Annotated in this window: 101 protein-coding genes and 4 tRNA genes (2 of these 105 cut by a window edge); 40 read left to right on the top strand and 65 right to left on the bottom strand. The window is 54.4% G+C overall.

What is annotated here, in order from left to right; genetic code table 11:
• Positions 1-105: the 3' end of a hydroxymethylglutaryl-CoA lyase gene (locus V6U78_RS09565; protein WP_405339818.1), read on the top strand. It extends 810 nt beyond the left edge of the window; the window shows 105 of its 915 coding nt (coding positions 811-915); its start codon lies beyond the left edge, outside the window; it ends in the stop codon at positions 103-105.
• Positions 106-107: 2 nt separating this feature from the next.
• The gene (locus V6U78_RS09560; RefSeq protein ID WP_405339816.1) at positions 108-2084 is read left to right on the top strand and encodes an acetoacetate--CoA ligase; all 1977 of its coding nucleotides are present in this window, start codon (positions 108-110) and stop codon (positions 2082-2084) included.
• Between the two features lie 94 nt (positions 2085-2178).
• On the opposite strand, the gene brnQ is transcribed toward V6U78_RS09560, so the two are convergent.
• The 11 genes from brnQ to V6U78_RS09505 form a co-directional block, all read right to left on the bottom strand.
• Positions 2179-3480 carry a branched-chain amino acid transport system II carrier protein gene (brnQ, locus tag V6U78_RS09555; RefSeq protein ID WP_405339814.1) on the bottom strand — a complete coding sequence of 434 codons (1302 nt, stop codon included), beginning with the start codon at positions 3478-3480 and terminating at the stop codon, positions 2179-2181.
• Positions 3481-3802: 322 nt separating this feature from the next.
• Positions 3803-4777 carry a branched-chain amino acid ABC transporter permease gene (locus V6U78_RS09550; RefSeq protein ID WP_405339812.1) on the bottom strand — a complete coding sequence of 325 codons (975 nt, stop codon included), beginning with the start codon at positions 4775-4777 and terminating at the stop codon, positions 3803-3805.
• A gap of 2 nt (positions 4778-4779) precedes the next feature.
• Positions 4780-5667: a branched-chain amino acid ABC transporter permease gene (locus tag V6U78_RS09545; RefSeq protein WP_405339810.1), complete on the bottom strand. Its 888-nt coding sequence runs from the start codon at positions 5665-5667 to the stop codon at positions 4780-4782.
• A 39-nt stretch (positions 5668-5706) separates the two neighbouring features.
• Complete coding sequence (locus tag V6U78_RS09540) at positions 5707-6918, bottom strand: ABC transporter substrate-binding protein (protein ID WP_405339808.1); 1212 nt, start codon at positions 6916-6918, stop codon at positions 5707-5709.
• Between the two features lie 123 nt (positions 6919-7041).
• Positions 7042-7773, bottom strand: a complete 732-nt coding sequence (locus V6U78_RS09535; RefSeq protein WP_405339806.1) for an ABC transporter ATP-binding protein — start codon at positions 7771-7773, stop codon at positions 7042-7044.
• Positions 7773-8546, bottom strand: a complete 774-nt coding sequence (locus tag V6U78_RS09530; protein WP_405339804.1) for an ABC transporter ATP-binding protein — start codon at positions 8544-8546, stop codon at positions 7773-7775. Before V6U78_RS09530 ends, V6U78_RS09535 begins: the two co-directional genes overlap by 1 nt.
• A gap of 221 nt (positions 8547-8767) precedes the next feature.
• Positions 8768-10657, bottom strand: a complete 1890-nt coding sequence (locus V6U78_RS09525; RefSeq protein WP_405339802.1) for a propionyl-CoA synthetase — start codon at positions 10655-10657, stop codon at positions 8768-8770.
• Between the two features lie 87 nt (positions 10658-10744).
• Positions 10745-11635: a 3-hydroxyisobutyrate dehydrogenase gene (gene mmsB, locus V6U78_RS09520; RefSeq protein ID WP_405339800.1), complete on the bottom strand. Its 891-nt coding sequence runs from the start codon at positions 11633-11635 to the stop codon at positions 10745-10747.
• Between the two features lie 67 nt (positions 11636-11702).
• Complete coding sequence (locus tag V6U78_RS09515; protein WP_405339798.1) at positions 11703-12824, bottom strand: enoyl-CoA hydratase/isomerase family protein; 1122 nt, start codon at positions 12822-12824, stop codon at positions 11703-11705.
• 9 nt (positions 12825-12833) lie between these two features.
• Positions 12834-13613: an enoyl-CoA hydratase gene (locus tag V6U78_RS09510; RefSeq protein WP_405339796.1), complete on the bottom strand. Its 780-nt coding sequence runs from the start codon at positions 13611-13613 to the stop codon at positions 12834-12836.
• A complete protein-coding gene (locus V6U78_RS09505; RefSeq protein ID WP_405339794.1) occupies positions 13613-14779 on the bottom strand; it encodes an acyl-CoA dehydrogenase family protein in 1167 nt (388 codons plus the stop codon). The genes V6U78_RS09510 and V6U78_RS09505 overlap by 1 nt, the downstream gene beginning before the upstream one ends.
• Positions 14780-14965: 186 nt before the next feature.
• Between V6U78_RS09505 and V6U78_RS09500 the strand changes: the two genes are divergently transcribed.
• The 5 genes from V6U78_RS09500 (at position 14966) to V6U78_RS09480 (ending at position 20341) form a co-directional block, all read left to right on the top strand.
• Positions 14966-15844 (top strand): AraC family transcriptional regulator, encoded by an 879-nt coding sequence (locus V6U78_RS09500; RefSeq protein WP_405339792.1) that lies wholly within the window; start codon positions 14966-14968, stop codon positions 15842-15844.
• 69 nt (positions 15845-15913) lie between these two features.
• Positions 15914-16315 (top strand): MerR family transcriptional regulator, encoded by a 402-nt coding sequence (locus V6U78_RS09495; RefSeq protein ID WP_405339790.1) that lies wholly within the window; start codon positions 15914-15916, stop codon positions 16313-16315.
• 141 nt (positions 16316-16456) lie between these two features.
• Positions 16457-18136, top strand: a complete 1680-nt coding sequence (locus V6U78_RS09490; RefSeq protein ID WP_405339788.1) for an AMP-binding protein — start codon at positions 16457-16459, stop codon at positions 18134-18136.
• A gap of 244 nt (positions 18137-18380) precedes the next feature.
• Positions 18381-19010, top strand: a complete 630-nt coding sequence (upp, locus tag V6U78_RS09485; RefSeq protein ID WP_405339786.1) for a uracil phosphoribosyltransferase — start codon at positions 18381-18383, stop codon at positions 19008-19010.
• A gap of 71 nt (positions 19011-19081) precedes the next feature.
• Positions 19082-20341: a uracil-xanthine permease family protein gene (locus tag V6U78_RS09480; RefSeq protein WP_405339784.1), complete on the top strand. Its 1260-nt coding sequence runs from the start codon at positions 19082-19084 to the stop codon at positions 20339-20341.
• A 176-nt stretch (positions 20342-20517) separates the two neighbouring features.
• Here V6U78_RS09480 and V6U78_RS09475 read toward each other — a convergent pair whose 3' ends face one another.
• From V6U78_RS09475 to V6U78_RS09465, 3 genes are all read right to left on the bottom strand, one after another.
• Positions 20518-23586, bottom strand: a complete 3069-nt coding sequence (locus V6U78_RS09475; RefSeq protein WP_405339782.1) for an efflux RND transporter permease subunit — start codon at positions 23584-23586, stop codon at positions 20518-20520.
• A gap of 27 nt (positions 23587-23613) precedes the next feature.
• The gene (locus V6U78_RS09470) at positions 23614-24702 is read right to left on the bottom strand and encodes an efflux RND transporter periplasmic adaptor subunit (protein ID WP_405339780.1); all 1089 of its coding nucleotides are present in this window, start codon (positions 24700-24702) and stop codon (positions 23614-23616) included.
• 97 nt (positions 24703-24799) lie between these two features.
• Positions 24800-25354, bottom strand: a complete 555-nt coding sequence (locus V6U78_RS09465; protein ID WP_405339778.1) for a TetR/AcrR family transcriptional regulator — start codon at positions 25352-25354, stop codon at positions 24800-24802.
• A gap of 354 nt (positions 25355-25708) precedes the next feature.
• On the opposite strand from V6U78_RS09465, the gene V6U78_RS09460 reads away from it, so the two are divergent.
• From V6U78_RS09460 to V6U78_RS09450, 3 genes are all read left to right on the top strand, one after another.
• Complete coding sequence (locus V6U78_RS09460) at positions 25709-26125, top strand: hypothetical protein (RefSeq protein ID WP_405339776.1); 417 nt, start codon at positions 25709-25711, stop codon at positions 26123-26125.
• A 673-nt stretch (positions 26126-26798) separates the two neighbouring features.
• Positions 26799-28265 (top strand): NAD-dependent succinate-semialdehyde dehydrogenase, encoded by a 1467-nt coding sequence (locus V6U78_RS09455; RefSeq protein ID WP_405339774.1) that lies wholly within the window; start codon positions 26799-26801, stop codon positions 28263-28265.
• Between the two features lie 19 nt (positions 28266-28284).
• Entirely contained in the window at positions 28285-29097 is an 813-nt protein-coding gene (locus tag V6U78_RS09450) for a class I SAM-dependent methyltransferase (protein ID WP_405339772.1), read from the top strand.
• Positions 29098-29120: 23 nt separating this feature from the next.
• Here V6U78_RS09450 and gspN read toward each other — a convergent pair whose 3' ends face one another.
• The 16 genes from gspN to rluF form a co-directional block, all read right to left on the bottom strand.
• A complete protein-coding gene (gene gspN / locus V6U78_RS09445) occupies positions 29121-29885 on the bottom strand; it encodes a type II secretion system protein N (protein WP_405339770.1) in 765 nt (254 codons plus the stop codon).
• Between the two features lie 13 nt (positions 29886-29898).
• Positions 29899-30339, bottom strand: coding sequence for a hypothetical protein (locus tag V6U78_RS09440; RefSeq protein WP_405339768.1), 441 nt, complete (start codon positions 30337-30339; stop codon positions 29899-29901).
• A 16-nt stretch (positions 30340-30355) separates the two neighbouring features.
• The gene (locus tag V6U78_RS09435) at positions 30356-31498 is read right to left on the bottom strand and encodes a hypothetical protein (RefSeq protein WP_405339766.1); all 1143 of its coding nucleotides are present in this window, start codon (positions 31496-31498) and stop codon (positions 30356-30358) included.
• A gap of 10 nt (positions 31499-31508) precedes the next feature.
• On the bottom strand, positions 31509-32540 hold the full coding sequence (gene gspK / locus V6U78_RS09430) for a type II secretion system minor pseudopilin GspK (RefSeq protein ID WP_405339764.1): 1032 nt from the start codon (positions 32538-32540) through the stop codon (positions 31509-31511).
• Positions 32541-32575: 35 nt separating this feature from the next.
• A complete protein-coding gene (gene gspJ / locus V6U78_RS09425; protein WP_405339762.1) occupies positions 32576-33238 on the bottom strand; it encodes a type II secretion system minor pseudopilin GspJ in 663 nt (220 codons plus the stop codon).
• The gene (gene gspI, locus V6U78_RS09420) at positions 33238-33627 is read right to left on the bottom strand and encodes a type II secretion system minor pseudopilin GspI (RefSeq protein WP_405339760.1); all 390 of its coding nucleotides are present in this window, start codon (positions 33625-33627) and stop codon (positions 33238-33240) included. The genes gspJ and gspI overlap by 1 nt, the downstream gene beginning before the upstream one ends.
• Entirely contained in the window at positions 33624-34106 is a 483-nt protein-coding gene (gspH, locus tag V6U78_RS09415) for a type II secretion system minor pseudopilin GspH (RefSeq protein ID WP_405339758.1), read from the bottom strand. Before gspH ends, gspI begins: the two co-directional genes overlap by 4 nt.
• Positions 34107-34116: 10 nt before the next feature.
• A complete protein-coding gene (gspG, locus tag V6U78_RS09410; RefSeq protein ID WP_405339756.1) occupies positions 34117-34569 on the bottom strand; it encodes a type II secretion system major pseudopilin GspG in 453 nt (150 codons plus the stop codon).
• A 79-nt stretch (positions 34570-34648) separates the two neighbouring features.
• Positions 34649-35866: a type II secretion system inner membrane protein GspF gene (gene gspF, locus V6U78_RS09405; protein WP_405339754.1), complete on the bottom strand. Its 1218-nt coding sequence runs from the start codon at positions 35864-35866 to the stop codon at positions 34649-34651.
• A gap of 28 nt (positions 35867-35894) precedes the next feature.
• Positions 35895-37358, bottom strand: a complete 1464-nt coding sequence (gene gspE / locus V6U78_RS09400; RefSeq protein WP_405339752.1) for a type II secretion system ATPase GspE — start codon at positions 37356-37358, stop codon at positions 35895-35897.
• Positions 37355-39295 carry a type II secretion system secretin GspD gene (gene gspD / locus V6U78_RS09395; protein WP_405339750.1) on the bottom strand — a complete coding sequence of 647 codons (1941 nt, stop codon included), beginning with the start codon at positions 39293-39295 and terminating at the stop codon, positions 37355-37357. The genes gspE and gspD overlap by 4 nt, the downstream gene beginning before the upstream one ends.
• Before the next feature lie 29 nt (positions 39296-39324).
• A complete protein-coding gene (gspC, locus tag V6U78_RS09390; RefSeq protein ID WP_405339748.1) occupies positions 39325-40245 on the bottom strand; it encodes a type II secretion system protein GspC in 921 nt (306 codons plus the stop codon).
• Positions 40242-41927, bottom strand: a complete 1686-nt coding sequence (locus tag V6U78_RS09385; RefSeq protein WP_405339746.1) for a bifunctional UDP-sugar hydrolase/5'-nucleotidase — start codon at positions 41925-41927, stop codon at positions 40242-40244. The genes gspC and V6U78_RS09385 overlap by 4 nt, the downstream gene beginning before the upstream one ends.
• 72 nt (positions 41928-41999) lie before the next feature.
• Positions 42000-44060: a putative bifunctional diguanylate cyclase/phosphodiesterase gene (locus V6U78_RS09380; RefSeq protein ID WP_405339744.1), complete on the bottom strand. Its 2061-nt coding sequence runs from the start codon at positions 44058-44060 to the stop codon at positions 42000-42002.
• 119 nt (positions 44061-44179) lie between these two features.
• Entirely contained in the window at positions 44180-45547 is a 1368-nt protein-coding gene (locus V6U78_RS09375) for a diguanylate cyclase domain-containing protein (RefSeq protein ID WP_405339743.1), read from the bottom strand.
• A gap of 137 nt (positions 45548-45684) precedes the next feature.
• Positions 45685-46611: a 23S rRNA pseudouridine(2604) synthase RluF gene (gene rluF, locus V6U78_RS09370; RefSeq protein ID WP_405339741.1), complete on the bottom strand. Its 927-nt coding sequence runs from the start codon at positions 46609-46611 to the stop codon at positions 45685-45687.
• A gap of 384 nt (positions 46612-46995) precedes the next feature.
• Here rluF and V6U78_RS09365 point away from each other — a divergent pair, with 384 nt between their 5' ends.
• Positions 46996-48006, top strand: coding sequence for a glutathione S-transferase family protein (locus V6U78_RS09365; RefSeq protein WP_405339739.1), 1011 nt, complete (start codon positions 46996-46998; stop codon positions 48004-48006).
• A gap of 31 nt (positions 48007-48037) precedes the next feature.
• Here V6U78_RS09365 and V6U78_RS09360 read toward each other — a convergent pair whose 3' ends face one another.
• A complete protein-coding gene (locus tag V6U78_RS09360; RefSeq protein ID WP_405339737.1) occupies positions 48038-50470 on the bottom strand; it encodes a DUF1266 domain-containing protein in 2433 nt (810 codons plus the stop codon).
• A gap of 93 nt (positions 50471-50563) precedes the next feature.
• On the opposite strand from V6U78_RS09360, the gene V6U78_RS09355 reads away from it, so the two are divergent.
• The gene (locus tag V6U78_RS09355) at positions 50564-50980 is read left to right on the top strand and encodes a DUF488 domain-containing protein (protein WP_405339735.1); all 417 of its coding nucleotides are present in this window, start codon (positions 50564-50566) and stop codon (positions 50978-50980) included.
• Positions 50981-51002: 22 nt separating this feature from the next.
• Here V6U78_RS09355 and V6U78_RS09350 read toward each other — a convergent pair whose 3' ends face one another.
• Complete coding sequence (locus tag V6U78_RS09350) at positions 51003-51842, bottom strand: carbon-nitrogen hydrolase family protein (protein ID WP_405339733.1); 840 nt, start codon at positions 51840-51842, stop codon at positions 51003-51005.
• 140 nt (positions 51843-51982) lie between these two features.
• On the opposite strand from V6U78_RS09350, the gene V6U78_RS09345 reads away from it, so the two are divergent.
• The 3 genes from V6U78_RS09345 to V6U78_RS09335 all read left to right on the top strand — a co-directional run bounded on the left by V6U78_RS09345 (position 51983) and on the right by V6U78_RS09335 (position 54941).
• Positions 51983-52201 (top strand): hypothetical protein, encoded by a 219-nt coding sequence (locus V6U78_RS09345; RefSeq protein WP_405339732.1) that lies wholly within the window; start codon positions 51983-51985, stop codon positions 52199-52201.
• Between the two features lie 70 nt (positions 52202-52271).
• Positions 52272-54272 (top strand): exoribonuclease II, encoded by a 2001-nt coding sequence (locus V6U78_RS09340; protein ID WP_405339730.1) that lies wholly within the window; start codon positions 52272-52274, stop codon positions 54270-54272.
• The gene (locus V6U78_RS09335) at positions 54273-54941 is read left to right on the top strand and encodes a class I SAM-dependent methyltransferase (RefSeq protein WP_405339728.1); all 669 of its coding nucleotides are present in this window, start codon (positions 54273-54275) and stop codon (positions 54939-54941) included. It abuts the gene before it with no gap.
• Here V6U78_RS09335 and V6U78_RS09330 read toward each other — a convergent pair.
• Positions 54938-56266, bottom strand: coding sequence for a serine hydrolase domain-containing protein (locus tag V6U78_RS09330; protein WP_405339726.1), 1329 nt, complete (start codon positions 56264-56266; stop codon positions 54938-54940). The genes V6U78_RS09335 and V6U78_RS09330 overlap by 4 nt on opposite strands.
• Positions 56267-56484: 218 nt before the next feature.
• Between V6U78_RS09330 and V6U78_RS09325 the strand changes: the two genes are divergently transcribed.
• From V6U78_RS09325 to V6U78_RS09300, 6 genes are all read left to right on the top strand, one after another.
• Positions 56485-56561, top strand: a tRNA-Val gene (locus V6U78_RS09325).
• A gap of 692 nt (positions 56562-57253) precedes the next feature.
• The gene (locus V6U78_RS09320) at positions 57254-57760 is read left to right on the top strand and encodes a hypothetical protein (protein WP_405339724.1); all 507 of its coding nucleotides are present in this window, start codon (positions 57254-57256) and stop codon (positions 57758-57760) included.
• A 129-nt stretch (positions 57761-57889) separates the two neighbouring features.
• Positions 57890-58459 (top strand): DUF6985 domain-containing protein, encoded by a 570-nt coding sequence (locus V6U78_RS09315; protein WP_405339722.1) that lies wholly within the window; start codon positions 57890-57892, stop codon positions 58457-58459.
• Between the two features lie 158 nt (positions 58460-58617).
• On the top strand, positions 58618-58929 hold the full coding sequence (locus V6U78_RS09310) for a hypothetical protein (RefSeq protein ID WP_405339720.1): 312 nt from the start codon (positions 58618-58620) through the stop codon (positions 58927-58929).
• A gap of 94 nt (positions 58930-59023) precedes the next feature.
• Entirely contained in the window at positions 59024-59431 is a 408-nt protein-coding gene (locus V6U78_RS09305) for a hypothetical protein (protein WP_405339718.1), read from the top strand.
• A 74-nt stretch (positions 59432-59505) separates the two neighbouring features.
• Positions 59506-59991 carry a hypothetical protein gene (locus tag V6U78_RS09300; protein WP_405339716.1) on the top strand — a complete coding sequence of 162 codons (486 nt, stop codon included), beginning with the start codon at positions 59506-59508 and terminating at the stop codon, positions 59989-59991.
• Positions 59992-60063: 72 nt separating this feature from the next.
• Here the strand turns inward: V6U78_RS09300 and V6U78_RS09295 are convergent, their stop codons facing one another.
• Positions 60064-60402, bottom strand: a complete 339-nt coding sequence (locus V6U78_RS09295) for an immunity protein YezG family protein (RefSeq protein ID WP_405339714.1) — start codon at positions 60400-60402, stop codon at positions 60064-60066.
• A 142-nt stretch (positions 60403-60544) separates the two neighbouring features.
• A complete protein-coding gene (locus V6U78_RS09290; RefSeq protein ID WP_405339712.1) occupies positions 60545-60877 on the bottom strand; it encodes a hypothetical protein in 333 nt (110 codons plus the stop codon).
• A 197-nt stretch (positions 60878-61074) separates the two neighbouring features.
• Between V6U78_RS09290 and V6U78_RS09285 the strand changes: the two genes are divergently transcribed.
• Complete coding sequence (locus tag V6U78_RS09285) at positions 61075-61428, top strand: hypothetical protein (protein WP_405339710.1); 354 nt, start codon at positions 61075-61077, stop codon at positions 61426-61428.
• 16 nt (positions 61429-61444) lie between these two features.
• On the opposite strand, the gene umuC is transcribed toward V6U78_RS09285, so the two are convergent.
• Positions 61445-62695 (bottom strand): translesion error-prone DNA polymerase V subunit UmuC, encoded by a 1251-nt coding sequence (gene umuC, locus V6U78_RS09280; protein WP_405339708.1) that lies wholly within the window; start codon positions 62693-62695, stop codon positions 61445-61447.
• Positions 62695-63138, bottom strand: coding sequence for a translesion error-prone DNA polymerase V autoproteolytic subunit (umuD, locus tag V6U78_RS09275; RefSeq protein WP_405339706.1), 444 nt, complete (start codon positions 63136-63138; stop codon positions 62695-62697). The genes umuC and umuD overlap by 1 nt, the downstream gene beginning before the upstream one ends.
• Before the next feature lie 248 nt (positions 63139-63386).
• Between umuD and V6U78_RS09270 the strand changes: the two genes are divergently transcribed.
• Genes V6U78_RS09270 through V6U78_RS09260 form a run of 3 tightly spaced genes read left to right on the top strand, consistent with a single transcriptional unit; the run spans position 63387 to position 66829 of the window.
• On the top strand, positions 63387-64361 hold the full coding sequence (locus V6U78_RS09270; RefSeq protein WP_405339704.1) for a TAXI family TRAP transporter solute-binding subunit: 975 nt from the start codon (positions 63387-63389) through the stop codon (positions 64359-64361).
• Entirely contained in the window at positions 64342-64833 is a 492-nt protein-coding gene (locus V6U78_RS09265) for a DUF1850 domain-containing protein (RefSeq protein ID WP_405339702.1), read from the top strand. The genes V6U78_RS09270 and V6U78_RS09265 overlap by 20 nt, the downstream gene beginning before the upstream one ends.
• A complete protein-coding gene (locus tag V6U78_RS09260; protein ID WP_405339700.1) occupies positions 64820-66829 on the top strand; it encodes a TRAP transporter permease in 2010 nt (669 codons plus the stop codon). Before V6U78_RS09265 ends, V6U78_RS09260 begins: the two co-directional genes overlap by 14 nt.
• Positions 66830-66898: 69 nt before the next feature.
• Here the strand turns inward: V6U78_RS09260 and V6U78_RS09255 are convergent, their stop codons facing one another.
• Genes V6U78_RS09255 through V6U78_RS09245 form a run of 3 tightly spaced genes read right to left on the bottom strand, consistent with a single transcriptional unit; the run spans position 66899 to position 70366 of the window.
• Positions 66899-68185 carry a 2-oxo acid dehydrogenase subunit E2 gene (locus V6U78_RS09255; RefSeq protein WP_405339698.1) on the bottom strand — a complete coding sequence of 429 codons (1287 nt, stop codon included), beginning with the start codon at positions 68183-68185 and terminating at the stop codon, positions 66899-66901.
• 10 nt (positions 68186-68195) lie between these two features.
• Positions 68196-69173, bottom strand: a complete 978-nt coding sequence (locus V6U78_RS09250) for an alpha-ketoacid dehydrogenase subunit beta (protein WP_405339696.1) — start codon at positions 69171-69173, stop codon at positions 68196-68198.
• On the bottom strand, positions 69170-70366 hold the full coding sequence (locus V6U78_RS09245) for a thiamine pyrophosphate-dependent dehydrogenase E1 component subunit alpha (RefSeq protein WP_405339694.1): 1197 nt from the start codon (positions 70364-70366) through the stop codon (positions 69170-69172). The genes V6U78_RS09250 and V6U78_RS09245 overlap by 4 nt, the downstream gene beginning before the upstream one ends.
• A 297-nt stretch (positions 70367-70663) precedes the next feature.
• Here V6U78_RS09245 and V6U78_RS09240 point away from each other — a divergent pair, with 297 nt between their 5' ends.
• On the top strand, positions 70664-72157 hold the full coding sequence (locus V6U78_RS09240; protein WP_405339692.1) for a cryptochrome/deoxyribodipyrimidine photo-lyase family protein: 1494 nt from the start codon (positions 70664-70666) through the stop codon (positions 72155-72157).
• Positions 72158-72187: 30 nt separating this feature from the next.
• Here V6U78_RS09240 and V6U78_RS09235 read toward each other — a convergent pair whose 3' ends face one another.
• The 10 genes from V6U78_RS09235 to V6U78_RS09190 all read right to left on the bottom strand — a co-directional run bounded on the left by V6U78_RS09235 (position 72188) and on the right by V6U78_RS09190 (position 80856).
• Entirely contained in the window at positions 72188-73114 is a 927-nt protein-coding gene (locus V6U78_RS09235; protein WP_405339690.1) for a mechanosensitive ion channel domain-containing protein, read from the bottom strand.
• A 45-nt stretch (positions 73115-73159) separates the two neighbouring features.
• Positions 73160-74059: a tetratricopeptide repeat protein gene (locus V6U78_RS09230; protein WP_405339688.1), complete on the bottom strand. Its 900-nt coding sequence runs from the start codon at positions 74057-74059 to the stop codon at positions 73160-73162.
• Positions 74052-75092: an MlaD family protein gene (locus V6U78_RS09225; RefSeq protein WP_405339686.1), complete on the bottom strand. Its 1041-nt coding sequence runs from the start codon at positions 75090-75092 to the stop codon at positions 74052-74054. Before V6U78_RS09225 ends, V6U78_RS09230 begins: the two co-directional genes overlap by 8 nt.
• 8 nt (positions 75093-75100) lie before the next feature.
• Entirely contained in the window at positions 75101-75889 is a 789-nt protein-coding gene (locus V6U78_RS09220; protein ID WP_405339684.1) for an ATP-binding cassette domain-containing protein, read from the bottom strand.
• Complete coding sequence (locus tag V6U78_RS09215; RefSeq protein ID WP_405339682.1) at positions 75889-76665, bottom strand: MlaE family ABC transporter permease; 777 nt, start codon at positions 76663-76665, stop codon at positions 75889-75891. Before V6U78_RS09215 ends, V6U78_RS09220 begins: the two co-directional genes overlap by 1 nt.
• Positions 76666-76759: 94 nt before the next feature.
• Positions 76760-78238, bottom strand: coding sequence for a polyphosphate:AMP phosphotransferase (pap, locus tag V6U78_RS09210; RefSeq protein ID WP_405339680.1), 1479 nt, complete (start codon positions 78236-78238; stop codon positions 76760-76762).
• Positions 78239-78394: 156 nt separating this feature from the next.
• Entirely contained in the window at positions 78395-78940 is a 546-nt protein-coding gene (locus V6U78_RS09205) for a hypothetical protein (RefSeq protein WP_405339678.1), read from the bottom strand.
• A 125-nt stretch (positions 78941-79065) separates the two neighbouring features.
• Positions 79066-80109, bottom strand: a complete 1044-nt coding sequence (plsX, locus tag V6U78_RS09200) for a phosphate acyltransferase PlsX (RefSeq protein ID WP_405339676.1) — start codon at positions 80107-80109, stop codon at positions 79066-79068.
• 7 nt (positions 80110-80116) lie between these two features.
• Positions 80117-80296, bottom strand: coding sequence for a 50S ribosomal protein L32 (gene rpmF, locus V6U78_RS09195; protein ID WP_405339674.1), 180 nt, complete (start codon positions 80294-80296; stop codon positions 80117-80119).
• Between the two features lie 23 nt (positions 80297-80319).
• On the bottom strand, positions 80320-80856 hold the full coding sequence (locus tag V6U78_RS09190) for a YceD family protein (RefSeq protein WP_405339672.1): 537 nt from the start codon (positions 80854-80856) through the stop codon (positions 80320-80322).
• A 146-nt stretch (positions 80857-81002) separates the two neighbouring features.
• On the opposite strand from V6U78_RS09190, the gene V6U78_RS09185 reads away from it, so the two are divergent.
• Entirely contained in the window at positions 81003-81602 is a 600-nt protein-coding gene (locus V6U78_RS09185; RefSeq protein WP_405339670.1) for a Maf family protein, read from the top strand.
• A gap of 112 nt (positions 81603-81714) precedes the next feature.
• Here V6U78_RS09185 and V6U78_RS09180 read toward each other — a convergent pair whose 3' ends face one another.
• Both V6U78_RS09180 and V6U78_RS09175 read right to left on the bottom strand, forming a co-directional pair.
• A complete protein-coding gene (locus V6U78_RS09180; protein ID WP_405339668.1) occupies positions 81715-82740 on the bottom strand; it encodes a S49 family peptidase in 1026 nt (341 codons plus the stop codon).
• Positions 82741-82817: 77 nt separating this feature from the next.
• On the bottom strand, positions 82818-83786 hold the full coding sequence (locus V6U78_RS09175) for an RluA family pseudouridine synthase (RefSeq protein ID WP_405339666.1): 969 nt from the start codon (positions 83784-83786) through the stop codon (positions 82818-82820).
• Positions 83787-84380: 594 nt separating this feature from the next.
• Between V6U78_RS09175 and rne the strand changes: the two genes are divergently transcribed.
• Positions 84381-87446 (top strand): ribonuclease E, encoded by a 3066-nt coding sequence (rne, locus tag V6U78_RS09170; protein ID WP_405339664.1) that lies wholly within the window; start codon positions 84381-84383, stop codon positions 87444-87446.
• Positions 87447-87720: 274 nt separating this feature from the next.
• Here rne and V6U78_RS09165 read toward each other — a convergent pair whose 3' ends face one another.
• A complete protein-coding gene (locus tag V6U78_RS09165; protein WP_405339662.1) occupies positions 87721-88836 on the bottom strand; it encodes a ChuX/HutX family heme-like substrate-binding protein in 1116 nt (371 codons plus the stop codon).
• Positions 88837-88996: 160 nt separating this feature from the next.
• On the bottom strand, positions 88997-89173 hold the full coding sequence (locus V6U78_RS09160) for a hemin uptake protein HemP (RefSeq protein ID WP_405339660.1): 177 nt from the start codon (positions 89171-89173) through the stop codon (positions 88997-88999).
• Positions 89174-89768: 595 nt separating this feature from the next.
• Between V6U78_RS09160 and V6U78_RS09155 the strand changes: the two genes are divergently transcribed.
• On the top strand, positions 89769-92030 hold the full coding sequence (locus V6U78_RS09155; protein WP_405339658.1) for a TonB-dependent receptor domain-containing protein: 2262 nt from the start codon (positions 89769-89771) through the stop codon (positions 92028-92030).
• A gap of 130 nt (positions 92031-92160) precedes the next feature.
• On the opposite strand, the gene V6U78_RS09150 is transcribed toward V6U78_RS09155, so the two are convergent.
• From V6U78_RS09150 to V6U78_RS09120, 7 genes are all read right to left on the bottom strand, one after another.
• The gene (locus V6U78_RS09150) at positions 92161-93096 is read right to left on the bottom strand and encodes a sodium-dependent bicarbonate transport family permease (RefSeq protein ID WP_405339656.1); all 936 of its coding nucleotides are present in this window, start codon (positions 93094-93096) and stop codon (positions 92161-92163) included.
• Positions 93097-93313: 217 nt separating this feature from the next.
• Entirely contained in the window at positions 93314-93862 is a 549-nt protein-coding gene (locus tag V6U78_RS09145) for a hypothetical protein (protein WP_405339654.1), read from the bottom strand.
• Positions 93852-94175: a hypothetical protein gene (locus V6U78_RS09140; protein WP_405339652.1), complete on the bottom strand. Its 324-nt coding sequence runs from the start codon at positions 94173-94175 to the stop codon at positions 93852-93854. Before V6U78_RS09140 ends, V6U78_RS09145 begins: the two co-directional genes overlap by 11 nt.
• An 18-nt stretch (positions 94176-94193) precedes the next feature.
• Positions 94194-94685, bottom strand: a complete 492-nt coding sequence (locus tag V6U78_RS09135; protein WP_405339650.1) for a DUF5071 domain-containing protein — start codon at positions 94683-94685, stop codon at positions 94194-94196.
• 3 nt (positions 94686-94688) lie between these two features.
• Positions 94689-95144: a hypothetical protein gene (locus V6U78_RS09130; protein WP_405339648.1), complete on the bottom strand. Its 456-nt coding sequence runs from the start codon at positions 95142-95144 to the stop codon at positions 94689-94691.
• Between the two features lie 220 nt (positions 95145-95364).
• A tRNA-Ser gene (locus V6U78_RS09125) sits at positions 95365-95452 on the bottom strand.
• Positions 95453-95545: 93 nt separating this feature from the next.
• A complete protein-coding gene (locus V6U78_RS09120) occupies positions 95546-96022 on the bottom strand; it encodes a MaoC/PaaZ C-terminal domain-containing protein (RefSeq protein ID WP_405339646.1) in 477 nt (158 codons plus the stop codon).
• Between the two features lie 346 nt (positions 96023-96368).
• Here V6U78_RS09120 and V6U78_RS09115 point away from each other — a divergent pair, with 346 nt between their 5' ends.
• The 8 genes from V6U78_RS09115 to V6U78_RS09080 all read left to right on the top strand — a co-directional run bounded on the left by V6U78_RS09115 (position 96369) and on the right by V6U78_RS09080 (position 108104).
• Positions 96369-98000, top strand: a complete 1632-nt coding sequence (locus V6U78_RS09115; protein ID WP_405339644.1) for an acyl-CoA synthetase — start codon at positions 96369-96371, stop codon at positions 97998-98000.
• A gap of 196 nt (positions 98001-98196) precedes the next feature.
• Positions 98197-99831, top strand: a complete 1635-nt coding sequence (locus V6U78_RS09110) for an AMP-binding protein (RefSeq protein ID WP_405339642.1) — start codon at positions 98197-98199, stop codon at positions 99829-99831.
• A gap of 150 nt (positions 99832-99981) precedes the next feature.
• Positions 99982-103848, top strand: coding sequence for an ATP-dependent RNA helicase HrpA (gene hrpA / locus V6U78_RS09105; RefSeq protein WP_405339640.1), 3867 nt, complete (start codon positions 99982-99984; stop codon positions 103846-103848).
• Positions 103849-103936: 88 nt separating this feature from the next.
• The gene (locus V6U78_RS09100) at positions 103937-104908 is read left to right on the top strand and encodes a hypothetical protein (protein ID WP_405339638.1); all 972 of its coding nucleotides are present in this window, start codon (positions 103937-103939) and stop codon (positions 104906-104908) included.
• 10 nt (positions 104909-104918) lie between these two features.
• Complete coding sequence (locus V6U78_RS09095; RefSeq protein ID WP_405339636.1) at positions 104919-106046, top strand: beta-ketoacyl-ACP synthase III; 1128 nt, start codon at positions 104919-104921, stop codon at positions 106044-106046.
• Positions 106046-106807, top strand: coding sequence for an MlaA family lipoprotein (locus V6U78_RS09090; RefSeq protein ID WP_405339634.1), 762 nt, complete (start codon positions 106046-106048; stop codon positions 106805-106807). The genes V6U78_RS09095 and V6U78_RS09090 overlap by 1 nt, the downstream gene beginning before the upstream one ends.
• Positions 106808-106843: 36 nt before the next feature.
• Positions 106844-107629: a PP2C family protein-serine/threonine phosphatase gene (locus V6U78_RS09085; RefSeq protein ID WP_405339632.1), complete on the top strand. Its 786-nt coding sequence runs from the start codon at positions 106844-106846 to the stop codon at positions 107627-107629.
• Positions 107616-108104, top strand: coding sequence for an STAS domain-containing protein (locus tag V6U78_RS09080; RefSeq protein ID WP_405339630.1), 489 nt, complete (start codon positions 107616-107618; stop codon positions 108102-108104). The genes V6U78_RS09085 and V6U78_RS09080 overlap by 14 nt, the downstream gene beginning before the upstream one ends.
• Positions 108105-108125: 21 nt before the next feature.
• Here the strand turns inward: V6U78_RS09080 and V6U78_RS09075 are convergent, their stop codons facing one another.
• Both V6U78_RS09075 and dusA read right to left on the bottom strand, forming a co-directional pair.
• Complete coding sequence (locus V6U78_RS09075) at positions 108126-109043, bottom strand: transaldolase family protein (protein WP_405339628.1); 918 nt, start codon at positions 109041-109043, stop codon at positions 108126-108128.
• A gap of 82 nt (positions 109044-109125) precedes the next feature.
• Complete coding sequence (dusA, locus tag V6U78_RS09070; protein WP_405339626.1) at positions 109126-110127, bottom strand: tRNA dihydrouridine(20/20a) synthase DusA; 1002 nt, start codon at positions 110125-110127, stop codon at positions 109126-109128.
• 437 nt (positions 110128-110564) lie between these two features.
• Here dusA and gltX point away from each other — a divergent pair, with 437 nt between their 5' ends.
• The 3 genes from gltX (at position 110565) to V6U78_RS09055 (ending at position 112335) form a co-directional block, all read left to right on the top strand.
• Positions 110565-112085 (top strand): glutamate--tRNA ligase, encoded by a 1521-nt coding sequence (gene gltX, locus V6U78_RS09065; RefSeq protein ID WP_405339624.1) that lies wholly within the window; start codon positions 110565-110567, stop codon positions 112083-112085.
• 81 nt (positions 112086-112166) lie between these two features.
• Positions 112167-112242, top strand: a tRNA-Ala gene (locus V6U78_RS09060).
• A gap of 17 nt (positions 112243-112259) precedes the next feature.
• Positions 112260-112335: transfer RNA gene (locus V6U78_RS09055), tRNA-Glu, on the top strand.
• A gap of 187 nt (positions 112336-112522) precedes the next feature.
• On the opposite strand, the gene V6U78_RS09050 is transcribed toward V6U78_RS09055, so the two are convergent.
• Together V6U78_RS09050 and V6U78_RS09045 are read right to left on the bottom strand one after the other, a co-directional pair.
• Positions 112523-114376 carry an HD domain-containing phosphohydrolase gene (locus V6U78_RS09050; protein WP_405339622.1) on the bottom strand — a complete coding sequence of 618 codons (1854 nt, stop codon included), beginning with the start codon at positions 114374-114376 and terminating at the stop codon, positions 112523-112525.
• A gap of 106 nt (positions 114377-114482) precedes the next feature.
• On the bottom strand, positions 114483-115343 hold the 3' portion of the coding sequence (locus V6U78_RS09045) for an NAD(P)-dependent oxidoreductase (protein WP_405339620.1). Its footprint extends 33 nt past the window's final position; 861 of the gene's 894 nt are visible here — the last part of the coding sequence; the start codon falls outside the window, past its right edge — the gene reads right to left on this strand; its stop codon occupies positions 114483-114485.

Raw genomic sequence — 115343 nt, 5'->3', positions numbered from 1 at the left:
GCGCAACTGGCGGCCACTGGCCGCTGGATCAGTACACAACTTCAGCGCCCACTGGCATCACAGGTCGGTCTGGCGCTGACCACCGACACCACGCAAGGAGCCTGAGAATGACGACACCTCTTCCGCTCTGGCAACCCGCTACCCCGTTGCAGACACCGATGGGACAATGGATGCAGCAGCTCAATCAGCAAGGGGATCTGGCACTCAAAGACTATGCAGATCTGCACCAGTGGAGCCTGACTCAGCCTGAAGCCTTCTGGTCGCAGATCTGGTCACTGGGGCAGGTGATCGCCAGCCAGCAAGGCGATCAGGTACTGGTACCCGCACCAGCCGGTGCGCCCTTCTCGCAAGCCCGCTGGTTTCCTGAGGCCAGATTGAATTTTGCCGAGAACCTACTGCGTTTTCGTGATCAGCGCCCAGCCATCATCGCCTGTCGTGAGGATGGCCAGCGTATCGAGCTAAGTTATGCCGAGCTGTATCAACAGGTCGCGCAGCTGGCTGCCAGTCTGCGTGATCTGGGGATTCAGCCCGGCGATCGGGTCGCTGGCTACCTGCCCAATAGTCATTTCGCACTGATTGCGATGCTGGCCACCACCAGTCTGGGCGGCATCTGGTCTTCCTGCTCGCCTGACTTTGGCGTGCAAGGCGTGCTGGATCGCTTTGGACAGATCCAGCCACGCCTGCTTTTTGCCACTGATGGCTATCTCTACCAAGGCAAGCGCATTGAAACCACACAGCAGGTTGCTCAGATTGCGGCAGGGCTGCCCGAACTGGAGCAGCTGGTGCTGCTGCCCTATCTGGATGAGGCACCTCAGCTTCCAGCCCAGTCAAGCACGCCCAGTTATCAGCTGCGCGCTTGGTCAGCCCTGTTGGCCCATCCAGCCACCGAGATCGATTTTGCCCAGCTGCCCTTTGATCATCCGCTGTATATCCTCTTTTCCTCGGGTACCACCGGCGTGCCGAAGTGTATCGTCCACAGCGCCGGTGGCACGCTGCTTCAGCATCTTAAAGAACTGATCCTGCATACGGGCCTGACCCGCGAGGATGTCTTCTTCTACTACACCACCTGCGGTTGGATGATGTGGAACTGGCAGGTCTCCGCACTGGCGCTGGGCACAAGGCTGGTGCTCTTTGATGGCTCTCCCTTTGCACCTGAGCCGCGCTCACTCTGGGATCTGGCTGAGCGCGAGCAGATCAGTGTCTTTGGCACCAGCGCCAAATATCTGTCTGCCTGCGAAAAAGCCGGCCTGCGCCCCAAGCAGACACATCAACTACCTGCCTTGCGTACACTGCTGTCAACTGGCTCGCCCCTCTCGCCTGAGTCCTTTGCCTATGTCTATCGTGAGATCAAGGACGACCTGCTGCTGGCATCGATCTCCGGTGGCACCGATATCGTCTCCTGCTTTGCGCTAGGCTGCCCGCTGCGTCCTGTTTATGCTGGGCAGTTGCAGTGCCGTGGCCTTGGCATGGCGGTTGAGGTCTGGAATGAGGCAGGGCAAGCCGTGGTGGGCGAAAAAGGTGAGCTGGTCTGCACTCAGCCCTTCCCTTCAATGCCGCTGGGTTTTTGGCAGGATGAAGATGGCAAGAAGTATCAGGCCGCCTATTTTGAGCGCTTTCCTGGTGTGTGGGCACAGGGAGACTATGCCGAACTGACGGCAGAGGATGGCTTGATCATCTATGGCCGCTCCGATGCCGTGCTGAATCCAGGCGGCGTGCGTATTGGCACGGCTGAGATCTATCGTCAGGTCGAAACCTTTACCGAGGTCGCTGAAGCACTGTGTATCGGCCAGCAATGGCAGGATGATGTGCGGGTGGTGCTCTTTGTTCGTTTGCAACAAGGCCAGCAATTGACACCTGAGCTAGAACAGCGCCTGCGCCAGCAGATCCGCCAACAGGCCACGCCACGGCATGTGCCCTCTAAAATTGTGCAGGTTGCCGATATCCCACGGACACGCTCAGGCAAGATTGTTGAGCTGGCCGTCAGAGAAGTGGTGCACGGGCGTCCAGTCAAAAACCAAGAAGCGCTAGCCAACCCTGAGGCTCTCGCACTCTTTGCAGGATTAGCGGCCTTGCAAGAAGCCTAATTAGGCCCGCTCTCTGCCAGCACCTTCACCCCTGTGTACACTGCATCAAAAAAACCCCAGATTTCTCTGGGGTTTTTGATTGAGGCTCCCTAGATCAGGCTGATGCCGAAGCCTGACGCTCCTGCACACGCCCCAACACAAAGAAGGCGAGCAACACCAACAAGCAAGGCAGCGCCCAAGCCAAGCCCACGCTAAACCCAGGCATCCACGCCAGCCAGGCCAGACTGAAGCCCAGCACCTTGAAGCCCTCAACGGCACCAAAGAAGACCGACACCACTAAAATGCTCAGCAATGCCTCACGCGGCAAGCCTAACCACTGGCGGCTGAGGCTGTAGAGCATCAAGGAGATGGCCATCGGATAGACCGCCACCAGCACAGGAATGCTGTAGCTGATCAGCACACTCAAATCCAGATTCGCCACCGCCAAGCAGCACAGAGCATTGATCACCACGAACTGGCGATAGGAAACCGGCACCAGCTGCGAGAAGTAGTCAGAACAGGCGCTCAGCAGACCCACCGCAGTGGTCAAACAGGCCAGGGTAATCACCCCACCCAGCACGATCATACCCAGATCACCATATTGGCTGGCGACAAAGTGCGTCAGAATCTCTCCACCAGAAGCGGCACCAGGCACACCAAAACCAGCGCCAAGGAAGAACAAAGACACATACACCACCGCCAGACCGGCCGCCGCAATCAGCGCCGCCCAGACCAAACAACGATACTGCTGACTTGGCTCGGTAATGCCTTTTTTGACCAGCAGATCAATAATCAGCATGCCGAACATAATCGACGCCAAGGCATCCATAGTGTTGTAACCATCAACAATCCCCTGTGCCAAGGGTGCGACCAGATACTGCTCCGCCGTCGGCAGGGTTTCTCGGCCACTGGCCAGCATCACCGTAACGGCCAGCACCAGCAGCAGGACAATCAGCAGGGGCGTCAGGATCTTACCGATTGAATCCATCAAACGGCCAGGATAGAGGGCCAATAAAGCCGCGAGGCCAAAGAAAAGCAGTGAGTAGCTCAGCTGGCTCAGCACAGGTGTTTCACTGTAAGCGCGCAGGCTCAACTCATAGGCCACCAAGCCAGTACGCGGCGCAGCAATCAGTGGGCCGATAATGATAAAAATCACCACCGAGATAGCAATACCGATGCCTGGATGCAAAAGCTGGGTCATCTTTGCGACACCACCACCGGCGCGTGCTACGGCAAACAAGCCCAACAGCGGCAGGCCGACAGCCGTCAGCAAGAAACCAAGCATCGCAGGCCACATGGCCTCACCGGCCAGCATCCCAGCCATGGTTGGGAAGATAATATTCCCAGCACCTAAAAAGAAAGCAAAGGTCATAAAGCCTAAGCTGATGAGATCGAAGGGTTTGAGTGTTGAATTCAAAATAACCTCTAGCGTCTGCTTTATTGTTGAGCTTATCCAGCAGGATAAACCACTAGGGTAAAGATTAAGCGGAAAGCATTTTTACCACTCAAAGGCTGAATGGCAACCAAAAATCCATATTTCTGCATAAAAAAGCCGTTTTTCAGCAAAAAATGAGCCAGAGGCACGCCCCTGGCTTATCCTGACGATCCGCTGCGAGTCTTCCAAGCGCTTCGGTCTTGGCTACTCAGGTTTTCTAAGGAGCCTCTGATCAACGTGATGAGCGTAGGTCAGGCCAGCTTCAACGCAGCATGACCCAGCGCAGTCGTGAACCAGCGGCTTCCTAACGAAAGTTCTTTTCAATAAACTTGGTGATCTCGCCAACAATACCGGCCCGAAACACCAGCACACAGATGACAAAGATGGCCCCCAGGATCACATTGACCCAATCCCCCAATGCACTTTGTGCCAGCTGGTGCTCTATGCCGACCACAAAAGCGGCACCCACCAAGGGGCCGAACAGGGTGCCGACACCACCGACCAGCGTCATCAACACCACCTCGCCTGACATATGCCAATGTGCATCGGTTAACGAAGCCAGCTGAAAAACCACCGTTTTGGTCGCACCAGCCAAACCAGCTAAGGCCGCAGAGAGCACAAAAGCCACCAGCTTGTAAGCATCGGTGTTATAGCCAAGCGAGGTCGCGCGGGCTTCATTCTCACGAATCGCCTTCAACACCTGCCCAAAGGGCGAGTGAATCGTGCGCTGAATCACCATAAAGCCGAATAGGAAGACCGCCAGCACAAAATAGTACATCGCCAAATTATTGGAGAGATCGATCAGACCAAACAGCTGCCCGCGAGGTACACCATGCAGCCCATCCTCGCCTCCAGTAAAATCGGCTTGCAGATAGAAGAAGAACACCATTTGCGCCAGCGCCAGCGTAATCATCGCAAAGTAGATGCCTTGACGCCGTATCGACAGCACACCAAAGAGCACGCCCAGCACCGTCGCTGCCAGTGTGCCCACCAGAATGCCAACCTCGGGCGTCACCGAATGCTGACTGAGCAGATACCCCGTGTAGTAGCCTCCAGTCGCCAAAAAAGCGGCATGTCCAAAAGACAGCAAACCGGCATAGCCCAACAGCAGATTAAAAGCGCAGGCAAAAAGAGCAAAGCAGAGGATTTTCATCAGAAAAACCGGATAGGTGACCCAAGGGGCCACGAGCGCGAGCAGCAGTAAAAAACCGTAGAGCATCCAGCGTCTTTTTTGCTGCTGCGCGGCCACAGCCTTGAGTGTCTCGGCAGGTTGATGCATGGTTAAGCCTCCTTCCCAAAAAGCCCAGCTGGGCGAAGCAGCAGCACTAGAATCATCACCAAAAAGATGACCGTATTCGAGGCTTCTGGGTAATACACCTTAGTGAGACCTTCAATCACCCCCATAGCAAGGCCGGTCAAAATCGCGCCCACAATCGAGCCCATGCCACCGATCACCACGACAGCAAACACCACGATCAGCAGATTCGCGCCCATCGCCGGAGCGACGGAATAGATCGGGGCCGCCAACACGCCGGCAAAGGCCGCCAGCGCCACACCAAAGCCATAGGTCAGCGTAATCAGTAACGGCACATTAATCCCAAAGGCCTGCATCAGCGCTGGATTTTCAGTACCGGCTCGCAGATAGCCCCCTAGCTTGGTTTTTTCGATCATAAACCAGACAAAAAAGCACACCACCAACGCAATACCAACCACCCAAGCGCGATAGTAGGGCAAGAACATAAAGCCCAGATTCACCCCGCCACGCAAGGCTTCAGGCACCGGATAGCGATTACCCGATACTCCAAACCAGTTAGTAAAAATCCCCTGAATCATCAGTGCCAGACCAAAGGTCAGCAGCAGACCATAGATATGATCAATATGGGCAATACGACGCAGCAGAAAACGCTCGATCAACATGCCCGAGATCCCCACCAACAGCGGGGCAAGGAACAGGGCCATCCAGTAGTTCACGCCGAGCAGATTCAGCAGCAGCCAAGCGGCAAAAGCGCCCAGCATATACTGGGCTCCGTGGGCAAAGTTAATAATCTTGAGGAGGCCAAAGATGATCGCCAGCCCCAAGCTCAGCAGGGCATAAAAAGCACCATTGATCAGGCCAAGAAGCAGCTGCCCATAGAAGGCAGCAGCTGGAACGCCAAATATCATTGTCATCTTGATATCATCCTTTTTCGCAGCAGCAGAAGAGCCCGCTTAGCGGTTCACCAGTGAACAGACACTCTCAGCGAGGGGACGATAGGCTTCATCGCCAGGAATGGTGCGGACGATCTCATACAGATCCCAAGGGCCGGTGGATTCAGCCGGAGTTTTGACGCGAGCCAAGTACATGTCATGCACCATACGGCCATCTTCACGCACATAGCCGCCTTGCGCGAACATGTCATTGATTGGATTCGCTGCCATCCAAGCACGCACATCTGCAGCACGATCACTGCCGGTGGCTTCTACGCCGCGCAGATAATGCATGGTGCTTGAATAAATCCCTGCCTGAACCATCGAGGGCCGTGCATTGGTGCGAGCATAAAAGCGATCTGCCCAAGCGCGTGCTTCAGGATTCATATCCCAATACCAGCCGGTGACCAGCTGCGTTCCTTGCGCGGTTTCCACACCCAAAGCGTGCACATCATTTAAGAAGAGCAACAAGGCAGCAACCGTCTGGCCTGAATGGGTCAAACCAAACTCACCGGCGGTGATAATCGAATTCACTGTATCTGAACCCGCATTGGCCAGACCGACCACCTGCGCACCGGAGGCTTGCGCTTGGAGAATATAAGAGGAGAAATCATTGGTCGCTAAGGGATGACGGACGGTATTGACGACACGCCCACCCTGGCTTTCTACCACGGCGCGCACATCGTTTTCTAAGGCGTGTCCAAAGGCATAGTCAGCGGTCAGGATAAACCAGTTTTGCCCCCCTTCAGCCAAAATCGCGGCGGCAGTGCCATGCGCCAAGGGGTAGGTATCATAGGCCCAGTGAATATGATTGGGCGTGCAGTGTTCATTGGTAATACTGGAGGCTGCCGAGCCATTGACCAGCCCCAGTGTATTGGTGCCGTTCATCACGCGCGTGGCGGCAATGGTCACGGAAGAAGCCACCAGACCTTGCACCATATCCACATTATCGCGCTCGATCCATTGACGCACTGTGCTTGAAGCCACATCAGGGCTATTGCGATCATCGGCACTGAGAATCCGAATCGGCTGGCCGTTCACTCGGCCACCAAAATCTTCCACCGCCATACGCAGGGCTTCAAGGCCATTGGGGCCAGCCAGATCACGGTAGATCCCCGACATATCAGCCAGGTAGCCAATACGGACTTCATTATTAGAAACTTGAGCCTGGGCCGCGTTGACACCGAGCAGGCCAATGAGGGAAGCAGCAAGGGCAGTTTTGATTGTTTTCATTATAAAGCTCCAGAGAAGATCGGTCTTTTATTGTTGTTGTGGGTTCTGAATGAAGCTGTTGCCTTGTGAAGGTGTTTATCTAGGTCGGCGATCCTCCTTGGCTAGGTCAAAAAATCAAGTACGCTAAACACCGAGATAGGTATTGAGCAGCTCTTTTTTGCTTTCTAATTCATGCTGGTGGATTTCTTCAACGATCTGCCCGTGTTCCATCAGGTAATGACGATCGGCAATCGGGGCCGCAAAGCGGAAGTTCTGCTCCACCAGCAAGATCGTAAGTCCCTTGGCTTTCAGCTGCATCAGCACCTCGGCCAGCTTCTGCACAATCACCGGCGCAAGACCTTCGGTGATCTCATCCAGCAGCAACAGATTGGCTCCGGTGCGCAAAATGCGAGCCATCGCCAACATCTGCTGCTCACCGCCAGAAAGACGCGTCCCTTGGCTTTTGCGCCGCTCATAGAGGTTAGGGAACATGGCGTAGATTTCTTCCAGACTCATTCCACCACTGCGTACAGTCGGGGGCAGCAGCAGGTTTTCTTCTACATTTAAACTGGAGAAAATGCCCCGCTCTTCAGGGCAATAGCCCACACCCAGCCGAGCAATCTGATGAGCAGGCGTCCCGAGGGTTTCACGACCATTGATCATGATCGAGCCTGTTCTTCGTCCCACCATATTCATAATCGATTTGAGGGTGGTGCTACGCCCAGCGCCATTACGCCCCAGCAGGGTGACCAGCTCGCCACGCCTGACCTGTAAATCTAGGCCATGCAGGATATGGGATTCGCCATAAAAGGCATGCAGATCGGTGATGCGCAACTGCTCATAGGCATGAGAGGTATTGTCTGTCGAAGCGGACATCAGTGGGCTCCTTCTACAGTGGCTTGTTCACTGCCCATATAGGCTTCACGCACCTTGGGATGCGCCGAGACACTGGCATAATCCCCCTCGGCCAACACCGCACCACGCGCCAGCACGGTGATCTTGTCACACAAGCGACTCACGACACTCAGGTTATGCTCCACCATCAGCACCGTGCGTCCTTTAGCAGCCTGACGTATCAGCTCGACAACACGATCGACATCCTCATGTCCCATGCCCTGCGTTGGCTCATCGAGCAGCATCACGGTGGGCTCCATCGCCAGCGTGGTCGCCAACTCCAAAGCGCGTTTACGACCATAGGGCAGCTCAACGGTGATGTGCTGGGCATAGTGCGCCAGCCCCACTGATTCCAGCAAAGCCATCGCTCGCTCATTCAGCTGATTCAGCACCTTGTTGGATTTCCAAAAGTGAAAGGAATTGCCCATAGTCCTTTGCAGGGCCACACGCACATTCTCCAGCACGGTCATCTGCGGAAAGACCGCCGAAATCTGAAACGAACGCACCAGACCCAAGCGCGCGATCTCATTCGATTTCATTTTGGTGATGGATTTGCCGCGATAGAGTATATCGCCGCGAGTGGGGGGCAGATATTTAGTGAGCAGATTGAACACCGTGGTTTTACCTGCACCATTGGGGCCGATCAATGCATGAATCTGCCCTTCAGTCACCTGTAAATCCACCGCATTCACTGCCGTGAAGCCACGAAACTCCTTCGTGAGTTGTCGCGTCTCCAGGATCAACGCTTGGCTCATAGTGCATCCTCTTGCTGTGGGCTTTTGCCCTTTTGTTGTTATTTCAGCAGGTGGTTGATGCTGGGCATGAATGCCACCCAAGCATAACCTTGACGTAAACGTAAGCTATAAAGAGACAGGTCACAACTTTTTTTCTGATCTGTTTGACTTCTTGTGTGACTTAAAAAGCGGATTGCGTTCCATAACCCACGCCATCCGCTTTGCCGCCAGCAGAGACAGACCTAGCGTAAAAAACCAGCCTCTTGCAGTGAATGTTGAATTTCAGGCAGGATCGACAGATCATCAATCGTTGAGGGCGGTGCATACTGCTCACCGGCTGCGATTTTACGCAGTATCCCACGCAAGATCTTGCCCGAGCGGGTTTTAGGCAGGCGCTCCACCACTAATGCGCGCTGGAAGCAGGCCAAGGCCCCGATCTTTTCACGTACCAGAGCCACCAGCTCCTGCTCCAACTGCTCTGCGGGCAGATCGACACCATCCTTGAGCAGGATCAAGCCCACCGGCAGCTGACCCTTCAGCGCATCGGCGACACCGATGACGGCGCATTCAGCGACGGCTGGATGGGTGGCCACAACCTCTTCCATCTCACCCGTTGAAAGGCGATGCCCTGAGACATTGATCACATCATCTGTGCGTCCCATGATGTAAACAAAACCCTCTTCATCGATATAGCCGCCATCTCCTGTGTGGTAATAGCCAGGAAAGCGCTCTAGATAGGCGCTGAGATAGCGCGGGTGATCTCCCCAAAGGGTTTGCGTGACTCCCGGCGGCAAGGGCAACTGGATCGCAATCGCCCCCATTTCGTTGGGTTCAGCCTGAGATCCATCTTCACGCAACACCTGAACGTGATAACCCGGCACAGCGCGATGGGTCGATCCCAGCCGGACTTCTTGTTCGCCGAGCCCAGTCAGCGGCGCTGTGACCGGCCAGCCTGTTTCTGTTTGCCACCAATGATCAAAGACGGGCTTGCCCGAAAGCTCTTTTAACCAGTGATAGGTAGGCGAGTCGAGCTTTTCTCCAGCCACAAAAATATGCTTGAGCGAGGAGACATCATAACGACCAAAGAGCACGCCTTCTGGGTCTTCTTTGCGGATCGCACGAAATGCCGTTGGCGCACAAAAAATGCCATTGACGCGATACTGCTGAATCACTCGCCAAAAGGCACCGGCATCTGGCGTGCGTACTGGCTTGCCTTCATAAAATAAACTGGTACAGCCTCCCATCAAGGGGCCATAGACAATAAATGAATGACCGACAACCCAGCCTATATCCGAGATCCCCCACCAGATATCGCCTTCTTGCATGTTATAAACCTGACGCAGCGCATACTGCAGCGCGACAGCATGACCACCATGATCACGCAGCACACCCTTAGGCCGTCCAGTGGTGCCCGAGGTATACATGATATACAGCGGATGCAAGGCTGGCAGCGGCACCCAATCAGCCGGCGTCACGCCCTCTTGTGCTGCCATCCAATCCAGATCCCGCTCAGGATGCAGCTGGGCGAGCGCGGCTTCTCTTTGTAGTACCAGCACACGGTCTGGCTGATGCTCGGCTTCTTCCAGCGCGGCATTCACCAGCGGCATATATTCGATCACCTTATCAAACTCGATCCCGCAGGAGGCCGTCAGCAGCAGCTTAGGCTGGGCATCATTAATGCGCACCGCCAGCTCGTGCGGTGCAAACCCGCCAAACACCACTGAATGCACGGCACCAATACGCGCGCAGGCCAGCATGGCAATGGCGGCCTCGGGCACCATCGGCATATAGATAATGACCCGATCACCTTGCTCCACACCCTGGGCTTTCAGGGTGCCGGCAAACAAGGCAACGGCCTCTAAAAGCTCTTGATAGGTATAGCTGCGCTGGGTAGGGGTCACCGGCGAATCATAAATCAAGGCCAAACGCTCACCCTGACCGGCTTCAACATGGCGATCAAGAGCCAGATAGCAGCTATTCAGCTCGCCATCAGCAAACCACTGATGCGTACCATCAGGCTGCTCAGTCAGTATCTGGCTAGGGGGACGAGACCAGTCCAGCAACTGGGCTTGTTCGGCCCAAAAAGCTTGTGGATCTTGAAGTGCGCGCTGACGCGCGATTTGCGCTTGCATCATCTTCACCTCTGACTTGTTGTTATTGTGAGGTTGGAGAGACCACTCAGGCCGCGGATAGTCCAGCGAGCTAAGGTATGAAACGACCTAGGAGGCCGCGATAAAAAACTGCTGAACGCTAGAAAAATCCAACCCACCCTTTCCCTGCTGGGCATGCAAGGCAAAGAGGTTGCGCGCCATTGAGCCCATCGGGATGGCCGATTGGCTTTTCAGGGCGGTCTCCCAAGCCAGACCGAGGTCCTTCGCCATCAAATCCACCTGAAAGCCACCCTGATAATCGCGTGAAGCAGGGGCCTGCTCCATCACACCTGGCCAAGGATTATAGACATTGAGCACCCAGTTACTGCCTGAACTCTGCTGCATAATCTGGGATAAAACCGCTGGATCCAGCCCATTTTTGACCCCTAGGGCCAGTGCCTCAGTCGTGCCGGTCATCAGTACCGCCAGTAGCAGGTTGTTGCAGATCTTGGCAATCTGTCCCGCTCCAACACCACCTGCATGAAAGAGGTTCTTGCCCATCGCCGCCAACAGGGGTTGTGCCGCAGCAAAATCAGCCTCACTGCCGCCCACAATAAAACTGAGCGTCCCTGCCTGCGCGCCCCCGACACCACCAGAAACCGGCGCATCAATAAAGCGAATACCCGCCGCCTCTGCCGCCTGCCCCACACGCTGGGCAGATTCTGCTGCGATGGTCGAGGAATCAATGACCAAACAGCCTGCGGGTAACTGGGCCAAGAGGCCTTGTTCACCAAGATAAAGCTGCTCCACCAACTGCCCATTGGGGAGCATCGAGATCACCACTTCAGCGCCCTGCACCGCCTCAGTGGCGCTGGCCGCAGCCTGCCCACCAGAGGCTTGAAGCGCCTCCAGCGCTGCGGCACTCAGATCAAATCCGCGCACCTGATGCCCTGCCTTGACCAAATTCTGGGCCATCGGCCCGCCCATATTGCCTAAACCGATAAAAGCGATTTGACTCATCACGCAACTCCTGTTGTTTTTGTTGATGCTGGCGTTGATCCAAGGCCACGGTGCGCCCAAGATCCGATCACAAATCCTTCAGCGGGGATTCTGGCCACAGCGGGACAAAAAAACCGTCAATCCAGCTGGCCTCCACCTCTCTGACACTGGGATAGCGCCAACGAGGTGTTTTATCCTTATCAATCAAAAGGGCGCGAATACCCTCCGTCAGCTCTCCCTTCAAGGCCGCTTGCACAGACAGGTTCAACTCCTGCTGAAAAACAGCCTTGAGCGAAGCATGACGACAGCGCTCAAGTTGCTGCTGAATCAGCAGCATCGAGCTGGTCGAGCCAGCCGCCAGATTCGCTAAAGCGCGCGCCAACCAAGGCGATGCTGGCTCTGCTGCCAGCAGCTGCTCAATCAGTGCAACTGGGTCATCGGCATCGGTTAAGGCTTGAATCTGCGCATAGTTCTGCTGCACGGGCGATTCAGGCAAGGCTGACTCAGAGCGCGCCTGCTGCGCGCGTAACACCTGATGAATCACCTGCTGCGCTGGCAAGGACCAGTCACTGCGCATCAGCTGCTGCTGGACCTCGTCTTTAAAGGCATGGCAGATAAAGCGATCTGCCAGCCCCACCCAAAGTGCGTCCGCAGCATTGATCTGCGCGCCTGTCAGCCCAAGAAACAGGCCAACACGCCCCGGCATCCGGTTCAAGAACCAACTGCCCCCCACATCAGGATAAAGACCGATGCTGATTTCCGGCATGGCCAAGCGAGAGTGCTCCGTCACCACACGGCAGCTGGCACCCGCAAACAAGCCCATGCCGCCCCCCATAATGATGCCCTGCCCCCACACGATGACCGGCTTGGGATAGGTATGGATCAGATAGTCGAGACGATACTCCTGCGTGAAAAAGTGCTCGGCATAGGGGTTCAGCTGCGCCGGATCGCCACTCGCGGCATAATCCGTCATCGAACGATAGAGGGCGACGATATCTCCACCGGCACAGAAGGCTTTCTCTCCCGCACCTTCCAGCCAAACGGCCGCCACACGCGCATCCTTGGCCCAAGCCTGCATCTGCGGTAAGAGCTGCTCAATCATCTCTAACGACAAGGCGTTTAAAGCGCGCGGCGCATTCAAGCAAGCGACGGCGATCACGCGCCCATCCGCCAACGGCAGCTCACTGAGGAGCAAGGGTTGATCACTCATGCTGATCTCCTAGCGGTTTTTCCATTCAGGGGTGCGCTTATTCAAGAAAGCCTGCACACCTTCACGCTGATCTTCTGTCGCGAACAAATCGACAAAGAGTTCACGCTCTAAACGCCAGCCTTGTTCATGCTGGCTGCCAGTTCGCGCATGCATCACTAACTTTTTGCATGAAGCGATGGAAGAAGGCGATTGCTGGCACGCCATCTCCGCCAATTCCAGCGCACGGTTCAGCGCCTGCCCCTTCGGCACCACTTCTTCAACCAGACCTATCTCCAACGCCTTGGCTGCCGTGACACGCTCGCCGCAAAGAATCATCCGCTTGGCCCAGCCTTCGCCGACCAGCCAAGGCAGGTTCTGGGTGCCACCGGCACAGGGCAGCAGCCCAACGCGTGCTTCAGGGAGCGCCATCTGCGCCTGCTCTTCTGCCACGCGCAAATCACAAGACAGGGCACACTCCAGCCCACCGCCCATCGCATAACCATTAATCGCGGCAATCGATACCCCCCGAAAATCCGTCAGCGCTTCAAATGCCAGGCCGAACAGGCGTGACATTTCCCAAGCCACGGCACGATCTCCAGCCGCAAACTGATTCAAATCAGCACCAGCCGAGAAGAACTTCTCCCCGTCGCCAGTGATCACCAGCGCATAGATTTCCCGATCTGCATTCAGCTGTTCGATCAGCGTTTTCAACCCTGCCAAGGACTCAGCATTCCAGGTATTGGCTGGTGGATTACAAATCGTGATCAGGCCGATATGTCCACGTTGTTCATACTTCAATAAATCAGTCATCAGTTCAGCACCTCTAAAACACCTTCTTTTAATAGACGCCGCGCAATAATCAGCCGCATCACTTCGTTTGTTCCTTCCAAAATGCGATGCACGCGTGCATCACGCAGATAGCGCTCTAGCGGATAATCACGGATATAGCCGTATCCACCATGTAACTGCAGCGCCTCATCGATCACTTGAAAACAGACATCAGTGGCAAAGCGCTTGGCCATCGCACAATAGGCAGTGGCTTCTGGATCAGCCTGATCCAGCTTAAACGCCGCCAGCCGCACCATCTGGCGTGCCGCAATCAGTTCTGTCAGCATATCCGCCAGCTTAAATTGCACTGTCTGAAACTCAGCCAGTGGTTGACCAAACTGCTGGCGCTCCTGCACATACTGGCTCGCCAAGTTCAGCGCGGCTTGCGCCGCCCCGATAGAGCAGGTGGCGATATTAATCCGCCCACCATCGAGCCCCTTCATCGCAAATTTAAAACCCTCGCCTTCTTCGCCCAAGCGATAGTGGGCCGGAATCCGCACCTGCTCAAAGGTGACTAAGCGCGTTGGCTGGCTATTCCAGCCAAGCTTATTTTCACACGGCGCATAATCGATACCCTCGGCATCGGCTGGTACCAGAAAAGCAGAAATACCCTTGGCACCGGATTCCATGCTGCCCGTACGCGCCATCACCACCAGCAGCTGCGTACTGCCAGCGCCGGAAATAAACATCTTAGAACCATTGAGCAGATAGGCATCCCCCTCACGTGTAGCCCGAGTGCGCAGGCTGGCCGCATCCGATCCAGCACCGGGTTCGGTCAAGCAATAGGAACCCAGCCATTCGCCACTGGCCAGACGTGGTCCAAACTCATCCGCCACCTCGGGCTGGGCAAAACTGGAGACCATCCAGCTGACCATATTGTGAATGGTGATATAGGCCGCAGTAGAGGGACAAGCTGCGGCCAGCTCTTCCACGATCACACTGGTATCCAGCCGCGATAGACCCAACCCCCCTTGGGCTTCTGGCGTATACAGGCCACAAAACCCGAGCTCGCCGGCCTGTTGAATCACCTCAACGGGGAAAAGATGCTCGGCATCCCATTGTGCCGCGTGGGGCGCCATCGCCTTATGTGCAAAAGCACGCGCAGCATCACGAAAGGCCAGCTGGTCTTCGGTCAGATTAAAATCCATCACTGATCCTCTTTTTGTCTTGCGTTCTTATTATGCATCGCGGTTGTGGTCTGATCGCTACTGAGCAAAAGCAGAACCTAGCATCCGCTTGGTTTTCTGTAAACTAGCAATACTTGACGCTAACGTAAATTGACTAAATTGTGAGCAAGATGGATGATATTGCGAAATTCAGTAGGAGAAAGCCGCGTGTCTCACACTTCTGACTGGCCGCTTCCTGAAGGCAGCCTTCGTTATCTCGTCCCGCCGCGCTTGGTGGCCGATCTGGCGCAGCACCCTTTAACCCAAGAGCTCTACCCCCTGGCCTTTGGTTTTTATCAACGCGCACGTGGTCATCAGATGCAACGCCAGCAGCATCAAACCGAGCTGCTGATCTATTGCATTGAAGGTGAAGGCCAGGTCACCAGCGGCGGCCAGACCAGCCGCGTTGAAGCTGGAGAGCTCCTTTACCTGCCCGCTGGTGAGCCGCATCACTATGCCACCTTGGAGCAGCATCCCTGGACCATCTACTGGGTTCACTTCAGCGGCAGCCTGGCACCCGCACTGCGCCAGCATCTAGGCTTTGCCGGCACACAAAGAACACGCTGGATAGGACGACAAGCACGCCTACTGGTTGATTTCAACGGCTTGCTGGCAGCGCAGCAGCGCGGCTTTCATAAAGAAACCCTGATTCATGCCAGCCAGCGCCTGCGCCAACTCTTGTGCGCCCTGCCACTGATCCAGCCACAGGATCAACAACAGGCCAAGCTTGATCTTCCGGCGCTCGAGCAATTGATGCGCGCCCATTTGGATCAACGTCTGGATCTCGATACGCTGGCTGCAAAAGCTGGCTTATCGCGCTATCATTTCGTCCACCGCTATAAGGCCCTGACCGGGGTCACGCCGATTCAGCATTATTTGCAGATGAAAATCGAAAAAGCCTGCCAGCTGCTCGACACCAGCTCAGCCAGTTGGCGTCAGATTGCCGAACAGCTCGGCTATGAGGATAGCTATTATTGTTCCCGGCTCTTTAAAAAAATCATGGGGATCAGCCCTCATTTTTATCGGCGTCGAGCGCAGAAAAACTAAATTTCACACTTGATCTTTACGTTAACGTAAACTTTGATTAAAGTCATTTCTGAACACTAGGAAGAATCGATGAGCTTTCAGCTAAACGCGCGCTCTTACACCATTAGCGATCTGGCCAAAGAATTTGATGTCACCACGCGCACACTGCGCTTTTACGAGCAGCAGGGCATCTTGAATCCAGTTCGCCAGGGACAGGCGCGTATTTACAGCCCGAAGGATCGCGTCCGTTTGATGCTGACCCTGCGTGGTAAGCGCCTCGGGTTTAGTCTGGCCGAAAGCAAGGAGCTTTTTGACCTCTACGACTCCACAGCCGGAGGAGATGAAAAACAGCTGCGCACCATGCTGGATATTTTGGCAAAGAAACAAGCCGATATGCAGCAGCAACTGCGCGATATTCAGCGGTTACAAGAGGAGCTGGAACTGGCCGAAGCACGCTGCCGTGATGCTCTGGCCCGCCTGCACACCTCTTAAAACCGCTTGATGTGGCCCTGCATCGGCCACCCAGGGCAGCACAGCCATACAAAAACAACAGCGGCTAGCCCCCAGTTTTGCAGTCTGCCGTGCAGATTCGCGTTCAGAACCAACACACAACAAAGATAAAAAGGTGGGTTTATGAGCAAACAAGCAAGCTATGTCAGCGGGATCAGCAATCAACCCCTGCTCGGCATGACCATTGGCGATCTTTTTGATCACACCGTGGCACAGGCTCCTGATCACGAGGCACTGGTCTCACGCCATCAGCAGCAGCGCTTTACTTATCGCCAGCTTCAGGCTGAGGTGGATCGCTGCGCACGCGGACTGATGCAGCTTGGCGTGCGCAAGGGCGATCGAGTCGGCATCTGGGCTCCCAATTGTAGCCAGTGGTGTATCACCCAGTTCGCCACAGCCAAGATAGGTGCGATTTTGGTCAACATCAATCCCAGTTACCGCACCCATGAATTGGAGTATGCCCTCCAGCAATCTGGCACCAGCACGCTGATTTTTCAAAATCAGTTCAAACAATCCGACTACACACAGATGTTGTGTGAACTGATGCCTGAAATCCACACCTGTCATGCAGCAGAGTTTCAATCCGCCCGCCTACCTGCACTCAAACATCTGGTCTCGCTTGACCCCAGCCCACAGCTTTCTGGGCTTATCAGCTGGGCCGACTTGCTGGCAAGGGCAGACGGCATCACACCCGCCGCCCTCCAAGAAAGACAAGCCAGCTTGCAATTCGATGATCCGATCAACATACAGTACACCTCCGGCACCACCGGCGCCCCCAAAGGGGCCACCCTCTCGCATCACAATATTCTCAATAATGGCTATTTTGTTGGCGAAGGCATGCGCTTGACCCATCAAGATCGCATGGTGATTCCTGTCCCGCTGTATCACTGCTTTGGCATGGTGATGGGCAATCTTGGCTGTGTGACGCACGGCGCAACGATGATCTACCCCAATGATGGCTTTGATGCCGAACTGACCCTGCGCACCGTAGAAGAAGAACGCGCAACCTGCCTCTATGGCGTCCCCACCATGTTTATCGCCGAGCTGGCGCACCCTGATTTTGCGCGCTTTGATCTCTCCAGTCTGCGCACTGGCATTATGGCAGGCTCTAACTGCCCGATTGAGGTGATGAAAAAGGTCATCGAGCAGATGCATATGCGCGATGTCACCATCTGCTACGGCATGACAGAAACCAGCCCTGTGAGCTTTCAAACCCAAATGGATGCCCCGCTTGAAAAACGAGTCGCCACCGTAGGGACGATCCACCCCCATTTGGAAGTCAAGCTGGTGGATCCCGGCAGCGGTCAAGTTGTCCCGCGCGGCGAGAAGGGCGAACTTTGCACCCGCGGCTATAGCGTGATGCTGGGCTATTGGAATAATCCGCAGGCCACCGAGCAGGCGCTGGTCAACGGCTGGATGCATACAGGCGATCTGGCCACAATGGATGAAGAGGGCTATGTCGCCATCACCGGCAGGATCAAGGATATGATTATTCGCGGCGGTGAGAATATCTACCCACGTGAGCTAGAAGAGTTCTTCTACACCCATCCAGCTATTGCCGATGTGCAGGTCATCGGTGTTCCTGATGCCAAGTATGGTGAAGAAGTCATGGCCTGGATCAAGCTGCGAGATGGGCAGACCTTAGATGAAGCTGACTTGCGTGCTTTTTGTCAGGGCAAGATCGCCCATTACAAGATTCCACGCTATTTTAAATTCACCCATGCCTTCCCGATGACGGTCACCGGCAAGATCCAGAAGTTTAAAATGCGCGATCAAAGCATCGAAGAACTCGGACTGGCCTAGAATCACAAGCCAGAACCTCATCTGCTGGCAGCGTGCGACCGCTTTGAACCGCCGTCGCCGCTGCCTGTTGATCTTTCTTCTACAGCCTCTTGAGCCTCTTGCTCGACTCAAAAACAACGCAAAAAAAGCCCACTCAGCAGGCGCGCGCGGTTTTGTGTGACTAAAATCACATCAGTGTTTGTTCTTGCGCCTTTTTCGCAGGATAATACTTAAGTCTTTAACCGCCACTGCAATTGAGGTTTTTATGGGTTTACACGTCATCCAGCACCCTTTAGTTCAACACAAACTCGGGTTGATGCGCGCCGAGCACATCAGCACCAAGAGTTTTCGCGAGCTTGCCAATGAACTTGGCAATCTGCTCACCTATGAAGCCACTCAGGATCTGGCTTTAGAAGTTGAAACCATCACAAGCTGGAGTGGTGATTCAATTGATGTGGCGCGTCTGAAAGGAAAAAAGATCACCGCTGTGCCTATCTTACGGGCCGGCATCGGTATGCTGGATGGCATGCTGCGCCTGATTCCAAGCGCCAAGGTCAGCGTGGTCGGTCTTTATCGTGATGAAGAAACACTGGAACCTGTTTCCTATTTTGAGAAGTTTGCAGGGCGTTTAGACGAGCGTATTGCACTGGTCTTGGATCCCATGCTTGCGACAGGCGGTTCGATGGTCGCGACCCTGGATCTGCTGAAAAAACACGGCTGTAGCCAGATTAAAATCCTGGTGCTGGTGGCCGCGCCTGAGGGCGTCAAGAAGGTGCTGGATGCCCACCCTGATGCAGAGATCTACACCGCCTCACTGGATGATTGCCTCAACGAGCAAGGTTATATCCTGCCCGGTCTTGGCGATGCAGGCGATAAGATCTTCGGTACCCGCTAAGTTCTGTACCAGCATCTCGCTCTCGGCGCGGGGTGCTGGTGATCCTTCACCTGCTTCTGAGTCTCTCCTCTATGCCCTCTTATTCAACTGATACGCCCTTTTGGAATCTGCGTAACCTGCTCGCGGGCGCGCAGATGCTGTTTGTTGCCTTTGGTGCCCTGGTTCTTGTACCGCTACTGACGGGGCTGGACCCGAGCGTGGCTTTATTTAGCGCGGGTTTGGGCACGCTGGTCTTTCATAGCGTCACCAAAAACAAGGTGCCGGTCTTTTTGGCCAGCTCCTTTGCTTTTATTGCACCGATTCAATTCAGCGTACAGCAGTGGGGCGTACCGGCGACCCTCTCTGGCCTGATGGCAGCAGGTTTTGCCTATGTCGTGCTGAGCCAGCTGGTGCGCATCTACGGCGCTGACTTCTTGCAACGCCTGCTGCCAGCTATCGTGGTGGGTCCAGTGATTATGGTCATTGGCTTGGCACTGGCTCCGGTGGCCGTCAATATGGCTCAAGGCCTCTCTGGTGATGGCAGCCTGACACTCTTCCCCTATGCGCAATCGATGGCGGTGTCGATGCTGGCACTGAGCGTCACCCTGTGTCTGGCTTTGTTTGGTCGCGGCCTGCTGCGCCTGACCTCCATTCTCGGCGGGATTCTGGCCGGTTATCTGTTGGCCTTGGCTTTTGGCATGGTCGATTTCAGCCCCTTGCAAGAAGCCAGCTGGTTTGCACTGCCTCAGTTTGTCGCGCCTGAGTTTCATTGGCAGGCGATCCTGTTTATGCTGCCCGTGGCTTTAGCCCCTGCCATTGAACACCTCGGAGATATGGTGGCCATCGGTCAGATTACCGGCAAAAACTACATTAAAAAGCCGGGGCTGCATCGCACACTGCTTGGGGATGGACTGGCCACCTCAACTGCGGCAGCCTTTGGTGGTCCACCCAACACCACCTATTCAGAAGTCACCGGCGCAGTGATGCTAACCCGTAGCTTTAACCCCAAGATTATGCTCTGGGCTGCACTGGTGGCGATCACGCTGGCGTTTGTCGGCAAGCTGGGCGCACTGCTGCAAACGCTGCCCACCCCAGTTATGGGTGGCATCATGATTCTGCTCTTTGGCTCGATTGCACTGGTGGGGATGAACACCCTGAGCCGCGCCAAGCTGGACCTGACCGCACCACGCAACCTATGCATCGCCTCACTGATTCTGGTGGTCGGTATAGGCGGCCTGCATTTAGGACAAGGCCAGTGGAGCCTGCAAGGTGTTGGCCTTGCGGCGGTGATCGGCATCCTGTTGAATCTGCTGCTGCCAAGCGCACCCGCGCCAGCTACAGAAGAGCGCTAACAGAAGAGCACTAAAAGCGCTGCGCATTTCAGATCGATCTAGATGAAAAAAGGGAGCCTGAACTAGGCTCCCTTTTTCTCTCCTACTCTTGGCTTTTATCGCGCTGATCAGATCAGCACTGATGCACGAGGCTTCACTGATTCTTGCTCACTGGCTCTTGCGCACTGAGGCGCAGATCACTCATTCGCACCCTCAACCTGACCAGCTTCAGGAATAAAGCTCAGATAGAGCAGCGGAACGGCCACCAGCGTCAACAGGGTCGCAAAGGCCAGACCAGCCATAATGGTCACCGCCATGCTGGCAAAGAAGGCATCAAAAAGCAGCGGCAGCATACCCAGCAAGGTGGTGCCTGCGGCCAAAAAGACAGGACGCAAACGGCTCACGCTGGCTTGTAACAGGTCTTCACGCCCACCGGCTCCGCCTTGTCGCTGCTGATCGATTTCATCCACCAGCACGATGGCATTTTTGAGCAGCATCCCTGAAAGGCTCAAGAAACCCAGCAAGGACAAGAAGCCAAAGGGCTGACCAGAGAGCAGCAGACCCAGCACCACACCCACTGTTGCCATCGGGACCACCAGCCACACCACCAGTGCCTGTTTAACCCGCCCAAAGAGCAGCAGTGTAATCACAAACATCGCCAAGAAGCTGACCGGCAGCTGTACACCCAAGGCTTTTTTGGCATCCGAGGAGGACTCCTGCTCACCGCCCCACTCCACTTGATAGCCAGTCGGTAAATCCATCTGCTCAACCAATGCACGCACACGCAAATAAGCCTGATGGGTGCTAACATCCAGCGCGGGTTCAGCCTGCACGGTCAAGGTACGCAGGCGGTTACGGCGATGGATGCGCGACTCTTCTGCCACCAGATCAAAGCGCTCAACGATCTGATCCATCGGCACATAGGCCTTTTCAACAGGGCTCCAGATCTGCCGCTCGGCCAAGCGACTCAAATCAAGACGTTCTTCTTGAGTCAGCCGCGCAATAATCGGCAAGCGCTCCACCCCCTCGCGATACTGACCGACGGACAAGCCTTCTGTAGCAAAGCGCAGCGCCTGAGCTAAATCCGAGCGACTAATCCCAGCAAAACGGGCACGATCCTCAAGCATCACCGGATGCAGCACCAGCTCTTGCTCCATCCAGTTATGGCGCACATCACGCAAGGCAGGCTCATTCAGTAGTTGCGAGGTCAAGCTCTCACCCAGTTCACGCAGCTTTTGCATATCCGGCCCAGAAAAGCGCACTTCAATACTGGCATCTGCGCCCGGACCAAAGACCAGACGCTCAAAGCGCACCTGCCCTTGCAAATCACTCTGCGTTTCAAAGCGGCTTTGCAAACGGCTGATCAGCGGATTAATCGCCTCCAACTGCGCGACACGCACGATCAGCTCGGCATAGGCTGGATCTGGCTGCTCGGGGTTATAGGTCAGCATAAAGCGACTGGCGCCTTGACCGATAAAGCTACTGACACTCACCACCTGCTCATCCTGCAAAATCTGCTCTTCCATCCACGCGACATCTCTGGAAGTGGCGCGAATATCTGACCCTTGGGGTAGCTGATAATGCACATAAAAAAGCGGTGTATTGGCATCCGGAAAGAAGGCCTGACGCACCCAGGTGAAGCCATAAAAGCTGCTTAAAGTCAGCGCAAACAAGAGCACCAAGGTGGTACGACGGCGCGCGATCAGCTTCACCAGCAGACCACGGTAGAGCTGATAGCTGCGTCCTGCATAGGGATCAGCCACCGTCTCAGATGTGGCCCCAGCCTGACGACCCAGCAGATAAAAACCCAGCAAAGGCGTCACGGTCACGGCCAACAACCAGCTTAATGCCAACGAGATGGCAATCACCTGGAACAGGGAGAACAAAAACTCACCGGTAATATCCGAAGACAAGCCAATGCCTGCAAACGCCAGCACACCGATCGCCGTCGCGCCCAGCAAAGGCATCTTGGTACGACTGACGGCTTCTTCAGCGGCCTCTAGAGGGCGCATTTTCTTTTGGATATTCATTAACATGCCTTCGGCGACAACGATGGCATTATCAACCAGCATCCCCATAGCAATAATGAGCGCTCCCAGCGAAACCCTTTCCATTTCGATACTGAGTAAACGCATAAACAACAGGGTGCCCAGTACCGTCAGCAGCAGCGTGCTGCCCACCACCAAGCCAACGCGCCACCCCATAAACAGGCACAACACCAGAATCACTATGCTGACCGAGGCCGCCAGATTCAACAAAAAGTCCTTAATCGATTGATCCACTATCTGGTGCTGCTGATAAACCGGATTCAGCTCAACACCAAGTGGCAGGCGATCACCCAGGCTGGCCAGATGGGCTTCGATGGCCTGTCCGACATCCACAATATTGGCATTGGCTAGGCCTGCAATCGCCAGAGAAAACGCGGGTTCACCATTAAAGCGAATCAGCTGCTGGGGATGCTCACTCGGCAGACGCTGAACCTGCGCCAGATCACGCAAACGCAACTGCTGCGTGCCACCAGGAGGCCCCACGCGTAATTCTTCCAAAGTAGTAATCGAATCCAAGCCAGGCGGCACCACCAAACGCAGATGCTGATCGCCGACACGCTGCGCACCCGCCTGTTCGACCGAGTTCTCACGCGGTAAGGCCGCCAGCAGCATTTCAACAGGCAGACCCAAACGGGTTAAGCGTTGATGCGAGACATCAAGATAGAAGACTTCTTCAGGCTCACCTGCGGTATCTACACGCGCCACGCCCGGAACAGTCAGCAGTTCACGGCGCAAAAAGCGCGCTAATTCACGACGCTCATAGTCACTAAAGCCTTCGGCTGTCACCGCATAGAAGATGCCAAACACATCGCCAAAATCATCCACCACCCGCGAGGGATAAACACTGCGCGGCAAGGCCGACTGCGCATCAGAGACACGACGTCGCAACTCATCCCACACCTGCGGCAAGGCATCAGTGGTATAGCGATCTTCGATCACCACCGTGATTTCTGAACGCCCCGGCATCGAGCGCGAGGTGATATGCCGCAGCTGGGGCAGCTGCTGAATAGCCGACTCGATATGCTCGGTCACTTCTTCCTCGACCTCCTGGGCTGTTGCTCCAGGATAGAGGGTGACGACCAAGGCTTTTTTAATCGCAAAATTCGGATCCTCCAAACGCCCCAAGGTCATCAGCGCCCAGATGCCGCCCAAAAAACACACCAATACCAACAGCCAGGTGGCGAGAGGTTTTTCAATAGATAGTCGTGCCCAGTTCATTCTTGACTCCCTGCCTCTGCACCAGGCCTAGTTAAACTGCTCAAAAGGACGCACGCGCATACCTTCTTGTAAACGACTGACACCCGAAGTGACCACCTGCTCACCGGGCTCGACACCCGAAATCAAGCGCACTCGCTCTCCAGTCAGCTGCCCGACACGCACCAGACGACGACTGACTTGGCGCGAATCTGGCTGGAAGATCCACACATACACCTGACCATCTGGCTGAGTTTGTAACGAAGAGGCCGGCAGAGTCAGTTCCTGCTGTTCCAAGACGGCTTGGCTATGCACCACCACACTGACAGTCCGGCCTGGCAGCAGATCGGGGCTGGCTTGGCGCGGGAAACCCAGAGTCACGCGGTAGGTCTGTGCAATCGGATCTGGCTCAGTAACATGCTCGCGATACTCTAGATCAATACGCTGCTCTGGCTGATCTGCAGCTTGTAAAGAAGCAGGGACAATCAGCTCGGCGGCAAAATGTTCAGCCTGATCGATACGACCGATCAAGTCCTCAGGAATACTGATATGCACACGCAGCTCGGTGACATCCTGCACGCGCACCACCGGATGCCCCGAAGAAACCAGGTTGTAGTTCTCAGCCAAGCGCCGTGCGACCAAAGCATCAAAGGGGGCTTCAATACGCGTCAGCTCAACATTGCGCCGCGCCACCTCAAGACCCACCTCAGCCAAACGCAGCTGATCCTGCGCTTCTTCATAAACGGCACGCGGAATCGCACTATTACCCAGCAAGGCCCGCTTGCGCTCTTCATCACGACGCGCTTGATCTAGCTGAATTTCGGCACGACGCAATGCCAGTTGATAATCTGTGGGATCTAAAGCCGCCACCAGTTGGCCACGTGGAATCACCTGACCGGGCGTAATCGGAAGTTGATGGATTTGCCCCGCCACTTGAAAAGCCAGATCCACACTGCTGATAGCATCAACACGGCCGACAAAACGACGACTTTCTTGCAGCTGATACTCACCGAGTGTTTCCAAGCGCACACTGGAGACGCGCTCTGTACTGGCCTGTGCATGACTCATCAACGCAGCACCACACAACAGCAGCCAGAAAAGAACACGGGAAGAGGACGAGGTGACGGGCCTATGCAGCATGGGTGCTTCTCCTTGGAATCCATCAGCAAAACCAACAAACAATCAAAAGGCCCTGCCTCAGCACACCAGGCTGAAGCAGAGCCGTCACGACCACACCTTACTGAGCTTGGCCTTTTTCGAGCAGATAAGCAAAGATCTCTTCTTTACGTTCTTGCGTAAAGGGCTGAATCCCCAAAAGCTCTAACAACTGCATACCTTCAGCGGCCAGCCACATGATTTCCGCCTCTGGATTGTCTGCATTCTCAGCAGCCATCAGCTGATAGCGCTCTGTCAGCACTTCACGCAAGGGCTTCAATAGATCCGGCTTTTGCGCCACACCAGTCAGAATCGCCATCGGAATCTGTGGACTAATATCATTGATACCTTGTGCGACCTTTAAATTCGCAATCAAAGCAGCCTTAGGATGCCCTTGCGCCTCTTCCAGAGACTGCGCATGCAAACCTGAGGTGGTACGAATCAAACGGCTCAGCATCCCTTCAATCAGCGCCGTTTTGCTTGGGAAGTTATACAGCACTCCGCCTTTCGTGAGACCCGCTTCCTTCGCGACCGAATCTAAACTGACCTTACCTGGCCCCAGGTTCTTGGCAACACGCTCGGCGGCATCCAGGGTAATCTCACTCGAGTTATTGCTGCGCTGTTTACGCTGACTCATCAGAAAAACCTCATATATCAATGGATAAGATCTAAAAACAACCAGCAACCCTGCCGAAAATCCTCAGCAGGCACACTTATGGCGGGCCTGCTCAGGACTCTTGTCTAGACCAACAGTTATCTTATACAAGAGCTACACGCACAGTATACTCAAAAGTCTACTTTTTGGCGACGCTTATTATCTATATCTTTTGGTTTAGCTTCTAGACCTATTCGTTTCTAAACCTGTTTGTTTCTAGACCTTAAAGAAAGATAGAGAGATTTTTTCTGTGCACGCAGTCTTGTCATAAAACTACAAGATGCATTATACTTTCGTCTATTGATTTTGGGCTACCCGCCCTCGGAGACGTTCACCATGCTGAATACCCATCAGCTCGAAGAATTACTGCTCAGCCCGCATCCTTTAGAGCGCTATTGGGCAACGCATCTCAATGCCAGTTCCAACAGCTGGGAAACGATTTACGCCCAGCATCCACATCTGGCCTTTTTGCTCGCGCAGAATCCTCATATTCCTGTTGCTCTGGCCGATCAGCTGGCTGAACACCGCAACCCCAAAGTACGTTTGATGGTGGCACGTCATCCACAACTGAGCCAACAGAGTCTCGAAGCCTTGGCCCAGGATGATGAAGCGGCCATCCGTTTACAGATCGCCAAGCGCGACGATCTGCCTGCTTATTTAATCGAAGGATTAGAGCAGGATCCTGATGCAGCGATTCACACTGCATTGCGACGCTACCAGCAGCCTCACTTGCAGCAGGTCGTCGATTTTTAGTTTTTTGGCCAACGCCTGTTTCTCTATGCACTCGCGTAACGGGCCAGGGCCAAGGTGTCACTCAGCAGTCCTTTTTCTTATCGTCAATCACTCGATGGGGTTTCCATCAGAGCAGCTTATCAGCTGCTCTTTTTTTTGCCTGTCGATCAGGCTTGCACTGACTCACCCACAGGCAAAACAGCCTGCACAATAAGCTGTAAAAAAGGCGCTCTTCGCCCACAAAAAAGAGATCATCCGCCCGAGCAGTTATGCACAAAGTCTGTGGATAAAACTGTGAGTAAACCCTGATCAAGCCGCGCTCAGCCCCATTAAAACTAGCTTGATGACAAATTGGCTAAAAAGACACCAACTCTCTTCAGCGCGCCGAGGCCTGAATAGCGCAAGAGGCAGACTCAAAAACAACTCATTGTTTTTAATAGATTTTTATAAATACCTCTTGTCAAGGTGTTGACTTTTTTTGCTCGCCCGTTCCGCTTAGAGAAGAGCAAGGCTGCAGGTTATCAACAAGCTCAGTGGCAAGATGTCGCAAAATTCAAGCTGATTTTCAGGCTGTGGACACTTGACAGTATTTTTTTCACTCGTTCTCTGTTGGCCGAGGCTGAAGTCGACTGGTATGCTGCTGCGCAAAAGATGGATTTCTCCTCCCTCCCTTCCTGCACAAGAGGATGCCAACATGACTTCTCCTTCGTCTTCATTCGCACTTAAAGATCCCAGCTTATTACGCACCCAAGCCAAAATTGGCGCTCAATGGATTGACTCAGCCACCCGCTATGCGGTCATCAATCCTGCAACCGGCATCGAGCTGGCTCAGGTACCTAATCTCGATCATACAGCTACTGAGGAAGCGATTCACGCCGCACACACGGCCCAGGATGCGTGGAAGCAGCGCACCGCGAAGGAGCGCGCAGATCTTCTTAAACGCTGGTTTGCACTGCTGATCGAGCATCAAGAAGACCTCGCTCGCATCATGACACTGGAGCAAGGCAAGCCCCTGAAAGAAGCCCGAGGTGAAGTCAGCTATGCGGCTTCGTTTATCGAGTGGTTTGCAGAACAGGCCAAGCGCGTTCAGGGTGAAATCCTTCCAGGCCCTCAGGCTGATAAGCGCTTAATGGTATTGCAACAGCCAGTGGGCGTGGTCGCCGCGATTACACCTTGGAACTTCCCTGCCGCGATGATCACGCGCAAGGCTGCTCCCGCTCTTGCCGCTGGCTGCACACTGGTGATCAAGCCCGCACCGCAGACGCCACTCACCGCCCTCGCTCTGATGGAACTGGCGGATCGTGCCGGCTTCCCTCCGGGGGTGCTGAATGTCATCACGGCGGATAGCGAGGCCGCCAAGCAGGTTGGTGCCACCCTCTGTGCCAGCCCCCTGGTGCGTAAGCTCTCTTTTACTGGCTCCACCTCTGTGGGGATTCAGCTGATGGAGCAGTGTGCACCCACGCTGAAAAAACTGTCGTTGGAACTGGGTGGCAACGCTCCGTTTATTGTGTTTGATGATGCCGATCTGGACGCTGCTGTCGAGGGTGCCCTGATCGCCAAGTATCGCAATGCAGGGCAAACCTGTGTCTGTGCCAATCGCTTCTATATTCAATCCGGCGTCTATGAAGCCTTTGCAAAGAAGTTTGCCACCGCCGTGGCTCAGCTGAAAGTCGGCGATGGACTCGATCCAGAGACAGATCTTGGCCCGTTGATCAACCAGCAGGCTGTTGACAAGGTGAATGACCATCTTGAGGATGCCTTGGCACAAGGCGCACAAATCTATAACACCCCAGCCAGCTGCCGCGCGCCTTTTATGGCACCGGTGATTCTGACCGAGGCTCAGTCCACCATGCGTGTTGCGCGTGAAGAAACCTTTGGCCCCCTCGCCCCCTTGTTTCGTTTTGATGATGAAACAGAAGTCATTGCACTGGCCAACGCGACCGAATTTGGACTGGCGGCCTACTTTTACGCCCGCGATCTCAGTCGTGTTTGGCGCGTGGCCGAGGCCTTAGAATATGGTATGGTCGGCATCAATACGGGATTGATCTCCAATGAAATCGCTCCCTTTGGCGGGATCAAATCTTCAGGTTTAGGCCGTGAAGGTTCAACGCATGGCATCGATGAATACTTAGAAATGAAGTATCTCTGCCTCAGCATCTGATCAGCACAAGGATAAAAAGATGAACAGCCACTATGCCGATGCCCATCTGCCGCAGCGCTTGCATGAGGCGCTGGAAGCCGAAGGTCTGAACCCTCATCAACTAACACTGGATGATCTGGCGCCACTGGATCAGTTACATGTGGGAGGACGGCGGGCGACCCGCCAGCTGATTGAGGCAGTTGGGCTCAGCGGACCGGCCCAGGTGCTCGATCTGGGCTGTGGTACAGGTGGCAGCAGTCGCCTGCTCGCCCATGAGTATGGCTGCCAAACACTCGGGGTGGATATCACACCTGAGTTTATTCAGGTGGCAACCCGTTTAACACTGGCGACAGGCTTGGCCCAAGCCTGTTCTTTTTTATGCGCGGATGCAGCCCAACTGCCGCTGGCCGAAGCCAGTTTTGACTATGTGCTCTGTCAGCACAGCCTGCTCAATATGCCCGATCTGACCTCTGTACTGGCAGAAATTCACCGTCTGCTCAAGCCAGGCGGCCAACTGCTGTTGCATGAGGTTGTGCAGGGTGAGAACACCGAACCCCTGTTGCTGCCTGTCCCTTGGGCGCGTCAAGCTGAGCAGAGCCATCTGCTGACACCCGAAGCCCTCTATCAGCGGCTGCTGCAAGCTGGGCTGGTGCAGGATTATCATCAAGATATCAGTGCTGCGGCGACGGCTTGGCGCAGCAAGCACGCGCAACGCGAGGCTCGCGGTCAGGCCGGTATCCTGACTCCGCAGCTGATTTTTGGGGCTGATTTTGTGCAGATGGGGCGCAATCTGGCGGAGAATCTGCGCTCTGGGCGGGTCAGGCTGATTGCCGCCGCCTGGCATCGCCCCTGAAGCTCAGCAGAACCAGCGGATCGTTACCAACGTCCGCTGGCACGTCCCTGAAAGCCCTGCTCCAAACCTGGCGTTTGACTGGGAACACTGCGCCAGCGTAATAAGCCCATCCAGCTCAGCAACGGACTGGTGGCATCCAGATCCGCCTGCCCCTGAAAACGCCATTGCTGCGCCAGCACGCTGCCTTCCAAGGTGAGGCGATGCTGATCCTCAACCGCACGCAGCTGCCAGTGCAGCTCTTGCACATCCGCGCAATCGGCTTCAAAAAACACCGCGCCCAGATCCAACTGCACAGGCGCCAGCAGCTGCAACTCACCCTGCCAATGTCCCTCTAGCCCAACACAACTGGCCTGCCGCCAATTGGCCTGCAACGCCAAGTGACCATTCAGCCGACCAGCCAGATCCAGCCCTGCTCCCTGAGGCAGCGCACGCAGATCACCCGCGCTCACACCAAGATCCACACGGCCCCAAGGTGTGGCACTCAGCTGGGCTTGCCAAGCCGCCTCCTCACCAAGCGTGACCTCAAAGCGCGGCTTCAGCAGCACCAAGGACAGCAGCGACCAGCGCCAGCCAAGCTGATCAAGACGCCACTCATGCCAATGCAGCTGCTCAATACTACCTTGGCCGAGATGCCCTGTGACGCCAACAAAGCGTAATTCAGGCCAGCGGCTTTCAAGTTGATGGGTGATCCACACCGCTGGGGTTTGGTAGACCAGCGCCAAGAGAAAAAAAACGCTCAGCAGTATCCCGCTCAGGCTCACCCAGAGGGCTTTTTTGATTCGCTTCATCCATCCGCTCCTGTTATGGAAAGGCCACCAGCTGCACGCGCACTTGCAGAGGCTGACCCTCTAAGGCGACACTGGTCCACAACCATCCCTGCTGCTGCGCCCAGCTCAGCAGCGCTTCGACCTGCCGTGGCCCTTGCACCTGACCAGATACCTGCCAACCACCATCCTGCTCAAGCACCTGGGTCTCACGCCAACCTTGTTCACGCAGCAGCAAGCGCCAGCGATCCGCTGTCATCGGCTGCACGGGGCGGAGATGGCGCTGTGCCTGCTCAACCAATAAGTCCAGCGCCTGCGGCGAGGCATCTAGGGTATGACTGGTTGGAGGCCAGCGCAGATTCAGCTGCCCCACCAGCAGATACAACACCAGCAGCAGGGCGAGCGGCCCACCCCAGCGCAACAAGGCCTGCTCACGCGGTGCGCGCTGCTGCCAGAATTCCTGCCACACTCTTAACATTGCCTACCTCTTGCGATCATTCAAAGTGCCACTGACCTTGCGCCTGCTGTCCATCAAACTGCCAGATGCCACCCCAGGCCTCGACATCAGCACGCTGCGCTTCTTCGACCCCCTCTAGGCGAAGCTGTAATCCCGTCGCATCCGCTTGCCAAGCCACCAAGCGCCAACTGGGTTGCTGTGCGAGTTGCTGCGCGATGGGCTCCCAGAGGCTCAAGGCTTGATGCTGGCGTTCTCGCAGCTGCTGTACGGCTTCTAGGCGCTGCTGTAAATCAAGACGGGCCTGCTCCGGCGTTCTCATCGAGACATCCAGCAAGGGAGCCAAGGGGGTACGCCAATCCTGCGCAGGCACAATCGCCGCCGTAGCCCAAGGCCAAAGGCAGGCGGCCACCAACCAAGGGGCGAGCGGCCTGATTTTTTGCCAAGGCCAAGAACGGCCTGGCTGACGCCATAGTGCACCCAAGCCTGGTCGCCATAAGCGAAACAAACGCCGAGGCAAGGCCGCATCCAGAGCGGACCAGCTCTGCTGATCCAGCAGCTGTGTCTCAATGGGTGGCTCGGCCTCCAGCGCACGCAAAAAGCCAGCTTGCTGGGCTAATAAGGACTCACACTCAGCAGGAAAAGAAATCGCGGCTTCGGGCTGGCCCGTCACCAAAAAACGCCGCTGACCCCATTCAATACGCCAAGGCGACCTCGCGCCCAGTGATTGATGCCAATGGCTTAAAGCCAGCGACATGGGCAAGGCCCCCTGAATGCGCAGCTCCAACGCATCCAGACGCTCTTGCCAAGCTTGCCGCTGCTCTCGTGACCAGCTCAGCAATAAGATTTCTCGCCCCTGACGCTGCCAAACATGATGTTCAAGGGCTTCCAGCGGCTCAGCGAGTTCATCTTCGATCAACAAGGGCGCTTCCTGCGGCTTGACGCCGGGCGGCAGGGCCAGCCGATCGACGCGCACGGCCTTTAGATCAAGCAGCACAAAGGTTGGCCAAGCCGACACCCTAGGCCCTCGGTCATGAAGATCGGCCAGATCCAGCGGCTGCAAGCGGCCAGCCTGCGCAACCCAGAGCTGGTCTTCTGCCGCCTCCTGCCCCAGATAGAGCAGATAATGGGGCTGATGCTGCTGTGTTCTTAGTGCCGGCCGCAGCCAGCGATGACTGAACATACTGCTTTCCTCATTCAACAACCTGATCGACCAAACTCCGTCGCCCATCCACTGGCCCCCAACGGCGCGCATAAATCCGCGTTTCCGCCTGAGGACTCAGATAGAGATCCACTTCAAAAATCAGATCAATATCATGCAGTTGCATCTCTATTTGTAAACGATAAAAATCACTGACCAGCATCAAGCGCCCGCTGACACGACTCTTCCACTGAGGGTCCTGAGCGGCTGCCGTGTTCAGCGCTGTCCAAAAATCATCCAAGCTGGTGTAGCCCACATCTGGGCGCTCACTCCACCAGCTCTGGAGTTCAACCCAGCTGACCTGCCCTTCCATAACCGACCAGAGCAGAAATAAATCCGCCTCGGCCAGATTATTGACATTCAGGCGCAGCGCGCTTGAAGGCAGCTGACAGAGACTGGCAGGTAACTGCGCCAGACGCTCGCGCGAGGCCGGCCAGATCAGATTCAGCTCGGATAGATCGGCCAGCGGCTGGTTGGCCGCTACCCGCGCAGGCTCCGCCATCAGATACTGCCCTGTCTCCGCGCCCCACTCCAGCACTTGGCTATCGGCATCCACCCAATCGCGCACACGATCTAAAAACACCTCCGGCGACCAATCCAGCTGCCAGGCCTCCTGTTGTCGCAGCTGCTCCAAGTACAAGCGCCAAGGCAGCAGCTCGGGCAGATCAGCACTGGCCGCATCACTGGTGATACCCGCCAGATGATTCAGATTCATACAGGTGCGCAGATCCTTCACCTGCAAACTCAACAGGCCTTCATCAACCGGATAGGCCAGAGGCTCGCCCCGCAAGGTGGCCCACCAGCGCGGCTGCTCTCGTAGACGGCCATCCGTTAGTACCTGACGCCCTAAGGCCTCTGCCCCCAGAAGATAACCCCAGCCCTGTTGCTGCAGCGCTTGAATTTCCATCAGCGCCAGATCCTGACGTGTCTGTTGTTGCAGCTGGACCAGGAGACTGGTGACCACCACCAAAACCAGCAAAACAGCGAGCAAAGCCACACCGCGCTGCTGGTCGGCACGCGGCATCAAACGAGAACAAGCTCTTTGGCTGGATTTGTGGATCACGGTGTTTCATCCAAAACTGGGGGACCGCGCAACACGATCCATTCAGGGAGCAAGATAGGGCGCTGATAAACCGCCTCTTGCCAAGTCAGCTGCAGACGCAGCGCACGCGGCAGCTCTTCTGGCAAATTGCGCTGCCAAGCTCCCTGATGAAAAAAGGTCCATTCCACCTCACTCACACCGTCCAGCTGATCAACCAGCTGCCAAGGCGCGGCATCAGCCAGATCGAGCCAGCCGTGACTTTCCAAACGCAGCTGCTGTTCTTCTGCCAGCCAGCGCAGACGCCAGACGCGCAGGCGAGTGGCATAGTCCTGCAAGGGCAAGACCCACTGGCCTGCACTGACCCATTGCAAGCTATCCTGCTCGACCACCAGGGCCTGCTGATGCGGACGCCCAAACTCATGCGGAAAGCGCACCACGGCCTGATTCAGCTGACGATCGACGCGCTGCACAAAGCTGACCAGTTGATCCACACCCTGAGTGCGCCTTTGCGCCAGCTGATCACGCGCATCGATCACCTGTGTCAGCAAGAAGGTCAGCGCGACACCCAAGGTGGCCAACAGAGCCAACGCAACCAGCACTTCCAGCAGTGTAAATCCCTGCTGTACGCCTTCAGTGGGGCGGTCTGGCTGACTAGCGTGGCACTTCTGCATCACCGACATTAGGGCTGCCCCACAAAACCAGAAACACGGGCCAGAGTCCGCGTGCGGGCGGCCTCCATGCCCACTTCAATATCCAGACGACGCAATCGAGGCGCGGGCGTGCCCTGCACCTCAATACGCCAATAGCAAATAAAATGGCCTTGCGGCTGCTCGCCCTCTTGCGTGCCCAGATCTGGCCACTCAGTGGCCAACTGTTGTTCGACCAAGAGACTGGCGGCGCACAAGTGGGCCACTGCACGCTGTTCGGCCTCCAGACGCAAATCTATTGCTTGCGAGACCACCTGTGTGCTGCTGGCAGCCAGAACAGCCAAAATCAACAAGGCCACCAGCACTTCGATCAGTGTCAGCCCCTGCTGCTGTGGCAGATCGACCTTCAATGCTGGGCTCATGGAGTGTCCTCGGATAACCATTCAACGCCCTGTGCGCTGAGTCTGAGCGCACGCTCAGCTTCTTGATACTGCCAATGCAAGGTCAGCGGGGTGACACTGCCATCGGGCATAAAGATCAGCTGCGGCCAGTCACCCTGTTGTGCCTTCTGATCCGATTGCCAATCAACACTGGCGCGCAGGATCATCCCATCAGGCAGTTGGCGCGTCGGCAAGGCACGACTGACATAGGCTTGCCACTCGCCCAAGGAAGTCCGCTGCGAAAAATGACTCTGCTGGGCTTGTAAATGCCAGCCAACCAAACGATGACGCTGGATCGCCAGATCGCGGGCATAGGTAAAATCCTGCGCCAGCAGACGGGCTTGCTGATCGAGTCGGCTTTGCGGGTCTTGACGCAGGCTGATCACCGCCACACCGGTCATCAGGCCAAGAATCAACAGCACCACCAGCACCTCAAGCAGCGTGAAGCCCTGTGCGCGCATGGCGGACACTTTAGAGCTGCCAGTTGCCTATTTCAGCATTGATGCCCTCACCGCCAGGGCGACCATCCGCGCCGAAGGAGAAGATATCAAAGCGGCCATGCTCTCCCGGTGAGCGATACTGGTAGGGATTGCCCCAGGGATCAAGTGGCACACGACCACGGCCTAAATAACCATCAGCACGATAGTTCTGCGGCAAGGGAGCGACTGTCGGCCGCCGGACCAGCGCTTCTAAACCTTGCTCGGTGGTCGGCGGATTAAAGTTATCCAGTCGATAGAGGGTCACGGCCTGTTCGAGACTGGCAATATCCGCCCGCGCCTTTTGTACCATTGCCCGATCCTGATTATCGAGCACATTCGGGGCCACAATCGCAATCAACAAACCAATAATGACCAGCACCACCATCACTTCAAGCAGGGTAAAGCCTGTTTGACGCAGGCGATGCGCAGGCGCAGCAGAAGACATATTCTTACTCCTTTTTTCTCTTATATCCGCTCCTGAAGGCAGGGCCGGATTCAGTCAGTCAAGGCCTCGAAAGGCAGAATCAAAAACTCAAAGCCGAATTTAACTGCATAATCGGCAGTAAAATCGCCATCACAATCGTCAGCACCACCGCCCCCATCACCAGAATCATCATCGGCTCAAAAAGCGCCAGACTCATTTCAACCTTTTGCTGGAATTCACTATCTTGTAAATCCGCTACACGCAACAGCATTTGATCCAGCTCACCACTGGCTTCACCGCTGGCCACCATATACACCATCATCGGTGGAAAGCAGCCCGCCTGCTCTAAAGCACGGTGCAAACTGCGGCCTTCTCGCACTGTCAGCGTCAGCTGATCCACCTGCTGCTGCATAAACAGGTTGCCCAGCGTTTCCCGCGCGACCTGCAAGGCCGATAACAGCGGGACACCACTGGCAGTCAAGATCGCGACCGTGCGCGCCAAACGTGCCGTATTCAAGGCACGCACCAAACGGCCGAGTGCCGGCAAGCCCAGTTGCAGCTGGTGCCAGCGTCGCGCCCGCTGCGGATCACGCAGCAACACGCGAACCAACCACAAGAGGCAGATCAAGGCCAGCCCACTGACCCAGCCCCAGTTCTGTAAAAAATCACTGACCTGAATTAATCCACGGGTAATGGCGGGCAGGGTTTGGTTGGCATGCTCAAACTGGCTGACAATCTTGGGCACCACAAAGGTCATCAAGGCCATCACAATCAACAGGGACACCAAGGTCAGCACCAGAGGATACACCAGTGCCATCTTGGCTTTTTGGCGCTGTTTCTGGCTGATTTCTAAATAGTCCGCTAAACGCAGCAGCACCTGATCCAGACAGCCGGCCTTTTCACCCGCCGCCACCAACGAGGTATAAAGGCGATCAAAGGTTTTTGGCCAGTGCTGTAGGCTCTGCGCCAAGCTATGGCCTTCCCGCACCTGAGCCCGCACGCCAAGCAGCAGACTGCGCTGACGATCACCCTCAGCTTGCCGTGCCAGCGTCTCCAAAGCCTGCTCAAGCGCCAAACCCGAAGATAAGAGCGTTGCCAGCTGACGCGTCATTAACGCCAGCTGGTCTGCACTGAGATGCCCTGAGCGTGAACGCGAGCGTGTGGCGCTACTGGCACGCGGCACGCCTGACTGAACCTGACGCGGAAACAGTCCTTGATCACGCAGGACTTGACGCGCGTGACGCTCGGATTCAGCCTCGACCACACCCTTGTGCAGCTTGCCTTGTTGATCCAGAGCCTGATAACGAAATCCTGCCATGCTGTCTTTTTTCTCCTTCGTGCACGCGCTACTGGCGTGTCACCCGCAGTAGTTCTTCCAGGCTGGTTTCTCCTGCCGCAACGCGGGCCATCCCCGCACTGAGTAAACTCGGCCAACGCTGGAAAACCCACTCGGCCATCTGCGCTTCGGCAGCACCATCATGAATCATCGCCATCAACTGGCTGTCGATTGGAATCCATTCATAGATCCCGATACGGCCTTGATAGCCCGTTTGTTGGCAAGCGGGACAGCCCTGAGGCACGCGAATATGGGTCACACCCAGCGCGGCATCACCTAGCAGCTGAGCTTCTGAAGCCAGCAGAGGACGCGGCTGCGCGCAAGCTGGGCATAAGCGTCTGACCAAACGCTGGGCCATCACGCCCTTCAAACTGGAGGCCAGCAAAAAGGGTTCAATCCCCATATCACGCAGACGAGTAATCGCCCCCAGTGCTGAATTGGTATGCAGGGTTGAGAGCACCAAATGGCCCGTTAAACTAGCTTGCACCGCTATCGAGGCCGTTTCAAGATCACGGATTTCACCAATCATCACCACATCTGGATCTTGGCGCAAAATAGCCCGCAAGCCCTTGGCAAAGGTCATGCCTGCCTTGACATTGACTGCGGTTTGGCCGATCCCCGCAATAGCATATTCCACCGGATCTTCAACGGTGAGGATATTGCGACTGGCATCATTGAGCTGGTTCAAACTGGCATAGAGGCTGGTGGTTTTTCCTGACCCTGTTGGGCCGGTAATCAGCACGATCCCGTTCGGCTGTTGCAGCAGATCACGATAGGCGCTGACGATAGGCTTGGGCATCCCCAGATCATCCAGCCCCATCAGCGCCGCATTTTTATCCAGAAGACGCATGACCACCCGCTCGCCATAGATCGAGGGCAGCGTGGAAACACGAATATCCACCTCGCGTCCGGCGGCGCGCAGGGTAATCCGTCCATCCTGAGGGTGGCGCTTTTCAGCAATATCCAGATGCGACATGACTTTAATGCGCGAGACCAGCATCGGCGCCAGCTGGCGTGGAGGACGCAGCACTTCGATCAACACGCCATCAACACGCAAGCGCACCACCAGCTGCTGCTCAAAGGTTTCGATATGGATATCCGAAGCATGACGACGCAGTGCTTCGCTGAAAAGACCATTGATCAGGCGGATAATCGGGGCCTCGTTTTCGCTGTCCATCAGGTCTTCGATCTTGGGCAGCTCATCCATCAGGCTAGCCAGATTCACCTGTTCACTGAGCCCTTCGATCAAATCTGCTGCCGCACCTGAGCCGCCCTCATAAAGACGCGCCAGCCGCTGCTCAAAAGCCGCCTTATCTAAACGCTCCAGACTGGCCGGATCACCCCAAACCCGCACGACTTCCTGCCAGGCGGCCAGGGGGGCGTCCTCACGCAGGATCAGGTGCCTCTGTCCGGCACGCAGCTCTAACGCCACACCTTGACGCTTGGCAAAACGATAGCTCAGCGCTGGATTCATGGCTGCAACTGCTCGCGACGCGAGGGCAGCACCTGCTGTAAGGTTAACCCTTGCTGGCTGTCCTGATAGGGCCAATCAGGCATCGAGTGGCGCGCCCCTGAACGCAGCAACTGGGCCGCCTGCATATAGCGGTACTTCTCACCACTGACTTGCAGCAGCGCCTCACGATCCTGCACGATGCGCGGCTGGATAAAGACCATCAAATTGCGATTTTCGCGCTGAATACTGGTGGAGCGAAACAGCGCACCTATCCAGGGCAGATCCCCCAACCACGGCACTTGGCGACGGATTTCCTGCTCATCCTCACGAATCAAGCCGCCCAGAACGATAATATCCTGATCATCGGCCATCACGGTGGTACGGATTTCGCGCTTGTTGGTAATGATGTCGCTGGCGCGCGAGGAGTCTTCGATATTGGAAACCTCCTGCTCTATCTCAAGACGCACTGAATTGCCATCGTTAATCTGCGGGCGTATCTGCAAGCGCACCCCCACCTCACGACGCTGAATCGTTTGGAAGGGATTGGTATTGTTATCGCCGATGGTTGAGCCGGTCACAAAAGGCACTTCCTGCCCGACGAGAATCGTGGCTTCAGCATTGTCCAGCGTGAGCAGGCTTGGCGTGGATAGGATATTGAAATCAGATTCAGATTGGAGCGCATTCAGCAGCGCGCCAAAGCTGAGACCACGCGAACTCAAGCGCCCCACGCCACCCGTAATACCCTGCAAACCACTTAAGGATTCCGCCAGCTCACTGGTATTGCCCGATAACAAGCTGCCAGTAACGGCATTCATCGCGCCGCCCGCATTGCCGGGGAAGTTGCTGGATATTAAGGGCATCGAGTTGCCGGATTGATCCCAGAAGAGCCACTGCACTCCCAGATCACGCGCGCGGCTTTCTGACATTTCGACAATAATCGCCTCAACCAGCACCTGAGCACGGCGGATATCCAACTGCTCAATCACCAAACGCATTTCGCGCAGCTGATCTGGCGAGCCAGCAATCACCAGAGCATTCGTCGATTCATGGGCTTGAATGGTCATACGGCGTGTTTGGCCGCTCTGCTCTTCATCCTGTACCAAGGCTTGCAAGAGCCCGACCATCTCGTTGGCCTTGGCATGACGCAGATAAAACACCTGCGTATTGGCGGAGCGCTCAACAGGCTGATCGAGATCCAGCACCAGACGCTCAACCTCTTGCCGCGTGGCAAGATCGCCCCGCACCAATAAGAGATTCAGGCGGGTATCGGCCAGGATTTCTGGCGGCTGACCACTTTGGCCTTCACGCCGCAGCAGCTGAATGAGCAGGTTCTGCATTTCTGTCGCGGCAGCATGTTCAAGCGGAATGACGCTCAGCTGATCACTGCTGGCCTGATCAATACGGCGCACCAAATGGGTTAAGCGCTCAAGATTGGTGCCCCAGTCAGTCAAAATCAGCAAGTTGGTGGGTGCATAGTGGCTAATCACCCCGATCCGCCGATCCATTAAGGGGGTCAGAATATTGACCACCTGCGCTGCATCTGAATGCTGCAGGCTGATGACCCGTGTCGCGAGCAGATCCTGACCATCAGAATTGGGGCCGCTCTCGCCTTCAACAGGAATGGATTCAAGCCGTGCGGTTTGCTCAGGTACGATCCGATAACGATTGTCGGCCAGCGGCACCAAGGCAAAGCCTTGTACACGCAACTGGGAGAGAAAAACCTGATACACCTCTTCGGCGGTTAAACGCTGCTGGCTGCGCAAGGTCACTCGGCCGCGCACACGCGGATCAACCAGATAAATATGGCCGGTAATCCGCTCGACACTGGCGATAAAATCAGCCAGTTCAACTTCCTGCATATTGACAGCAAAACGCTCGCTGGCCGCAACCTGAGTCAGCCCAGCACCCAGCAGCAAACAGCCGACCAGCAGCGTCTTTGCCAGCCAGTCTCTCAACAAGAACCGCGATCCACATGGCTTCACTTGTTCTACTCCATTTCCAAACGGAGGGGGCGTTGTTGGCCCTCTCGCTCTATGATCAGATCAACACTGCGCGCATCACGCAATTGTTGAGGTAAGCGCATCATCGCTGCCGTGTTATTGACTGGCTGTCCATCCACGCTGACCAGCAGATCTCCCGGCTGCAAGCCAAGCTGCTCAAACAAGGCGCGCTGGCTCCCTGGGTTGAGGCGAAACCCATACAGCTGACCTTCCTGCTGCACCGGCACCAGCGTGATATAACGCATTAATTGCAACGGATCATTCAGCAACCGCTGACGAAAATCAGGACCAAATTCATCAATCAATGGGGCCGCACTCACGGCTTCAGTCGCCGCCGGAGGCAGCGCAGGCCGTGCCGCTGGCGGCGCACTGGGTTGAGAGGTGGACGGACGCGTCGTCGTTGCACGCGCTGGGGCAGATTCAGCAGCGGGTCCAATCACTTGCGGCCCGGTCGATCGCCAGTTCAGCGCGACACTTTCGCGCTGTCCATCACGCACAAAGATCAGTGCCTCTGGCTGAATCGCCTCTAAAACCAAGCCAGCCTCCAGCTCATCGCCGGGACTCAACACATAATCTCGCTGACGATAGCGCAACAAGACCACCGAGCGCTGCGGCTCATCGGAGAGAAAAAGACCTTGCAGCTGGATCGACAGACGGCTGGGCTGAATCGGCAAGACTGGCTGAGCGACTGAGGGCGAGGCACTCAGCCAGTATTGATCCAGTTGAGCAGGCCAAATCAGCGCGGGGGCAGGCGGCAAGATCGCCTCGGGTGTGGGCACTGGCTGCCACCAGAGCCACAGACGCCAACTCAGCCCAGCCACCAGCCAGAGCACCAGCAACCAGCCGAGCCAGCCAAAACAGCGACTGACGAGAAGGGCCCAGCGAGCGTTTTTGAATCGAGCAATCACAGCGCACCTGCTGCGGTGGCCTCAGGATGCCAACCGGGATGGCCTTCAACAAAAGCCAGACTCGGCTGCTCCATCTGAGGCAGCGTCCAACTGGCTGGGCGCTGACGCAACCAGCCTTCCATCAACTGCCACAAGGGCGGGCCTTCACCCTGATAACTCGGCGACCAGCCCGCCGTGTCGAGTTGAGCGCGGGTGGTGGAACTTGGCCACTCCAGATCAGCGACCCGCTGTCCCAGCGCGGCCTGATAGCGCAAGACATAGTGGCTACCACTCAAACGCGGCAGATCCCGACTTGAATGCAACCACCAGCTCTCGCCAATCAACTCATCTGCACCCGCTTCTAAACGCGCGCGCAGCTGGGCTTGGGTGGCCGGCAGTTTAAAGACCGGCGCATTCAATCCCGCTGTCAGACTCAACAGATGCTCACGCGTAATAGGATGATCCGGCGGCAAGGCCAAACCAGTACGCACACCGGGCGCCAAGGTCAGACGTGCCCCTGTAGACGCCAATGCAGCCGCGATCAACGCATCCCAGCTCCCTGCGAGCGTAGCCTGACGATATAACCAGTTCGGGCTGGTGGCCAAAGGCTCATCCAGCCAACGGCCATAGGGTGCCCGTAGCTGGGCGATCCGCCGCTGCACTGCTGGCGCTTCTGGTTGCTCTGCAAGAAGTGGTTGAAACCCACCTTGATAGCGCCACTGCCCCGCTTCAACATAAAAATCCACGGCAAAATAGCCTTGCCCCAGCTGACCGGCACAGCACACAGGCAAGGCAGCAGCACCTGAGGCTGGCAACAGAGGCTCCGGCCAGAGATCCTGACCGCCAGCGCTGAATAGCATCGCCGCCCCGCTGAGCTGCTGCGCCAACCATAAACTGGGATTAGTGCCGGCATCCGTGACCAGCAGCAATAGATCTGCCTGCTGACGATAGAGGTTAATCTGCTGCTGAATCTGCAACGCCCACTGTTCAGCGCTCCAGCCGGATTGCTGCGCCTGACCTGTCCGCCAGGGATCGGCGATCCCCAACACACCCAGTTGCAGACCCTGGGCATTGAGCAGAGTAAACGGCTGCTCAGCATCCAGAATCGGACGACCAAAATCACGCTTCATCTGCGGCCAACGTGCCGGCCAGCGCTGGGCTTCATCACTGGCTAAACGCAGATCTGCACCTAACCAGTGGCTGGATTCTGGCCCGTGGCGCCCTTCACTGAGCTGCGCCAATCCGCTGCCTGTCCAGCACTGACCGGCTTCCAGCGTCACTGTCGGGCCTTGATGCTGCTGACGCTGATCCTCTAAGGCCTGCGCCAAGCGTGCATAGCCGCCCATCTGCTGGGGTTGCTGGCGGGCCGCACCTGCGGTGAGCCAAGCAGCCGATCTGTCTTCAGCAGTCAGCCCTAAAGCCGTTAGACGATCTTCTTCGGTGATATAGGGCGCTTGGCCAAGCAGTGCCATCGGCCCAAGGTGCGTTGCACGCGGGTGCACCCAGCTGGGCAACCACTGGGCCAAGGTATCGGCATAAAACAGCAGTTGTACTTGTCCAGCGGCCGGCACAGGACGAGCGCCAGAAACTGCACAACCACTGAGCCAGCTTGCCGCAGCCAGCGCACCAGATAATCCAAGGAATTGACGACGCGAGACACCAGAGGAAAAAGGTGGAGAAGAAGAATCAGATTTCAGGCGCATCCAAGGCCACCAGCCAGGTTAAATGAGAAAGATTGCTACATAATGCGGCAAAAACGCGCGCAAGAGCAAGTCTTATACTGGTGTGCCAGCGATTAATAAGGCTTCAAAAGCTTGTTGATGCAAAGGCTTATGGAAATAAAACCCCTGCGCCAAGGGGCAACCCAGCGCGATGAGCTGCTCGGCTTGGGCTGCATTTTCCACCCCCTCGGCCACCAAGCCCAAGCCTAGGTTCTGCGCCAGCTGTACGATGGTTTTAACAATACTGAGACTGGCAGGATCTTCACTCATATCCAAGATAAAGGAGCGATCGATCTTTAAGGTCGTTAGCGGCAGCTTACGCAAATAAGACAGACTCGAATAGCCTGTCCCAAAATCATCCAGCGCGATATGAAAGCCCTTACTACGCAGCTCAGCCAGACAAGCCAGGGCGCGCTTCTCGTTTTTCATCAGGCTGGTTTCTGTGATTTCTAATTCCAGATCATCCACACTGAGCTGGTAGTCTTCGAGTAAGGCTTCTAACCAGTGGGCAAAACCAGCCTGATCCAGTTGCTGCACGGCCAGATTCACGGCCACCCGTGGACAAGCCAAGCCCTGCTCACGCCAGGCCCGCAAGTGGGTGCAGGCTTCACGCAGCACCCAAGCCCCGATCTCCACAATCAAACCTGATGTTTCTGCCAAGGGAATAAAGACACCCGGCGATAAAACACCCAGCTCAGGGTGCTCCCAGCGCAGCAGTGCCTCAGCACCAGAAACCTGCCCGCTGTGCAGATGTATTTTCGGCTGATAATGCAGACTCAGGCCTCCGCCTAAAATAGCGTGACGCAGTGCCTGCTCAAGCTTGAGGCGATCACGCGCCTCGCGGCTCATCTGCTGATCAAAAAAACGGAAGGTGTCGCGCCCGACTTCCTTGGCATCAAGCAAGGCAGCCTGCGCATTGATCAGCAAACCCTCAGCATGCAAGGCATCCTGAGGATAAAGAGCAATACCGATGGAGGGGCTCATCACGATGCGATGCTGATCCAGCACCACTTCTTGCTGAAGCGCTTCTTTAATCTGCTGCGCCAGCTGGCTGAGTTCATGGGTAGAGGCGCCATTTTCCAATAGCAGAGCAAACTCATCTGAACCGATACGCACCAGCGTGGCTGTAGGATCTGCAATCAGCTTTAAGCGCTGGCTTTGCTCACGAATAAAGCGATCACACCAGTTATAACCCAGGCTTTCATTCAAAAGCTGAATATGCCCAAGATCGATCGCCAGCAAGGCCAAGCCCTGTTGATAGGCGCGCGCATGACGAATAGCATGATTCATACGCTGATCCAACAAACGGCGATTGCCTAAGCCGGTCAATGGATCATGGCTGGCCAGATGCTCTATTTTGGCTTCCTTGGCGCGCAGTTCAGTCAAATCATGAAAAATGGAGATGTAGTTTTCGATCTCGCCCTGTGCATTGCGCACGCAGTTGATCGACAGCCATTCCAAGAACACACTGCCGTCCTTGCGCCGATTCCAGACTTCGCCCTGCCAACGATCTTGCTCAGCAATGCTGTGCCACATAGCTTGATAAAAGTCGCGATCATGGAGTTCAGAGCGCAGGATCTTGGGCGTTTTGCCAATCACCTCGAGTGCGCTATAACCGGTAATATCGCAAAAGGCCTGATTGACCTGCTGAATCCGCGCGTCGGCATCCGTGACGATAATGCCTTCAATGGTATTTTCAAACACACGCATCGCCAGACGTTGCTGGGTTTCCAACTGTTTATGGCGGCTCACGTCACGCATGATGCCCGTCAGCCAGAGGATCTGCCCTTGCTCGTCCCGATGCGCAATAATCGTGGCCCGTACCGGCAGCTTTTGCCCGCTGAGATTGCGCAGCTCCAGCTCACCTTGCCAACGACCTGCCCCCGCCAGCAGCGCAGGAAAAACCTCTTCTTTTAGCTGCCGATACTGAGCAGCACTATGGAAGGACTGCACAAAAAAAGGCTGCTCATCTAATGCCACCTGATCTGGAATCGCCAACATCTGTCGCCCAGCCAGATTCAGATAGAGCAAACGCTCACTGGGTGAGATGGTCACAATCATTTCTTGTGAAGCTTCAAGAATCGCCTGCTGGCGGCTTAAATCCAGTTGTGTCAAGGTGGTTACCTGTTGATATCAAAACAGAGACGGCCTGGTGACTAAGAAGCCTCTGGAGAACTATTGCGCTTGTTGATGCTGGGTTGAGCAGAGGTTCCTTCACTGGATCAGCAGCGACGCTAGGGCTTACTTTTTATCTGATGGGCGGAAGAAGCTAAGCAGGCGCGCCCGCGTCCAGCATGCTTGGCGGCATACATGGCATCATCACTCATCACAATCAAAGCATCGGCATCCTGTGCATGCTGCGGATAAAGACTGATCCCGATACTGGCACCGATATGACGCTGCTCACCATGGCGAAAAAAGAGCGGCTGACTAATCCGCTGGATCACCTGCTCGGCCAAATCCAGCGCTTGAATTTCAACCCGATCTAACTTGCGGCTGGTCATCAGGATGACAAATTCATCTCCACCGAGGCGCGCCAGCAAATCACCAGCACAGAGTAGCTCTCGCATCCGACCGGCGATTTCTTTTAACACACGATCACCGGCCTTGTGGCCCAGCTCATCATTAATCGGCTTAAACTTGTCCAGATCAATAAACAGTAAAGCCAACGCCGTCTGATCATCTGCCGCAGCAGCCAGTGCCTGCTCTAAAGTCTCCAAGAATAAACTGCGATTAGGGAGACCTGTCAATGCATCATGTGTTGCCAAGTATTTCAAATTCGCTTGCTGATCATAGTGTTGTGTAACATCAGTCAAGTAGCCATACCAGATCCAGCCCCCCTCGGCATCAGGCTCAGGAGTGGCGTGCACCTGCAGCCAGCGGGTGGCCTGATCTGGATGGCGATAGCGAAAGGCGGTTTTCAAATCAGCCAGTTGCTGGGAGGCTTGCAGTGCTTTTTGCTGCAACGGCAGCATATCATCCGGGTGTATGCGCTCAAAAAAACAACTCAGCTGCTGCCGGACTTCCTGTAAAGATATCCCTAAAATAAAGCTTAACTTGGGGCCGACCAAAGATAGCCTTAATGGCCGGTCTTTTTCTTGATGCAGCTCAAAGGGAATACCAGGTAATTGATGGGTCAGCTTATACCAGCGCTCTTTATAAGCCTCTTCTAAGCGTCGATCAGTCACCACACGCGAAATGCCGAGCAGATGGGTCACCTGACCTTGTTCATCCTTGATCGGGGCCAGACGCGTATTGATGCGCTCTGGCGTTCCGGGATGCGCCAAAGCAGAGGGCTCTGCTATCGAGCGGCGCTGGCTGGTTTGAAGATCATACTCCTGGGCCTCACCTGTCTCGGCACAGAGCTTAAAACGCTCCTCCAGCTCGGCCAGCATTTTAGGCGGCAGGCAAGCTTGCAAAGGCTGACCGTGCAAGCTGCCCACAGGCACATCCAGTGCCAGATCAAAGGCCGGATTGGTGGCCACCACGCGCAAGGCCTGCCCGGGTTCAACCTCAAGCATAAAGCAGGCATCTTCCGCCTGTTGTAGCCCTTCAAGCCATAAAAGAGCCTGATCTAAGCGAGAAAGTGCAGTTGTGGCCATGGTCTTCACCTGCTTTGCATTGAAAAAGTGAGCTTGCATCTGACTGATCTGATCACACCTAGGGTGCAGCCTTTCAGTGCCGTTCTTCACAGTATAGAAGCAAAAGCCCAGTGCCGATCATTGTGCTCAAAAGCCGACTAAGCACGCTTGATCGAAGTCTGTCTTTTCTTCCCTTTTTTACTTTTTTTGACGCTAGGCTGGCTACGGCCACGCTCTTGAGAGGGGTGGCTGCTACCGCGCGCAGCGGGCTTTGAGCCACCTTTTGACGCCAATACCCGCGCTTTCTTTTGAACAGCCTTTGCAGCTGATTTTTGAGGCGCATCGATCCGCTGACTGGCTTCTTCTGTTTTGCTGGAGTCATGCAGCATCTGTTCGATCTGCGCCATCTCTTGCTGATTGAGCAGCCGCCACTGGCCGGGTTTTAAGCCGCCCAGACTGACATTCATAATCCGCACCCGCTTCAGACGCGTGACCTGATAACCAAGAAACTCGGTCATGCGACGAATTTGACGATTCAAGCCCTGAGTCAAAATAATATTGAAACGCTGCGGCCCCAAAGCCCGAATCTGGCAAGGCTGGGTCACTTGACCCAGAATCGGCACACCTGCCGCCATACGCTGTAAAAAGGCCGTATCAAAAGGGCGATCGACTTCAACGACATACTCTTTTTCATGCGCATTCCCTGCACGCAAAATCTTATTGACGATATCTCCGTCATTGGTCAGAAAAATCAAGCCTTCCGAGGGCTTATCAAGGCGGCCTATCGGAAAAATGCGCCCTTTCTTATAGCCCACCGCATCCACGATATTCTCAGGGACTTCTGGGTCTGTCGTACAGGTGATGCCCACTGGCTTGTTATAGGCCAGATAAACAGCTGGCGGCTTGGCGCGCAGTGCCTTGCCACGCACCCGCACCTCATCTTCCGCACTCACACGCACGCCCATATCGGCAACGCGCCCGTTCACCTTCACCACACCCTCTTCGATCAAGCGATCAGCCTCACGACGTGAGCAGAGGCCGGTTTCACTGATCCATTTATTTAATCTCACCTGGGAGGCACTCATGACATCTCTTTTATCAATAGAAAAACCGAGGGAACCTCTGATCAACGTCACGAGCACAGGTCAGGGCAGCATTCGTTCCAGACGAATGGCTGCACTTCCTACATCCATGTAGGTCGCAGGGCGAAATTGATCGAAAAAGCGGAGTTTACACGGAGTAAATGAGCATTTTGAGACCCAATTTCAACGCAGCATGACCAAGCGCAGTAGTTAATCAGAGGCTTCCGAGAGATCAACTGGCTGATCTCCCACAGTATTAGGCACTCATCATACCTCAAGCAGCCCAACGGAGGTATCCGGCCTCATCAAGACCATGCGCTTGCACCCGCTGGATGCGCGCTTTACAGTGGTTTGATCTGACGCCTGACAATTTGAGAGGAGCAGCCAATGGGTTTATTAGTCGATGGGCAGTGGCAAGACCAGTGGTATGACACAGCAAGCCATCAAGGGCGCTTTATTCGCTCTACCAGCCAGTTTCGCCACTGGATTACCCCAGATGGTCAAGCCGGTCCCAGTGGTGATGCTGGATTTCAGGCCGAAGCGGGGCGTTATCACCTCTATATTTCTCTGGCCTGTCCTTGGGCGCATCGCACGCTGATTTTTCGCCAGCTTAAAGGACTCGAGAAGATGATCGATGTCTCTGTCGTGCATTGGTTGATGCGCGAGCAGGGCTGGACTTTTCAAGCTGGGCCGGGCGTCGTCGCCGATCCGCTTTTTGGCGCTGACTATCTGCACCAGCTCTACACCCAGGCAGAGCCCCAGTATAGCGGCCGCGTCACGGTGCCACTGCTATGGGATAAAAAGCAGCAGCGCCCAGTCAGCAATGAATCAGCCGAGATCATTCGGATGTTCAACTCCGTCTTTGATCATCTTGGTGCCCACGAGGGAGATTATTATCCGCTGGCTTTACGCGAGCAGATCGATGCGATGAACACGCGTGTTTACGAGCGCATTAACAATGGGGTTTATCGTGCTGGCTTTGCGACCACACAAGAAGCCTATGAAGAGGCCGTGCAGCCTTTGTTTGCAGAACTGGATGCGCTAGAGAACCTACTCAGCCAGCAGCGCTACCTCTGCGGCCCGCAGATCACCGAAGCAGACTGGCGTTTGTGGACGACACTGATTCGCTTTGATGCGGTCTATGTTGGCCATTTTAAGTGCAACCTGCGCCGCATTGCTGACTATCCCGCCCTCTTTGGCTATTTAAGGGAGCTCTACCAATGGCCGGGCATCGCGCAGACAGTGAACTTTGCGCATATCAAAGGCCACTACTACCAGAGCCATACACAGATCAATCCGACTCAAGTGGTCCCGAAAGGGCCAGACTTAGATCTACTGGCCCCTCATGGCCGCGAAACCTTGCCATCACAGCCGCCGACTGGGTCAGCGGCTTGGTGACGGCAGTTTGTTGATCAACAACCCAGCGCCTCTAATGCAGGCGCTTTTTGGGCGGCAGATGACTATGACTGGTATCCTGCCAGCGCCGCGCTGGTGCGCCCGGCCAGTGCAGGGTTGACCAGAGCCCAGCTTGCGGTGGAACAGCAATCAGCAGGCCCAGCAGGCGTTGACTGAAGACTTCAAGCAGCTCGCCTCTTTGCGGCCCTTCATTCATAAAGAAGTTGTAGCCAGCCAACAAGGCACCAGCAAAATCGCTCCAGCCGTGATAGCTGCGCGTTAACAGCTGCTGCGTTTTTTCAAGCCACTCGGCCAATTCCTGCTGGTTCAGCCAACCCAGTTGATAACCCGCTACAGCCAGATCGATCAGCTGCACCAGATCCCAGGCACAGAGATCAACATCATTCACACCCAGGGTATTGTGTTTGACGCGCAGCAGACGCTGATAATAGGTTTCCTGCTCTTCATCGCGCGCCTCATCCTGCTCTTGCAGCTCAAGCTCTTGATCCAAGCGCTCAGGATGCAGCGTAAAAATCGAGAAGGCGACCAGATACTCCTGACGATCTCCGGCGGCATACAGGTGTTGCAAGTAGTCTTTTAAATCTTCAGGACTATGAAAGAGATGCGTTTCTTGCAAGAGCTGACGCAGCTCTTGTGCTGGCTCACTCGGCAGCCGCTCGGGCCACGACCAGTGAATCCCCGTCAACGGCCCCACCAGATTCAACAGCGCCAGCTCGGTTTCGCTGACCGGACGACCTGGCTCCACCAAGCGCGCGGGTGGCCGCTTCCAATCCACAAAGTGAAACAGGCTGCCTGGATCTTGCCGATGCCAAGCCAGCTCTGCCGCCAAGGGGCGCTCATCACCTTGCAAGCACAGCACTTCATCCCAAGCCTGCCACGCAGCCAGTAAAGACTCAGCTTTGGGGTAGTGCCAGCTCAGATAGTCCTGGATAGCCAGAGTGAGGTGCTCGACTTCACTGCTGGCAAACAAACCTGATTCCTGCGCCTTGAGCAGATAAAAGGCATATTTCTCTGCCATCACGATCGCGGCAGGATGCTGCACCAACCCCGCCAGCAAAGGCTGCTGCTGATGCCAGGCTTGCCAGACCTCCGCTACCGCGCCGAGATTCGCGGGCAAAGAGGGCGCCACGCCCGTACGACAGTTCAATGCCAGCTGATCATAATGATGCACGCGACCCGGTTGCCAAAAACGCGTCAAAGCATTGCGCAGCCCTTCTTCAAGATCCACCTCAAGATGGGCGAGCAAAAACTCCTTGGCTTCCTGCTCGCGCTCTTCTGGCAGCTCACTGCCTAAGCCCGTCAGCACACAGGCATCATCTCGGACACTGGCCAGCAGGCTCACCAGCAACGGGCCAGCCTCAAGCCCAGCGGAGAAGAGCTGCAACGCATCACGAAAATCTGGGTGATCCACCTCCAAGGCCTGCCAATTCAGTTGGCGCTGAGGAGAAAAGGCCACTTCTAGGAGCAGCTGCCAGCTTTCTTCTATCTCAGGACTCAGATTGAGCTGACTTTGAGTGCGCCAGAAGCGATAACCCAGCAGATAGCTCTGATGAATGGCCTCCCAAGAGGCATAGCGGCGTCTGAGCAGCCACAGGGCAACCAAGGCAAAGCTGCGCCACTCACTGGCAGAAAGATAACCCGCCATATAGCCAGCCAGCGCCAGATCGGCCATCCGTACCCAATCCCAGGCCCCGATATCCAACTCAGGCAGGGCCAGCGCATTCAGCATCTGCTCAGCATAGCCTTCCATTCCATCCGGCAATTCTTCTTGCCAGGTCTGGCGCTCTTCGGCACTGGCCTCCTGTAGCCACTGATGATCCAGCTGCCAGGCATAACGCTGGCCCTGCCCTGCCAACCAATAGAGCAGCTGGCGGCAAGTCTCGGCAGAATCGACCTGCCAGTATTCTTGCAAGGTGGCTTCTACATCCGGCCAGAAGGCCTGACGCAAACGCTGCGGATCATCCAGCGCCTGCTGAAAAATAGGAAAGCTGGAAGCGCGCGCCGCCAGCGCATAGCCGAGCGGTGTCTTACGCACCTGCAAAGGAGCCTCAGACACGGCCTCGATTTCTGCCATCCAATCAGGAAAATCAGCCTCAACTCGCTCTTGCGCCCATGCCTTCAGCGGCGCACTGGCCACATCGCTCAGCGCCAGCGCCGCTAAAAAATCCTCGGCACTGGGATAGTGATGCTGTAAACGCCCAATCCAATGCGCCCGCCAAGCCGCGGCCTCTTCTGTACTGATCCAGCCTAGGCCTGACAAGGCCTCCAGCACCTGAATTCCACGCACCAGCGCACCCGCTTCGCCGCGCTGCCAGCAGCGCATAAAAAAAACATAGGCATCGGCCAGATGCATCAGTTGACATTCAGCAAGAATTTCTGCATGTTTTCGATCATCAAGGGATACACCCTGAAATGGCTTGAGCCATTCAGCAACAGAAACCGGCACTTTAACCCCCTTGGGATGTTCAGCAGGTGAATCAGCATTAAAAAAGAAGGTGCATTGTAACTGACAAGCACCCTCAAGGGATAATGGACGACCATGAAAGCGCACTTCCAACTGCAATGGCTGTACAACAACGACTCAGAAACCAGTTCAGCACCACGAGTGTTGATTGATCGTCTGTGGCCACATGGGCGCACACGCTCAGAACTGAGTATCGATCACTGGTGGCCAGAAGCCGCACCCAGCAACAGTCTTAAGCGTGAGTGGACACAGGAAAAAATGGATTGGCAGCGTTTTGCGCGCCGCTATCGCGATGAACTGCATACAGACAGCAGCAAAACACAAAGACTGCTCGATCTGGCGCAACAGCAAGCCGCCATCATCATGATCAGCCAGGAGCGCGATCCTGAGCAATCCTGGCCACATATTTTACAAGAGTTCCTGACCAAAGCCCTGGATACAGCGGCGACCAGCCCGCCTTCCAATAGGGGGGCCGCAGACGGCCTCGACTGAACTCGCTGCTATCGCGTGCGCCCTACACACCCAAGCGCCGGTGTAACAAAGCCGGCAACTGCGTTCTGACCTCAGCCAAACGCTGTGGTTCTAGGCTGCCCAGCAGCAGGCCAGGTTGATCATCTAGCTGCGCGACCACCTCTCCCCAAGGGTCGACCAGCAGGCTATGCCCATAGGTCTGCCGCCCGCCTTGATGCGTGCCTGTCTGCGCAGCAGCCAAGAAGTAACACTGGTTTTCAATCGCCCGCGCGCGCAACAACACCTCCCAATGGGCCTGACCTGTGGTCACCGTAAACGCCGCGGGGAGCACCCACAGATCCACCGCATCTAAATGACGGAAAAACTCCGGAAAGCGCAGGTCATAACAAATCCCAACGCCAACCCGCCCAAAGGGCGTATCAAAGATCAGCGGCCTTTCTCCTGCCAGTTGCGTTGCCGCTTCATCATAGCGCTCTTGCCCCCGCTGAAAACTAAACAGATGCACCTTGTCATAGCGCCCCACGCGCTCACCTGCAGGGCCATACACCAGGCAGCTATTGGTGAGCTTATCGGCGAAGGGGGTTTTTAATGGCAGACTGCCGGCAACCAGCCAGACGCCCTGCTGGGCGGCAAGTTGCGCCAAGAAATCCTGAATCGGCCCTTGCCCATCTTCTTCAGCCAGCGCAAAACGGGCCTGCTCATCGGGATGCATCAATACAAAGTATTCAGGCAAGACGACCAGTTGAGCACCTGCCGCTGCCGCTGCCGCCACAGCCTCTTGTACGCGCTGCCGATTGGTTGGCCAGTCACCCGCTGAATTCAACTGAACCGCCGCCAACTGAATCGACGTTTCCAGATCAGGTAAAGCACGAGGATGCAGCATCGGATTTCTCCTTTCATTGATCATTTCAGGCTGGGATCTCTCCCGCGCCATCATCGCCTGCTCGGCGGATAGGAACTGAAACTTATCACAGTTTCGGTTAAACTCTAGTCCCTATTCATCCCCTGTTAGTGGAGTAGCGCATGGCCCCCAGTATCTTCTTCATGCATTTTCTTGGGCTTGCAATTGTGATTGTGGGCCTCACGCTGAAAGAAAAGCACCCCAAATCAGGTATCACACTGGCTGTATTGGGCTTTTTAATTGCCACCGGGCCGGTTTGGTATGGTCATTGGGTTGGCCCTAGCCCCAGCGAAATGCGTGAGATGCAACTGCGCCAGTTCATGTTTCCCGGCGCACACTAGACCCATCTTTAGCCCTCGTTGCGCGGCCCTTTTTTATGCAGCACCTTCTTAAATCTATAGGCTGATTTTTATGCAGAATGCTTTACTGAAAAATAACGATCTTTTAGCGCAGCTCAAAGGCCAACTCCGTGCAGCGACACCGCGTATCGAAGGTCGCGTCAAGGGCACAGAAAAAGGTTTTGGTTTTTTAGAGGCCGAAGATGGCAAAAGCTATTTCATCAGCCCACCCAATATGAAGAAGGTCTTACACGGTGATCGCATTCAAGCCGCCTTGCATGAAGAGCAAGATCGCAAGGGTGAGATGAAGCAGACCGCAGAGCCGGAAACCCTGATCGAACCCAGCCTGACTCGTTTTATCGGCCGCATCCAACGCGTGCAGGGTAAATTGGCCGTGGTGCCTGATCATCCCCAGCTCAATCAGCCGTTAAAAGGTAAAACAGTCAGCGGATTAGATGAGGCCAGCCTGACAGATGGTGACTGGGTCGTCGCGCATCTAGAGCGCCATCCACTGAAACCCAAGGACAACAGCTTTTTTGTTGAAGTGACTGAACTGATTGCCAAGGATCAGGATCACTATGCACCCTGGTGGGTGATTCTGGCCCGCCATGCGCTACCCAAAGACCAGCCAGAGATCAATCAAGCCTGGCAGCTAGAAGATCCGGCCGAGCTAGTGCGTGAAGATTTAACCCACCTGCCTTTTGTGACCATCGATAGCGCACAAACTAAGGATATGGATGATGCCCTTTGCATCCGCCCACGCGCTGACGGCGGCTGGACCCTCTGGGTCGCGATTGCCGATCCCTCGGCCTATGTGGCTGAAGGCAGCCCCGCCGATATTGAAGCCAAGGCGCGCGCCTTTACGCTTTATCTGCCTGCACGCACCATCACCATGCTGCCCAAGCCTCTATCCGACGACCTCTGCTCGTTGATGCCGAAGGTGCGCCGTCCAGCACTGGTCGCCCGTTTAGAAGTGGCCGCCGATGGTCAACTGGCTGACACGCCGCACTTTTGTGCGGCTTGGATCACCTCACAAGCCAAGCTCGACTATCAGCTGGTTTCCGACTGGCTGGATGAGCCCAAGGCGGCGAGTTGGCAACCTGATTCAGAAGAGCAGGCCGCTCAGCTCCAACATCTGGCCCAACTGGCGCAACAGCGTCTGGCATGGCGACATACGCATGCACTGGTCTTTAAAGAAACACCCGACTATCGCTTTGTTCTTGATGAGGCTGGACAGGTTATTGATATTCAGACCGAAGAGCGGCGCGTGGCGCATCGTCTGGTTGAGGAAGCCATGCTCCTCGCTAACCTGGCACTGGCCGATCTACTCAGCCGCGAGCTGGGGCAAGGTGTGTTCAACACCCATGTTGGCTTTGAGGCAGATCAAGCTGAGCAGGTTTTAAAGCTGCTTGAAGAAAACGGCCTAAAAACCGAAGCCGGTCAAACCTTTGATGCCGAGTATCTCGCTAGCCTGGCCGGTTTTTGTGATCTGCGCCGTCAACTAGATGCGCTGCCTTCTGGCTGGTTGGATGCACGCCTGCGCAAGTATCAAGGCTTTTCCTTGCTCTCTCTGACCCCAGCACCGCATTTTGGCCTCGGCGTCAGCGCTTATGCCACCTGGACGTCACCGATTCGTAAATATGGCGATCTGCTCAACCATCGTCTCCTCAAGGCTTGGCTGATCCAGACCCAGCCCCACCCGCTGGACGATCAACTGGCTGAAGCGCTCAGCAGCGCACGCAAGATCAACCGTATGGCCGAACGCGATGTGAAAGACTGGCTCTATGCTCGCTTCTTGGCAGATCAGGTCGGCCAGAGTTTTGCCGCGCAGATTTTCAGCATCAATCGTGGTGGCATGAAGGTGCGCCTAGTGGATAATGGTGCTGCGGTCTTTATTCCAGCTTCCACGATCCATGCCAACCGCGATGAACTAATCTGCGATGGCGAACAAGGCTGGGTGATGATTCAAGACCAGATCCACTACCGCCTGACAGACCAAGTGCAGATTGAATTAACAGAAGTCCGTGTTGATCAGCGCGCGCTGGTCGGTCGACTCATCAGCAGCAACGAATAGATGCACACCTGCCCTCTGTGTGCCAGTGTCGCTGCAGATCTCTGGCACACCGCAAACCATCGCCCCCTTGTGGGGCGTGAATACTGGCGCTGCGGCTCTTGCGAACTGGTGTTTGTTCCTGCCGCTTTTCACTGGGACGCCACGGCAGAGCAGGCCATTTATCAGCAGCATGATAATCGCCCCGATGACCCAGGCTATCGACGTTTTCTGGCCCGCGCAGCAGAACCTGTGTTGCGTCTGATGCCACCGGCAGCCCAGGGGCTGGATTTTGGCTGCGGCCCTGGGCCAACACTCAGCCTGATGCTAGAAGAAGCGGGCCTCACCTGCCTCAACTATGATCTCTACTTTTATCCAGAAGCCGCCAGGCTTCAGCAGCAGTATGACTTTATCACCAGCACAGAAGTCTTTGAGCACCTCAGCCAGCCCTATGCCGTGCTCAAGCAGCTGCTTGGCTGCCTCAAACCCAACGGCCTCTTGGTCGTGATGACGCAACGCCCAAGAGATCAAGCCGCTTTTCAGCGTTGGCATTATTTGATGGACCCCACCCATATCAGCTTTTTCAGCGAAGCCAGCTTTGCCTGGATAGCCGCCCATTTCGGTCTAGAGCTGCTTGAGGTCCATCGTGATGTGATTGTTTTGCGGCGTCCTGCTCAGCAGCCCCCTGATTAGCCTTCTGGCAAGGCGCAGCCGCCTTCAAGCAAAAAGGTCGCCAGTGCCTGATAAGCCGGTAGCGAAGTGGCATCATTCGCCGCATTGGCCGCAACCGGATGACTGCCAAAACGCGCAATCACCATCTCTGCGGTGGGATCGATATACAAGGCCTGCCCATGCACACCGCGCGCCATAAACGCACCGTGTGCATTATGGGTGATCCACCACATCTGATGGTAACTCCACCCCTCTAGCTGCGAATAACCAGCCTGAGCAAACTGAGCTTGATCTCCTCCAGTGCGCAGATCCGCGATTACCGCAGCAGGAATCACCTGTTGCTCACCAACCCGGCCATTCTGGCGAAGCAGCTCACCAAAACGCGCCAGATCGCGCAAACTCAGATTCAAACCGCCACCGGCAAAAGGCGTCCCCCAGCTATCCACCGTCATATAAGCATCCTGCTCTGCTCCAAGCGGCTGCCAGATGCGCTCGGATAACAGCTGAGCCACATTCTGCCCAGTCGCCCGCGTCATCACCCAACCCAAGGCATCTGTATTCGCGGTGCGATAATGAAAGGCAGCCCCATGTTCTCCTTCCGGCTGAACTGTCTGCAAAAACTCAAAATAAGAGCGCGGACCAACATAGTCAGCGGGTTTGGGCAGCGGATTGCCTGCCGCCGCATGCGCCCACACCTCCGCATTGGGATCGGCATAGTCTTCACTAAAGCGAATCCCCGTAGTCATATCCAAGAGTTGCGCGATGGTGGCCGAACCAAAAGCCGAAGCGCCCAGCTCAGGAACATACTCCACCACCTGCCGCTCTGCATCGAGCAGACCCTCCTCAATCAGCAAGGCGCCCAAAAGCCCCATAAAGCTTTTGGTGACCGACATAGCCGCATGCTGCCCCTCTGCGGTCAGGGCGCCGAAATAGCGCTCATCAATCAACCGCCCACGATGCAAAACAGCGATGCCATCGGTATAGTTGGCGCGCATGGATTCAGCCCAGGTCATCGGTTCGCTCTGCCCCCAAGGCACAAAGGTCAGCGCATCTAATGCCGCACAAGAATGCGAGGCCAGAGGCTGTATCGGACCTGTGCCACGCGCGACCTGCACCGTCGGCATCAACTGACGAAAATGCGCCACACTCCAGCGCATTTGCGGGAACTGAAAATAACTGCCATCGGCAAAAGAAATACGCTTTTCAGGTGGTGGCGGTGATCCCTGCATCCATCCCCATCGCGCTGGATCACTGTCTTCAGCACTTAAAGGCACCGCCGCCACGCTGAGCGCCCAACCCAGGCTCAACCCTACCAGCAAGCCGCGCTTGATTCCTGCATACCGCATGATCCTCTCCTTGCTTTCTGACTCAGACCTGACTCAAGCGATCACTTTACTCCAGCCGCTTGATGAACACAAAAAGCCATCGCCTTGCAATCTGAGACGTCCAGCTCGCTGACACCTCTAACTCAGCCTCAGTCAGCCGCCTCAAAAAAGTCTGACAAAAAGCTTGCTTTTAAAAATCAAGTCTCTATAATGCGCAGCTGTTGAAAGCAATACCCCTTAGGACTATAGCTCAGTTGGTTAGAGCGCTACCTTGACATGGTAGAGGTCTCCGGTTCGAGTCCGGATAGTCCTACCAAATTCCTTAACAAAAACGGCTACTGAGATCATTGATCGAGTGGCCGTTTTTGTTTTTGTCTTTTTGCTGGCGCAAGTTTTCTTGTCGCTGGCAGCACTTTACGACCACTCCCCTGCACCTAGCCAGCCTTCCCGCGCTCTGCGTAAAAGTGACCCGCTCCCCCACACGCAAGTATTCAGCTGTGGTTATCATCGCCACAACCACCCCATCTCCTTGGCTGCCCCAAAAGTCTGGGTCCCTTTATGGTGATCTCAGGTCGGCCACGGGGGCATGGATCGTGGCTTGCGACTAAATTCTGGGTTCTCAACTGCTCCACCACAGGTGGGCTTTTTCTAGGCGTAACGGAGGATAGAGACCTGCACGACCAGTACATCTGAAAGCCTGTGACCTGCACAGGATCAATTTGCTCCCATCCGGTGTGCTCGACACTTCGCTAAGCTGGGCTCACTCTTGGCATGACCGTGCTGTCGCTTGAGATTGCTTGCCATCGATAAGGCTGAGCGATCTAGATGCAGAGTGACTTGGCCGCCGCTAGACTGGCCGCTGGCGCACAGCAGAAGGCCGGCCTACTTATATTGGAATTTGCTTTTTAAGCGGATGGATGGCAAATTCAGGCGCTGAGAGATGCAGAGGCAATAGGGTTATTATGCCTGCCTGCGATCAAAATGTTAGGCAACCAATGGATTTCTATTATGAGTGACCCTCAAGTGCCAATGCATCGGAAGATGTTCAATAATGCTCGTTTCTATTCTGAAGGAGCAGCTTTATTATATGAAAATATATTTTCCGGAAAGCAAAGCGCCAATTATTCCGCTCCAGCCGTGCTTTGCTCAACGTTTTGCATCGAGATTTTACTGAAGTGTCTTGTCCTGATTCAGCATGATGATGTCTATTCTCGCCAAGACGTGCTCAACAAGGAAATTAAAATCGATGACCATAAATATTCGAGTATCTTCTCGAAGATAGACCCAATCATCCAAGATAAAGTTGTTGAGAGTTATAATACTCTTTTTTCATCTGACATTTCAAAAGAGCAATATTGTGAATTACTTACAGAGCTTGGAGACAATGGATTCATTGAATGGCGCTATGTGCATGAGAACATTAATGGAAAAAATCTTGATATACAGCTCCAGAATAAGATAACAGACTCTCTGGGAAAAGCTATCGAAGCTATTTATAAGCACAGGGGACTATGAGTCAATCGCCTAATAAACGGCTCATGGGCGACCTACGTTCCGTCGGCCTTTTTTGTGGTAGGTACCACAAAAAATTCCAACCGCACTCCGGTACCATAGCCGGGCGGTTAGTGCTCCCTGAGAAATCACATGAAATTAGAAATCGCAAATATAGATTTTACTAAAGAGAAAAGTGAATACAACGAAGATTGGTATGATTGGCTGTCCTCTGAGTTAGCAATCTCTTTTCTGAATAACTCAAAGCTCAAGATAAGACTTGATTTCAATGATCAAGAATTGGAAGAATACCAATCCGAAATTGAGACAACGCTAAGAAACACCCTAAATCTGGGGCAAAGCGACAGAGAGAACCTAAAGAAACACCTATATGCATACTACAAAGACCTTGTCTTAGATGTTGGAGAAGAATACCTTGAGGATATGCCTGCTCAAGAAAATGAAGATCATATATGGGAATTCGTACATCTATCATCTTTATCGATTAGTAAAAGCCAGATAACTGAAGAATTTTTCTGTCAATTCACTGGGAGATGTGACTGGGAGGTTGAACATGGGGTATCAATATCCTTCAAGAACGGTAATAATCTCGCCAAAGTTGGAGATTACGGGCACGTAAATAACTCTGATGCCTATGCAGATCAAACCATGGATAAGTATATTTACTATGGTAATATCATCAAGACTTATGCAGCGGAATAGCACTAGCAAGCAGCAGCAACGGACAAATTTTCCGTGGAGCGCGGAGCTATAACTCATGGGGACATCGCATGGCTCTAAGAGATTACGCAAGCTAAGACGAAGATGATTACTACGGCCAGAATTTTGAATGTCAGGGCGTCGTCTCAGTATGGCTTGGATTGAATGATGAAAAGGATAATCCTGATGGATTAGATGTCTTGCAAGATCTATGTGGCGTTGGTTATTACCGGCTAGATCAGCAAGAGAGTAATTGCTTTGACTTCAAGTTGTGCCCTGTAAGAGAACTCATTGACGATTTATCCTATTCTGAATCCTATTCAGATGAAATTATTGAAGCTGCGGAAAGAATGACCATCAAGCAAGCTAGATATGTGGTTTTGCAGTTCGATTTCAAATACGACCCCAAAAGAGTGAAGCGAAGCATGTGTGATGATCCAGTTTTTATCGGCGCATTCAAATACTCTGTATAGTCGTTATAACAAGTCGTGCCATTCTCTACCTTCAGCAGCTGGGACGCCGCTACACGACGCCCATTCACATCCACGTTATAAATCAGAGTGAAGCATGAAAGAATTTCCGCTACAGAAAATTGCTTTTACAAAAGCCAAGATCCAAGGAAAAGATGGAAGCGTTTCCATTGAAGTTGGTGTTGCACCTTTTGAATTGAGCTTAGATGACTATTCTGAAAATGTGGATACATGTATCCGCCTAGACTGTGTTCGTATTCCACGGAATCCGATGGAACTTGAGGGGCGGGAATTCGCATTTCCAATCAATCCGGCTCCTGGCTACATTGACGCTTCTATTTATTTCTTTGCGGCTCATAATCCTATAGATGTTACGAAAATCGTATTTGGTAATATTCAATCTAATAAGCTACCCATTACGCTTGAAACAAATTGGATTCTTGAGTATGAAAGAACCGGCTTCAGAAACTTAAGAAAAACAGTGGTCACAAACATTGAGTTATAACAATGCCAAGAAGGTGACAGCATGGTGATCAAGAGCCTGAATCAGCTCGCTATCGTGATAGTGGCAAACGAATAATGACGAGAAGGACGAGCAACAAGCAGCACTCTGCGCCTAAAACCCTGCCAGACTACCAGATGTTCCCCGTGGGCATGTGGCCTATGTTTGGCGCTGTTTTGCTGATGCTAGCCTGCCTGGTGATGACTGTGCTGCTGATATCGGATATCGCAGCCCTGTGGGTGAAAGAGCAGACGCTGATGTACCTTGAGCTTGCGGCATGGGTTCTACTGAGTTTGATCCTCTCAACCAGCACTTTCCTGCTATCCCGCGGCTACTGCATCTTTCATAGATTTTTAATCTGGCACAATCGGGCTTATATGCTGTTGCTGGCGGCGGCTACTCTTTTCGCTTGGCTGGCGGGGACAACCAGCATGGTCCTTGTTGGCGCAATGGGGCTCAGCTGTGCCTTGCTGGCACACTGGCTCTACTGCTCAAAAAAATACAGCAAGGGCGTCGAACACTATCGTCTGATCTGGGCTCATTTTAGAGCCCAAAAGCCTTAGAAAGCCTCTGATTAACTACTGCGCTCATGACGTTGATCAGAGGTTTCCTAGATCAACGCCACGATTAACGATCTATGAGCTGGCCTCGACTTCATCCGCAAGCCCCTGATCCCATTCAAAATCAACACAAAATTGACCTGTTGGATAGAGTTTAAATCTTGCGCGATTCCAAGCGTCTGCTTTATTTTCATCCATCACCTGGCGCAGCTGCTTAAAAAGAAGATAGATTGAATAATCAATATCAAAATCTTTCTCGACCTCTAAAGAGCCCGCCTGTTGATAGGTGCAATCAAACTCACCAGCTTCTAGCAGGTCATCAAATACAACCAACGCAGCAGACCACTCCTCTTCAATTGAGCGAGCAAGACCCTGCGCAATTTTCAGACAAACATCCTTTTCATTTTCTTTCATCTTTATCCATCCGCATTATTCCATTCAATCTAATCAATAAGCCCATTTTGATTTAGGAAGCAAGGCGCGAATCAACACTCAACTCCATTGGCCTTACCCTTCCACAATAAAACTAAAAATCGCAATACAGGAATACAAAAGTCTAGTGCGCAACATCAACCTGATCAGCCAAGGCTTGATCCCACTCCACATCAAAACTGAATTCACCTTGTGGACGCAAGGTATATCGAGCCCGATTCCACCGAGCATCACCGCGTTTCATCATGATTTGATACAAGTCTTCTAAGTCATCAAAGGCTTGATCCTGAACAGAGAAAAACTGCACTTCATCCGTTTCTGGTGATAAATACTCCCCATCGACACCAATAGAGTCATCCAGCCAGGTGATATTGATCCAAGCTTGATCCCATAAAGAAGGCAAACTCAGCCGGATACCCTGATCAAGACTGACATAGATTTCATCCTCTATTCTCATGCATCACCTCCTTCTTTGTTATGTGAAATGGTTATGCACCATGTTATAACCAGCAGCCAGCAGGCGCTGCATCCTACACCCTATCCCTGTTGATCTAGATCGGATTTCATCTTGTTTTTGTTCTGCTCACCCTGAATGTGATTGACATTTAACCACTCTCTGATTCAATAAGATACAGATCAAAACAAGGAGGTTACATGACTCTTCAGCAGCAGCACACCCATCTGATTGATTATTCAGCTTCTGGCTCCAGATCACTGATGCAGCGGCCCGCTCGTGCCAGAGATCAGACAGCAAGATTGGCATCCTTAGGCCAAGCCGATAGCTCACCTGTTGGACTGCTCTTTTTAGGAGCCTTGATCTGCGCCTGCTTGGCTTTATTTTCACAAGGCTGGGTGGCGTGGGTCTTTGCCGGCTCCACGAGCCTGCTGTTGATTGCGCTGCTGCTTGAGAAACGCCGTCATGATCAGCAGCAGATCGATTTTATTCCTGATCCACCGCCAAATGCACAGAATAAGCCTGCTGAACAGACCAATGAGCCGCAAATCTAGAAGCCTCTGATCGAGATTAGCTGACTCGAGGAAGATCACTCCAGCGCGTGGTATAGGCCGGTGACTGTAGCGCAGACTGACGAGTTCCAACACCCCTCACTCCCTGAGCGGCAAAAAAAACCTCCCCGACGCCTCGTTGATGCAATTGGTCCAAGACCTGCATTAATTTGGCGCTCTGCGGCTTACGGGGGATATCCTCTAATAGAGAAGGCTGCCAACAGCCTGGGGCATAGAAATCACTTAAAATCACACCTGCCTTCATATAGCGCGGTCCGGGCTTCCAAATCGATTTGAGAACTTGATGCGCCATTTCAATCAAACGCCGTGTATCCGCACTGGGTTCCAGCAAATCCAGTGTCGCGCTATTGGCATAGTAGCCTGCCTGATGCGGGCTAGTACGAATAAACACGGTGATTTTCTTTGCCAGACGCTCTTCTTGACGCAGTTTACGCGCCGCTCGGGTGGTAAAAAGACTGATGGCCTCTCGCAAGCGCGTAAAGTCAGTAATGCGTTCACTAAAGGAGCGCGAACAAATCAGCTGTTGCTTGGCACTATGCACCTGACGCAGCCGCAAGCAGGATTGGCCTCTCAGCTCACGCACCGTCCGCTCCAGCGTCAAGGAGAAGTGCTTTCGAATCCAGGCGGGATCGGAATCGGCCAAGTCTAAAGCGCTGATTTTACCTTGGGATTCAAGTTGCGCCGCCAATTGCCGCCCAACGCCCCACACTGCACGAACCGGCAAGAGTGCTAGCAGGCGACGTTGGCGCTCTGGAGCGGATAAATCTACAACCCCTTGGGTGGCTGGATAACGCTTGGCAGCATAGTTTGCTAACTTCGCCAAGGTCCGAGTGGGTGCAATGCCCACACAGGTGCGTATGCCCGTCCACTGCGCGACCTTGGCTCGCAGCTGCTGCCCTATGGCCTGCCAAGGGGCAGTCAATCCCTGTAAATGCACAAAGGCTTCATCAATGGAGTAGATTTCCACCTCTGGCGCATGGGCTTCGAGCGTGGCCATGACACGTTGCGAAAGATCGGCATAGAGGGCAAAGTTGGCCGCAAAGCAGACCACCCCCTCGGCTTGGATCAAGGCCGAAATTTGAAAGACAGGCACGCCAATCTGGATACCCAAGGCCTTGGCTTCGGCTGAGCAGGCCACCACACATCCCTCCTGCCCTGACAGCACAACGACAGGCCGATCACGCAAATCAGGCCGAAAGAGCTTTTCACAACTGGCGTAGAAGCTGTTGCAATCCACCAGCGCATACATTAGCCCGCGCCTCTCAATGCATGCAGCACAAAAGTCACCACCCCCAAAATCTCCAGATCCGCGCCCTCTGGAATGGGGATCTCAGGCCACCCAGCATGGCGCGGCACCAGACGCACCTGAGGGCGGAGCGCCAGCTCTTTCACGGTGTGCTCACCAAAAAGACGCGCAATGACGATATCGCCATGACGTGCGGTGAGTGCACGATCCACAACCAGAATATCTCCAGCAAAAATACCAGCTTCGATCATGCTCTCGCCCTGAGCACGGACAAAAAAGGTCGCTGCCGGATGCTGAATACAGAGGGTATTTAAATCCAGTGTCCGCTCCACATCCTCTTGTGCAGGAGAAGGAAAGCCAGCACTGACGGCATCTTGATACAGGGGAATAGCCAGTCGAGACTCTTGCACCAGTGCTTGTCCTAGCCAATCAATTGAAGGTGTCATGACACCCCTCCACGATACTGATTTTTTATACAGTAATTAATTCATGACCAAGATGCAACCTCCCACATCACTGCAGCCCTGAAACCCAGCCTGCACGGATAAAATGGATGACAATTTTGCTTGGTTGTTTTAATCTCTGACGTCTTTTGACTGAAGAGTCATCAAAAAAACCAGTCACAACTGGATAGATGATGCTTGTTTAGTAAAAAGCAATATTGATAACAGATAAAACACAGAGGAAGATTGACATGAAAACAAAAAGCCTATTGAGCGGCGTGATGGCGCTAATCTTGGCTGGCGGTTTGGCGGCTTGCTCCAGTGAACAAGCAGAGGATACAGAGCGTGATCGCTTGGATGCGCGCCTGATCACCATTGCTACCGGCGGTGCTTCTGGTCCTTATAATATTATTGCGACCAACTTAGCTGAACAATATAACCGTGTGTATGGCGTGAATGCGCGCACACAAACCACCGGTGCCTCGGTTGAAAACATGAACCTGTTGGCCGGTAACCGTGTTGAAATGGCTTTTTTAATGAGTGACGTTTTAAGCTATGGCATCAATGGTGAAAATAGCTTTGCAACACCTATTGAAAACGTGCGTCAAATTGCAGCCTTATATCCTAACTATGTGCAGGTTGTGACTTCACAACGCTCCGGCATCGAGACGCTGGATGATCTGCGCGGCAAGCGCGTTGCCGTGGGTGCACAAAACTCAGGTGTAGAAGTGAGCGCCCGCACTCTGCTGAATGGTCATGGCATCACCTATAACGACCTGCGTGTGGATTATCTGGGTTATGCCGAAGCGGCCGATGGCCTGCGTGCTGGCCGTATTGATGCAGCCTTCTTAACCAGCGGCATCCCCAACGCTTCTTTAATGGAATTGGCACAAAGCTTTGATCTGAAGCTGGTCACCATTACGCCTGAGCGTTTAAGCCCAATCATCGCCGATCGCCCCTACTTTGTGGGCTTAGAGATTCCAGCCAACACCTATGGCAATGCAGAAGCCATTCCTACTGCGGCCATCATGAATGCGCTGGTTGTGCGTGAAGATCTGTCTGAGAATGATGTGTATCGTCTGACGCGCACCTTCTTTGAGAGCCTGCCACAGCTGCTCAGCGCCCACCAAGCTGTGCGTGATGTCTCCTTAGAGCGTGCTCAGCAAGGCCTGGTTGCGCCACTGCACCCAGGTGCACAGCGTTACTATGATGAGGTTGCCCAGTAAGCTGGTGTATGGAGCAGGTTTCGGCCTGCTCCTGCTGGTGTTCAGTAGCTGGCCTGTGCCACGTCTGATCATCGAGGCAGAAGGCTTTGCCTGCCAGCTCAACACCCCTCGTTTCACCTTATCCTGGATACATTCTGTCGAACACAGCCGCTGGGAAGAAGATTACCAGCTGGTTGCCAGTGGTTTTTTGCTGTACACCACCCGCATGGAAAGCTTCGGTGCAGGCTCCCCCTATCAACTCACGCCCAGCGCGAGTCAGCAAGAGGGAGTGCTGGAATATACCTTGGAGCGCCACTTCAATGAGCTTCATTGGTTTATTTCTCCGAGTATGGACGCCCAGATCATCACACCCAGCGAAAAGTATTATTTTTCAACCTGGGTAGAACAAATGACATCGGTCCATTTTACGCTGCAATCTCGACCCTTGATTTTGACTTTATTTGCGAAGGAAACCTGCCATGCGCCCGAATGAAACTCCAACGGACAGCGCGACGACAGCAGAACAACAGGCTCTGCTCGAAAAGCTCGATCGCCAATCCGCGACACGCCATCTGGGGCACTCCCCACTTGGCCTGCTGGTGATGCTGCTCGCGATCAGCTATTCCGTTTTTCACCTTTATATCACCTATTTTCCACTCCCTGAGCTTCTCCAGCGTGCAACCCACGTAGCGATTGGCTTGGTGTTGATTTTTCTACTGTATCCAAGCAACAACAAAGCCAGTCGGGCACGAGCCAGCTGGGATGATTGGTTGATGGTGTTGGCCTCTATCGTCACGCTGGGCTATCTGGTGATGGAATACCAGAACATCATGACCACCCGTGGCGGGATACCCAACACCCTCGATATTGCGATGGGTATGGTCACCGTACTGCTGGTGCTGGAAGCGGCGCGACGGACCATGGGCTTGGCCTTGCCGATTCTGGCGCTGATTTTCTTAGCCTACCCCTTTGTCAGCCATCTGGACATCATGCCCGATCGCCTGCTGACGCGGAATTTTGATCTGGGCGATATCTTTGGCCATATGTACCTGAAAACCGAAGGTCTCTACTCTTCCGCCATTGGTGCCTCGGTTAACTTTATCTTCCTGTTCATCTTGTTTGGTGCCTTTTTGGCCAAATCAGGCATGGGCCAGCTCTTTAATGATCTGGCGTTAGCACTGGCAGGCCACAAGCAAGGCGGTCCAGCCAAGGTCGCGGTCATTTCAAGTGGCTTTATGGGCAGTATTAACGGTACAGCGGTGGCAAACGTTGTCGGAACGGGCGCCTTCACCATCCCGCTGATGAAGAAGATCGGCTATCACCGCAACTTTGCCGGTGCAGTCGAGGCCAGCGCTTCGGTCGGTGGGCAGATTTTACCGCCCATCATGGGGGCCAGCGCCTTTATCATGGCGGAAACAACTGGCGTGAGCTACGGCACCATCGTACTGGCCGCCATCCTCCCTGCCTTCTTGTACTATCTTGGCGTGATCACCCAGGTGCATCTGCGCGCAGGCAAGGATAACCTCAAAGGCATTCCTAAGGCTGATCTGCCACGCGCTTGGGATGTACTCAAAGAACGCGGCCATTTGCTGCTGCCGATCTTCGCGCTGGTTTACTTCCTCTACCAGTCTGTGCCGGTGAGCTTTGCGGCCTTCTACACCATCTTGTTGACCATTGGTGTCAGTTCACTGCGGGCATCCACGCGCATGTCGATCAAAGATATTCTGGATGCCTTAGCTGATGGCGCACGCCAGTCTCTGTCGGTGATGGCAGCCTGTGCTGTGGTGGGCATCATTATCGGTGTGGTCGGCTTAACCAGCTTTGGAACGGTGATGACTTCATCGATCATGAGCATTGGTGCCGGTTCGCTCTTTTTGACCCTCTTCTTCACCATGATTGCTTCGATGATTCTGGGCATGGGCCTCCCCTCAATCCCAGCCTATATCATTACCGCAACCATGGCGGCACCTGCGTTGGCCAACTTTGATATTCCCATTCTGGTCGCGCATATGTTCGTCTTCTACTTTGGTCTTTTTGCCAACATCACACCGCCTGTTGCTCTGGCTGCCTTTGCAGGTGCTGGTATTGCTGGTGGTGATCCCATGAAGACAGGCTTCCAATCACTGAAACTGGCTTTGGCAGGGTTTATCATTCCGTTTATGTTTGTTTACAACCCCGCGATGCTGATGATTGATGCCACTGATTTGGATGTGAATGCGCGTGTGTTCTCCATTCCCGATATTACGGTGATCCTCACCATCGTGGTGACCTCGATACTAGGGATTATTGCACTGAGCGCCTCGGTTGAAGGCTACTTCAAGACGCGCATGCCCGCCTTGATGCGCTTGGCAATGGCGGCGGGGGCTTTGATGCTGATCTTCCCTGAAGGGCGCACTGATCTGATCGGGATGGCGCTGGTGATAGCGTTGATGCTCTTCAACTACGTCCAAGCGAAGCGCGAAACCCACAGCTTGACGCCTTCTCAGTAGAGCAAGGCAACGACACCCAGTCGTGAAGGATGCAATGAGATCGGCCTCTATAAAAGAGGCCGATTTTTTTTAGCGCAATTGCGCCAGCATCGTGATAGGTTGTTCCAGATAACCCTGCCAACAGCGGCAGAAGCTGGCCATAGTGGCACCATCAAGCACACGATGATCACCCGACCAGCTGACCTGAATCAGATCTCGGGCCTCGACCTCGCCCTGCGCATTAAAGCGCGGCAGGCGCTGCACTCGCCCTAAAGCCACGATGGCAACTTCTGGCACATTCAGGATCGGCGTGGCGACCGTTCCCCCAAGGGCACCAATATTGGAAATACTGATCGTTCCTCCTTGCATCGACTCAGCACTCAGACGCCCTTGGCGTGCAGCCTCAGTTAAGCTCGTCACCTGCTGCGCGATCTGTTGCAGTGTGAGATCCTGCACCCGCTTCACATTCGGGACGAGAAGACCATGCGGTGTTGCTGCGGCCATGCCGATATTAATGTCATCCAGATAGGTGATCTCGCTGCACTCTGCATTGACACGGCTATTCAGAATTGGGAAGTCCGCAATCGCTAAGGCGAGCGCCTTCATCATCAAAGGCATCAGGCTCAGCTTAATGCCCTGCTGCTCAAACTGGGGCTTCAACTGGGCGCGCACCTTGAGCAATTCAGTGACATCGATCTCTTCTACATAGGTAAAAGTGGGCACCTGCCACGCCAGCTGCATCTGCTTGGCCATGGCCGCCTGAATACCTTTTAGACGCTGAGTCTTGCCCGCGAGACTGGTGTGCGCTGATGCAGCGGCCCTTGCAGATGATTCAACAGCCGGAGCCGTTTGATAGGCCAGCAGGTCTTCCTTCAAGATGCGGCCTTCTTTGCCACTGCCTTGCACCTGATGCAGATCCAGCTCCAACTCGCGCGCCAAACGACGCACAGCTGGGCTGGCAAGAGGCTTCTCCAGCAGCGGCGCGGATGTTGCTGCGCTCTGTTGCGAGGCCACAGCCCGATCCACCTGCGAACTGGCAGCGGCGTCGCTCGCTGGGGCCGCCGTTTTGGGCTCAGGCGTCTTTGGCAGGGCTGCGCTTGTCTGTTCACCTGGCTGCTCATGCTGCTGGGCCGCCTCCCCCTCAACCTCAATTTGATACAGGGGCTGACCCACGCGCGCGATCTCGCCCTTCTTCCAATAATGCTGGAGCAGCTTGCCGGTGTGCATAGCGGTGATTTCAACCATCACCTTGTCGGTCATCACCTCCGCAACAGGTTGATCTTCCGTCACGGCTTCGCCTTCAGCCACATGCCATTCCACCAGCTCACATTCAACGATGCCTTCACCGATATCCGGCAGGATAAAATCAATTTTCATCTTCTGCTCCTTAGTCATCCAAACAGGCTTGAATTGCATCAAGAGTCCGCAAGGCATTGGGGAAGTATTCCTTCTCCAGCGCCAAGGGGAAGGGCGTATCCCAGCCTGTGACACGTCGAATCGGTGCTTCTAAGGAGTAAAAACAGTTTTCTTGCAAGCTGGCCACCAGCTCGGCACCAAAACCGCTGGTGCGTGGGGCTTCATGATTGATGACCATGCGCCCCGTTTTACGCAGCGAGCGCGCCAGTGTCTCCTGATCCCAGGGCAGCAGGCTACGCAGATCGATCACTTCGCAGGAAATACCCAGCTCTGCCGCCTGATCGGCCGCCTGTTCTATCGTTTGTACCTGCGCCCCCCAAGCCACCAGCGTAATGTCCTGACCTTCACGCAAGACTTCAGCCTGACCCAAGGGGTGCATATAGTCTTCTTCTGGCACTGGACCCACTGCAGCACGATAGAGTTTTTTCGGCTCAAAAAAGAGCACCGGATCAGGGTCACGAATCGCCGCCAGCAACAGGCCCTTCGCCTGCTCTGGATTGCGCGGCACCACTACCTTCAAACCGGGCGTATGGGTGAAGTAGGCTTCGGGTGATTGCGAGTGGTAGAGACCGCCATGAATACCGCCACCGTAAGGACTGCGAATGGTCAGCCCACCCACATTGAACTGGTTGCCTGAGCGATAGCGGTACTTAGCGGTTTCATTCACGATTTGATCAAAGGCAGGAAAGATATAATCCGCAAACTGAATCTCAGCCACCGGCAACTGCCCCTGCGCGGCTAAACCATTGGCAAAGCCGATAATGCCCTGCTCGGTCAAGGGGGTGTTAAAACAGCGCTGCTGGCCGTATTTCTGTTGCAGCTGGCTGGTGGCACGAAACACGCCACCAAAGGCCCCAACATCCTCGCCAAAACACAGGACGCGCTCATCCTGTGCCATCGCCAGATCCAGCGCTGAATTAATGGCTTGCAAGAGGTTCATCTGCTTCATAGGCAGGCCTCCTGCACACGCGCAGCCGTTGCTGGATAGGCTTCGGGATGACGCAAAATATGCGCCCGCGCCTGGGCCTGCTGCTCTTGTAAATGCCAAGGCAGCTGCGCATAAACATCGTTAAAAAGCTCTTCCAAGGGCGGAGTGGGGCGCTTTTCTGCTTTTTTCATCGCCGCCATAATGGCCGCACGATGCTCTTGCTGCCGCGCCTGATCCTGCTCTTCGCTCCACCAGCCTTGACGCACCAGCCAACGATAAAAACGCTGCACTGGGTCCTGCTCGCGCCATTGATCCTCTTCTTCACGCTCGCGATAACCGCTGGGATCATCAGAGCTGGAATGGGCACCTAGGCGATAGGTCATGGCCTCAATTAACACTGGGCGCTGTTCTTCAACAGCGATCTGCCGCGCCAAGCGGGTTGCTTCATAGACGGCGAGAGCATCATTACCATCCACACGCAGGGTCGGAATACCATAGCCTGCACCGCGACTGGCGATCCCATCACCCGCCATCTGCTCGTGCACCGGCGTTGAAATGGCATAGCCATTATTGCGACAGAAGAAGATCACCGGAGCCTGCAGCACCGCCGCCATATTCAAGCCAGCATGGAAATCCCCTTCTGAAGCCGCGCCCTCGCCAAAGTAGCAGATCACACACTGACGTTTGCCTGCCTGCTTCAGCCCATAGGCATAGCCAGCGGCCTGCGGAATTTGTGTCGCCAGCGGTGAAGAAATCGTGACATAGTTCAGCTCGCGTGAACCATAGTGAATCGGCATCTGCCGCCCTTTGCCCAGATCAAGATCATTGGCAAAGATCTGATTCATAAATTGATCCACACCAAAACCTCGCCAAGCCAATGCACCCTGCTCGCGATACTGAGCAAAAATCACATCCTCAGCATCCAGTGCAGCGGCACTACAGGTATCGGCGGCTTCTTCACCGGTTTGGGTCATATAAAAACTGATCCGCCCCTGGCGTTGAGAAGCCAACATGCGCTCATCAAGTGCGCGCACAAATAAGAAGGTATCGTGGATTTTCAGCGCTGTTTCTTTGGATAAGGCCGGAGCCTCTGCCGCAGGATAGAGCTGCCCATCTTGCTGCAAAATGCGGAAGGTGGGGATGAGCCTTGCATGAGGGTCAAGGAAGGTAGGCTGATGCGACAGCGCTACGCCCGTGCGTCGTAGGTCATTCATGGCTAGTACCTTTTGGGTGACTTGTTGTTGTTATTACGCCACTTCAACTCAAGCCGATTGTGTCAGCTGAGCTTCTTACTGGTGCGACAGAAAGATCGTTTCTATCCCACTCAAGTAACCTGATATACCAAGCAGACTAGCAATATCTCTTTCACAAAAGCAACTCTTGCGCCCTTGAAAACCTTAGACCTTAGTCGTAAGGCAATCTCGTTTTGCGCTGCCGCAAGATCAATAAAACTGATGCTGCAAAGCGGTATTAAACTGTTATTCTTCGTTTTTTTTGCTGGCAGTCATCAGATGGCAAAAACCAAGATCAATCTAGTCTGGCTCAAACGAGATTTGCGCCTTGAAGACCATGCCCCTCTCGCGGCAGCGGCTGAAGCTGGCCTGCCAACACTGATCTTTTATACTTTTGAGCCTTCACAGCTGCAAGAGGCGCATCAGGATGCACGCCATGCGCGTTTTATCGTGCAGAGCCTGACTGATCTTGCCCAGCAGCTCGAACAACATGCAATACAGCTTCTGGTCTTTTGGAGCGAAATCCAGCCCCTGTTGCAGCAGCTGCGCGAGGATTTCACTCTGGTGACCCTCTTCAGCCATCAGGAAACAGGGCTGGCGGCCAGCTTTGCACGTGATCAACAGCTCGCGCTCTGGTGTCGCCAACAGGGAGTGGACTGGCAGGAGTTGGCTCAGCATCCGGTGCAGCGTGGCCCCAAGGGGCGTCAACAGTGGCGACGTCAAGCCAAGGCCTTTTGGAGCGCGCCACAGTCCTGCGTGAACTGGGCCAGCTGGTCACCAGTGCGACTTGGGCCAGAGCATCAGGCCTGGTCACTCAAGTGCCAACGCCTGCCGCGCGCTTGGCTCACACCAGTGGCAGACCAGCAGATGGGGGGCAGCCAGAGAGCACAGGCACATCTGAGGCACTTTCTGAACGAGGCATTGCCCTTTTATCGCCAGCATATCGGTTCATCCAATCAAGAAAGCCGCTCGACCTCGCGTCTGTCGGCTTATCTGGCCTATGGCAACCTCAGCGTGCGTCAAGTCATACAACAGCTGACGGCACAAGCCCCCTCGCGCCCGCAAAGCCGCTTCTATACTCGTCTGGCGTGGCAAGGGCATTTTATGCAGAAGTTTGAATCGGATTGGCGTATTGAGCAGGAAGCCTTGAACCCTGCCGTGGGTGCGCTGTGGCAGGCCCGCCAAGCTGAGCTGGACCCCAGCGAGCAAGACCGACGCTGGCAAGCCTGGTCGACTGGGCAGACCGGCTTTCCGTTAGTAGATGCGGGGATGCGCGCGTTGATTCAGACTGGGTTTGTGAGCTTTCGCCTCCGCGCCCTGCTGGTCAGCTTTGCCTGTCATCATCTGGAGCTGGATTGGCGCACAGTGGCGCTGCATCTGGCACGCCTGTTTCTTGATTTTGAGCCAGGGATTCACTACCCGCAAATCCAGATGCAAGTTGGGCTGACTGGTTTTAATACCCTGCGGATTTACAATCCGGTGGAGCAGCCGCGACACAAGGAGGCGCAGGCCGCTTTTATTCAACAATGGGTGCCAGAATTAAGCCCTCTGCCTTGGCCTCTTTTGCATCAACCCTGGCAGCTTACACCTTTAGAAAAGCAGTTTTACCCCAAGCTTGACTACCCTGAACCCATCATCGACTCTCAAGCCAGTGGCCGCGCCGCACGCGAACGCCTCTGGACCTGGCAGCGCTCTGCGCCAGTACAAGCTTGGGTGCCACGTCTGTTGGCCACGCAGGTTGAAGCCCCCAGCCGTCTGCGCGCATCGCGCTAGCGCCTCTTGGCCCCTGCTGGGTTTTATCGACTAAGGGCTAGGGCGGCTTGGCAAGGGCTCGGCATCCTGCTCGGCACCCTGCTCGACAACAGGGGCTTGAACTTCACTGGCCGCTTGAGCGCTCTCGCCCAGCTGGGCAAAGACCTGATGCAAGATGGCCTGTTCGATGGCACTGCGCTGCGCCAGAGGCACGGGCAAGCGGATCACCAGCATCACCTTATCCGCTTCAGGAAAATGCAGGGTCACACGCGGCTCCACACTGGGGGCATCCAGCCCACGGTGGACGGACATGCGCTCCATCTGCTGACGCGCCGCGCTCAGGTAGGGCGCCACCTGCTCTTGTGCCGCCTGCAAAAAAGCCTGCTCTGCTTGCATCCACGGATCTTTACGCAAAAAAGGCACCGTCATCACATGCAGGGCGTAGCGCTGCGTCAGGCTCTCGTTGATCACTGGCTCTGAAAGGAACAAGGCATTTGGCAGCACCAAAAGCCGCCCAGTACGCTGATGGGTCAGCTTGCCGGGGCCGACCTCTAATAGCTGGGTGACAAAGAGATTCTGATCGATCACATCACCACGAAAATCCTTGATCTGGATACGATCCCCGATCGCAAAGGCACCGGAACTAGCTTTCAGCAAGCCACCCGTCAGACATAAGATCAGCTCTTTGGTGGCAATCACAATCGCGGCGGCAATCGCGACCACCGAAAGCGCCAAAGCGCGTAGCTCCTGCCCCCAGATCATCAATAAACCCAGTAGCAAGATCAGCAGCAGGCCATTGCGTGAATACACCAGCCATTTATGACGCAATTCAGCCAGCGGGATATTTTTGCGGATCAAACCGGCACTGATGCGGCGCAGAATCAAAATCGCCACTATCAGCACGCCACTGCTGAACAGATGGCGCATCATGGTATCGGAGAGGGTCAACTGGCTGGTGAGTAAAGAAAGTTCGGGCATCACAAGACTCTCTGGATGGTCAGGGACAAGGCTAGGGCGCGCTGGTCAATAGCGAGCAACAGAAGACAGATCAAGACGTTGCTCTAGGGCCCGCATCGCCCATTGCTCGCCTTGAGCAAGACGCAGAGTATAGGCCCGCTGCCAGTAAAAGACCGCCTGATCAAGATGGCCTTGCTGCTGATAGTGATCACCTAGATCGGTCAAGGTGGCGGCCAGCGCACTCCATGCGCCCTGAGTGCGATAAAATTCAGCCACGGCATACAGCTGCGCCTGTGCGGCCTCAGGTGCCTGGGACATCTGTTGCGCAGCCTCAAAACGCTGGAGCCGATAAGCATAGTGATCGCGCAAACGCGGCGAGATCTCAGCCTGGGCCAACCAGTGTTGCAGCTCCACGAGAGCCTCTGCCCAGTCAGGGTCCTGATCGGCCTGCGCCAGCTCAATCGAGAGCACCCCAACAGCCAAGAACAAGCTCGGCGGCAGCGACTGAGCAAGGAGACGAGCGGTGTATTGGCGTGCGGTTGGGAGATCACCCTGCTGGCGTGCGTTCAGCGCAGCCAGATAATCTTTTTGCAGACGAAATACTTGCAACTCCTGCTCCAGCGCTTCAGGGCTGGCTTGCAACCATGCCAGATGCCTTTCTTGCGCGGCCAATAAGCTGGCCGCCTCGGTATCCGCACCCAAACGCAGGGCCAGCTCAATACGGGCGGCGCGGGCCTGCAGCTGGCCTCGCCAATGATCACTCTGCTGATAGGCCTCTTGCGCACGCTGCCAATAGCTGACCGCCAAAGACAAGCGCCCTTCATCCTGAGCCTCTTCAGCAAGTTGGCTCCAACGGTGCGCCTGCTGCACACTGGCAGGCAACGGCTGGCTCGGTGTCTGCTGCGCGCAACCCACCAACACACTACTGAGCACAAGCAGCGCCCAGATCAGGCTGCGGCTAATCATAGGGCTGTACCTCTATTGGGCGCTGGGAGGCGGGCGGCCTTCTGCTGGGCTGATGGCGCGACAGAGGCCAGGTGTGGTTCAGTGCCTCTAAGAGCTGCTCGCTTTCTTGCATCAGCACTTGAATTTGATCCGCCCACAAGGGCAGGCGATCCATCTGTTGATTCACGATACTCAACGTCTGATTCACCTGCTCCACCAGCCGCTGAGATTCATCCACCAGAGGGGGCAGGCTAGGCAACAGCGACTCGCTCTGAACGGCCAGCCGCGTCATAGAGGCCAGTAAAGGCTCGGCCTCTTCTAAGCGCTGCTCGACACTGGCGAGGCTGGCTTCCAGCTGCTCCAGACTCCGCTCAACCCCCTGCTGAAGCTCCTGACTCTGGAGCAGCTGACCGACCAGGCCTTCACCCGCTGCAATGCCTTGAGTGATCTGACGCACATCACGACTGATCAGTTCCACCTGCTCCAGAGTCTGGCTGAGGTGCTGCGGCTCAATCGCACTGGTGATGCGTGCAAGATTCTGGATGGTCACCTCCATCGCATGCAGCACAGGCTCAACCTGACTCAATAGCTCATCAATCGAGGCATTAGGCGCAACCAGCAACAGCGTGCCCTCCGGCAGCTCAGGCTGATCCAAGGAACCCGGCGTGATCTCAATACTTGAGCGCCCAAGTAAAGACAGCTTTCCCAGGCTGACCTGAGAATCTGCCCGCACAAGACGGCGATACTGCTCCTGAATCCGCGCCGTCAGCACCAGCTGATGCTGATCATTCAGCTCAATGCTTTCGATCCGTCCAACTTGTATGCCAGAAATACGCACCGGTGTATCACGCGCCAGACCTTCCGCACTCATCACTTGCAACTGAATGCGCAACGGAGATTCAAACAGGCCCCACTGCTGGCGACTGAGGATCAACAACAGCACAATCAGACCCAGCCCACCCAGCACAAACACGCCCACCAGCTTTTCCTGCGCGGAATAGCTCAGTTGATGGATATAGTGGCCTCGCGCCCGCTGGCCTGAAGACTTAGGCATAGATGAGTTCACTCCCTCTGTGCTGGCGGATGTCCGCTTCGATATGCGTGACAATACTGACGCACTGAGACGCTGTCACTCGCTAACAAGGCGGACCAGCTGCCATAAATAGCCTGATGCTCAGCACTGACATAAAAAAACGCCTCGGCATGCTGGGCCGCAAAGTCCAGCGCCTGACCACTGATCAGCAGATAACTATCCTGACTCCAAAGACGCAGCGCCGCTTCGATACTGGCACAATCAGGCCAGTCCAAACCCAGCCAAGGGTCTTCGATCAAAAAAATCTTAGGCTGCAAAAGACGCGCTCTCACTAAAGCCAGCTGCACCCGCTCTAAGGGCGATAAAAAAGCGGGTAACTGGGTGAGATCTCCCGCAAACTGGATCTCAGCCAAGGCCTGCTCCATCCGTGCGCGCGCCAGACGCTCAGGCTGCCCATGATACAAGGCAGGAAGCAGCAGATTATCGCGAGCATTGCGCACTGAGAGCAGCGCCATCGGCTGCATCACACACACCAGTTGCTGACGTAATTCTTCCTGAGCCGTTGCCTCCCACTGGGTGAGATCTCGTCCTTGATAAAGAACACGACCCGCCGCCAAAGGCGCAATACCGGCCAGACTGAGTAGATACAAGCGTCGCCAGCTGGCCTGCGGCCCCAGCACAAAGCTCATCCCCTGTGCCGCCAGCTGACCCTGCAGAGCACTGGCGATCACACCCTCAGGTTGCATCTGCTCAATGCTGAGCAGGTTTTCTGTCGCGGCTAGCGTGGCGCGCTGTCGAACTTGTTGTTGATGATCCACTAGAAGAGAGCCATGACACCATTGAAGACAAAAATCCAGCTTAAGGCATAAATCAGTGCCCGCTGGGTTTGTTGAGGCAGCTCAGTCGGTGAGCGCTCGACTTGCAGCGCATGATAGCAGGCAATACTGGCCATCAGCAGACCAAAGCCCAGATTTTTGGTCAAAAAAAACAGCAGCGCCAAAGGCTGAAAAGCACGCGCGATATCCTCAAGAAACAGCAGATAACCCGGATGCTCGACCAGTGCCAACAACAAAATACCACTGACCAAAGCCAGTGCGGCGCAATAGATCGCCAGCAGCATCTGCGCCAGCCCAACGCCCAGTATTCTGGGTGCCAGAAAAATAGTGTGCGTCCGCACGCCCAGCATTTCTAAGCCCTCCAGCTCACGATGCAGCTTCATTCCACCCAGATCCACCACTATTGCCGAAGCCGTGCGTACCAGCAGAATCACGGCGGTCAACAGGGTCGCCAGTTCATAAACCACCACGCGGATCAATAAGGCAATAATCTCGGCTGGGTCCATTAAAGACTGCAGGGCCAACACCAGCGGCAGGGTCACCGCCATCCCGACCCCTAAAGCCAACAGGCTTAAAACAGGCAGGGCATCAATACCGGTGAAAATCAGCTGTCCAAGCAGCGTGCGATAGCTGGCCAGATTAAAACGCAAGCGCCCTGCCTGCCAAGGCGATAAGGCCCGCAGCGTAAACAGGGTGAGCGCATAAAGATAAAGCGGGAAACCAAGGGTAAGGCGGCCTAGCGCACCGATCCACTGCATGATTCTGCCTTCTGGATAAACTGAAAAGCTGAGCCTGAAAAACAAGCTCAGCTTCTTTCTCGTCATGCTGCATCAACAGGTGAGAGAAGAAGGGCTAGCCTAGCATCTGCTCCAAACGCTCACACAGCAGCTTTAAAGCCTGTACACGCGCATAGCGCTTATCATTGCCCTCGATAATAAACCAGGGGGCGCGCTGGGTACTGGTGCGCTCGATCATATCCGATACAGCCCAGGCATAGTCATCCCAGCGCTCACGGTTACGATAGTCTTCTTCAGTGATTTTATGCTGCTTATAGCTGATTTGTTCACGCGCTTTAAAACGGGCTAGCTGCTCATCCTGATCAATATGTATCCAGTATTTGAGCAACAGAATACCATGCTCGGTCAGCTCTTCTTCAAACTCGTTGATCTCCTGATAAGCCCGTATCCATTCATCCTCACGCGCATAGCCTTCAACCCGCTCCACCAGTACACGACCATACCAGGTGCGATCAAAAATGGTCATATGGCCTGCTCGTTGCAAATGCCGCCAAAAGCGCCACAGATAATGACGGGCGTTCTCTTCATCCGTGGGGGCCGCAATCGGAATGACGCGATAATGGCGCGCATCCAAGGGTGCAATCATCCGCCGAATCATGCCGCCCTTGCCCGCCGCATCCCAGCCTTCCAAGGCCATGACGGTGCTGATTTTCTTTTTATGCGCCCGACGTGCCAGCTCATTCAGCTTGGCTTGATATTCCGCCAGTTGCTGCTGATATTCTTTTTTCTTCAGATTTTTGGAAAGATCAACAAAATCCAGCAAGGTGGTGTGATCATGCCGCTGCTGGCTCCAATCCACAGAGGGAGAGATTAAAAACTTGGGATCAGTATCAATACGGCGACGAATCATATCGCGCAATAAGCGCCCCACAGTCAGACTGCGATAGGCTGGGTCCAACCCTTCCACAATCATCCAAGGCGCCTGACCTGTACTGGTCATTTGCAAGGTCGCCTCAGCCACATCACGGAAACGATCATAGACCTTGATATTATCCAGATTCTTCTGCGTGACCCGCCAAGCCGTCTGCGGATTGGCCGCTAAGCCTTTGATGCGTTCTTTATACTGGGCCTTCCCTAGATGCAGCCACACCTTAATGATCAAAGTGCCATCATCAACCAGCATTTTTTCGAGAATATTCACGCGATTCAGGTAGGCTTCATGCTCAGCCACACTGATGCGTTCGGCAACAAGATCACTGATCGCATCGCTATACCAAGAGCTAAAATGGATACCGATCTTGCCCTTGGCTGGCAGCGCACGCCAATAACGCCAAAAGTGCGGGCGCTCTTTTTCTTCATCGGTGGGCTGATCAAAAGCGGAGGTTTCCAGATGGCGAGGGTCCATCCATTCATGAAGCAGATTGACCATTTCGCCCTTGCCAGCGCCATCCACACCAGAAATCAGCAGTAAAACAGAGAAATCACAGTGCAACAGTTCTTGCTGGAGGGATAACAGCTCGGCACGCAAGCCTTCAAGTTCTGTTTTATAGAGCTTTTTATCGAGGGTACGGCTTAATTCTGCGGCTTCAAACATGGGGCTTCCTCTTGTTATGTCCTTGTCATGCCTGCTGCGCCGACAAGACCCATCCAAGCATGTCACCCTCGCCGACAACAAAAGACTAGCAGGAAAGATCCCCTATCTGCCACTCACAAAAAGAACAGCCGCGCATTCAGGCAAATCAGAGGCCCCCTAGTCCACCAGATGCGAATGGAGCAGATCCACCCCGGAGCAGAGTGGGCCACCGAGTAGATGATCCGCATAGGTTTGAAGCTCGCCCAGCTCACCCACCACCCGCTCTTTACCTGCCCCCCAGCCTTCAATCTCAAAATTGAAACGCCGCCAGAAATTACGGCGCGCAGCCAAGGGCTCAAAAGTCACGGATTGGGGAGGTTTTAAACGCCCAGCAAGGCGCGTCTGGCTGGACAGCACATCCGTCAGGGTAAGAATCAAACTATTGACGAGAAAGGTCGAAACACCCTGACCCGAGAAGGGGTTCGGCAGCTGATGATCGAGCAGTGGCTGGGTTCCTGTCAGATCAATAATTTTGATTTGATCATGAATCGCACTGGTCACGCTCAGCGTCGCACGCTGCACGCGCCCATCTATTTTGGCTGCAAAATGCAAGTGCAATAAGCTTTGCTTGGCCTCAACATAAAGGCCCGCGCTGCCGGTCGGCACAGCAACAGGCACTTTAATACCACTTAAAAGCTGCAAAAGACGCTGATAATTCTCCACCTGCTCTCTTCTCCCCGCTGGATAAGCCTTTTATCCCAGCCCAGACCGTTTAAAAAGAGCAAGCTTAGCTGAAAACCTGCCAAAAATAAGCTGCAAAATGTAAACAGGCTCAACAAAAAGAGCGATTAATCAAAGGAGGCAGATTCATCACGCTGCAGCTCTCGCAATAGCTGCTCGGGCAGCTTCTGACGGGCTTCGATCGCAGCTCGCTGAATCGCAAAGGCAAAACCCCGTGCATCGGCATTGCCATGGCTTTTGACCAGACTACCACGCAAGCCAAGAAAGCTGCCGCCATTATAGCGCACTGGGTCCATCTGCTCTTTGAGTCGCTTTAAAATCGGCCGCGCCATAATGCTGACAAGGCGGCTATACAAGCTGCGTGCAAAGATCTGCTGAATCTGCTCAGAGAGAAAGCGTGCCAGACCTTCACTGGTTTTGAGTGCAATATTGCCGACAAAACCATCACACACCACCAGCTGCACATCACCACTGAAAATGGCATGGCCTTCGATATAGCCTTGGTAGTTCAAGGCAGGGTGCTGCTCAAGACGCTGCGCAGCCAACTTCACCTGCGCATTGCCCTTAATCGATTCATGGCCTACGTTCAGCAGCGCCACGCTCGGTTGTGGCAATCCATCGACACAGCGCACCATCACCGAACCCATTAAGGCAAACTGCACCAGATGCGCAGCCTGACAATCAACATTGGCACCTATATCCAGCAAATAGCTCACCCCACGACGGGTCGGAATCACGGTACTGATCGCAGGACGCTCAATACCGGGCAGCATGCCCAAGACCTGACGACCAATCGCCATCAAGGCGCCGGTATTGCCTGCGCTGACGCAAGCCGCACTTTGGCCTTCTGCTACTAAGCGCAAAGCCAGGTGCATCGAGGAATTTTTTCGCTGACGTAATGCAAAACTGGGGGCGTCATCCATCCTGACCCAAGTCTCACTGTGCAACAGATGAATACGCTCTGCATAGTGATGGCTGAGTTGATGCTGTGCAAGACGAGCTTTGATTTGATCAAGATCACCGACAAGGGTGACAGAAAGGGAGGGATCAGCAGCGAGTGCAAGGAGTGCACCCGCGACTTGATAATGGGGACCTGAGTCCCCTCCCATCGCATCGATGGCCAGCGAAACTGGCTGATCAGCGAGGGTCAAAGGTGGCTTAGTCTTCGTCTTTGTTGATGACTTGACGACCACGATAGAAGCCTTCAGCAGTCACATGGTGACGACGGTGAACTTCACCAGTCGTTGCGTCCACAGACAGGGCAGGCGCGCTCAGCGCATCGTGTGAACGACGCATATCACGCTTGGAACGGGTTTTACGGTTCTGTTGAACAGCCATGATCTACTCCTGGATTGACAAATTCACTGCTCTTTCTTGAGCGAATGCTTTAAATCCGCTAGAGCACTGAAAGGGTTATTGGGTGGTGTTGCGACAAGGGTTTCTTCAAGAGCGGGTTGTTCAATTTCATACTGCTTGCACTCGCCCTGCGGGTGATAAGCCACCAGAGGTAAGGCCAACAGCACTTCATCTTCTAACACCGGCCCAAGCTGAAGCCGCTCATTTTCAATAAAAACTGGCTCATGGGTCCGTGGCAGCTTCACGGCAGCTTCATCGCTGGTGACCAGCCCCCACAAAAACTCACTCTCTAATTCCTGACGAACAGGTTGCAGACAACGCTGGCATTCCAAAGTGACTTGGCCTTGGAGCCGCCCTTGCACTTCTAAAGTGCGCTGGGTTCCATAGCTAAATTGCAAGTCAACCTTGAGCTGCCCCTCTGTATCACACAGAGCCGCCTGTACCCTTTCCATGTTTTCCAACACGAGGTCAAAGCTTAGTGCTTTGCCTGCGGCACAAAACTTGTAAGGATCAAGGGGTGAATGCAGATATTCGTTTGCCATAAATTTCAAGCGCGCAATAATAGGGGGATAAAGCTTTGCTGTCAAAGCTCACATGATGATTTCTGGCTTGAGCCACGCGATCAGGCCGCATATTCTAAAGACTTATGCAGACGAAGTCACCCGTTAAAAACGAGAAAAACATCAAGATGCCTTCTTTATTACTTGCTTCCAGCTCACCCTATCGCCAAGCCCTGCTCAAAAAGCTCCAGCTGCCTTTTATCAGCGCCAGTCCAGAGATCGATGAATCCGCCCTGCCTGGCGAGCACATCACCGCACGCGTCGAGCGCTTGGCACAAGAAAAAGCCGCCGCCTTAGCGAGTCAATATCCTGATCACTGGATTATTGGTTCCGATCAACTGTGCAGCTTTCAAGGCGAACAGCTGGGCAAGGCAGGCACCACGGAAGCCGCTCTGGCGCAGTTGATTCGCTTTCGCGGCCAAGCGGTGACTTTTTACACTGGACTCTGCTTGCGCACACCCAGCCACAACTTCAGCTGCGTAGAGCCTTTTACTGTGCATTTTCGCGATTTCACTCCCGCTGAGGCGCAAAGCTACATTGCGCTGGAGCAGCCGCTGGATTGCGCAGGCAGTTTTAAATCAGAAGGCTTAGGGATCACCCTCTTCGAACGCCTGGAAGGTGATGATCCCAATAGTTTGATTGGTTTGCCGCTGATTCGCCTGTGTCGCTTCCTCGACAGCGCAGGTTGCACACCGCTACTGGCCGCAAGATCACCAGCGACCCGCTAGAGCGCCTCAATCTTTCAGCGGCCTGAATAAGCCAAGAAACCTCTGATGCACTATTGCGCCTGCTTAGGCTGCGCTGATGACGTTGATCAGAGGTATCTTTGGCCTGCTCAGCTCAGTAACTGGGAGCCTGCCATTCATTGAGCATCAAGCTGACACGCGTCGCCAAGCGCTGCTCCAAGCGCTCCCATGGGGTCAGATCGGGCGTGTAGTTCACTAAACGCTGCGTTTGATACTGGCGCTGCAAGGTAAAGATGGAGCCTAGTTCATCGATCAAGCCTTCTTGCAAGGCCAGCTCACCATTCCAGACCAGCCCTGAAAAGATCTGCGGATTATCCGCCAGACGCTCACCGCGCCCTTCGCGCACTCGGTCGATAAACTGCTGATGCGTTGAATCCAGCACCTGCTGCCAGAAGGCGCGCTGCTCTTCACTGATTTCCCCAAAGGGATCGAGGAACGCCTTGTTCTCTCCCGCGCTAAAAACGCGTCTTTCGATCCCAAGGCGCTCTATCGCCTCAGCAAAACCAAAGCCGCCGGAGACCACACCGATCGATCCCACCAGACTGGCTCGATCTGCCAGAATCTGATCGGCTGCCACAGCAATATAGTAGGCTCCAGAAGCACCGATATCCTCAATCACCGCATAGACAGGCATCTGCGGATGCTCGGCCTTTAACTGCATCAAACCATCATAGATCTGCCCAGATTGGACAGGGCTTCCGCCTGGGCTGTTAATGCGCAGAATCACCGCACGCGCCTGATCAGCCGCAAAGGCCCGCTGCAGTCCACCGAGAATCCGCTCAGCGCGCACCTGTCCCCGCGAATCAATCACCCCCTGAATTTCAACCACGGCCAAATGAGGCTGACTGGCTGCATCTGGCTTCATATCCTGAAAAGCACCGCGCCCGACACCCAAAACCAGAGCCAGAATCAGCAAGGTAAAGCCGCCGCGTACAAAATAACCGATGATGCGTCCACGCCGTGCACGCCGCTGCTCTAAAAAGACTTCTTTGGCCCAAGCCTGCATCCAATCTTCTGGTGCTGCCGTCGGTGCTGAAGCCTCAGCAGTCGGGCGGGCCTGCTCTCGCCAGGGATCGGTTGGCTTGGTTGCCGACTGAGAAGACGTTGATTCTTCGTTCATACCACCTTCCTATGCATTCAACTAATAAGAGAAAAAACAGGGGCACTGGCGCGACTCGGGTGCACCCTAGCCGTAGCTTAACGAGATCGACCGATCTGAGCATGGGCGGCTTGCACAGCCTCCCACAAGGGTTCAACTGGGGCTTCAATACAGCGTTCGCGCCCAGTCAAGGGGTCCTGAAAGCGTAAACTAAAGGCATGCAGAAACAAACGCCCAGCCCCCGCCTTGTGATAAGCCTTATTGATCTGGTCCTCTCCATACTTGGGATCACCCAGCAAAGGGCAACCCACAGCACGGGCATGGACGCGAATCTGATGCGTGCGCCCCGTCACTGGCTCTGCTTGGACCAAGGTGAGATCTTGCTCCAGGCGCTGCAAAACCCGAAACCGGGTGAGGGCTGGCTTGCCCTCTGCACCGGTGCCCATCATCCGCTCGCCACTGGCGGTTGGAATACGCACGATGGGTTGATCCACCTGCTCAATCTGCTCTGGCCAGGCACCAAGCACCCAAGCCCAGTAGACTTTGCGCATCGTGCGCGCACGCAGCTGATCCTGCAAATGCGCCAAAGCCTGACGATTTTTGGCCACCAGCAGGCAGCCAGAAGTATCTTTATCCAGACGGTGAACCAGCTCGACAAAGGCCAGATCTGGTCGCGCTTGGCGCAACGCCTCAATCAAACCCAGATGCACACCGCTGCCGCCATGCACCGCCAGACCCGCCGGTTTATTGAGCAGCATCAACTGATCATCCTCATAAAGGATGGCTTGATGCGCCAAGTGCTGCTTGAGACTGGCACTCACCTGAGGGACACCTGTTTTTTCGGCCACACGCACTGGCGGGACACGCACGCTATCACCGGCTTGCAAACGCGTTTCTGCCTTGGCACGTTTTTTATTCACCCGCACCTCGCCCTTGCGAATAATCCGATAGATCAGCGTTTTCGGAACCCCCTTTAAGCGCGCCAACAAGAAATTATCCAAACGCTGGCCAGCCAATTCTGGTGGCACATCAATAAAACGCACTTGCGGCTGCAGTGCTTCAGACATGAAAAGACCCTTGCAACAAAAAGAGAAAGAAAGCAGCTGGGGCGGTGCTTGAGCTGCTGCAATTCTCCAAGCGAGCCAAGAACACCCCATCCAATGCGCCAGAGTATAACTGAGTCGACCACTGAAGGCATGATTGCCGAGTGCTAGGCCAACTGCTATTATCAGCGAGCGCGAAAAAGGATTCACTCCTCATGAAGCGCCTACACCCACGCCAACAACACCTTTTCATAGTGGGTCACACGTAGGCCAGCGCAAAAAAGAATGAATCATGAGTGCCAGGATCTTCAAAAAAACTGGTGATCAAAACCCGCGACCCTGGTGTGCGCGTTGTTGAATCTTATTTGACCTTGTGTTGCCTAACTATCTGGCCGTACAGTGAGTAAAAAAGCGCCATCTGCATACCAACAGATGGGCGAGTAGACAAAGAGCTGTCTGACTGTGCAACCCTGAACCCTTTCTTTATTCAGGCTTGAGCTTTCCATCTCCACTGACTCCTGTGTCTCGACTCCAGCGCAGCCTGCTTAGCGAGCCAACACAAAGAAACATAATACAAGCAACTGCAATACCCGGGCCGCCAGAACACTTGGAAGCCCAATGAAACGTATGCTTATTAATGCAACCCAGCCAGAAGAGCGCCGGGTTGCGCTGGTCGATGGCCAGCGTCTTTATGATCTGGATATCGAATCTGGATCACGCGAGTCCAAAAAAGCCAACATCTATCGTGGTCGCATCACCCGAGTTGAACCCAGCCTCGAAGCGGCTTTTGTCGATTTTGGCGCTGAACGCCACGGTTTTCTCCCCCTAAAGGAAATCAGCCGCGAATACTTTGCCAAATCCGCTGGCGATCAGCGCAATGCCTCGATCCGCGAGCTGGTCAAAGAAGGCACAGAAGTCATCGTGCAGGTGGATAAAGAAGAGCGTGGTAACAAGGGCGCAGCCCTCACGACCTACATTAGCCTTGCAGGCCGCTATCTAGTACTGATGCCCAACAATGCACGCGCCGGTGGTATTTCACGCCGTATTGAAGGCGAAGAACGCGCAGCGCTGAAAGAAGCGCTCAGCGGTCTGAACCTGGCACAAAGCATGGGCGTGATTGTGCGCACCGCAGGCATAGGTCGCTCAAGCGAAGAGCTCCAGTGGGATTTAGACTATCTGATCAAAGTCTGGGACTCGATCAACCAAGCCGCCTTGCAACAACCTGCCCCCTTCCTGATTTACCGCGAATCGAATGTCATTATTCGTGCGATGCGCGATTATCTGCGCCAGGATATCGGCGAAGTCCTGATCGACAGCCAAGAAGTCTATGATCAAGCACAGGGCTTTATCCAACAAGTAATGCCCTCCTATCAGAGCAAAATCAAGCTCTACAAGGATGATGTCCCCCTCTTCTCTCGTTTTCAGATCGAAAGCCAGATCGAAACCGCCTTCCAGCGTGAAGTGAAACTGCCTTCCGGCGGCTCCATCGTCATTGACCACACCGAGGCACTGGTTTCTATCGATATCAACTCAGCCCGCGCTACACGCGGCGGCGATATCGAAGAAACAGCGCTGCAAACCAATCTGGAAGCGGCTGATGAGATCGCGCGCCAACTGCGTCTGCGTGATATTGGCGGCCTAATCGTGATCGACTTTATCGACATGAGCCCGGTCAAGAATCAACGCGAAGTTGAAAACCGCATGCGCGATGCGTTGAAGATTGATCGCGCCCGCGTGCAGATCGGCCGTATTTCACGCTTTGGCCTTTTAGAAATGTCACGCCAACGGCTGCGTCCTTCTCTGGGTGAAACCAGCGGCGTCGTCTGCCCACGCTGCGATGGTCAAGGCACGATTCGCGATGTTCGCTCCCTGGCACTCTCGATTCTACGCCTGATCGAAGAAGAAGCGATGAAGGATAACACTGCTGAAATTCGCGCAGTGCTGCCTGTCTCTGTTGCGACCTTCCTGCTGAACGAGAAGCGCTCAGCGCTGCATGATATCGAGCAACGCCAGAAGGTTTCGGCCCTGATCCTGCCCAATCCAGAGATGCACACCCCGCACTATGAGGTGACACGTCTACGCGATGATGATCTGGAAGAAGAAACCCCAGTCAGCTTTGAGCTGGATATCAGCAGCACCAATGATCAAGAACCCAGCAGTGGCGCAGAAAAAATCACCGGCTTTGCTCAGGCGGCCGTGCAGAATGTGATCCCGCGCCCACCCGCGCCTGAAGCGCCTGCTGCCCCATCAACACCCGCCACAACCGGCCTGCTCGCGCGCTGCCTCGAGGGCTTTAAAAAGCTCTTCCAAGGAGGCGAGGCTGCACCTGCTCAACCAGCGCCTGCTGCCAGCAAACCCAGTAGCACGCCAGCACAACAGGAAAAACGCGCCGAAACGCCAGACGCTGGCCGTCAGGATAAAGGCCGCCAACGCCCTCAGCGTCAACGGACTGAATCTCAGCGTCGCCCCCGTCGTGAACGCGATGCCAACGCACGCAGTGCCACTGATACAGCCAGCGAACCCGCAAAAGCTGAATCTCAACGCCGCTCATCACGTCGTGAAGAAGCCGCCGTCGAGAACAAGCCTAGCAATGGCAAGCCAGCAGCAGAAACTCGGACGAGCAGCAAGCCTCAGGTCGATGAGAGCAAGCCTGCGCGCAATAATCCGCGTCAACGTCGTCGTAACAAGGCATTAACGGGCCAAGCGGATCAGCATCCTGATTTTGATCAACTGAAAAAAGAGCTGCTGCCTGAGGAATTGGTCACGCCTGTTTTGGTCTCCAATACGGCCCAACAGCCGACTGAAGACGCCTCTCAGACTGCAACTCAGCCCAGCCCAGCCGAGGCTCCAATCGATCAAACCGCTGAATCAAGTGTCGCGCCGTCAGAGACAGGGGTCCAAGCAGAGGCTCTCGCGCAGCCTGCTGAGGCAGCAGAGGCCACCACCGAAGACAAGGGCAAGCGCAAAGGCCGCTCTTCTCATAAAGGGCGTCGCGCAAAAGCCGACACCCACAACAAGGCGGCAGAGGAAGACACCGGCGCCAACGAGGCCGTTGCACCCACTGAGTTAGCCCCAGCCGATGCAGCGGACAGCGCACAAGCGGTCGTCGCAGCAGAGCCATCAAGCGAGCCAGCTGACACTGAGCAGCCCAGCGAGCCAACTCAGACTGAAGCGGAGCAACCCAAGGCTAGCACGACAGCTGAAGCACCACAGAGCACGACGCTGGTCGAAGACACCTCGCCTACCAGCTCTGTCTCACCTGAGACAACAGCGCAAAGCGAAGCCGCACCAAGTGTTGATGCCGAGTCCAAGGCTGAACTCACAACTTCAGTCACCGAGCCGCAGGCCAGCCCCTCTGTCAGCGCAGAAGCGATTACAGAGCCTGTCGCGGAGCCGGTTATTGAAGCAGCCAGCAGCCCAGCGGAAGAACCCGCTGCAACAGACATCAGTAGCCCAAGCGCAGAAACCGAAGCCGCACCTGCCGCTGAGGCCAAGCCTGCCACTGATGAAACAGATGAAGCCGCGCCAGTCACCAAGGTCGATGCCACGAGCGAGACAACGGCCGATCCCTTCCCTGAGCTGCCCGGCTATGCTCCTCTGCCAGGTCGTGCACCCAATGATCCACGCGAAGTCCGTCGTCGCCAGGAATGGGCTGCCAAACTACAAGCTGAGACAAGCAACTAAGACGGGAACGCCCGTTTGGTTGCAGCCATAAAAAAAGCTTCCTGGTCACCAGGAAGCTTTTTCTTTTATCTCTGATCTTGAACTCACCCAAGATACGCAACAGACCTCAACGCCCAAGGAAATCGCGTGTATCAAAAACCGCCTTTCCAAAAACCGTTTTTCTATCAGAGCGATGCAGCTCAGACGCCACCCTGAACCAGAAAAGGCCCCAAGGCACTGACCAGCAAGGCCAAAGAACTCAGCTGAAACCAGAGTCGATGATGCATACCCCCTCCTATTGCAAACTATTCAAGAGATGACGATAAGCCAGATCCTCGGCCTGACCTGGTTCGCGTGCACAGGAAATGCGACCCAAGGGTTGGCCCTCAGCATCAAATAGCTGTAGATGGCTGATCCACTGCCCATCACAAGGCTGGCGCACAATAAAGGCATACTCCATCGCCAAGCGATCGAGGTGTAAGCACCCTCCTTGCTCCCAAGCAATACAGAGCTGATCCTTCACTGGACAAGGCGCCAGCGGCGCTCCCTGAAAGTGCTGCTCCAGTCCAGGCGTCATCAGCGATACAGCCAAGCGTGGCATACGACCCGATAAACGCGGCCATTGCGCTAAACGGCTTAACAACTGCTCCAGCGCCTGCAAGCCAACAGGCCGCGCCAGCTTAGGACTAAGACTTAACAATGCCGCAAACAAACTGGTGTCATGACGCTGTAGCAGATAAGGAAGATCGTCTACCGTCTGCATCAGGCGCCATTCTTTTTCCAGCTGTGCAGCATCACTTGGAAAATCAATACTGGTGCGCTCGTTACGCACAAACAAAGGCCGGGCGGCCAACTCTTGCGTCGCAAAGCTCTCCTGCACACTCTGCCAGGCCGTTAAGTCTGTCTGCGCACCCGCCTGAATACGAAAGAACAAGCGCCCCTGACGATCATAAAAACACAGGCTACGCTTTAAATGCACCAGCCCATTGGACATCATGCGTGGCTCTTCAACAGCACAAGCCCAATACCAGTGCTCAAGGTGCACAATCAACTGATGCTGACCAACCTGAAAGCGCAAACCCAATTGCTGCGGCTGATCCAGATACAAATCAGGCGCATTAAAGCGCCCCTTCCAATGCGCAACACCTAAGCCATTCATCATTTCAAGCTCAACTTCGCCTAGCAGACTCAAGCTATAAAGCAAGGAGAAGCGATCTTGCAGCGGATAAACAGCTTCATGACCTATGCGCGCAACTTGGAGCTCGGCTTCGCTGACTTCCAGCAAAGCCGCCCACTCACGCTCACTCAGCCCAGGCTGCGCCTGACGCACCCCCAGCAAAGAATGATACAGAGGGCGCGAAGGATGATGGGGCAGTATTCTTGTCAGGGGGGATACCACGAGCGCATTCATTTGACGGTCCTCAATTCAGCTTTCCTCTCTTCTGTGCAAGCGAGACTGCACAGACCTTAATTGAGAATCATTATTGTTTTCATTGATAGAGAAGTCTAAGAAAATCTATCTATCAACATTCGCCTCGTGGTAATTTTTTTCGATGGGTTAATCAGGAAGACTACTTGGTTAAAATCAGCTTGCCCTGACGGGTCACTCGCAAGACATACATCTCCTGCTCATGCTCGATCAGCAGCTGCTGCCCACCCTGAAGCAAGTCTTGACTGGTCATTCGCTTGATGCGATGCACTCCTGGATTCTGCTCGATCCTTGGCTCAACACTCTTGGCTTGTTGCATGATTTGTCCTCAATTGATGATCCCTTCCCTCGCTGACGCTTCACAATCACCATCACATCAGCATCCCAGCCACCTTAGGTTTATCAAATAGGCTGGATAAAAAAACCGCCCAATAAAGGGCGGTAAGGACTCGCTTGATGATGAGGAGAACCATGAATCACAGCAACCTTTTAGGGGGAGGCAGTGCTGTTATCCGGTTAGGGCGTCAGCCCATGAAATTAACGATAATCTTTATCATTTAGCTTTGCAAGCATTTTTTTATCAAGATGATCTAAAAACTTAATCGCAGCAAAAAATGATAATGATTGACATTTGATCATGCGATTTTATAGCATAGACTCCGATCAGCCAGCCAGCAGAGAAGGATCGCGCCCCCATCTTTTTGAGTGGATGCTTGTTCTTTCGTTGACGCCTTGCTCTGCAAGCCAGCCAGTCTCAAAGCAATTATTTAGGGCGCGGCAGTATTCGGCCCCTTGCGTTCACAATCAGGCTTTCAAATCAGTTCTGTCTGCGCTGCAGGCTAGGCTGATGCCCTGCTATTGCTGATGGACTTGATACTGCCGCTCGCTCCTTGACTACACATGGGGATCAACTTGTGGCACATCAACCTGTTTACACCGCACCTTCTTTTTATCTCACACCTCTCGCTGCTGGTCTGGCCTTGGCACTAGGTGCCACCAGCTTGCAAGCACAAACCACCAATGAAGCACCCCGCGAACTGCGCAATATTGTGGTGACGGCTGCTGGCTTTGAGCAAGACTTGAGCCAAGCGCCAGCCAGCATGAGTGTCTTAACGCGTGAAGATCTGCAAAGCCGTCGCTACAACAATCTTGCTGAAGCCCTTCAGGGCGTCGAAGGGATAGACGTACGTGGTGCAACAGGTAAAACCGGCGGCTTAGACATCTCTATTCGTGGTATGCCAAGCGACTACACACTGATTCTGATTGACGGCCGTCGTCAGAACACCTCCGGCGATGTGGCACCTAATGGCTTTGGCGAATTTGCCACCAGCTTTATGCCGCCCTTATCCGCTATTGAGCGTATCGAGATTATCCGTGGCCCGGCCTCGACTCTCTATGGCTCCGATGCGATGGGTGGCGTCATCAACATTATTACGCGTCCTGTCTCAGACGAGTGGGGCGGCACCCTGAGTGTTGACACCACCTTCCCAGAAGACAGCGAATTTGGTGGCACGTCCAATGTCAGCGTTTTTGCGACAGGTCCGCTGGTTGAGAATCTGCTGGGCTTACAAGTGCGCGCCAGCCACATGAATCGTGCTGCTTCGAATCTAACACCCAGCGAAGCCAATGCACCTGACTTTAATACCCGTGGGCAAACGCCAGTTCAAGGTCGCACCTCGAATATTGGTGGTCGCCTCACGCTGACGCCCAACGCCCAACACCAGGTTTATCTGGATCTCGATCTGGGTCGTCAGTGGTACGATAATGGCACCCCCGACAACCGTCTGCTGTCAAATAATGACACTCCCACCAACTGGCGTGGCTATGCTGATGATCTGCGCTTTGAGCGGACGCAATGGGTACTCGGCCATCGTAGTGATCTAGGCTTTGGTCAATTAGAGTCCAGCATCCAGCACCAGGTGACCGAGACCACTGGTCGCACCATCCCCGGCAACCCACAAAACCCCACCAATACGGGGATTCCCGGTAAGAATGTCGGCGATGCACGTGAGCTTGAAAACACCAACCTGATCGTTGATACCCGTTTAGTCCTGCCTTGGCAGCAGCATCGCTTTACAATCGGCGCACAATACTGGGATGCCGAGTTTGTTGATGGCGTCGCCCCTGTCACGATGGAGCAAACCACCTACGCCCTGTTTGTTGAAGATGAATGGTATCTGCGCGACAACCTCGCTCTGACCCTGGGTGGTCGCTATGATCACCATGATGAGTTTGGTGGCCACTTTAGCCCACGTGCTTATCTGGTCTATAACGTCAACGATCAGCTGACTCTGCGCTCAGGGATCGCTCAGGCTTATAAAGCCCCGCGTGTTGATCAAATCCAGGAAGGCTTGACCGGAATCACCGCTCAAGGTGCTACAGCGACGATCGGGAGTCCAGATCTAGAGCCAGAGACCAGCACCAGCTATGAGATTGGTGCCCACTGGGAAAACTATGCCGGAGTCCGCGCCAGTGTGACCTTCTTCTATAACGATATTGAAGATAAGATTGCCTCGGGTCCTGCTGTTCCGAATTGCGACTTTGCCGCCAACCCCGACCAGCCAGGCTGCGTCAGAATTGGCGGCTTCCCAGGCCAGGCTGAGTTTGGCCAATCAATCAATATTGATGAAGCCACGACTCAAGGTGTTGAGCTGAGCACGACCCTCCCTCTGGGTGCCTTCTTTGCTCAGGCTGAAGGTTGGACACTGAGCGCCAACTACACCTATACCGACAGCGAACTCAAAAGCCGCGACGGTAGCCGCAACCAAGAACTGGCCGACACGCCTGAGCATCTGTTCAATGCACGCCTCAGCTGGGCAGTCAATGATCAGCTGACCACCTGGCTCAGCACTGAGTATCGCGGTGAAAGCCGTCGCTTTAACGAGCATCCAGATGACCTGACCGGTAACGATGCACGCATCTATGCCGCTGTAGGGGATATCAGTGCTTACAACCTGTGGAATCTGGGTGCGACCTACCAGATCGCGGAAAATGTACGCCTGAATGCTGCTGTCTATAATCTGTTTGATTTGGACTTCCGTGGCGGCTGGAAAGCCTATGAAGACACCAGTGGCGACACGCAATATGCGCATGAGTACAGCCACCACACTCGCAGCACACGCGGTGGTGTTCAAGAAGGGCGTCGCTACTGGATTTCAGCCACCTATGACTTCTAACAAGGTCACTGAACTGCGAATCCTAAAAGCAGGTTGAATCAAGAAGGCCACCTCTGACGGTGGCCTTTCTTTTGCTCTGCTTCTGGACTCTTGACTCAGTAACGCAATGAAGTGAAGACGAGGGCGCCTCTTAGATCCACTGCAAAATCTGATGATAGAGCGGAATGCCGATCAAGACATTGAAGGGGAAGGTCAAGCCTAAAGAAGCCAGCATCGCCAAACCGATATCCGCTTCTGGAATCGCATGGCGAATGGCCACTGGGGCCGCAATATAAGAAGCACTGGCCGTTAAAGCAGCCAGAATCAGTGCCGTCCCCTCAGCCAGACCCAGCAGATGCGCCGCCGCAATACCAAAAAATGAGAGGCACACAGGAGCAATCACAGCAAAGCTCAGCAAGCGCCAGTCTTCCCAACGCACTTTACGCAAGGTTTCTGAAGCCACCAACCCCATTTCTAATAAAAAGAGCGCCAGCACCACGGCAAAACTGCTGGTCAGCAGCAGTGTGACCTGCGAGCCTTCGTCATATCCATACAGCGCGCCAATCAATAAGCCCCCGACCAGCAGCACCACACTGCGGTTAGTAAAGGTCTCATGGACCAGATGCATCAAACGAAACTCACCGCGCGCGGAGTTTTTCATTTGATACAAACCTAATGCGACGAGCAGCGCAGGCAGCTCAAGCAGGACCAGATAAAGCGTCACCTGCCCAGCTGTTTCAAGCTGATGGGTCATGGTGTAAGCCAGTGCTACCGCAAAAGTGCCCGCACTGACTGAGCCATAATGTGCCGCAATACTGATCGCATTCGCATCCGATAAACCCACGATATAACGCAGGATCGGGATCAACAGCAAAGGAATCGCAAAACCTAGCACCAAGACCACCAAGGCTTCTTGCAACAGCCCCAAAGAGAGATTGCCATGCAGAGCCATCCCCCCCTTCAAACCTATCGTCAGCATCAACAGCAGGCTGAGCGTCTCATAAGCTGCTTTAGGCAGGTTTAAATCTGATTTCATCAAACCGGAAACCACACCCAGCACAAAAAACATGGCCACGATATCTGGCATCACTGACTCCTCTACATAAAAGGCCGCTGAAAAACAAGGAAGGAACAAGACCTTAGTTTAAGGGATCAGCCACAGAGCCGGCCAGCTAAAAATCAGTGGATCAACGCCCAACAGATGGATCTTGCATCACCAGACACACAGCCTCAAAGACACCCAGTGATGCCCAAAACAGCCAAGCAACAATCCAATCGCTCCAACACAGCAAGAAGCGAGGCCATCAGACATCAGAGCGAGGCGACAAGGCCAAACCCAACACTTCAGGGCTATGGTCTAAAATTGGCTGCTCTTGATCCTGATAGATGTAGAAAGAGGCCAAGGCCTGGGGATCGATCGTCACAGGCAGGTCATCATGCAATAGCAGATAATCGGTGAAGGTATAATCTGCCTGCTCAACACGGAAGAAATATTCACCGTCAAAATCACGACAGAGCACACCTGAGATGCCCGCCGCCGAGGTGACCTGAAGCGGTAAAGTGGCGGCAGTCACACTGGATGTTGTCGAGGGCGCGGCCGCTTCAGCAGTCTTGGCCTGCTGCAGTGGCGCTGAGACCAGCTGAGACCAAGGCAAGAGCTGGGGCTGCTGCTGCGCCAACTGGGTATATTCTTCTTCTAGCCAGCCTTGGCAGATCTCTAAGCTCAGCAGCGACTCCTCATCTTCAGCGCTGACCGAAGAGGCCCGACTGAGCGCTGCCCGACGCGCCATCACCGTTTCATTCAGTGCGGCGGCTAAAAGAGTTAAATAAGATGGAGAAATATCAAGTTTCATCGAAAGCGCCTGTCTGAGGCTCGCCCGTCACCCGACCCTGCATCCAGCGCGCATATCTGGCCTGCGCGGAGGGCTTGACTTGGATGCGTCCACCCTGGAGCGGATCTGGATGATGGGTGTGCGATAAGGGCTGAATGGTTAACTTTTCACCCTTGGGATTGGTGCACACACCGCCACTCAAGGGCCAGTGACGTTGCCACCAGCATCCAGCGTAAAAGTAGGATGTGCCTTTTTTAGAGACCTGTATCAGATCAATAAAAGGGGTTTGATCTCCTTGAGAGAGATAAGCCAGTAGCGTCGGATCACGAGGCATAAACTGAGCACCAAGGGATCAGAGGTGGTGATCACGCAAAGGAAAGGCATAGATGGCCTGACCAGCTGCATCGAGTGTTTCTTTAATCCAGAGGTTATAGACAAAAAGATTTCTTTTGGCGATGGCCGCAATTTCTGCTGGATCGATTAACGCTCTTTCAGCCAAAAGACGTAGGGCCTCAAAATCACACTCTTGACTGCCTGTCTGAGCTGCCCATCTTTTTAAACTCGTCACACACTCGGCCAGCGTCTCATCATCATAGCCTGCGATAAGCTGCGTGATCAGACTATAGCGCCAATCATGATCGACCTGATCCGCAAGTCGCAATACGCTCGCCACTTCTTGCTTGCCCAACTGGCTCAAATAAGCATAAATGGAGCCGGCAATAGGCCAGTTAGGATCGCAAGTCCATGCAAGCAGCGTCTCAATGTAAGGCTTATTTTCTGGATAACCCAAGGCCAGTATGGCATCCACAGCCTGCTGATCGCTTTTATCTTGAATCTCTATCATTGTTCACTCATTCGCTAGCGGTGATATCTTCACAAGCTGAAGGCCTGCTTCAGCTTTCCCTGTCATGATCGCCTTGATGTGATGCGCCTCACCTTCTCTCCCGCCTAAGCAAGGCACGCGTACAGCCTGTTGAGGCCCAGCAAACTCAATGATACCAGAATGAAACCGCTGAAAACTGGGTACCCATCCCACAGGATGACGCCAGTCCAAGCATTGCTGATGCAGCAGATCATAAAGACGCAGGTCTCCGCTTTCATCCGAGCCTCGGCCCATCCATTCGACACAAGCTAGGTATCGTGAATCTTCGCTCCAGATCCATCGGTTGATTGCCAGCCGATCCGCTAAAATCGCAATGCCATTCACCAGCAAAGTGCCAAGAACTGGGCCGCCCATACCCACTTCACCCTGTCCGTTAAATTCAAGTATGGCTGCACCATTCGGCGATTCTTCTCTGATCATCTGCTGCTCCCTGCCTTCATCAACATGAATCTAAAAAAGCTGAGAACCCAATCCATCGTTTGAGTTCAAAACTAGCCGTCTAGGATGGATTATCATTAAGCAGGTTCAGATCGAAAAGTACAACCGAGGAGAAAGACTGACGCGGGATTCAGCTGGCGAGGTGGATGGTGGGCGGCACAAACAAAAAAGCGCCCCGTAGGGCGCTTGATTGCTATGTTTGTGGCGGAGGGGGAGGGATTCGAACCCTCGATACGTTGCCGTATACACACTTTCCAGGCGTGCGCCTTCGACCACTCGGCCACCTCTCCGCAATGCGGAGCGCATAGTACTGATTTTAGATAGCAAATGCAAGCCTTAGATTGTCATTAAGCTTGTCATGCTCGAGCGGCGCACCCCACACCTTAAGCGCCGAGATGAATCTCTGGCAACACGGGCGCGGTCAAACGCACTGGCTCAGAAGGTGCGATCACCTTGGCCGTACCCAGCACCACCTTTTCACCTTGCTGATTCACAACCAAGCAATCCAGCTCAACGATCTTCTTCGCATCCTGCTTGTCTTTCACTGTCAGCGTTACCGTCAGCGTATCACCTAGCTTAACTGGGCGACGAAAACTGAGTTCTTGTCCGAGATAAATCGTGCCAGGTCCTGGTAAAACCGTCGCCAAGGCAGCAGAAATCAGCGAGCCAGACCACATACCATGCGCAATACGCTCACCAAACATGGTGGTTTTGGCAAATTCTGCATCCAAATGCACTGGGTTCACATCGCCTGACACAGCGGCAAAAAGCACCAGCTCTTTTTCAGTCAGGGTTTTCTCAAAAGTCGCGCTATCACCAATATTGAGTGTGTCATAAGGACGGTTCACAAGTTCAGTCATGTTGATTCCTTTTAGTAAGACAATGAAAGACCAGCAGCCTTGTTGAGGTACCCCTACTTGAAGTACCCCTATATTTTAACAGGTTAAATCTCGTTTACCTCTTGGCAAAGGATAGCCTCTCTTGGCATGATTAGACACCAGTCTAGCGCTTGCTCGGTTTTTTATGCCATTTACGACTAGGGTCTTATTCTTTTGCGCTGCAGCATGAGGCTAAATAGAGAAAGCCAGTCTGTCAAATGACACCAGAGAATCTTGAGGTGACCAAGCCTTTGCACCCAGAACGAATACATGGCGGCACCCTCGACCCACACACAAAATACAAAGACAAACACAAGGAGCTCCATCCATGCAGCATACTAATATCTATGAAATGGGCTTGGATAAAAACCCAGCCAACTTTACCGCACTCACGCCGCTTTCTTACTTACAGCGTGCCGCCAGTGTATATCCCAATCGAGTGGCACAAATTCATCATCAAAACACCACCACCTGGGGTGAAACCTACACGCGCTGCGTTCGCTTTGCTTCTGCTTTGAACAAAGCCGGTATTCATGAAGGCGATACCGTGTCCTTTATCGCGCCGAATATCTATGCCTTATTTGAAGCCCACTTTGGCGTGCCAATGAGCGGCGCTGTACTCAATGCCATCAACACGCGCTTGGATGCAGAAGCCATCGCTTTTATCCTGCAGCATGCTGAAACGCGCATCCTGTTTGTCGATCGTGAATTTGCTGAGGTCGCCTCGCGCGCCATCAAAATGCTGGGCGCTCAACGCCCGCGCGTGATTCATATCGATGACCCCTTCTACACCGAAGGTGAGCTGATTGGTGAGATGGATTACGAAGCCTTTTTGGCCACTGGCGATGCAGACTTCAGCCCTATCCTGCCGCAGGATGAGTGGAATGCCATCACCTTAAACTACACCTCTGGCACAACGGGCAACCCCAAAGGCGTGGTCTATCACCACCGTGGTGCTTATCTGAATGCCGTCTCCAATGCTGTTTCATGGAACATGGGCGAGCACCCTGTTTATTTGTGGACCCTGCCGATGTTCCATTGCAATGGCTGGTGCTTCCCTTGGACCTTGGCGGCCACGGTGGGCACCAGTGTCAGCCTGCGCCATGTTCGCGCCGATGCCATCTATGACGCCATCAAAGAGAGCAAGGTGAACCACTTCTGTGGTGCGCCTATCGTGCTGAATATGCTGAACAATGCTGATGCCGCACTCAAGGCCGGTATCGAGCATCAAGTGAAGGTGATGACTGCCGGTGCGGCGCCACCCGCTTCTGTCATTGAAGGCATGGAGAACATGGGCTTTAGCGTGACCCATGTGTATGGCCTCACTGAAACCTATGGCCCCTGCGTCGTCTGTGCTTGGCATGAGGAATGGGATGAGAAAACCCTGACCGAACGCGCACGTCTCAAAGCTCGCCAAGGGGTGAAGTCGCCAATGCAAGAAGGCCTGATGATTGCCAATCCAGATACGCTGGAGCCGGTACCACAAGATGGCACAACCATGGGTGAGATTTTTATCCGTGGCAATCTGGTGATGAAGGGCTACCTGAAAAACCCACGCGCTTCTGAAGAAGCCTTTGCCGGCGGCTGGTTCCATACTGGTGACTTGGCGGTTTGGCATCCAGATGGCTATATCGAAATCAAGGACCGCTCCAAAGACATCATTATCTCTGGGGGTGAAAACATCTCTTCTATTGAGGTTGAAGACGTGCTCTATCGCCACCCTGAGGTGTCTGAGGCGGCCGTGGTGGCCCGCCCAGATGAGAAGTGGGGCGAGACACCCTGTGCCTTTGTCAGCGTGAAACCTGGCTCTCAGGTCACCGAGCAGGAGATTATCCAGTTCTGTCGTGACAATATGGCACACTTTAAGGCCCCCAAGACCATCGTTTTTGGTGAGCTGCCGAAGACCTCAACCGGCAAAATTCAGAAGTTTGTCTTACGTGATCAGGTCAAGACCTTATAAAAAATTCACTTTAAGAAACGGTTACTTAAATTCGTTTGACCCGATTTAAGTCAACCAAAGAGTGTATAACCAGCCTCAATTGAGGCTGGTTTTTTTTTAACTAGATCAGTATAGTGGCAAAAACAAGCGTTTGAAAAACGCCTATGCCGCCTCCAGGCATCGAGCAACTCAATAACAACAATGGCGAGGCTAAATAATGACTGACTTAGATATGGGCCGATTTCAGTCTGTGCTCCAAGTGTTTGACGAATCCTGCGCAAAGTACGCTGACCATCGCGCCTTTACCTGTATGGGTAAAACCATCACCTATCGCGATCTCGAAGAAAAAAGCCGCTACTTTGCTGCCTATCTTCAAAACCATACCGATCTCAAACCCGGTGACCGGATAGCCATTCAGCTGCCCAACACCCTGATGTTCCCCATTGCCGTTTTTGGTGCGCTGCGCGCTGGCATGATCGTCGTCAATACCAACCCGCTGTATTCCGAGCGGGAGATGGAGCACCAGTTTAATGATTCTGGTGCACGCGCCATCGTCGTACTCGCCAACATGGCCCATAGTGTTGAGCGCGTTTTGCCCCACACCCAGCTGAAGCACATTATCGTGACCGAACTGGGCGATATGCACTCAGGCTTCAAGCGTGTGCTGATCAATTCCGTGGTCAAGTATGTCAAAAAGATGGTGCCCAGCTACCACCTGCCGCATGCGGTTTCCTTTCGCAAGGCGCTGCACTTAGGTAAAAAGGGCCACTGGCTGCCGACCGAGCACAAGCTGGATGATATTGCCATTTTGCAATATACCGGTGGCACAACAGGTGTCGCCAAAGGTGCCATGCTGACGCATCGCAATCTGGTCGCCAATATGCTTCAGGCGCGTGCAGTGATTAATCAGGTGCTGGATGAAGGCGGCGAAACCGTGGTCGCGCCCCTGCCGATGTACCATATCTATACCTTCACCGTAAACTGTATGGTGATGATGGAACTGGGTAACCATTCCCTGCTGATCACCAATCCGCGTGATCTTCCTGCTTTTGTCAAAGAGCTGCAAAAGAATGATTTTACTGGCTTCGTTGGCCTCAACACCCTGTTTGTTGCCATGTGCAACCGTGAAGACTTCCGCGCGCTGGATTTCAGCCGCCTGAAACTGACCATCTCTGGTGGTATGTCACTGACTACGGCAGCCGCCGAGCGCTGGAAGGAAGTCACTGGCTGCGCCATCGCCGAAGGCTACGGCCTGACCGAGACCTCGCCTGTCGCCACTTTTAATCCACCGAATGGCATCCAGCTGGGCAGCATCGGCAAGCCAGTGCCTGGCACTGAGATTAAGGTGATCAACGAAGCAGGCGAATCCCTGCCGATTGGCGAAAGCGGCGAGCTGTGCATTCGCGGCCCGCAGGTGATGAAAGGCTACTGGCAGCGTCCTGAAGAAACCGCACAGTGCATCTCGGAGGATGGCTGGTTCCGCACTGGGGATGTCGCGGTGATTCAAGAAGATGGCTATGCGCGCATCGTTGACCGCAAAAAAGACATGATCAATGTCTCAGGCTTTAACGTCTATCCGAATGAAATCGAAGATGTCATCGCCGCCCACCCAGATGTACTCGAAGTCGCCGCAGTCGGGGTGGAAGACGAGAAAAGTGGTGAAGCAGTGAAGGTCTTTATCGTTTCACGCAATAGCGAACTCTCGGTGAAGGAAGTGCGCGACTGGTGTAAAGAGCGCCTCACAGCCTATAAGGTACCGAAAATGGTCGAGTTCCGTGATGAGCTGCCCAAGACCAATGTCGGTAAAATCCTGCGCCGCCAATTGCGCGATGAGGAGAAGCAAGCTTCTTAAGCTTGGGCCACATCAACAGAAGTATGTTAAAATCTCAAGACACGGCCCTTCGGGGCCGTTTTTATTATCCGAGCTGAACTCAAGGCCCTAGCTCAGGTCAGTCTCCTGCCTGCTGCATCACCCTGTAAACTGTTTATTCAGATAGAAACCATGCCTAAAGATCCACGCTTGAATGCCTGCTTGATCCAAGATCGCTATGCACTGCTGCGCCAGCAACGCCGTCTCAAGACACCCGAACAGCGCACTGCCTGGGAGCAGCGGCTTGAGGCCTCCTGCGCACAGGTCACGCAGCGTCGTGCCAGCTGGCCTCGCTGGGACTATCCTGACCTGCCCGTGAGTGAACAGCGTGAGACGATCAAAAAGGCCCTGAGCGAACATCAGGTAGTGGTCGTGGCTGGGGAAACCGGATCAGGCAAAACCACTCAGCTGCCCAAAATCTGCCTTGAACTGGGCTTGGGAGCACGCGGACTGATCGGCCATACTCAGCCACGTCGTTTGGCCGCGCGTTCTGTAGCTGAAAGGGTGGCTGAAGAGTTGAGCGTCCCGCTCGGTGAGCAGGTGGGTTATCAGGTACGCTTTCAGGATCAGCGTAGTGAGCGCACACTTATCAAGCTGATGACCGATGGTATTTTGCTGGCTGAAACGCAGCGTGATCCCTATCTGAATGCCTATGAAGTGCTGATTATTGATGAAGCCCATGAACGCAGCCTGAATATTGACTTTCTACTTGGCTACATCAAACGCATCCTGCCTAAAAGACCAGATCTGAAAGTCATCATCACCTCAGCGACCATTGATGTCGAGCGTTTTGCTGCACACTTCAATCAGGCACCAGTGATTCAAGTTTCTGGACGAACCTATCCCGTTGAGCTGGTCTATCGCCCCCTGGTCAGAGACGATCCCGACAGTGAGGATTTGACTCAACAAGAAGGTGTCGCACAAGCGCTGCGTGAAATCCAACAACTTGAGCGCGAACGCGGATGGCAGCATGGGCCACGCGATGTCCTGGTGTTTTTATCTGGTGAGCGAGAAATTCGCGAGCTGGCCCATTTTCTGCGCCGCCAACAAGGTGCGGGGCAGCTGAAAGAGATGGAGATATTGCCGCTCTATGCACGGCTACCGGCTACCGAGCAGCATAAGGTCTTTCATCTGGCCGCTCATCGGCGAGTCATTCTGAGCACCAATGTCGCTGAAACCTCTCTGACCGTGCCGGGTATCCGCTATGTCATCGATACCGGTGTGGCGCGCATGAGTCGCTACAGCTATCGCGCTGGCGTGCAGCGCTTACCTATCGAGCCCATTGCGCAAGCCAGTGCGCGCCAACGTGCAGGACGCTGCGGCCGGATTGCCGAAGGGGTGTGCTTTCGCCTCTATAGCGAAGAAGATTTTCTCGCACGACCTGAATTTACTGAGCCAGAGATACGTCGCACCAATCTGGCGGCGGTGATTCTGCAACTACTGGCACTCAAGCTCGGCTCTATTGAAGACTTTCCTTTTGTTGAAGCACCCGACCCACGCTTTATCAAGGATGGATTGCGCCTCCTCTTTGAGCTGGGGGCCGTCGATGCCCGCTATCAACTCACGCGTATCGGCCAACAGATGGCGCGCCTGCCGATTGACCCCCGTCTGGCCAAAATGCTGCTTCAGGCTCACCAACTTGGCAGCTTGCATGAAGTGCTGATCCTGGTCTCCGTCCTGAATCTGCAAGACCCGCGTGAGCGTCCAGCAGACAAACAGCAGGCCGCCGATCAAGCCCATAGTGAATGGAAGGATGAAGACTCTGATTTTGTTGCGCTACTCAACCTTTGGCAAGGCTATGAGCAGCTGCGTCAGGATCTCTCCAGCAATCAACTGCGCAAAGAAAGCCAGAAGCGCTTTTTATCTTTTATGCGGATGCGTGAATGGCGCGATACCCACCGCCAGCTCAAGCTGGTCTGCAAAGAAATGGGGCTGGTCGAAAACACTCAGCCAGCCAACTATGCGGCCATCCATCAGGCACTGCTGGCGGGCCTGCTTTCTCATCTGGGCTTTTTGCAGGAAAACAAGGAGTATTTAGGTGCGCGCCAGAAGCGCTTTTTTATTCATCCCAGCTCCAAAATCAGCAAAAAGCCACCAAAATGGATTCTGGCTTATGAGCTGGTCGAAACCTCACGTCTTTATGCGCGCCTTGTGGCCAAAATCGACCCAGCTTGGGCTGAGCCTCTCGCCGCCCATCTGATCAAAAAAAGTCATGCTGATCCCCATTGGGAGAAAAAAGCCGCACGTGTTGTGGCACTTGAGAAGGTGCTGCTGTTTGGCCTGCCGCTGGTCCAGCAACGCAAGGTCGATTATGGTGTGATCAATCCAGTTGAGGCACGCGAGATTTTTATCCGCTCCGCGCTGGTCGAGGGTGAGTATGTCACCCGTGCGCCCTTCATGCGCCATAATCAGGCACTGCTGAATGAAGTCAGCGAACTGGAGGATAAGGCCAGAAAACGCGATATCTTGGTCGATGATCAGCTACTCTATGATTTTTATGACCAACGCTTACCGGAGCACCTGCACCGTGGCGTTGATTTCGAACAGTGGCAGCGCCAGCAACCCGCACAACACCTCTTTTTAACCAAAGAGGATCTGCTCGCCCGCAGTGCGGATGAAGTCACCGCCGTGGCGTTTCCTGATCAACTGGTCTGGGAAGGCATCGCCTGGCCGCTGAGCTATCACTTTGCGCCCGGCGAAGAAGACGATGGTGTCAGCCTGACACTCCCCGCAGCCATGCTCAATCAGCTCCCTGAAGCTCGCCTTGAATGGCTGGTGCCTGGCCTGCTAGAAGAAAAATGCCTCACGCTGATGCGTGGCCTGCCTAAGCAATGGCGTAAGAACTTTGTTCCCCTGCCCAATTATGTGCAAGCGGCGCTAGAAGCGCTGACAGCGGATGCACTGCCGCTCGGTGAAGCGCTCGGCCACTTTTTCTACCGTACAACAGGAGTCAAAATCCCAGCAGACTTGTGGACGCCCATTGCGCTGCCAGCGCATCTTCAGATGAACTTTAAGGTTGTCGATGCCAAAGGGCGCCTGCTGGGTCAGGGTCGAGATCTTGCCGCCCTACGCCAACGCTTTGCGCGCGAGGCGGCGGCACATACTCAGGCACTGGATCAACAAGGTATCAATACCTCGGGGCATCAGTCCTGGGATTGGGAGGCCCTGCCGGAGAAGATCGAGCAGTCTCAAGCCGGTATTATCCTGCAAGCCTTCCCGGCTTTAGTCGATGAGGGCAGCAGTGTCGGTATTCAGCTCTTTGATACTCAGGCCAAAGCCCAGCAGGCCTACCTCAAAGGCTTAGTCCGTTTGATGCGCTTGAGTCTGACGCAAAAAGAGAAGTACCTCAGCAGCCAACTGCCTGGCTGGTCTGAACTCAGCCTGATGTTCACCAAAATCGGACCACGACAGGCCCTATTGGATGATCTACTCGATACCAGCCTGCGTCAGACCTTCATTGACCAGCCAGCGACGGCTTGGCCACGCACCTTGCCAGACTGGCAGCACTGGCTGGATACTTACTCGCCCTTGTGGGTGCCGCAAGCCACCAGCCTCGCTCAGCAAGCCCATGCCGCTTTGAGCGCACAGGTTCCGCTGGCGGCACAGATCAAGGGCAAGATGCCCCTCTCGGTTGCACTCAGCTATCAAGATATCCGCCAACAGCTCGCGCGCTTGTTTTATCCAGGCTTTCTCTGGGATGCCGGACGCTGGATTCAGCATTATCCTCGCTACCTGCGCGCCATCACGCTACGACTTGAAAAAGCAGCACGTGATCCACGCCGAGATCAACACTTTGCTCAAGAAATTGAGGGACTCTGGCAGGCTTGGGAGACACGCTACCAGCAGGCTCAGCAACAGGGCCAGCTAACCGAGGCGCTCCTCAACTACCGTTGGTTACTGGAGGAATACCGTGTTTCTCTCTATGCCCAGCAACTCGGGACCAGCCAGCCTGTCTCAGAGAAGAGGCTTAAACAGCTCTGGAAAGAGCTGCAAGGCTAGCCTGCCAAGACCGGCAGCTCATCGAGGAAGGTTTATCTCGCCGCACTGAAGTGGGATAATCAGTCTATTGAACAAGGAATCTCTCTTTATGCCAGCGCGTAAGACGCAGCCATCGATTATTGAAGAACGCATTACTGTGCCACTACCCAATCAACAAATGGCCCAGTTGATTCGTCTTTACCCTGCACAAACACCAGGTCGAGCCGTTTTTTTACTCCACGGCCTGATGGATGATGCCAATACTTTTTTTGATCATCACAATCGCTCTGGTCTGGCCTATGTGCTGGCGCGCGAAGGCTATGACGTGTATCTGGGCGAGCTGCGCCTGCGTCGGGTCCATCCCAAGCTTCTTAAAAATCAGGACTTCAGCCTCAAGCAGGTGCTCAATGAAGACCTGCCTGCCTTGGTACGCGCCATGCATAAACGCGCTCAGCCCCAACCTGCCATCTGGATGGGACAAGGGCTCGGCTGCCTGCTGCTGAGCAGCTATCTGGCCCGCCACCCTGAGGATCTAGAGCGGATCCTTGGCATGGTGCACTTTAGCCCATTGCGCGAGCTCCAGGCAGCCGGTCGACTCAAGCATCTTTGGATCAATTGGCTCCATGAGCGCGGACTCAAATTTCTCTCCAACCTGCTAGGTTATGTCCCAGCGGTCAACCTCAAGGTCGGGCGTTGCAATGAAGGTCGCCAGTATTACCAAGATGCATTAAACTGGCTAAAATCGCCTTGGGTTGATGATGAAGGTTTTGATTACCACGCCGCTATTCAACAGCTAAACTGGCCACCTAGCCTTTATTTTGCCAGTCTGGCGCATGCTTGGCGGGCCAGCGATGCCGATGCGCGTGCATTCATGTTTGATTTAGGTGAGCATAATGGCCGCTTAATTAAGCTCGGCCGCCATGTTGGCAATCAACGCAACTACAAAGCCACCCAGCTCTGCCTAGAACAAGCAGCTGAAGACGATTATTATCCACTGATACTTGAATGGCTGGTCGAGCTGGCTCGTACAGCACCAGTCGCAGATGAGCCATCTCGCTCAGCGAGAGCGCGTGACCAATAAAGAGATCCTTATGACCAGTGTTGTAATTAGCGGTACAGGGCTATACACCCCTTCAGAGGCCATTTCCAATCAAGAGCTGGTGATCAGCTTTAACCAATGGGCCGAAGACTGGAATCAACAGCATGCACAAGAGATCGCTGCCGGTACTCTGGTAGCCCAGCCTCTTTCTGATGCCGCCTTTATTGAAAAAGCCTCCGGCATCCAAAGCCGCTATGTGATGGACAAGGCAGGCATCCTTGACCCACAGCGTATGAAGCCTTTTTTGGCAGAACGCAGCAATGATCAGCCCAGTATTCAAGCTGAAATGGCCGTCGCTGCCGCACAGCAGGCTCTCACGCAAGCTGGTTTGAGCGCAGATCAGATTGATCTGGTCATCGTGGCCTGCTCCAACCTGCAAAGAGCCTATCCTGCGGTGGCCATTGAGGTACAACAGCAGCTCGGTACTTCTGGCTATGCATTTGATATGAACGTGGCCTGCTCCAGCGCGACCTTTGGTATCCAGACTGGTGTGAATGCGATTCAGGCTGGTCAGGCGCGCCGTGTGTTGATGGTCAATCCAGAGATCTGTACCGCCCACCTCAATTTCCGCGATCGCGATAGCCACTTTATCTTTGGTGATGCCTGCACTGCCGTCATTTTAGAAGATGCCGACCTTGCCCAAGCGGCAGAACAGTTTGAGGTCTTTTCTTCCAAGCTGATCACCCAGTTTTCTAACAATATTCGTAATAATGCTGGTTTTTTAAACCGCTGCGATGAGGCCAATGCGCAACAGAGCGACAAGCTGTTTAAGCAAGAAGGGCGCAAGGTCTTTAAAGAAGTCTGCCCAATGGTGGCGGAGATGATCGTGCAGCAGTTAGCACAAGAAGCCTTAGAGCCACAGCAGCTCAGCCGCCTCTGGTTGCATCAAGCCAACCTGAGCATGAACCTGCTGATTTCCAAGCGTGTGCTTGGACGCGAGGCCACCGCTCAAGAAGCCCCCGTGATTCTGGATCGCTATGCCAATACCAGCTCAGCTGGATCCATCATTGCCTTCCACCTGCATCGTGATGATCTGGCAGCAGGTGCCATAGGTGTGATCTGCTCCTTTGGTGCAGGCTACTCAGCAGGCTGCTTGCTGGTGAGAAAACGCGCACTTTGATGAACAAGCTGCTATGGGCGACACTACTGAGCCTAATCTGGCTCAGTGGCTGTGCCAGCGCCCCTCCTGCTCTCCCTCAAGCTGATGATGCGGCTTGGGAAGATGTGGATCCAGTGCATCCTCAGGACCCTTACGAGCGCTGGAACCGCCGCGTGTTTGCGTTTAATGAGCAGTTTGATACCTATCTATTTAAACCCACAGCCGAGTTCTACCGCTGGGCACTGCCTGATTTTGCCCAGCGCGGCGTCAAAAATTTCTTCAGTAACCTACGTGAACCCGCTCATCTCACCAATAACCTGCTGCAAGGCAAGCCTGGTGCAGCAGGGCGAGATACAGGGCGTTTTCTGATCAACTCGACCTTGGGCATTGCTGGGCTACTGGATGTGGCCACCCCCCTTGGACTAGAAACCAGCCTAGAGGATTTTGGCCAAACGCTGAATGTCTGGGGCGTACCTCAAGGACCTTATATTGTCTGGCCTTTTATTGGCGGACAAACCCTCACACATAGTCTTGCACTTCCTGTCGAATACTGGCTCAATCCCATCAGTCATATCGATGATGCAACGCAGCGCTATGCCACAGGCGGCTTGTACCTCGTCCAGCTGCGCGCTGATTTTATCGAGGCCGAAAGCTTGATTCGCGGAGATCTCTATAGTTTTATTCGCGATGCTTATCTGCAACGTCGTTATTTTTTAATTCGAGATGGTGTCTTAGATCAGGACCCCTTCCTCGATCAAGACTTTAACTTCGACGACTTTTAGTCGCGACACAGCGATGCATGCCCAATTGAGGTCAGTATGAACCGAATGGAACAGATCGCCAGACTGGAGCAAGAAAATATCGATCTCAAAACTGAGCTCGGTTTGCTGCGCCAAGATCAAGAAGCTGGCTATCTGGTACAACAGCGCCTGCTCCCTGCCAATGGCACCTGCCATCTTGGATTGCAATTGCACTACTGGATGCGCCCTTCGCTCTACCTTTCCGGCGATTTCATCGACTTTTGGGCGCTGGATCAGCAACGTGTGATGTTTTATCTGGCCGATGTGTCCGGCCATGGCGCATCCTCTGCCTTTGTGACTATACTGCTCAAGTATCTGATCAACCGCTATGCCTTAGAGGATCAAGCCAGCCCCGCCCGACTCTGTGCACGCATCAACCGCGAGCTGATCCAATCGGGCCTGGAAAAACACATGACACTGGTCTTAGGTTGCCTGGATACAGCCAAAGGACAGCTCACCTATACCAATGCTGCGCATCTGCCCCCACCTTTATTACTCGAAGCTGGGCAAGCTCGGCCACTGGCAGGGCGTGATCAGCCTGTTGGCTTATTTCCCGAGGCTGAGTATCATGAGCAGCTTTGCGACTGGACACCAGCAAGTCGCCTGTGTCTGGCAACCGATGGCATCCTAGAAGTTTTGCCTGGCAAGGGGCTAGAGGCCAGGCAGGAAGAGTGGTTCAGAAGAATAGAGCAGGCTGAGGGCGAACTGGTCACACTTCTTGACGCCCTGCCCGGCTCAGCAGATGATTGGCCAGATGACGTCACCTTGATGACTGTGAGTGCACAACCCAATGCAAACAGGTAAATTACTTGCCGCCAAAAGCCAGCAGACCTATGTGTTGAAACTGGTTGGAGATGTGCGCCTGACGCTCTGCTGTACGCTGGATGGTCTCTTTCAGCAGATGTTTGGTGACCAAGAGGTGCACTCCATCATTATCGACCTCACGCTGGCCGATAATTTGGACAGCACAACACTGGGGCTCCTCGCCAAAATCGCCATCAAAGCCAAGAGTCTGGGCTTGATGCAGCCTAGTATTATCTCATCCAACCCTGATATTACCTATCTGCTCAACTCGATGGGCTTTGCTCAGTATTTTTTGATGATGGAGCACCCGGCCACACGAATAGAAGAGTTGCAAGAGGTGCCACAACTGGCTGGCTCAGAAGCAGGAATCCACCAGCAGGTGCTGGAGGCACATCGCACCTTAATGTCGATGAACGAGCAAAACAAAGAAATCTTCCAAAGCGTGGTGCAGGCACTTGAGAACTGCCCTCAATAATCCACTGAGGGCAGACATGCATCAGGCTTGCGCCAAAACAGCTTCCACTTTTTCCAAATCAGCTGAAAACAGCGCGATCCCTTCTTGCAACTTTTCCTGCGCCATTTGATGATCAGCCAATTGCTGGCGAAACAGCGCTTCGCTTAAGACAGGGCGACGTTCTTCTACCGGCACGGCACCTAACTGAGTGGCTAAGGGGGCATGTTCTTGCGCCAAGGCTTCGAGGAGAGCCGGCGCGAGAGTCAGACGATCACAACCGGCGAGCAGCTCAATCTGGCTCAGATTGCGAAAACTGGCACCCATAATAATGGTGGCATAGCCTTGCGCCTTATACTCCCGATAAATCTTTCTGACCGACTGCACACCTGGATCACGCTCACCTGACCAATCCTGCTCAGGATAACGCGCCTGATACCAATCCAGAATCCGCCCAACAAATGGAGAAGTCAGGGTCACACCGGCATCGGCGCAAGCCTTGGCCTGTTCTTGGCCAAACAACAAGGTGAGGTTACAAGCTATGCCCTCTTGTTCCAGCGCTGCCGCTGCCTGTATCCCTTCCCAAGTGGCTGCCAACTTAATCAAAATGCGCTTGGGATCACCTCCAGCGCGCTGTATCAGCTCGATCAGCTGATGGGCGCGTGCCCGACTGGCCTCCACTGAATAGGAAGTCCGTGCATCGACTTCAACCGAGACATAGCCAGGCACCTGTTGCTGGATCTGCACGGCGACCAGAGCGGCAAAGGCATCATATAAGGGTACACCCTGCTGAGCACGAGCCTGGGCTAATAATGGCTGATAGGCCTCTAATGTCAGCGCTTTCAAAATCAATGAAGGATTGGTTGTTGCATCTTGAGGCTGATAACGCTGGATCGCGGCTAAATCACCTGTATCCGCAACGACCAGCGTCATCTTTTTGAGTTGCTCTAGTTTTGAATCCACCACACTCTCCTCTGTGAAAGACTGGAAATCAGCACTTCCAGCGAGGACTTACTCTGCTTGATCTCCCACAGAAGATCAACCATCAGTCTAGTGAGGAAGGCACCAGTGCCAGCGCCTGCTCAATCACCTCAGGCCCAGCACCAGCGCGGTGTCCCTGCTCACTTAAATAGCGACGAAACTGCTTGGCACCACGCACACCCTGAAAAACGCCAAGCAAAGGGCGCAGCATTGGATTAAAACGATCTCCAGCCAACAAACGCTGCTCAACATAGGGCAGATAAGCCTGTATCGCCTGATGCTGCGTCAAGGAGGATTCAGGGCCAGCAAAAATCTGCGCATCCACCTGTGCCAGCAACCAAGGATGCTGCCAGATGGCACGCCCCAACATCACGCTGTCAACCTGCTCAAGCGCTGTCTGACACTGATCGAGATCGGTCAGCCCGCCATTCAGCGCGATCACCAAATCAGGATGCTCACGCTTGAGCTGATAAACCCGCTGATAGTTCAGTGGCGGCACTTCGCGGTTTTCTTTGGGCGACAAACCCTTTAACCATGCCTTACGGGCATGCACGATAAAAATCTGGCAGCCAGCCGCTGCAACCTGCGTGATAAAATCTTCTAGATGCTGATATTCGTCCTGATCATCAATACCAATGCGGCACTTGATGGTCACCGGTAAGGAGGTGGCGGCCTGCATCGCCTGAAAGCACGCCGCCACCAAAACTGGCTCAGCCATCAAGCAAGCACCAATTTTATTATTTTGCACTCGATCACTTGGACAGCCCACATTCAGATTGACCTCAGCATAGCCCCACTGCTCAGCACGCTGCGCGCACTCAGCCAAAGCCTTGGGATCACTGCCTCCTAGCTGAAGTGCGACGGGCTGTTCTTCAGCAGAAAAATCCAAGTAGCGTTCAGGCTGCTTGCCGTACAAGAGCGCCCCAGTGGTCACCATCTCACTATAGAGAAGCGTCTGGCGGCTTAACAGGCGCAAAAAATAACGAAAATGGCGATCGGTGACATCCAGCATCGGGGCCACTGAAAAAGCAGGATAGGCCTGACCAGCCCAAGCAAGGTGCGACATGAGTGTCCTCAGCAGGCTACAAAAGGAGCGCTATTGTAGAAGAAAAAGGCGTAAAAAGAAAAAAGGACATAAAAAAACGACCACTACAGGGGGGCGCAGTGGTCGCTCAATCAAGCAAGTGAGTAGGACAAACTTCCGCTGTTTGTCGCTAACTTAAGGAGGTGATAACAGACAAAGACCTCTTCAAACCGAGGGCTATTGTCTAAAAAAACATCAGCGGCGTGAAGGTGGCGTATTGTCGCAGTTAACAGGACCATTGCTTTAGACATCGATCCAAACAGAAGGCTGATCTTTTGACACCAAGCCTGACTCACATCGAGACAGCAGGTGCCGCTGCTCTTTTCAGGTATAATCAGCCTGTCGTTTCTTGGTCGTGCTTGCTCGTGAGCCCACTCGCCCGACCAACCCCTTTTTGCTTGAATGAGGATGCTCTCAGTATGACTGTACGCACGCGTATCGCCCCTTCTCCAACCGGTGACCCCCATGTGGGCACGGCCTATATTGCCCTGTTCAATCTCTGCTTTGCGCGCCAGCATCAAGGGCAGTTTATTCTGCGTATTGAAGACACAGACCAGCAGCGCTCAACCCAGGCTTCAGAGCAGCAGATTTTTGATTCGCTGCGCTGGCTTGGCCTCGATTGGGATGAAGGTCCAGACAAGGGCGGCGATTTTGGTCCTTATCGCCAAAGTGAGCGTCGTGAAATCTACGCCCAGTATGCTCAGCAGCTGCTCGATGCTGGCAAGGCCTTTAAATGCTATCGCACCGCTGAAGAGCTCGACGCACTGCGTCGTGAACGTCAGCTAGCAGGACAATCGACAGCACTCAAGCCTTCTGACCTCGCGCTGCCTGCGGATGAAGTGGCGCGTCGCGAGGCTGCCCACGCCCCTTATGTTGTGCGTATGCTGGTGCCTGAAGAAGAAGGCGTGTGCGAGATCGATGATCTCTTGCGTGGCAAGATCGAGCTGGACTGGAGCATGGTGGATGCCCAGATTCTGCTCAAATCGGATGGCATGCCCACCTACCATCTCGCCAATGTGGTCGATGATCATCTGATGCAGATCACCCATGTGCTGCGTGGTGAAGAGTGGATCAACTCCGCGCCCAAGCATAAGCTGCTGTATGAATATTTTGGCTGGGAGATGCCCGTCCTCTGTCATCTACCGCTGCTGCGCAATCCTGACAAGTCCAAGCTTTCTAAGCGCAAGAATCCAACCTCGATCACCTTTTATCAGCGTATGGGCTATCTGCCACAAGCCTTGATTAACTATCTAGGTCGCATGGGCTGGTCGATGCCGGATGAGCAAGAAAAGTTCAGCCTGGACGAAATGATCGCCCATTTTGATATTCAGCGCGTTTCTCTTGGCGGCCCGGTCTTTGATGTTGATAAGCTCAGCTGGCTGAATGGCCTCTATCTGCGTGAAGATCTCAGTGACGATCAACTGATCCAAGCATTGATGCAGTGGGCCTTCAATCAGGACTATGTGCGCCAAATCATGCCACAGCTCCGCCCACGCATTGAAAAGCTCTCCGATGTCGCGCCTTTGGCGGCCTACTTCTTCTCTGGGATGCCCGCCATCCGCGCCGAAGATCTCACCGGACTCAAATGGCCCGAGAATATTGACCTGATCGAGCAGATGCAGTTGCTGGTTTGGGAAGCGGATCAACTGCGTGAATGGAACAAAGACAAGCTGATGCAAAGCATCAAGGCGCTGAGTCAGCATGCGGGCATGAAGATGAAGGATTATTTGCAGCCTGTCTTTATGGCGATTGCAGGGAGCACCAGCTCGACTTCGGTGCTGGATGCCATGGTCATTCTGGGCCCAGATATGAGCCGCGCTCGACTGCGTCATGCCTTGAATCTACTCACTGAAGGTCAAGGGCCTTCAAAAAAGCAGACTAAAAAGTTCGAGAAGAGCTACCAGGCCTTTTTGGCAGCGCAGCAAGCTTCTGAGGCATAAAACAAAAACCAGCTAAAATGATAAAAAAATGTTGACGGGGCTTAAAACGGCGCTTATTATACGCCCCGTCTTCAAGGCAAAGGGGCTATAGCTCAGCTGGGAGAGCGCTTGCATGGCATGCAAGAGGTCAGCGGTTCGATCCCGCTTAGCTCCACCAAAGTTTTGAAGATTTGCGTCCCATTCGTCTAGTGGTCTAGGACACCGCCCTTTCACGGCGGTAACAGGGGTTCGAACCCCCTATGGGACGCCACTTTTCCTTCTCTTATTGATCTTCCAACTTGTTCTTCAATCACCGCCACCAGATGGCGTTTTTTTGTGCCTGCCATATCATACGCTTATCTTTAACACCATCCTACGTCGCCCCCCACTCAACACCTACCGCCAAGCACAGCTGCAACCAGCTAGGCTCGAGCACAAGATCGCCCGAGCCAAGAAAATCAGCCCAGTGAATCTAACAACACCTGATTACTGAGCTGATACTTCGCTGGATCTTCAGGGGCCACAATACGCTCATAAGCCGGTGCCGAGCCAAGCTCAATATCTTCTAAAGGCAAAGGCTGCTGGGTCAGCTTGTTATAGACCAGGCGCACTAACTGCGGCTTGTTGGCTGCATCCAGAGTCTTCACAAAGCCCAGATGCCCCTGCTCAAAGGCGACTAGAGAACCTATAGGAAAAATCCCCTGACGCTTGATCAGCTGCTGCACCCAGGATGCCTCTAATTGCTGCCCCATGCCCAACAAGCGCTTATAGGCCAGTGCATGCGGCAAACCAGCACGATAACTCCGCCCATTGGTCATCGCATCAAACACATCGATCACCGCAGCCAGCTTTCCGATCGGAGACAAAGACAGACTCTTCAAATGTTCAGGATGACCAGAGCCATCCAAGCGCTCACAGTTTTGTGTCGCAACCTGCAAGGCGATCTCTGGTGTGCCGGGCTGGCGCGACAGTATCTCGCGCGTCAGCAGAGAGTGCTTATGCATCACCTTGGCTTCCTGCTCCGTCAGATTACCTGTCTTGCCAATAATCCGCTCTGGAATCAAACCCTTGCCTAAGTCATGACACAGGCCCGCAAAAATCAGATTGCGCAGATAAGTCTTATCTCTCGACTTGGGGTTATTCACATCAAACAGCGCCTGATCCGCCAGCATCACAGCGACACTCACTGAGTGCTCATACAAATACTGATGCGTTGAGCGCACACGGGTGAGCAAAATCAGCTCCTGACGCTGCTGCTCTAATAGCTCCAGCAACAAATCAGCCGCACGCCAGGCTTGTTGAATCGCTAAAGGCTGTTTGGCACGCAACTGATTCACCAGCTGCTGCACAGCATTTACTGCAAAGCGATGCACACTGGATGGATCACGCTCATCCACCTCATCCTGCTCTGCTCCAGCCGCCGCCTCTTCAGCCTCATCCTTTGGCTTTTCTTTCTTCGATTTCTTCGCGCTGGGTTCAAGCGGCGTAAACAACTCAGAAACAGGCGTTGTGGCAGCATGACCTGAAGTGGCACGCGCGTTATCACGCTGCAATTCAGTCACCACAAAGGAAATCTGACGATCCAAGCGCGGATTCAGTTGTAAGAACTGGCAGCCCAAGCCAGTGAGCTCCTTGTTCTCATCATAACCAACATGGCGTACCACCAGGCCAAGATGAATAACATGCCCATTCGGAAAGATCACCTCGCAATCGGCAAACTCAGTATGGTTTGCCAGCTGCTCACGCAAATCACCAGGCACCTCGACCTGACAACCCTGCGCCGAGAGATCGCGCAGCAAGCCTTCATAGGCCCAAACAGGCGGCTTGATGATCGGGTTATTGAATTCGTCATACTCAACGGGCGGATGCACCACGCCCAGGCGCACCTGAATATTCAGCGAATAGCGCACTGGAGCACGGTAAAACTGGCGCCGCTGCAGAAAGTCGATGGCATCCGGGAAGGCCACCTTATAAATAGGGCTGCCATCTTTGATCGCACGACCTGAAGCACGCAAGCCTTCAGCGCTCATTTTGCAACCATCATGAAAGCTATCAAAGGAGAAGCCCACCGCCTTGGCCATCAGCTCATCACCCCAACTGGGCATGACCTCATCCATCAGGAAATAACCTTCCTGATAGTTCACCGCAAGAATCATGCTGGTGTAATGCTCTGCAACCGAATCAAAAGCCAGTTTGAGCGGTGTATGTTGGGCCTTAAGGCGGCTCAACAGCCGATAAATCCCTTCACGAGATTTAATGACCTGTCCTTGCGTACCCGGCTGCTGCGACTGTGTCATTTCTGCGTTACCCACTAGCTGTTGCCCACCCTAAGATTCAAAAAAACAACCCGATTAAATACCTGTTCGGACTACAAAAAGCAAGCAAGCCACAAAAGCGCTTACCAAAAATTACACAGGATCAAGAGATCAGACGTCGAAGCAGACTCGAGGTATCCCAGCGCCCACCACCTAGCGCCTGCACATCCGCATAGAACTGATCCACCAGAGCAGCGACAGGCAAGCGCGCGCCAATATGACGTGCCTGCTCAAGGCAGAGCCCGAGATCCTTGCGCATCCAATCAACAGCAAAACCATGCTCATACTGATCAGCAATCATCGTTTGATGCCGCTGTTCCATTTGCCATGATCCTGCCGCACCATGGCGGATCACATCGATCACCTGCTGCTGATCCAAACCTGCCTGCTGTGCAAAATGCAAGCCTTCGGCCAAGGACTGCACCAGGCCTGCAATGCAGATTTGATTCACCATCTTCGTCAGCTGGCCCGCACCTGATGCGCCCATATAACGCATATTGGCCGCATAGGCCGCCATGATCGGTTCTGCGGCACGATAAGCGGCCTCTTCTCCGCCAACCATCACGGTCAAACAACCACGCTCAGCCCCCTGCTGCCCACCCGAAACTGGCGCATCCAGATAGATCACACCCTTTTGTGCACAGGCAGCGGCCATCTTGTGCGCAAGATGCGCCGAGGTCGTGGTGTGGTCAAGAATGACAGCGCCAGCTTGAAGCTGATGCAAAGCCCCCTGCTCGCCCAACAACAGCTGTTCGACATCCTGATCTCGACCGACACACATCACCAACCAGCTCGCTCCAGCTGCAGCTTCTGCCGGTGTGGCCGCCCAACGCTGCTGTGGATGTTCAGCCAACCAAGCCTCAGCCTTAGATTGAGTTCGGTTATAGACACAGACAGCATGGCCGGCTTGCGCTAAATGACCGGCCATCGGTGCGCCCATCACACCCAGCCCCAGAAAGGCGAC

It is taken from the genome of Marinospirillum alkalitolerans, assembly GCF_045055655.1.
Lineage (GTDB): Bacteria > Pseudomonadota > Gammaproteobacteria > Pseudomonadales > Halomonadaceae > Marinospirillum > Marinospirillum alkalitolerans.
Note: the sequence above shows the minus strand (reverse complement) of the source record. Positions and strands in the feature narration are given on the sequence as shown.

Excerpts from the sequence above, each read along its gene's own strand:
- umuD (WP_405339706.1), bottom strand. The coding sequence starts at position 63,138 with ATGACACCTTCAATTGATTGGCTAGGACAAGCACTGGTGCAAGAGTCT.
- gspJ (WP_405339762.1), bottom strand. The coding sequence starts at position 33,238 with ATGTCGGTGATGCAGAAGTGCCACGCTAGTCAGCCAGACCGCCCCACT.
- gspF (WP_405339754.1), bottom strand. The coding sequence starts at position 35,866 with ATGGCAGGATTTCGTTATCAGGCTCTGGATCAACAAGGCAAGCTGCAC.
- V6U78_RS09145 (WP_405339654.1), bottom strand. The coding sequence starts at position 93,862 with ATGAAACTTGATATTTCTCCATCTTATTTAACTCTTTTAGCCGCCGCA.
- V6U78_RS09085 (WP_405339632.1), top strand. The coding sequence starts at position 106,844 with ATGAACCGAATGGAACAGATCGCCAGACTGGAGCAAGAAAATATCGAT.
- V6U78_RS09315 (WP_405339722.1), top strand. The coding sequence starts at position 57,890 with ATGAAATTAGAAATCGCAAATATAGATTTTACTAAAGAGAAAAGTGAA.
- V6U78_RS09270 (WP_405339704.1), top strand. The coding sequence starts at position 63,387 with ATGAAAACAAAAAGCCTATTGAGCGGCGTGATGGCGCTAATCTTGGCT.
- V6U78_RS09440 (WP_405339768.1), bottom strand. The coding sequence starts at position 30,339 with ATGTTAAGAGTGTGGCAGGAATTCTGGCAGCAGCGCGCACCGCGTGAG.
- V6U78_RS09175 (WP_405339666.1), bottom strand. The coding sequence starts at position 83,786 with ATGTCTGAAGCACTGCAGCCGCAAGTGCGTTTTATTGATGTGCCACCA.
- hrpA (WP_405339640.1), top strand. The coding sequence starts at position 99,982 with ATGCCTAAAGATCCACGCTTGAATGCCTGCTTGATCCAAGATCGCTAT.
- V6U78_RS09505 (WP_405339794.1), bottom strand. The coding sequence starts at position 14,779 with ATGGATTTTAATCTGACCGAAGACCAGCTGGCCTTTCGTGATGCTGCG.
- V6U78_RS09165 (WP_405339662.1), bottom strand. The coding sequence starts at position 88,836 with ATGAATGCGCTCGTGGTATCCCCCCTGACAAGAATACTGCCCCATCAT.
- V6U78_RS09130 (WP_405339648.1), bottom strand. The coding sequence starts at position 95,144 with ATGATCAGAGAAGAATCGCCGAATGGTGCAGCCATACTTGAATTTAAC.
- V6U78_RS09510 (WP_405339796.1), bottom strand. The coding sequence starts at position 13,613 with ATGACTGATTTATTGAAGTATGAACAACGTGGACATATCGGCCTGATC.
- V6U78_RS09245 (WP_405339694.1), bottom strand. The coding sequence starts at position 70,366 with ATGAATGACCTACGACGCACGGGCGTAGCGCTGTCGCATCAGCCTACC.
- V6U78_RS09150 (WP_405339656.1), bottom strand. The coding sequence starts at position 93,096 with ATGCCAGATATCGTGGCCATGTTTTTTGTGCTGGGTGTGGTTTCCGGT.
- V6U78_RS09115 (WP_405339644.1), top strand. The coding sequence starts at position 96,369 with ATGCAGCATACTAATATCTATGAAATGGGCTTGGATAAAAACCCAGCC.
- V6U78_RS09480 (WP_405339784.1), top strand. The coding sequence starts at position 19,082 with ATGCCCTCTTATTCAACTGATACGCCCTTTTGGAATCTGCGTAACCTG.
- V6U78_RS09365 (WP_405339739.1), top strand. The coding sequence starts at position 46,996 with ATGGGTTTATTAGTCGATGGGCAGTGGCAAGACCAGTGGTATGACACA.
- V6U78_RS09255 (WP_405339698.1), bottom strand. The coding sequence starts at position 68,185 with ATGAAAATTGATTTTATCCTGCCGGATATCGGTGAAGGCATCGTTGAA.
- mmsB (WP_405339800.1), bottom strand. The coding sequence starts at position 11,635 with ATGAGTCAAATCGCTTTTATCGGTTTAGGCAATATGGGCGGGCCGATG.
- V6U78_RS09140 (WP_405339652.1), bottom strand. The coding sequence starts at position 94,175 with ATGCCTCGTGATCCGACGCTACTGGCTTATCTCTCTCAAGGAGATCAA.
- V6U78_RS09080 (WP_405339630.1), top strand. The coding sequence starts at position 107,616 with ATGCAAACAGGTAAATTACTTGCCGCCAAAAGCCAGCAGACCTATGTG.
- V6U78_RS09260 (WP_405339700.1), top strand. The coding sequence starts at position 64,820 with ATGCGCCCGAATGAAACTCCAACGGACAGCGCGACGACAGCAGAACAA.
- V6U78_RS09550 (WP_405339812.1), bottom strand. The coding sequence starts at position 4,777 with ATGCATCAACCTGCCGAGACACTCAAGGCTGTGGCCGCGCAGCAGCAA.
- dusA (WP_405339626.1), bottom strand. The coding sequence starts at position 110,127 with ATGTCGCACCTTGCTTGGGCTGGTCAGGCCTATCCTGCTTTTTCAGTG.
- V6U78_RS09545 (WP_405339810.1), bottom strand. The coding sequence starts at position 5,667 with ATGACAATGATATTTGGCGTTCCAGCTGCTGCCTTCTATGGGCAGCTG.
- V6U78_RS09435 (WP_405339766.1), bottom strand. The coding sequence starts at position 31,498 with ATGTTCAGTCATCGCTGGCTGCGGCCGGCACTAAGAACACAGCAGCAT.
- V6U78_RS09135 (WP_405339650.1), bottom strand. The coding sequence starts at position 94,685 with ATGATAGAGATTCAAGATAAAAGCGATCAGCAGGCTGTGGATGCCATA.
- V6U78_RS09160 (WP_405339660.1), bottom strand. The coding sequence starts at position 89,173 with ATGCAACAAGCCAAGAGTGTTGAGCCAAGGATCGAGCAGAATCCAGGA.
- V6U78_RS09475 (WP_405339782.1), bottom strand. The coding sequence starts at position 23,586 with ATGAACTGGGCACGACTATCTATTGAAAAACCTCTCGCCACCTGGCTG.
- V6U78_RS09375 (WP_405339743.1), bottom strand. The coding sequence starts at position 45,547 with ATGGCCACAACTGCACTTTCTCGCTTAGATCAGGCTCTTTTATGGCTT.
- V6U78_RS09235 (WP_405339690.1), bottom strand. The coding sequence starts at position 73,114 with ATGCCCGAACTTTCTTTACTCACCAGCCAGTTGACCCTCTCCGATACC.
- V6U78_RS09350 (WP_405339733.1), bottom strand. The coding sequence starts at position 51,842 with ATGCTGCATCCTCGTGCTTTACCTGATCTGGAAACGTCGATTCAGTTG.
- gspI (WP_405339760.1), bottom strand. The coding sequence starts at position 33,627 with ATGAGCCCAGCATTGAAGGTCGATCTGCCACAGCAGCAGGGGCTGACA.
- V6U78_RS09180 (WP_405339668.1), bottom strand. The coding sequence starts at position 82,740 with ATGAACGAAGAATCAACGTCTTCTCAGTCGGCAACCAAGCCAACCGAT.
- V6U78_RS09300 (WP_405339716.1), top strand. The coding sequence starts at position 59,506 with ATGACGAGAAGGACGAGCAACAAGCAGCACTCTGCGCCTAAAACCCTG.
- V6U78_RS09535 (WP_405339806.1), bottom strand. The coding sequence starts at position 7,773 with ATGTCCGCTTCGACAGACAATACCTCTCATGCCTATGAGCAGTTGCGC.
- V6U78_RS09460 (WP_405339776.1), top strand. The coding sequence starts at position 25,709 with ATGCTGAATACCCATCAGCTCGAAGAATTACTGCTCAGCCCGCATCCT.
- V6U78_RS09285 (WP_405339710.1), top strand. The coding sequence starts at position 61,075 with ATGACTCTTCAGCAGCAGCACACCCATCTGATTGATTATTCAGCTTCT.
- V6U78_RS09530 (WP_405339804.1), bottom strand. The coding sequence starts at position 8,546 with ATGAGCCAAGCGTTGATCCTGGAGACGCGACAACTCACGAAGGAGTTT.
- V6U78_RS09250 (WP_405339696.1), bottom strand. The coding sequence starts at position 69,173 with ATGAAGCAGATGAACCTCTTGCAAGCCATTAATTCAGCGCTGGATCTG.
- rne (WP_405339664.1), top strand. The coding sequence starts at position 84,381 with ATGAAACGTATGCTTATTAATGCAACCCAGCCAGAAGAGCGCCGGGTT.
- gspH (WP_405339758.1), bottom strand. The coding sequence starts at position 34,106 with ATGCGCGCACAGGGCTTCACGCTGCTTGAGGTGCTGGTGGTGCTGTTG.
- V6U78_RS09190 (WP_405339672.1), bottom strand. The coding sequence starts at position 80,856 with ATGGCAAACGAATATCTGCATTCACCCCTTGATCCTTACAAGTTTTGT.
- V6U78_RS09540 (WP_405339808.1), bottom strand. The coding sequence starts at position 6,918 with ATGAAAACAATCAAAACTGCCCTTGCTGCTTCCCTCATTGGCCTGCTC.
- rluF (WP_405339741.1), bottom strand. The coding sequence starts at position 46,611 with ATGAGTGCCTCCCAGGTGAGATTAAATAAATGGATCAGTGAAACCGGC.
- V6U78_RS09290 (WP_405339712.1), bottom strand. The coding sequence starts at position 60,877 with ATGAGAATAGAGGATGAAATCTATGTCAGTCTTGATCAGGGTATCCGG.
- gspG (WP_405339756.1), bottom strand. The coding sequence starts at position 34,569 with ATGTCTTCTGCTGCGCCTGCGCATCGCCTGCGTCAAACAGGCTTTACC.
- V6U78_RS09095 (WP_405339636.1), top strand. The coding sequence starts at position 104,919 with ATGACCAGTGTTGTAATTAGCGGTACAGGGCTATACACCCCTTCAGAG.
- V6U78_RS09335 (WP_405339728.1), top strand. The coding sequence starts at position 54,273 with ATGCACACCTGCCCTCTGTGTGCCAGTGTCGCTGCAGATCTCTGGCAC.
- umuC (WP_405339708.1), bottom strand. The coding sequence starts at position 62,695 with ATGTATGCGCTGGTGGATTGCAACAGCTTCTACGCCAGTTGTGAAAAG.
- V6U78_RS09355 (WP_405339735.1), top strand. The coding sequence starts at position 50,564 with ATGAAAGCGCACTTCCAACTGCAATGGCTGTACAACAACGACTCAGAA.
- V6U78_RS09450 (WP_405339772.1), top strand. The coding sequence starts at position 28,285 with ATGAACAGCCACTATGCCGATGCCCATCTGCCGCAGCGCTTGCATGAG.
- V6U78_RS09515 (WP_405339798.1), bottom strand. The coding sequence starts at position 12,824 with ATGAGTGATCAACCCTTGCTCCTCAGTGAGCTGCCGTTGGCGGATGGG.
- V6U78_RS09495 (WP_405339790.1), top strand. The coding sequence starts at position 15,914 with ATGAGCTTTCAGCTAAACGCGCGCTCTTACACCATTAGCGATCTGGCC.
- V6U78_RS09240 (WP_405339692.1), top strand. The coding sequence starts at position 70,664 with ATGGCAAAAACCAAGATCAATCTAGTCTGGCTCAAACGAGATTTGCGC.
- V6U78_RS09340 (WP_405339730.1), top strand. The coding sequence starts at position 52,272 with ATGCAGAATGCTTTACTGAAAAATAACGATCTTTTAGCGCAGCTCAAA.
- V6U78_RS09265 (WP_405339702.1), top strand. The coding sequence starts at position 64,342 with ATGATGAGGTTGCCCAGTAAGCTGGTGTATGGAGCAGGTTTCGGCCTG.
- V6U78_RS09525 (WP_405339802.1), bottom strand. The coding sequence starts at position 10,657 with ATGCAAGCGCAAATCGCGCGTCAGCGCGCACTTCAAGATCCACAAGCT.
- V6U78_RS09345 (WP_405339732.1), top strand. The coding sequence starts at position 51,983 with ATGGCCCCCAGTATCTTCTTCATGCATTTTCTTGGGCTTGCAATTGTG.
- gltX (WP_405339624.1), top strand. The coding sequence starts at position 110,565 with ATGACTGTACGCACGCGTATCGCCCCTTCTCCAACCGGTGACCCCCAT.
- gspK (WP_405339764.1), bottom strand. The coding sequence starts at position 32,540 with ATGCCGCGTGCCGACCAGCAGCGCGGTGTGGCTTTGCTCGCTGTTTTG.
- rpmF (WP_405339674.1), bottom strand. The coding sequence starts at position 80,296 with ATGGCTGTTCAACAGAACCGTAAAACCCGTTCCAAGCGTGATATGCGT.
- V6U78_RS09330 (WP_405339726.1), bottom strand. The coding sequence starts at position 56,266 with ATGCGGTATGCAGGAATCAAGCGCGGCTTGCTGGTAGGGTTGAGCCTG.
- V6U78_RS09100 (WP_405339638.1), top strand. The coding sequence starts at position 103,937 with ATGCCAGCGCGTAAGACGCAGCCATCGATTATTGAAGAACGCATTACT.
- V6U78_RS09110 (WP_405339642.1), top strand. The coding sequence starts at position 98,197 with ATGACTGACTTAGATATGGGCCGATTTCAGTCTGTGCTCCAAGTGTTT.
- gspE (WP_405339752.1), bottom strand. The coding sequence starts at position 37,358 with ATGAATCCAGCGCTGAGCTATCGTTTTGCCAAGCGTCAAGGTGTGGCG.
- V6U78_RS09385 (WP_405339746.1), bottom strand. The coding sequence starts at position 41,927 with ATGCGCCTGAAATCTGATTCTTCTTCTCCACCTTTTTCCTCTGGTGTC.
- V6U78_RS09455 (WP_405339774.1), top strand. The coding sequence starts at position 26,799 with ATGACTTCTCCTTCGTCTTCATTCGCACTTAAAGATCCCAGCTTATTA.
- V6U78_RS09560 (WP_405339816.1), top strand. The coding sequence starts at position 108 with ATGACGACACCTCTTCCGCTCTGGCAACCCGCTACCCCGTTGCAGACA.
- gspN (WP_405339770.1), bottom strand. The coding sequence starts at position 29,885 with ATGAAGCGAATCAAAAAAGCCCTCTGGGTGAGCCTGAGCGGGATACTG.
- V6U78_RS09230 (WP_405339688.1), bottom strand. The coding sequence starts at position 74,059 with ATGATTAGCCGCAGCCTGATCTGGGCGCTGCTTGTGCTCAGTAGTGTG.
- V6U78_RS09465 (WP_405339778.1), bottom strand. The coding sequence starts at position 25,354 with ATGAGTCAGCGTAAACAGCGCAGCAATAACTCGAGTGAGATTACCCTG.
- V6U78_RS09225 (WP_405339686.1), bottom strand. The coding sequence starts at position 75,092 with ATGCCTAAGTCTTCAGGCCAGCGGGCGCGAGGCCACTATATCCATCAA.
- V6U78_RS09215 (WP_405339682.1), bottom strand. The coding sequence starts at position 76,665 with ATGCAGTGGATCGGTGCGCTAGGCCGCCTTACCCTTGGTTTCCCGCTT.
- V6U78_RS09320 (WP_405339724.1), top strand. The coding sequence starts at position 57,254 with ATGAGTGACCCTCAAGTGCCAATGCATCGGAAGATGTTCAATAATGCT.
- V6U78_RS09470 (WP_405339780.1), bottom strand. The coding sequence starts at position 24,702 with ATGCTGCATAGGCCCGTCACCTCGTCCTCTTCCCGTGTTCTTTTCTGG.
- pap (WP_405339680.1), bottom strand. The coding sequence starts at position 78,238 with ATGTTTGAAGCCGCAGAATTAAGCCGTACCCTCGATAAAAAGCTCTAT.
- V6U78_RS09185 (WP_405339670.1), top strand. The coding sequence starts at position 81,003 with ATGCCTTCTTTATTACTTGCTTCCAGCTCACCCTATCGCCAAGCCCTG.
- V6U78_RS09305 (WP_405339718.1), top strand. The coding sequence starts at position 59,024 with ATGAAAGAATTTCCGCTACAGAAAATTGCTTTTACAAAAGCCAAGATC.
- V6U78_RS09295 (WP_405339714.1), bottom strand. The coding sequence starts at position 60,402 with ATGAAAGAAAATGAAAAGGATGTTTGTCTGAAAATTGCGCAGGGTCTT.
- V6U78_RS09090 (WP_405339634.1), top strand. The coding sequence starts at position 106,046 with ATGAACAAGCTGCTATGGGCGACACTACTGAGCCTAATCTGGCTCAGT.
- V6U78_RS09490 (WP_405339788.1), top strand. The coding sequence starts at position 16,457 with ATGAGCAAACAAGCAAGCTATGTCAGCGGGATCAGCAATCAACCCCTG.
- V6U78_RS09120 (WP_405339646.1), bottom strand. The coding sequence starts at position 96,022 with ATGACTGAACTTGTGAACCGTCCTTATGACACACTCAATATTGGTGAT.
- upp (WP_405339786.1), top strand. The coding sequence starts at position 18,381 with ATGGGTTTACACGTCATCCAGCACCCTTTAGTTCAACACAAACTCGGG.